We start from the raw sequence: 113,837 nt of genomic DNA, 5'->3' as shown, positions 1-113,837 counted from the left end.
AAGTGAAACGCCACCTCGGCCGGGATCCCGAACATCTCCCGGAACCGGTCCTCCACCGAGGGGTGGAGCGTCGTCGGCACCGAACCGATGCCGAGCCCGCGTGCAGCCAGCATGAGGTTCTGGGTGGCCGGGAGAACCGAACCCGCCCCGTTGGGCGGCACGGACAGGGCGAAGACGACGCACGGAACGCCGCCCATATCGTCGGCCAGCCGCATGGACGACGCCCATTGGACGCGCTCGGCTTCGGTCAGGTCGTCTGGTCCGGTCCAGCCCTCCGCGTCCCGCCGCTTCGCCCACCACGCCTCGCGGTAGAGCGCCCCGAACTCGCGGATCAGATCGGGGTCGTTCACGGCGAGAAAACGCGCGATCTGGCTGTTGCCGCCGTTCGGGGCCTTCGCTGCCGCGGACACGATCAGTTCGAGGTCGGCGAGCGGGACAGGGTCCGGCCGGAACCGGCGTATAGCCCGCTGCGTGAAGATCGCATCACCGAGTGGCATCGACAGGCGTGAGTGGTCCACAGAACTCCTCTTCGGCGGCCGGTCAGCTCCTGCAGCATACGACCGGCGCCGGCATGTCCCCGATGCTCCGCGATCACGGTCTCTGCCGCTGCGAGCGCCCGCCCTGGACCCGACGCCATACACGGGAGTGCAGCAACCGCATCCCGTTGAGACCGACGATGACCGTGGACCCCTCATGGCCGGCGACGCCGAGCGGGAGGGGCAGCGTGCCGACGAGGTCCCAGCCGACCAGCAGAACGATCACGGCAGCGGCGATGAACAGGTTCGCCCGGACGACGCGGTGTGCCCGCCGGGACAGCCCGATCATGCTCGGAAGGGTGTCCAGCTCGTCCCGGACGATGACCGCGTCAGCGGTCTCCAGCGCGAGGTCGGAGCCCTGCCGGCCCATCGCCACGCCGAGGTGGGCGGTGGCCATCGCGGGGGCGTCGTTGACACCGTCGCCGACGAGGAGCACCCGGTGCCCGTCGGCTTGCAGGGCGCGTACGGCGTCGACCTTCCCGGCGGGGAGCAGGCATGCTCGCACGTCGGTGATACCGACCTCGGACGCCAGTGCTTCTGCAGCGCGCTGGTTGTCGCCGGTCAGCAGTATCGGGGAGTGTCCGGTGAGGGCGGTCAGCGCAGTGACGGTCTCGCGGGCGCCGGGCCGGAGCCGGTCGGCGATGGCCAGCACAGCGACGGGAACATCGTCGATGAGCACGACCACGGCCGTCCGCCCACCCGTCTCGAACCTCCGGACGAGACCGCGAGCCTGGATCGTCCCCTCGTCGGGCTCGTCTCCGCAGGCGATGAGAAGGCCTGGGGAACCGACCCGGACACATCGGCCGGCGACGGTCGCGCTCACGCCCTGACCCGGTGCCGAGGTGAAGCCGTTGGCGGCGGGTAGATCCAGGTTGCGCTCGCGGGCCAACGCCACCACGGCGCGGGCGATCGGGTGCTCGCTGGACCGCTCAGTGGCGGCGGCGAGGGTGAGTGCCTCGTCGGCGTGGATGGCGGCGGCCGGGACCACGGCGAGCTCGGCGACCCGTGGCGCACCCTCCGTCAGGGTGCCGGTCTTGTCGAACGCCACCAGGGTGGCCTGGCCGAACTTCTCCATGACGACCGCCGACTTGATCAGCACCCGGTGCCGTCCGGCGTTGGCGATCGCGGACAACAGCGGCGGCATCGTCGCGAGCACCACCGCGCACGGCGACGCCACGATCATGAACGTCATCGCCCGCAGCAGGGTCGGCTCGAACGCCGCACCGAGAGCGAGCGGAATCGCGACCAGCGCCAACGTGGCCACGACCATGGCCGCCGAGTACCGCTGCTCGACCCGCTCGATGAACAGCTGCGTTCGCGCCTTGGTGGCGGAGGCCCGTTCGACCATCGCCACGATGCGGGCCACCACCGAGTCCGCGGCCGGACGCCCGACCCGCACGCGCAGCGCCCCGGTGCCGTTGACCGTGCCGGCGAAGACCTCGTCCCCTGGCTGCTTGAGCACCGGCAACGGCTCGCCCGTGATCGCGGCCTGGTCCACCTCACTGACGCCGTCGAGCACCTCTCCGTCGGCGCCGATCCGCTCCCCCGGACGAACCAGCACGATGTCATCGACGACGAGCTCGGCGGTCTCCACGACATCTTCACGTCCGTGTGGCCCGATCCGCACGGCACGCTCGGGCGCCAGGTCCAGCAGCGCCCGCACCGAATCCGCGGTACGACGGGTCGCGACCGCCTCCAACGCCCCTGACGTGGCGAAGATGACGATCAGCAGAGCGCCGTCGAACACCTGACCTATCGCCGCGGCCGCCAGCGCTGCAACGATCATCAACAGGTCGACGTCCAGCGTGCGTTGCCGCAACGCGCGCAGTCCGGCCGATGCGGGCTCCCACCCTCCGGCCAGGTAGCACCCGAGGTAGAGGCCCCACCACAGAACGACCGGTGCGTCGACCAGCTGGGCGAGGCCGCCGGCCGCGAACAGCACCGTCGCGATCACCGCCCACCGCGCCTCGGCCACGCCCCAGACCCACGCCCAGGAAACCCGCGCGGGACGGGTGGGTTGAGGTCTTTCCTGCAGAACCGTCACGGCGCACCAGCGTACCTGCGTAGATACGCATATAAGCAGTGAGGTACATTGCTGAACAGCTCATCAGATCTACAGGCAGGGATAGAATCACGGAATGCACGCCTCGCTGCCGGGGTTCCGGATGCCGGACGACGAGCAGGTTCACCACGCCGCCGACGCGTTCCGCATGCTCGGCGACCCCACGCGAATGAAGATCATGTGGGCGCTCCTACAGGGCGAAACGTCGGTCGCCTGCCTCGCCGAACTGGTCGGTGCCGCACCCACCGCGGTGAGTCAGCACCTGTCGAAGCTGCGGCTGGCCGGAATCGTGCGCGGCCGCCGGCAGGGCACCTACGTCTACTACACGGCCGCCGACGAGCACGTCCGGCGTCTGCTGACGGAGGCTCTCTTCCACGCCGACCACGACCTCGAGCGTGACCATGGCCCGGGAGACGACGGCGCCGCAGCGGGCAACACCGGGATTCCGACCAGCGGAGCTTCGCCGAAGTAGCGCCTGGCACCCCGGGGAGTCAGAGTTCGAACACCTCCGCCACTCGCCCAGCCAGATCGTCCTCCGTCATCGTGGTATCGACCTCGATGATCTGCAGTCCGAGTTGCTTCGCGTCTCCGTAAAGCCGTTCGGTGAACATCCGATCGCGTTCCAGCAGGTTGCGCAGGGCCCGCTCCGGATCGCTGGTTTTCCGGGCGATCTCCCACAACGAACCCCGCGCCTCGAACGCTGCCCGGCGGAACTCGGGCGTCGGGAGGAGCCAGACGGCGTGACCAGGCACGCCGAGGAGAGGCTTCACGAGGGACGGCAACAGCCGGAAGCCCTCGGCGATGACGCGAGGCTCCCTCGGCAGGCGGAGGAGATCATCGACGAGCAGGTTGAATCCCTCGCCCCGGAACCAGTGGAACGTCTCGAGCATGGTCTCCGGAGAACGGTTGGCCCATCGCTCGTCCATGTCCATCGCCGCGAACCTGCTCAGGAACGGGGAGTCCTCCGGCGTGCTGCGGCCGGCGTGATCCGACATCACGTCGTCGGACGCGTACAGACGAAGGCCGTGTCGGGCCGCCAGGCGACGCGCGATGACCGACTTGCCTGCACCGCTCCCGCCACCGATCCAGCAGACGTGCCGGAGCCGCGCACGCAGCACGTCGGCGTCGGTCATCTACTCCTCGCCCTTCACGTCGCACCCCGGACGGAGAACCACGAGAGGGTGCCGGTGCGGCCAGTTTGCTTCAGCTCATCGGTGGTCAGCGGCGCCACCCCGACCCACCGGACCGACCGTCTCGAGCAGCGGTCCTGATCGGTTCGCGCTCACTGCCGGGCGAGCCACTCCTCGAAGGTGATCTCCCCGAGCTGTGCGTCCGGCCCAGGGAGCAGCGTCCGCTCGCCCAGCCGCACCCCGTAGTAGAGGGCCCGCTCGTCGGCGACGACCTCCCGGGGATCGCCCTTGGCCTCGAGGCCGATGCGCACCAACTCGTCGAGCCGGAACTGCCCGGGGCCGGCGATCTCGCGGATCCCGTGCAGCGGCTCCTCCTCCGCGACGCGACCCACCGCAGCGGCGACGTCGTCGGACACCATCGGCTGGATCAGAACCGGCGGCAGGTGGACCGTGCCATCGACCGTGCTGAAGTCCGCGATCGTCTTGACGAACTCGAAGAACTGGGTGGCATGCACGATCGAGTACGGCAGGCCCGACTCGCGGATCAGCTTCTCCTGGACGATCTTCGCGCGGAAGTAGCCCGACTCCGACAGCCTCTCGGTGCCCACCACCGACAGCGCCACGTAGTGCGTGACTCCCGCCTTCGCGGAGTACCCGAGAAGGTTCGTGGTGGCGGTCCGGAAGAACTCCATCACCGCGTCGTCGGCGAACGACGGAGAGTTCGACACGTCCACCACGACCGCCGCACCGTCGAGCACCTCCGCAAGGCCCTCGCCGGTCATCGTGTTCACGCCGGTGCTCGGGGCAGCCGGCACCGCCTCATGCCCGTGCTCCCCCAGCACGGCCACCAGCTTCGACCCGATGAGCCCGGTCCCACCGATCACGACGATCTTCACGACGTATCCCCTCATCCGAATGGCCCGGGTCATCCCCACCGTGTCGGGACCGGCAGGTCGATCACTCGAAACCAGCGTTGACCGGCCGGTGGCCCAGCTCATCACCCGCGGCGGGTGAAGTGACGCCCGACCCGCGTACATGCCCTCAGCGGGAATGCGAACTGTGCAGGATGAGATCGGCGGCTCGCTCAGCGATGACGTAGCGGTGACGCTGAAACCAGACCTGATCTATCGACGCTGATTTCGGCAGGCAAGGAACGATCGATAGCAGGTGCCATTCAAGGAGATATCGCGTGCTGACGATCGCGTCACCGCGAGATCCGTACGGCGACCACGTGCCGCCCTGGCCGTTGCACGACGATGTCGCCGAGCGTAATGCCAAGCATGTAATTCACCTACGCGAGGGATGAGCGTTGCAATTCGCCGCCCGGTCGGCGGCACCTTCGCCGCCCGGATTGCTCCATCGTGGCTGATTTCACCGACCCGGACCAGCTGAAGATCAGGATGGATCTCTGTCGATCGGCAGGAGAATGAAATGCAGACGGGCATCGGAGAATCCCGGCGACGACACCGACGCGGCCGGCTCATGCGGCTCGCCGTCTGCGCGGTCCTGTTGGCGACCGCAGGCTGCGCGGCGAACTCCACGCCGGAGTCGACAGGGTCCGCTCCCACGGCCACCGCGCCGGCAGGCCCGTCCGTGCTCAAGACGATCGACCCGGCCGCGCTTCAGGCCACCGTCGATGCAACCGCCAAGGAGCTCTTGATTCCCGGCGCCGTGGTCGTGCTCCGCACCCCCCAGGGTGATTTCACCACTGTCTCCGGCACCACGCTGCGGGGCACCGAGTCGCCGCCCGGCGCTGACACCTGGTTCCGGATCGCCTCGAACACCAAGACGATGACAGCGGCAGCCATCGTTCTCATGGCGCAGGAAGGCAAGCTCCAGTTCACCGATCCGGTGTCGCGCTACGTTCCTGACGTGCCCAACGGCGAGAACATCACCCTCGCCCAACTGCTGACGATGCGCAGCGGCCTGTACAACTACACGGACGCGCCCGAGCTTTCTGCCGCTCTCGATGCCGACCCGACGAGGGTCTGGACGCCACAGGAAGTATTGGCCATTGCATTCCAGCGCCCGCCAGATTTCCCACCCGGCGCCGAATACGCCTACAACAACACCAATTACGCACTGCTCGGCCTGGTTGCCGAGAAGATCGACGGCAAACCCTTGGCCACAAGCCTCCAGGACCGACTGTTCGCTCCGCAGGGCCTGCAACAGATCATGCTGCCGGCGATCGACTCCACCTCGATCCCTGACCCTTACTCCCACGGCTATATGTACGGCGGATCCGCGTTCGCCCTGGTAGACGCCCCCTACCCGCCTGACATGCAGGCCGCCGCCAGAGCCGGAACACTCCAGCCCACCGACTACACCAACCAGAACTCGTCCTACGCCTCGGCCGCGGGAGGCGCCGTCGCCACCGCCACGGACCTGGCCACCTGGATCCGGGCACTGGTCGAAGGCCGGGTATTCAATGCCGATTTCCAGCGGCAGTGGCTCGACAGCGTGCAACCCGAGGATCCAGCCAATCCGGACGGCCAGCAGTACGGGTACGGCATTTCGCAGCAGCGCTTCGCGCCGAACGGTTCCATGTACTTCCACGGTGGCGAGCTACCCGGGTTCAACTCCTTCATCGGCTACGACCCCGACAACAAGGTGACGCTCGTGATATGGACGAATTTGACCGTGTCGCTCGACAGTGAGCACACGGCGAACGTGCTGCTGCTGAAAGTGCTCGATCATGTCTACCCGGGGATACCGCTGGCACCTCCTGGATCGCCGACCCCCACTACACGGTGACGACCTCAGGAGGCGGGACGGTCTGCGGATCGGTTGCGTTCCACGCGCTTGAACAGTTGGCCGACGGTGGCCACGCCCAGTTCGCGCCGATAGCCGGTCATTGCGGACGCCGTGAGGAACGCGGGCGCCGCCACCAGCTTTGCGAACCGGCTGGGTCCGATCACGACGAACTCCGGAGTGGACCGCACGAGCCGGCTCCAGCGCAGCTTTGCCTGGGTGGGCCACGACGAGAAGTTGACCTCGGCGATCCCACGCTCCCCGGCTTCGGTGACCGCGATCCATTGCAGGTAGTTGGTCGGGGAGTAGTCCCAGGCATCGGAGCGGAACCCCGAGAGGGAGATGAATGCGGCCGTGCCCGTGTTGAGCACGAGTTGAGCTGCCAGCGTCTGTCCCTCGGCCACGAGCCGGTAGACGGTGACGCGGCGGCGTTGCGCGAGATCGGCGATCACGTCGAGGACGTAGGCGCGCACACGAGGATCAGCGAGCACGTCGGCGTGCTCGTCGCCGCGCGCCCTGAACTCCGAGCGGGCCCGGTGCAACGCGAAGAGCTCCTCCGCGGCAGACCGGATCGCATCGGGCTCGGTGATGCCCTCGACCTGCCAGCCGTCGGCCCCGAATCGCTTCGTGAGCCGGTTGCGTGCCCGCCGGACAGCTTCCTTGAGGTTGCGCCTCCCTTCGGAGGGTCCGCGAGGTGCGAGGGGCAGGGGCAGGACGACGAAGGGGGTGGCCTTGTAAGCCACGACCGTGAAGTCCGGCGCCGTGAGCCACCCCGGCTCCAGCCAATCGCCGCTCTCCCCCAGCGCGACCGTGACCAGATGCCACGCGCGTTGCTGCGTGGCGAGGTATTCGATCAGCGCACGTGCCACCTGGCGGCCCTGCGGCTGCGCGGCGAGCACGGCAGGAGCCTCGAACGGACCCACCCACGGCGAGCCGGTTCCGATCATCTGCAGCCTGCGGATCCCGAGCCGGTACGTGCGCAGATGCATCGGCGCGACACCGACGAGCCGCCCGGCATCGCGGACGGTCAGGATCCACGCCTCGTCGGTTCGGGGCATGAGAGATCGCATCCAGTGGATCGTCCACTCCGGCCCGACGAACGGGTTGACGCTTTCGCTGCGGTCCTGAAGCTCGGTCCACTCCTCGCGGATCTTCTCCACGGCTTCGCGAGAGGACAGCCGACTTACCTCGAGCACTACGACCCCGACACAACCGTGCAGACGGGCCACATCCCACGTCGAGAACCTCGTCGCGGACATCCGTGGCGGACAGCACAGCCTGTCGCCCTCATGTGAAGCTCCCTCGATCTTGCCGCATCGTCTGGTGCCTACCCACCGTAGCGACCCGACGTCGATTAGTCCCCGTCTGGGGCATCTGTCCGGGTTCGGATCAACCGCGCGCCGACTCTGGCGAACCACAACAGATGGACCTTGCTGCTCTCGACGCCCGAAGGGAAGGACTTGTACCAGCGATCACCTTTGGCGGAACGAGAACTGGTTCGCTCGCAGGAACCGGACCAACGGTCGAATCGTCGCGACGGCGACGATGAGTTCCGCGACCAGGTAGCCCAGACCGACGCCGGCGATGCCCAGCGGACGTATGAGCGCGACCGCAAGGCCGATGACGAGCACCGCAATCATCGCTTCGATGACAACCACCCGTGCCATCTGCAACTGGATCCGGCAGATCGCCACATACAGGGTGGAAACGGTGCTGAAGAGGACGGCCACGACCATCAAGCGCAGGACCGTGGATCCCTGGTCGGCGTACTCGGGTCCCATGATTGAGAGGATCCAGGGCGCGGCGATCACCACCACGGCGACGCCCGGCACGGCGACCAGAGCGATCAGCCGGATCGTCCGGGCCATCAACGCGGCGATGCGTTGCTTGTCGTGTGCCGCCTCGACCAGGTACGACGAACTGATGTTGTAGATCAGAAGACCGAGCGACTCGCCGATCAGCCACGGCACCGCGTAATAGGCGTTGGCCTCGGTCCCGAGGACCGCCACCACCAGGAGCGGCAGGGTGAGCGGCACCACGTACATCACCGCACCCGTTGCGTACTCCGCCAGGAAGATCCTGGTGAGGCCACGGCGATCGGGCATGTCCGCCGCCACGGGCTCTCTGCGGCGCGGGAGCGTCCGCCCCAGCAGCACCGCGTTCACGACCAGCACGGCGAGCAGGCACGGCAGCATCCAGGCCAGGATGATGCCGTTGTGCAGCGCCCATACGGAGAAAAGCACCAGTAAGCCGAGCTTGGCGATCGCGAACAACAGTTGCTCGACGGGTATCCAGACCGCTTTGCGAATGCCGGTCAACACCCAGTCCTGCAGGGCGAACAGCGAGAAAAGTGCCACGAGCAGCGGGAACGTGAATTTCTCGACAGTCCCGGCCAGGAGGTGGTTGGGGATGATGAGCACGAATACGGCGCCGAGGACGAGACTCAGGGCGACCGCTATGCCATACCCGCCGAGGACCAGACGACGTGACTTCACGCCTGCGGCGGCGAGGACGCGACCGAACAGGACGCCCATGTTGGAGCTGGACAGTTGCGACAGCATCGTGGCGGTCGACAAGACGGCCGACGCGCGCCCGACCTCCGAGGGCGGCAGCCGCGCCGCGACTGCCCAGAACGCCAACCCGACGACACCGGTGATCGCGGTCGCCGACATCAGCGCGACGGCGTTCAACTCGAAACTGGGCACCCGCCACCGCCGACGCGTGGCGTGATCGCGTACCTCGTCGACGGAGACGGCCGAGGTCCCCCTCGACTCATCCTGGTCACCGACGGCGTGCGCCCTTACCCTCTGGTTCTCGTCCAAGGTGTCCTTATTCCGAGTGCATGCCGGCGTCGGGTCCGAGCGCCTCAGTCGAGTTGTCTACCAGCCTTGAATCGGCCCGAGATCCAGCCAATGACGTGGACGCAAGGCACAACAAGGACGTTCGTGGTCGGGCCGAAGATGTCGAGCAGGGCTGCGTCACGCCGGGTCTCACCCGAGCTCCCACGAGCGAAGAGGGGATGTCCAGGCCGGCCAGGTGCGCCCGTCAGGGCTCGTTCGAGGTCGTCGACGAACCATCACCGACCAGCCTCCCCAGCACACCGCCACTGAGCGTAGCTCCGGGACGACCGACTGGCGTCCCCGCCCCGACGATGTCGGTGCGCCGCTCGACGTGTTCGAAGAGTCAATGGGGGCCTCCGTCACCGACGGCGCGTTGGGACGACCTCGCCCCTGACGCCCGTCACCAGACGCACGCCCGCGTTGTCGGGTTCGAGAGGACACTAAATGCCTGCGGCCGACTCGGTCGTGCAGGGTCGAGTTCCGCCGTCGCAGCCGGCACGAACGTGGCAGCCGCAGCATCCGAACTTGCGAGCTGTGCGATCACGAGCGCGGCCGACGTGCCCGTCGCCTCGCGCAGCTCGCCCAGCTCAGGTCCCGGCTGGACAGGCGGGCCCGATCAGGGTGAACACCATCCCGTCGGCCGGCCGGGGATCACGAAGAAGTCAGGCGGCGGTGTATCCATGGGCGGTTTCGCGGCAGTCGTCGCAGAAACTCAACCGCTGCTCGGCGCGTGCGTCACGGCGGCGATGGCCTGCACCTCGATGAGCGCGCCGGGTGCCGCCAGCGTCAGGGCGACGGTGGTGCGGGCGGGCGGTGCCGAAGGCCACTTTGCGGTGAAGGCGCCGTTCCACACCTGCATGTCGGCGGGATCGGCGAGGTAGGCCTCCACGCGCAGCACCGAGGCGAGCTCACCGCCTGCCCGATGGAGCACGTCCTCGAGCAGGTCGAGGACCTCGGTTGCCTGTTCGGCGATCCCCGCCGGGGCACCGGTGAGCACCGACGGGGCGACGATCCCGGCTGTGTAGATCACGCCGGCGTGCACCACGGCCCCGGAGATCGCGGGCAGCTGCCCGGGCAGACGAACGATCACAGCTGAACATTCTGCAGGAACTCCGGGCCGAGATCACGCACGCTGCCGACGCCCAGCAATGTGAGGATCGTCTGCATCTCTTCACGCACGAGCTGGTGGACGCGCCGGACCCCGGCCTCGCCGGCCGCCGCAAGCCCGTAGGCCGCGAGCCGGCCGATCACGACGGCGTCGGCGCCGAGGGCCAGCGCGGTGACTACGTCGCTGCCCGAACGGATACCGCTGTCGAGTGCGATCTGTGCACGGCCACCGACCGCCGCAGCGATCTCAGGCAGCTGATCCAACGCTGCGGGCGCCCCATCGAGCTGACGCCCGCCGTGGTTGGACACCAGGACCGCGGACGCACCGGCGTCCACCGCCGCCGACGCGGATTCAGCGGTCAGGACGCCCTTTGCCATCCACGGCAGCCGCGTCACCGTCATCCGCTCACCGAGCTGCGCCCACGTCCACACCGGCTCGGTGCGGGTGACCAGCTGCCCGAAAACCTCCTCGAACGCGACACGACCACCAGCGGGATAGTTACCGGTGATGACAGCTGGGTCCAGATCGAACCTGTTACGCCGGTTGCCCTCACGCCAACCGGTGGTCGGGCAGTCGACGGTCACACACACCGCGTCGTAACCGGCGTCCTCGATCCGACGCAACATCGCATCGAAGTTCGAGGGGTCGCCCATGGGGTGCAGCTGGGCGATCCGGGTGGCCGCCGGCGCGGCCGCCGCGACCGTCTCGATAGCGTGCGTACCTCCCTCGGGCACGATGCTGACCACGCCCTCGGCCGCATTCGCCCGAGCCACTGCACAGTGCCCTTCGGGATGAAACAACCCATCCGCGCCGAACGGCGCGGTCAGCACCGGGATTCCCAGGCCGATGCCGAGAAAGGACGTGGCCATGTCCGGCACGCCCAACCCGGTCATGACCCGCGGACGGTAGGCCCAGCGCTCGAACGCATCCCGGTTGCGCCCCAACGTCACCTCCCGCCCGGCGCCCCCGTCGAGGAAGTCGCGCACGTCGGGCGCCAGCCCGGCACGCGCCGCCTCGGCGATCTCCGACAGTGTCGCGAAATCAGCACCACCGGCGAAGAAACCCAGTGCTCTCTGGGGTGTTCCCGTCATCAGGGCCTCTCTCCTGGTTTTCACTCCCAGCCGGTCGCCGAGCTCGAGCGGCGTATTCCATGTCGTGGATGACCGTTGACCGCCGTCCGATATGCCTCTGAACGGCGCGGTGTCCCGCGCCGGCGCTCGGTAGCCGGCGCGCGTCCCCCGGGGCGATCACGTCGTCATGCCACCGACGATTCTCTTCTCGTAGCCGCTCGCCAAGGAATTCTTCCTTTTTGTGCGGGTTGCACCCGAAGATTCACAAGAATTTGGCGGCCACTCAGCATCCAGCTCTGCTGATACTTCGCGATCAGCTTTCCCTGCCGGGCTCCTCGACGGCCCTGAGCCACCCGTCGATGCGCTCGCACAGTGCCGGCCAGCCCGGGTCGAAGACGACGCCGTGGCCGACGCCATCGAGGGTGATGAACGCAGCTCCGATGCCCTCGGCGAGGCCGGCGACGACGTCCGGCGGGGTGAGCCGGTCGCGGGCGCCGACCACCACCAGCACGGGCACGTCGAGAGCGTCGACAGCGAGTTCGGCGGTCCAGCGGGTGGCCTCCCACACCGCCTGGGACGACTCCGGCTGGAGCCGGCTGTAGATCGTCGCGAGGTGCGCCTCGGGAGCCGTCTCGAACCAGAGCTGCCGGGCGATCTCCGGCGGCGGGACCGGCCAGAGGCGCCCGCGGTCGACCGGGACCTCGATCGGGGCTCCGCCGAATCGGGCCGGCACCACCGGACTGAGCAGCACCAGAGCCGCGACGCGCCCCGGGTGACTGATCGCGTACGCCAGCGACGCCAACCCACCCATGCTGTGACCGATCAGGACCGGACGTCCGGGGGCCTGATCCACGCCGACCCCGACCTCCGTCCGAACATCGAGAATGCCGCGGTGCACCCACTCGTCATGCTCGAGCCGGCGTGACATGCCGTGGGAGAACCAATCGATGGCCATCACGGTGCGCCCGGAACGGGCGAGCCAGGGGAGCCACGGTTCCCACTGCCACGCGCCGTGGCATCCACCATGGACCAGCAGCATCGGAGCGCGATGGATTCCCGGCGGATCGCACTGCGTGATCGCTACGCCATCGACGACGCGCCGGGTGAACCCGTCTGCCCTGCTCGCCGAATCCTCGACATTCTCGGGTGCCCCACCCACCATGGCCTCCACGCGACTCACGAACGCGACGGCCGGTGGCTTCGTGACACCCATCCGCAGCGCTGACCGTCAGCGAGCCCCGGACGCCGCCTCCACCATGTCACCGCCACACTCTGCGGCGAGTGCGACTGAGCCTGACCCCACACTGTCCGGGCTCACTCCCGCGCGACCGGTCCCGGAAGGCGTCCGCGCCTCAGCCCTCCAGCAGGCGCAGCGCTTCTTCCGACGCCGAACCCGGCTCGGCGTGGTAGATCGCCAGTGACTGCTCCTCGTCACCGGGGAGCGTGAAGGTCTCGTAGCGCAACGTCAGCTCACCCGCCAGCGGGTGCATCAACCGCATGCTGCCGTGCGACTTCTTCTTGACGTCGTGGGCAGTCCACATGGTCCGGAAGTCCTCGCTCTTCGTGCACAGCTCCCCGATCAGCTCCGCGAGCAGGGGATCGTCGGCGTGCTGGCCGGCGTCCAGCCTCAGGTGCCCCACCACGTCGGAAGCCTTGGCCCCCCAGTCGGCGAAGAGCCGCCGGGCCACCGGGTCGAGGAAAGCGATCCTGGCCCAGTTCCGATCCTGCGGAGCACGTGCCGCCCAGTCGCCGAATACCGCGGACGCCATGCGGTTCCACGCCAGCACATCGGAGCGGCGGCCCCACACGTATGCCGGTACGCCCTCGATCGCCGTCAGCAGTTCCAGCAGCGCGGGCCGCACCTGCTGGCGCTGCGGTGCGGGCCTGCGCTTGTGCTGCTTCGGCTTGGCGAGGTGCAGCAGGTGGGTGTGCTCCGCGTCGGAGAGCTTGAGCGCACCGGAGATCGCGTCCAGCACCTGGACCGAGACGTTGCGGGCGTTGCCCTGTTCGAGGCGCGTGTAGTACGCCACAGAGACCCCGGCGAGGTGCGCCAGCTCCTCTCGCCTCAGGCCCTGCACCCGGCGCCGACGGCCGTACTCGGCGATCCCCAGGTCGGCAGGTTTCAGCCGGGCCCTGCGGGTGCGCAGGAACTCGCTCAGCTCGGTGCGCGGGTCGAGGTGGCGCCCATGCCCTGGTCCCGAGCCAGCGCACGACACGGCCGCCTGGTCGGTTCCGGGGTCGAGGTGGGTAGCCATGCCTCCACTATTGCGCCGGCAATTCCTTGGTCGCCGCCCGCGAGCCTGTCCCTGCCGGTGGTAGTCACACGCGACGTAGGCAGAGCGGGGGTCTGGGTAACGCCGCACAGCCAGAGCAAACCTGAACGCTCACCGGCGCACGACGGATGTGGCGCGGACCGTTTTGTCAGTATTGCGGAGGAGAGGTGGTCGACGTGTCGAGCGAGGAACGGGTGACCGGGTACGACGTTTCCACCCGTGGTCAACCTTCCGACCGCAGAGCTGCTCGACGAGCTCGTCCACACTTCGATCGAATACGCATCGGACGTCGACGAGTTCGACGCCGCCACACTCACCGCGACAGCGTGTGAGCGAATCGCAGCTCCGCGGATCGGTGAGGCGCCGGCGAGCTTCGAGTGCGTCCTCCATTCGACCATGGACCTCGGTAGCAGCACCTGGGTGATGGGCACGGTCGTCTACGCGCACTTCCGCGCCAGGCCGGCGGGCGACGACTTCACGATGGACCCGGCCAGATTGTGTCCGCTCGGCCGAATGCCGGGGCACACTTTCTGCACCAAGATGAATGTCGTCCCACGCAACCGAATTGAGGTCCAGGCATTGCGTACCGCCGTTGCCACCGCGATCGATGAGCCGCTCACATTCACCGAACGTGAGGTGCCCGAACCAGGCCCCGGCGAGGTCCTGGTCAAGATCACAGCGTGCGGAGTCTGCTACACGGACCTGGACGTACTCCAGGGTCATTGGCCGATCGCCCGTTTCCCGGTGGTCCCCGGGCACGAGATCACCGGAGTGGTGGCCGCTACCGGTCCCGGCGTGTCGTGGCCGGAGGCCGGCACTTCCGTGGGCACCCAGATCCTCGGCGACTCCTGCCGCCATTGCGACTACTGCGTACGCGGCGAACAGATCCTCTGTCGCCAGAAACGCTTCACGGGGATCGTCATGGACGGCGGCTATGCCGAATACGCCGTCCTCAAGGCCGATTTCGTCATCCCGCTGCCGGACGGGCTCGACCCGGTCGCCGCGGCACCGCTGATGTGCGCGGGCCTCACCGCGTTCAACAGCCTCCGCCAGGCCGGGATCACCCCCACCTCACGTGTCGCGATCGTCGGCGCAGGCGGTGTCGGTGCGCTCGCGGTCCGCTACGCCGTCGCCATGGGAGCCCGCGTGGCCGTCATCAGCCGGTCGAATCGGCGCGAAGCAGCAGCCAGGGAGATGGGCGCCGAGCGGTTCATCGCCACCGAGGACTCCGACCCGGCCGAGGCGCTCAGGGCCTGGGACGGCGGTGCGGACCTGATCCTCAACTCCTCGCCGTCCACCTCGGCCGCCGCGGCGACGTTCACCGGCCTGGTGCCCGACGGCACGCTCGTGCTGTGCGGGTACGGCCCCGAGCCGCTGAGCCTGCCCGCCGAGCCGATGGCCCTCAACCGGCTGCACGTCATGGCCAACCCGTCCGGCTCGCCGCACGACACACGCGACACCCTCGCGTTCTCGGCGGCGCACGGCATCCTGCCCGAGTTCACCCCGATCGACCTGCGCGACGCCAACACGGTGCTCGACGCCATGGCCAAGGGCGACTCCGGCAAGCGGTCGGTCATCACCTTCAACTGACCGCGACCAGATCAACGCCGAGGACCGGCACAGGGACGACTTCAGGGACGTCATGGGCCCGCGCCCGCGGCGAGCGCGTCACGCTCGCGACATATCGACATACGTTACGTAGAATTCCCGTAATCACGGCGCAACAGCCACTGATCGCCGTGGTCGACATCGATATGGGGTGGGTGCATGGTCCGGGCACGCGACGAGCACGCTGACACCGACGTTGCAGGCTCGCGTCCCGGCGGGCGACCACGCGACGCCACGATCGACGAGGCGATCATCCTGGCCACCCGTGACCGCCTCGTCCGCGACGGCTACTCGCAGATGACCATCGGCGACATCGCAGCCGACGCCAACGTCAGTCGCCCCACGCTCTACCGGCGGTGGAGCACCAAGTTCGAACTGGTCGTCGACGCGCTGGACTACGGCTTCCGCAAGGAACACGGCATGCACACGCTCGATCTGAGCCGGATGGAGCCACGGGAAGCCCTCGTCGAGGCCGTCCGCCGGCTGGATCCCGCGTACTACAACCCGGACGCCATAGTGCTGATGAGCAACTTCGCCAGCGAGGCGGTCCGCACCCCGGAGCTGCTCGAGATCGTTCGCAAACACGCAGTCGAACCACGTGTCGCCCTGGTCGAGAACGTGTTGTCGCAGCTCCAGGAGCGCGGCGCCGTGCGCGACGAGATCGACAAGCACACCATCGCCACCCTGTGCTTCGGTAGCTACCACGCCGCCTTCTATCGCGGAGAGAGCGTGGAGAACATCGCGGAGGCGGTCGTCGCCGTGTTGTGGCCGGGCATCGCGAAGACGACCGGCACACGGCGCTCCACCGGCACGGCCAAGCGCGCGGTGCCGCTCTAGTCCAGTGGTTCCAGTCGCCTCGCGGCCGTCCTCCGACGGCCGACTCGTGGCTACCGCGACGTCTGCGACGGCATGGCTCGGCTACATCATCCCGAGCACGGAGCGGCCGATGAAGTCGTGCACGGCCTCGCTGTTGGGCGGATGGAACGCCCCGGCCCGGACATCGCGGTAGAGCCGCTCCAGCTCGCCGCGCCGGTGCAACGAGCCGGCACCGACGATCTCCATCGCCAGCTCGGTGGCCTGGCGCGCGGCCCGGGTGGCGTTCTCCTTCGCCGCGAACACCCGATACAAGATCCGCTCGCCGTAGTCCACACCCGCGGTCAGGCCGGCGGTCAGCTCGTCCAGCTGCGCCGTCGCCCCCTCCAAGACCAGCTCTGCCTCCGCCGCCAGGTACTGGATGAAGGGCTTACTCGCCACCGGCGCATCACCGGTGCTCTTGGTCGTGCGCCGCTGCGCGGTGTCCAGTGCCAGGTCCACCGCACGGCGGCCGAGACCCAGGTAGACATTGCCCAACATGGGCAACACCCACGGCAGGATGGCGAAGACGAACCCGTCGGGCATCGCGCCCACATCGAAGATCCCGACGACCCGCTCGTGCGGAACGAACACGTTGTCCATGTACGTGTCGTGACTGGCCGTGGCGCGCAAGCCGAGGGTGTCCCAGGTGGGCTCGGTACGTACACCCTCGCTGTCACGTGCAACGAACCCGTGGACCACCTTGGGATGCTCCGGGTCGCTGTCGTCACGAGCGTGGATGCCCAGCCAGTCCCAGGCCGGCGAGAGGGACGTGAACACCTTGTGCCCGCTGACCCGATAACCGCCCGCAACGGGGACCGCCGCCGTCAACGAGTCGAACAGACCGATGTCGTTGCCAGGCTCACCGTGACCGGCAGCGAAGACCTTACCGGCCACGATCTCCTCGACCAGCCAGTCCACTCCGGCATCCCCGGCCCGAGCGAAGTCCGCCGTCGGCCCGGTCCAGTACAGATGCATGTTGATACCCACCCCGGTGGCCGGCGCCCAGTAGCCCAGGCGCCGCTGTTCCCGGTTGAGCTCCGCGAGGCTCAGCCCCAGCCCACCGCGATCGGCTGGAATGGCAGCGCGCAGGTATCCAGCCTCGCGCAGGTCCGCCACATCCTCAGCGAAAAAGGCGTTCTCCCGGTCGTAGTCAGCCGCACGAGAGTGCAGCTTCTTGAGCAGATCACCGGACAACACCGGACCGGAGTCCTGAAACATGAACGTCGTCTCCTTCGTGACTGGGTTGATTCCGAAGGGTTGAATTGCGACCCTTGGCCGGTTCCACTCTGCGCGACGGCGACCGAGCGGGCACACCATTGACCGTACAGGTCCGGATTGATGCCTCGCCGAGTTTGTGTTTTGCGAAACAGCGACCAATCAGTGGGACATCGATCCTCAATCAATCAACTGGTCAAGGGTTGCGAACGTCGCCAACACCACCTCGACCACAAAGCGTGGAATTGCATCGAGGCGGGCGAGATCAGGACGGCCGGCGGAGTTCGCGGCCCCAGGTCGGGTGAACGGGTGGCCTTCGAGCAGGCCGGCCATGCAGTCGGTTGCGGCCTTGACGGCCGCATCGACTTTTCAGGACAGCCGGCCGACGCCCCTACCGCGCAGGTGCGGGAATCCGCTCGCTCGCCTTGGCCGCGAGCTCCTCATCGTCGACCATCGTGATCATCTCGACTCCAGGAGCGCACAGCATGACCACGACGAATCGGCTCGCCCTGTCGGCAAGCAGGTTCGCGACCGTGTAGTGGATGACATCGCCACCCGGTTCCCAGAACGCCTCTCCCGCCTTGATCGGATAAGGGGCCTCACCCTCGAGCTCGAACAGCATCTCCCCCTCGAGCATGTAGCCGAAAACGGGTCCGGAGTGACGGTGCGGAGCAATACCAGGGTCACCGGGCGGCAGTTCCAGAAGCCGAACCATCGCACCGGCCCCCTGCGGGATGAACGGTGGTACGACTTCCAGCAGATCTTTCTGCGTCATCCGCGTGGGAGCAGCAGGCATTCCAGAGGTCTTCTTTCCGTGTTATCCGATCATGGATTGTCTGATACCTCAGTGGCGGCCGAGGATGTCGGAACCCTGCCGTCGAGCGGGCTCGGCAGCGAATCATTCATCCGGTCAGAACCGGACGATCAGCACGGTCTTTCCTGGGTGGAGTCTCCGAAAAGCGCCGCTCTCGTAGGCGGCTCGGCCCTCGGCCAGGGGAAACGTCGCGGCGACGGCGACCTTCAGCTTGCCGCCGTCGATCATGGCGGCCAGCCGGGCCAGCCGGACCCGCTCCGCCGTCACGATGAAGAACAAGGCCGTGACGCCGTACTTGTCGGCCATCTCCGCCGAGGGAGGCTCCTGGAGGGTGATCAGGCGCCCGCCACGACGCAGGGCCGCGAACAAGGCTTCCGGTACGTCCCGCCCGACGGCGTCGATCACGACGTCGAACACGCCCGTCTCCGCGTTCAGCGACTCCTGCTCGGTGTTGATCACACGTTCGGCACCCAGGGCGCGGACGTACTCCACGTCACGCGTGCGCACGGTGGACGTGACGCTCGCACCCAACGCCGTCGCCAGCTGGACGAGGAAGGAGCCGACGCCACCGGCGCCTCCATGCACCAGCACGCGCTGGCCCGGTTCCACTGCGGCATGGTCGACGAGGGCCTCCCATGCGGTCAGCGCGGGGAGCACCGCGGCCGCCGCGACGACGTGCGACACCGTGCGAGGCCGGGCGCTCACACTCGTGGCCGGCACGCTGACGTACTCCGCCGCGGCCCCGTCCCGATCGAACGGAACCAACCCGAACACCTCGTCACCGACCGACAATCCGGTGGCACCATCGCCGAGCGCGACCACGACACCGGAGAACTCGTGGGACGGGATGACCGGAGTGCGGTCGACACCGCCGACGACCCACGTCTCGGGCCAGCTCAGTTCGTCGAACGTGATCGCCGCCGCGTCGACGCTGACCAGCACATCGCCCGCGCCCACGGTCGGCCATGGCGCGGATTCGTACGCAAGAACTTCGGGACCGCCCCGGGCGTGCGCCCGCAACGCCATCATGCGCCCCATGGGAGACCAGCCCTCCTTGTGCCGTCGGCCACCTACGCCATGATACGTTACACCATCGTACTGTAACTTGACGACGAAGTCCCAGGGACCCGCGGCCTGGAAGGCTCTCGTTGTCCGTACGCACCGATCTGCTCGCCGCCTACGATCGAGCCTCCGCCAGGGCGGTCGACCACTCACCAGGGCGTCTATCGCGCGGCGCTCGATCAGTGCCGTCAGCCGCCGAGAGGTGTAGGCCAGAAGCTGGTGTACGCGTACGGGGAGGGCCGGGAGTGGCCTACGCCGGCCGGCCGAAGATCAGGAACAGCCGCATCGGCTCGGTGCCGGTGTTGTAGAGGCCATGATCGACACCGGGCGGCACCATGATCGCGTCGCCCTGCGTCACCGCGACCTCTTCCCCCGCGATTCGCATCGCGCCGCTGCCACTCAGGAAGTAGTAGATCTCTTCGAGCGGCCGATCGTCCCCCGTCCCGCCGTGGGTGTGATCTCCTTCGCTGGCGCCGGGGGGAAGCTCCCAGATATCGAAGCGGATAGGGAGCCGGCTCTGCTCACGGAAGAACATCTTCCGCACGATTGTGCCGATACCCTCGTGGATGGCCTCTTGGTGCCGCAGATCGGTCGAGTCGGTCTCTTTCCAGAACGTCGCAGTCGCCATGCCTCCGCCTCTCATCACGTTGTCTGACAGGCTATCCCAGACGGAAGTTGAAGATCACATATAATTTGCGCCTTCCCGTTGCCGCAATGCCCTACTCCCACTTCGCGTGAATAGTGGGTTCCAGGCCTGGATGATCGAGGTTGCCCGGCGCCGCCGCTCGGGTGCTGGTCGATACTGCACGCCGGAGCGAGCAGACGATCATTCCGACCAGATTTCCCGAGTACTACGGCTACCCCTGGCGATACTGACACCGGAGGTGCGATCGGTCATGTCAGTTGCTCCGACTGGCGATCCGTCCGAGGCGCAGCGCAGAGACGAGGAAGAAAATGCCGCCGAGAAGGGCGTAGCCGGCCAGGTTGCTCAGCGAGGCGTGAGGGACCGAGGCCTGCAGGAGAAACGACACCCCGGCGAGCGTGGAGATTGCGCCGCTGGCGATCATCGCCCACTGGCCTCCGAGGCGGCGTCGCCGCAGAGCCACGACGAGCTGGACGAGCCCGGCCAAGACGGCCCAGACCCCCCACACCTGCAGGACCGCCGGAATGCCGGAGGCGACCGCGAAGACCAGTCCGGCGGCGGCGATCACACTGATCACGATGTTGACGTAGAGGACCGGGACGGACCGGCCCACTCGGGAGGAACGGGCGTCGACGATGGCGGCGCCCACGTCGAACAGAGGGTAGATCACGAGCAGTGTCCCGCTCACCGGCCCGATACTCGACGCGGTCACGAAAAGCACGACAGCCCAGATCAGCGCGAACCCGAAACGAATGAAGTAGAGCCGACGGAGCGCCGGCGCGACCTTGGCAGCGACAGGGGCACTAGTCGTGGTCATGACAGTTCCTTCCAAAAGGGCCGTTGAATCTGGTGCCTGCCGGGGCGGACAACCGAACTCCTCGCAGCCAGCGGTGAGGTGTGTTCGCTGGCTGCCGCGGGGAGTGTGGTGACCCGCTGGTCGGTCAACCGCAGCGTGGCGCCCGCCCGGTGCCTCCAGGCAGAAAGACCGTTCTCTCTTCCGGCGCTGAGTCTTGCAGACGTCACCGACGGTCGCAAGACAGAATGTTCTTTCTGCTACTGTCGCTTCATGGCGACACCGACACGCCCCGCGCCCGACAGCCCGGGCAGCGGCTCACGGGGACAGGGGCGGTCCGAGGCCCGCGAACGGCTGTTGTCCACGGCCAGCGCGCTGTTCTATCGCGAGGGGATCCGCGCGGTCGGGGTCGAGCGGATCCTCGCTGAGGCCCCGGCCACGCGAGCGACGTTCTACAGGCACTTCCCCTCGAAGGAAGACCTCGTACTTGCCTACTTGCGCGGCGTCGACGTCCACATCCGCGCCGACGTGCAAACGGCCATCGAGACCGCGCCGTCGCCTGCCGACGCAGTGCGCGCGATCGGCACCATCGTCGCCGACGACCTGGCCAGACCAGAATTCCGTGGGTGCGCTTTCCTCAAGGCCGCCGCCGAGTACCCCGACCCCCACGACCCGGTGCGCCAGGTGGTCCTCGATCACCGAGGCTGGTACGTGACAACACTCACCGAGCTGTTCACTCAGGTCTTCGGGACCTCACCGCGGCGTGGCAAACCCGAGCACGCCGCACAGCACTTCGTCATGATGCGCGACGGCGTCATGACCGGCGCTGACCTCGACGGCGTCGACAGCGTCGGCGCTGCCTTCCACCGCGGCGTCGAGGGCCTGCTCACCCTCCTCCGCTGAGCGCGCTTGTACAGCATCGGATCACGAAGCAATACACAGCGACCGCCGAGGTGGGCGGTCAGAGTCAGATCCACCAACGAGCGCACCGGCCCAGGGTCCTCTAGCCCGCGGGGGCAGCACCAACAGCACCGACGGCCACGAAGCGGTCGAATTCGTAGCCGCCGAACCGCCGGGGCTGGCATGACCCGGTAGAAGCCGGCATCGAGGTAGTCCTGCAGCGTCGCGCCGGGAAGACGGCCCAGCTGTTCACACTCAGCCCGACTCTCACGCAGCTTCCCACGCAGCGCCGCCGCCCGCGCAATCAGCTCCTCTGGTGTCAGGTTGGGCTCCGGCGGATCGGTGGCCCGAAGACTGGAATCCTGCAGCGCCATCAGGTTCTCCTCACTAGTGTTCGCGGGCGACAGGCACGCGACGGCTGGGTTTCTTGAAATTGGTCACCGCTATCGGAGCTGTTGCGCAGTGCGCGCCGCGGGAGCAGCACAGTCGGGGGACGCGGTTAGCACTTGAGGCGCTCGGCGGCGGCGGTCAGGTGGCTGCCTGGTAGTCGGCGAACTTCTCGCGGCGGGTCATCTTCGAGAACTTGCCGACGCTGGTCTCGGGCCCCTCGTCGATGAACTCGACCACGTCGGGAAGCCACCACTTCGCGACGCTGGGCTGCAGGTGGTCGATCACCTCGTCGGCCTGAGCGCCTGGCCGCGCGGCGGTGGTAGATCAGCTCGGCCGGTGCGTCACGTAGATCATGTTCCGCTCGGAGCCCGGCGCCGGGCGGTGGGCGACGACCTCGCCGAATCCGGCCTCGGCGAGCATCCGCTTCGCAGTCTGCCAACCCCAGGCACCGCCGAGCCCGGCTCCGCCCTCGGCCAGCGAGACGGTCATGCAGTGCAGCGTGCTGGAGGAGTAGGTCCACCGAGCGTAAGGGTTCGCGATGTTGTCCTCGAGCTTGCTCGACAGCGCCAGATCCATCATGAAGAACGTCCCGCCGGGCACCAGCGCATCGTGAGCCCCACGCAGCACGGCCGCGGGCTTGGCCTGGTCGTGGATCGTGTCGAAGGCGAACACGGCGTCGAACGGTTGGTCGGGCTCGAGTTCGGCCACGTCGGCCACCTCGAACGTGACGTTCGAGAGCCGGGCTTCGCGGACCTCGGCCCAGCCCCGTTGGATCGAGTCCTCGGACAGGTCGTAGCCCACGAACGTCGACGCGGGGAACGCCGGCGAAGAGAGGCGATAATCCTACCTGGTCGCGTCCAAGATCATCGGCTGGCTGCGCGCCGTAGAGGTCACCCACGGCGCTAACGGGTTTCACGTGCACGCTCACGCTGTCGTGATCTTCGACGGTCCGACGTCGGAGACGATGATGAAGGAGTTCGGGCACTCCGCGTTCGCTCGCTGGGAACGCGGTCTGTCCAAGAAGGGTTTCACCGCCGTCGAGGATCGTGGCGGCATGGACATCCGGAAGATCCGTCTTGACGGTGATTCGATCGAGCAGGTAGCGCAGTACGTTTCCAAGGCGTCTTACGAGGCTGTGTCCTCAGCCACGAAGCACGGCCGGAACGGGAACCGTGCTCCGATGCAGATCCTGCGTGACGCGGTGGAGACCGGTAACGCTGACGACATCGACACGTTCTGGGAGTTCGAGCAGGCCAGCCAGGGCCGTAAGAAGCTGACGTGGTCCAACGGTCTTCGTGAGTGGGCTCGACTGTCCCGTGAGCGTTCTGACGAAGAGATCGTCGCCGACGATCGCCACGGTGAGTCCGTGCTGATCATGCCGAAGGCCACGTGGGCGGTCGTCTGCTATGAGGCTGACGACCTCCTGAGCATCTATGAGCAGGAGGGTCTACCGGGGGCTGAACGCTGGCTCCGGTCCCGGAACCTGGACTACGTGATACCCGAAGGTAGCTCGGTGGTAGGGCAACCGCTTTGAGGGAGCGGACGGGCCACCGCACCGGTAGTGACCGTGGCGGTAGGTCTTCAGACCCTCGGGGAGTCGGTGATGATCTCCCTGGCTGCTATCGTCCCTGGTAGGGACGCTGTGGAGCCGGAGGTCGGGATCGAACCGACGACCTACCGCTTACAAGGCGGTTGCTCTACCACTGAGCTACACCGGCCGACTCACACGCTGCTGGCCCGCGGACCGCAGACCAGACGATCTTCAGGAACCGGACGCCCTGACGGCGCTGGGTACCCCGGCCGTCCAGCATCAAGACCTGGGTACATGGTGACATGTGCCGGAGCAGCCGACGGCATCGGTCCGGGACCAGGCAGCCGTAGGCCCTGCAGCAGTCCATGCGGCGCGTCTGCGCCGACGACTCTCTCTGCCGGGAGCGGCGACAAAGGACTGGCCGGAGCATTTGTTCATCATCGATTACCCGGACGGCGAAGGTTACGCAGAACGCTCCGTAGCCGCCGTGTACGTCGTTTCGACCAGCTCGTGGGCCATCGGGGGGTAGCCGAGCCGTTCGACCGGAACGTCGACCCCAGCTCCGTTACCGTTGACTGCCGCCAACTCGCTCCACCTGATCGGAGGACGGGATATGCACGCACCTCCGGAAACGAACGGCGAGCGATCTTCCGGTCTCGGGGCCGAGGTCCGGCACTAGCTGGGCAGCCGCCGGCCCATGGGTCCCTGCCGACGCCGGTACGCCGGCCGAACCAGGTGGGGAATCGTCGTCGTGGTCGCTACGGTCGCGGCGCTGTCGCCGTCCGGCGTGGCCCGGGCCACCGACTGGGGGCCTATCGTGCAATGCGAATCGGGCGGTCGGAACGTCGAGAATCCTGGGCCTTCCACGGCCAGCGGATACTTTCAGTTCGTGGACGGCACGTGGCGGCGATACGGCGGCCAGCAGTTCGCACGCAGGGCCATCGATGCCACGTACGAAGAACAGCGACTCGTTGCCGAGCGGGCGTACTCCAACGAGGGCTACACCCCGTGGAAAGCCTCCGAGGAATGCTGGGGGCCGAAGATGGACGACGAGATCCCGGAGCCCCGGATCAGGGAAGGACCCGAGCCTGGGCCGGACAGGGAGCCGCCGCACAGGCCCGACCGGCGTCCTCCCACTGAGCGGGATCTCTACGTGGTGAAGCGCGGGGACACGCTCTCGGGTATCGCCGAGGATCACGGAACCACCTGGCCGAGGCTCTTTCAGCGCAACCGCGATGTGATCGACGATCCGGATCTCATCTACCCCGGCGAGCAACTCGACGTCTAGAACAGACCGTGCACAGGCCGGGACTCGGCCGCAGGCCTGTTCGGCACCTACCCTGGCGGCCATGGTGCAGTTGATCGCGGCCGGTCTGATCACCGGTGATTCGTCGTGACAACGGCCCGGCGTCTGACCCGACGGGTTCGCACGGTTCTGAGCCGTGAGGCGCACGAACTCTTACGCGCAGGCCCACCCACCGTGCCGCTGATGCGGCCGCTGGGCCCCCGGGTCCCGGACGACGCGCACGTGCAGCAGGTGCTCGACCTGTGCATGCGGGTCGGGGAGGTGCTGCTCTCCAGTGGTGAGAGCGCCGGCGAGACGACCGACACCATGATGCGGGTGGCTGCGGCCTGCGGGCTCGCCACCGTCGAAGTGGACATCACCTTCACCTCGATCACCGTCTCGTGCCACCGCGGGAGGGCAGCCGCGCCCGTGACGTCGATGCGGCTGGTCCGCCACCGATCGCTCGACCTCACCCGGCTCGCGGAGGTCGCCAAGATCGTCGACCGGGTGGAGCACGGCGAGATCGACGCCGAGGACGCCTCGGCCGTCCTGACCGAAGCGGTGAGCGCCCCGCACCCGTACCCCCGCTGGGTCGCGACCCTGGGTTGGGCCCTGCTGGCCGGGTCGATCGCCCTCCTGCTCGGCGCCGCCCCGATCACCGCGCTGGCCGCGTTCACGGTGACCGCACTCATCGACCGGATCGGTCGCGTGCTCAACCGCTGGGGCCTGCCCTCGTTCTTCCAGCAGGTCACGGGCGGCATGATCGCCACCGGCTCGGGCCTCGCGATGTACGCAGGAGGCGTCCTCCCGGCGGGTACGCAACCCTCACTGGTGGTCGCCGCCGGGATCACGGTGCTGCTGTCGGGGCTATCGGTGGTCGGCACCGTGCAGGACGCGATCTCGGGCTACTACGTCACCGCGGCGGGACGGGCGGCGGAGATCGCGTTGCTCTCGGCCGGGCTGCTCACCGGTGTCGTGCTCGCTCTGAAGATCGGCCTGGCATTCGGGCTCACGCTCCAGGTGGCCGGACCCCTGCCGCAGGGGCCTGGCTGGTACGGAATCGCCGTGTTCGCGTCGGCCGTGGGCGCCGCGGCGTTCTCGCTCGCCGGATACGCCCGGCTGCGCCCGTTGCTGGCCGCCGGAACGGCGGGGGCGGCCGGATGGGCCGCATACGGTGCGCTCAGGCAGTTCGTCGAGCTGGGCCCGGTGGCCGCTACCGGCGTGGCGGCGGTCGTCGTGGGGATCGCCTCCGGTCTGCTTCGCCGGGGCGGGCGGGTCGCGCCGCTCGTCGTCATCCTCGCCGGGATCACCCCGCTGCTGCCTGGCCTCACCGCCTACCGCGGCTTCTACCAACTGGCCGTCGAGGGACTGGCGGACGGACTCGTGACGGTGACCCTCGCGCTCGCCATCGGGCTCGCACTCGCGGCAGGGGTGACCTTCGGAGACTTCGTCACGCGCCCCTGGGCCCGCCGGAGAGCTCCCGGAAACACCACGAACGAGCACCAGCGGCAGTAGGCTTTCGCCAGAAGGTGGCAGCGGCCAGCAGCCTTCACATTTGCGCCGAGCTGGCGAATGTACGAGGAGGAACATGCCAACCGGCACCACGCTCTCCGATGCCGACTTCGTCGTGGTGGCCAACCGGCTACCGGTCGACCTCGAGAAGCTGCCCGACGGATCGCAGCGCTGGAAGCGCAGCCCCGGCGGCCTCGTCACCGCTCTCGAGCCGATGTTGCGCAGCCGCGAAGGCGCCTGGGTCGGCTGGCCCGGCCTTGCCGACGCCGACGTGGAGCCGCTCGTCGAGGACGGGTTGCAGCTCTACCCGGTGCGCCTGTCCGCCCGTGAGGTCGAGGACTACTACGAGGGCTTCTCCAACGGCACGCTCTGGCCGCTCTACCACGACGTGGTCGCGCCGCCCGCGTTCCACCGGCACTGGTGGCAGGCCTACGTCCGCGTCAACGAGCGGTTCGCCGAGGTGGTGGCCGAGGTGGCCAGCCGGAACGCCACGGTCTGGATCCAGGACTACCAGCTGCAGTTGCTCCCAGCCGCGCTGCGGAAGCTGCGGCCCGACCTGCGCATCGGGTTCTTCCTGCACATCCCGTTTCCGCCCACCGAGCTGTTCATGCAGCTCCCGTGGCGAAGACGGATCATCGAGGGGCTGCTCGGAGCCGATCTCGTCGGTTTCCACACCCCCGGCGGCGTCCGCAACTTCCGGTGGCTGGCCACGCGCCTCACCGACGCCATTCCCGGCCACGGCCGCACCGAGGTCACCTTCGGCGGCCGCACCGTCAAGCTCGGGGCGTTCCCCATCTCCATCGACTCGGCGGCGTTGGACCAGCTGTCACGCACCCCCGAGGTGCTCGAACGGGCCAAGCAGATCCGCTCCGACCTGGGCGAGCCCGAGAAGGTCGTCCTCGGCGTCGACCGGCTGGACTACACCAAGGGCATCGACGTGCGGCTGCGCGCTCTGGAGGAGCTGCTCACCGAGGGCCGGGTGAGTGCGGACGACGTCGTGATGATCCAGCTGGCCACGCCCAGCCGCGAACGCGTCGAGCACTACCAGAAGATGCGCAACGACATCGAGCAGTCCGTCGGGCGGATCAACGGCGAATACGCCCGCGTCGGCCACCCCGCCGTGCACTACCTGCACCAGTCATTGCCCCGCGAGGAACTGGCCGCCTTCTTCGTGGCCGCCGACGTGATGCTGGTGACGCCGCTGCGGGACGGCATGAATCTCGTGGCCAAGGAGTACGTGGCCTGCCGGCACGACAACGGCGGCGTGCTCGTGCTGTCGGAGTTCACCGGCGCGGCACACGAGCTGAAGGAAGCCATTCTCGTCAACCCGCACGACACCGACGGCGTGAAGAACGCCCTGCAGGTGGCCCTGACGATGCCGGCGGAGGAAGGCCAGAAGCGGATGCGCGCACTGCGCCGCCAGGTGCTCACGCACGACGTCGACCGCTGGGCACGCTCCTTCCTCGACGCGCTCGGGCTGCCGCCCGCCGAGGGAGCGGCGTCGTGAGCGATCTCGACGAGGCAGTACGGGCGATCGCCCGGGTCCCGGTCCTTCTCGTCGCCCTGGATTTCGACGGTGTGCTCGCCCCGATCGTCGACGTCCCCTCGGACGCCCGGCCGCTCCCCACGGCGGCCGCGGCCATCGGTTCGCTGGCGACTCTGCCGGACACCACCGTCGCGTTGGTGTCCGGACGCGGGCTGGCCGACCTGGCCGCCGTCTCAGGGTTCGGCAGCCCGATCCGGCTCATCGGGAGCCACGGCGGCGAGTTCGACGACGGAGGTGCCGCTCTCGACGACGCACAGCGCGAGCGGCTCGACCGTCTTCGCGCGGAGCTGCACGAGCTCGTCGACGGCGAACCCGGTGTCCGGCTGGAGGAGAAGCCCGCCGGGATCGCCGTGCACGTCCGCAACGCACCTGCCGACGTGGGCGAGCGCGTTTTCGAGGCCGTGCGCACCGGGCCCGCCTCGTGGGAGGGCATCGAGGTCACGCCGGGCAAGGCCGTGCTCGACCTGGCTGTGCTGCAGGTGAACAAGGGCCTCGCGCTCGACGTGCTCCGCGAGCGCACCAAGCCCGACGCGGTGCTGTTCGTCGGCGACGACGTCACCGACGAGACGGCGTTCCTCCGCCTCCGGCCCGGCGATGTGGGCGTGAAGGTCGGTCCCGGCGAGACCGCCGCCGAGTATCGCGTTCCCAGCCCTCCCGAGGTCGCCACGCTTCTGCAGGAGTTGCTGGCCGTTCGCTCGTCGCTGCACGGATAGCGAGCCGTCAGGCCGCCGCTGCAAGGCGCTCGTCGGCCTCCTTCCACGTCAGCGGCAATGCGGTGGTGGACGCCGTCCAGAACGTGAACACCGAGTCGGCCATGGCTGCCCGCTGACGCCTCATCACGGAACGATGCGGTTCCGAACCCACCACGGCGTCGAGCGCGGAACGGTCCGTCCAAGCGCTGAGCGTGAAGAACTCGCGGCGCAGGGGGCGTGCCACCAGCGATACGCCCAGTGCGCCGTCGGAGCGCCGGATCTGGGCGAGGACCCGGATGGAGTCGACGAGGAACGGCAGGACATGCCGGTACCCCTTGACGCGGAAGCGGGACGCCATCACGACCATCTCGCCGGCCGGAGCGGGCTCGTGGACGGGGATCCAGGGCAGAGCGGGCACGTTTCCTCCTCGGTGTCGGTCTTGACAGTGGAAAGATTGCACGTGGCCGACAATCTTGTCAACGTAAAGATCTGCGATATGATCCGTCGCCATGCCCTACCACCACGGTGACCTGCGCCGGGCTCTTCTCGACACCGCGCTCGAAGCGGTGGCCGACCAGGGGCCGGCCGCAATCAGCCTGCGCGACGTCGCACGCCGGGCCGGCGTCTCACATGCAGCCCCCACACACCATTTCGGGGACAAGGCCGGGCTGCTCACCGCGCTGGCTGTCGAGGGATGGTCGCTTCTGTCCGACGCTCTCACCGAGGCAGGCCAGCAGAAGCAGAGCTTCGCCGAGCTCGGCGTCACCTACGTGCTGTTCGCCACCGCACATCCAGCACACTTCGCCGTGATGCGCGCCCCCGGACTCATTCGCAGCGATGATCCGGCGCTGGTGGCAGCCCAGCAACGCGCCGGCGACCAGCTACAGGCCGGGGCGAGCAGCCACGACCACGGGACCACATCGGAGACCGCGACGACCGCCCTGGCCGGGTGGGCCCTGGTTCACGGCCTCTCGGCCCTGCTCGTGGAGGGCATGGTCAGCCTCGAACCGGGAACGGACGTCGCGACGCTGGCCCGTTCCGTCACCACCCGGTTGAGTCCGGGCGGCTGATCACCAGCCCGAGAAGAAGCGTTGGTCGGCGCGGGGCTTGGCGCTCGTCGTACCGAGGGTCAGCTCCGTGGGCAGCGTGACCCTGCGTGGCCGGTTGCGCTCGCCGCGCTCGAGCAGGAGCTCCCCCGCCACTCGCCCCTTCTCCAGCAGCGGCTGGCTCACCGTGGTCAACCCGGCGCGGGCGGCTTCGGGCACGCCGTCGAAACCGGTGATCGTGAGCTGGTCGGGAACCGAGAGCTCCCGGTCAGCGGCGTGCTGCAGCGCGCCGAGCGCGAGGATGTCGGAAGTGCAGAGCACCGCCGTGAGCTCGGGATGGGCCGCGAGGAGGCCTGCCGCCCCCGCCCGTCCGGAATCGACGCTGTGCTCGAACCGCTCGTACACCGGTACCCCGGACCAGTCGACGCCGACCTCCGCGAGCCCGTCACGAATACCGGCCAGCCGTTCACGCTGCACCGGGTAGGTGGCGTTCGCCTGACGCTCGGCGGAGGCCGGCCCGTCGTTGCGGCCCGCGCCGAGGCGCATGCAGAGCACGCCGACACGCCGGTGCCCGAGCCCCGTGAGATGACGGGCCAGCGCGAGCATGCCTGCGCGGTCGTCGACGCCGACGCGGTCGACCCCGTCGACGCCGGTCGGCTGGTCGCAGACGACGGTGGGGACCGGACGCTCGAGGACCGCCATGAAGTGGGGGTCGTCCTCGCGAACGGAGTAGACGACGAACCCGTCGACGCCCGCCTGATGTACCGCCGTGACGTCGGCGTGCTCCGGGCTCACCGGGATGAGCAGCAGCCCCTGGCCCGCCTGCTCGCAGGCCAGGGCGAGTCCTTCGAGAAAGCCGGTGGCCGCGGGGTCGCGGAAGGCGTACGAAAGGGCTTCGGTGAGCAGCAGTCCGACGGCGCCGGCCTTGCGGGTGCGCAGCGAGCGGGCCACGGGATCCGGCCCGGGGTAGCCCAGGCGCCTGGCGGCCTCGAGCACCCGCGCGCGCAACGGGGCCGACAACTGGTCAGGACGGTTGTACGCATTGGAGACCGTCGTCCGCGACACGCCGAGCTCAGCAGCCAACGAGGCCAGAGTCGCGGGACGTCGGACGTTCGGAAGCCCGGACATCGCTGAACCGTAACGGTTCAGTTGGTCACCGGGAAAGTCGTGAGCCGCCGACCGGGAGAGCGAAAGCTCACAGCGCTAGAGTGAACGACAACGGTTATCAATAACTTCACTTTGGGGAGACTTCCACCATGTTGTTCCGCCGCACCGGCGCCGTCGCCACGCTGGCCGTGCTGGCCGCGCTCGCCCTCGCCGGTTGCGGCTCCGCTCCTGCCCCGCCCCCACCCGCTGCCCCGCAGGCCAACCCACCGATCAAGGTCGTCACCTCGACCAACGTCTACGGCAGCATCGCCCGGGCCGTGGGGGGCGACCGGGTCGACGTCACCTCGTTGATCAACGATCCGCAGGCCGACCCGCATTCCTACGAGACCACCCCGGGTGACGCGGCGAAGGTGGCCACCGCGAATGTGATCCTCTACAACGGCGGCGGGTACGACGACTTCATGGAGCGGCTGGTCCAGTCCTCCGGCGGCAAGGCGGTCTCCGTCGACGTCACCGCGCTGTCCGGGCTGGACCCGACAGTGGGAGCGGGGGGTGCCGACGCAGCCTCGGCCCCTTATTTCAACGAGCACCTGTGGTACAGCCTGCCCACCGTGCAGAAGGTGGCCGATCAGCTTGCAACCGACTTCGGCGCGGCCGATCCGGCCGACGCGGACCTCTTCACGGCCAACGCACAGGCCTTCAAGGACAAGGTGGCGAACCTCCTCACGAAGGAGCAGGCAATCGGCGCCGCCCACCCCGGCGCCCGTGTCGCCGTCACCGAGCCGGTGCCGGGTTACCTGATCCAGGGCGCGGGGCTCACCGACGTGACGCCGCCGGAGTTCGCGCGCGCGATCGAGGAGGACACGGACCCACCAGCGGCAGTACTCCAGCAGACCCTCGCCTTGTTCACGAGCAACCCCGTGAGCGCCCTGATCCTCAATGCCCAGACCGAGACACCGACCACCACGCAGGTGGAGCAGGCGGCGCAGGCTGCGAAGATCCCGGTGGTCATGGTGACGGAAACACTTCCCGCAGGTGTTGACGACTACATCACCTGGATGAACTCCGAGATCGAGGCCCTGGCCAATGCTCTGAACGGGAGCCCGCAGTGACCACTTCCCACACCACCGCGTCCGGCGTGTCCCGGCTTCCGGTCACGAAGTCCGCCGTGTCGTTGCGCTCTGCAGCGGTGCGGTTCGGCTCCCGCACCCTCTGGCAGGGGCTCGACCTCGATGTTGCGCCCGGCGAGTTCGTGGCCGTCCTCGGACCGAACGGTTCGGGAAAGACCACCCTGGTCCGTGTGCTGCTCGGGCTGCTCCCGTTGTCGGAAGGTGAGGTGCGGGTCGGCGGCCGGGCGCCCCGCAGAGGCAGCCCCAACATCGGTTACGTGCCCCAGCAGAAGGCGCTCGACCCCGACCTGCCGCTGCGCGGCCGCGACCTCGTCGGCCTCGGCCTCGACGGGCACCGGCTCGGCCTCGGCGTGCGCGGCATGCGGGCCCGGCGCGAACGGGTCGACCGGGCACTCGCAGCCGTCGGGGGCACCGCGTACGCGGGCTCACCGGTCGGGCGGCTCTCCGGCGGCGAGCAGCAGCGGTTGCGGGTGGCCCAGGCCCTCGTCGGCGACCCGGACGTGCTGCTGTGCGACGAGCCACTGCTCTCGCTCGACCTCTCTCACCAGCGCACCGTCACCCGGCTGATCGACGAGCGTCGCCGCTCGGCCGACACCGCGGTGCTGTTCGTCACCCACGAGATCAACCCCGTGCTGCCGCTGGTGGACCGCGTTCTGTACCTCGTCGACGGCCGGTTCCGGGTCGGGCCGCCAGAGGAGGTCATGACGTCGGACGTGCTCTCGGAGCTGTACCGCACCCGCGTCGACGTGGTGAAGGTGCGCGGCAGGCTCGTCGTCGTCGGCGCGGAGGAGCACGACGAGCATCACGAGGAGTCGGCATGAACGAGGTGCTGAGCCGGCTTTTCACCTTCTCGGGCACAGGTGAGCTCCTGGCGCTGCCCTTCGTGCAGAACGCGCTGATCGCGTGTGCTGTGCTCGGGCTCGTCGCGGGCGCGTTGACGCCCCTGACCATCTCGCGTGGCATGGCGTTCGCCGTGCACGGCACCGCGGAACTCGCGTTCACCGGTGGCGCAGCCGCGCTGCTCGTCGGCATCGGGGTGGAGATCGGAGCTGTCGTCGGGGCCGTCGTCGCCGGGCTGGTGTTCGGCCTGCTCGGGCTGCGCCAGCGCGAGCGCGACTCCGTGATCGGCGTCGTCCTCGCCTTCGGCCTGGGCCTCGGCGTGCTGCTGCTCGCCCTCTACAGCGGCCGGGCCTCCAACAAGTTCGGGCTGCTGACCGGCTCGATCGTGTCTGTCGATTCCACCAATCTGGTGGTGCTCGCCATCGTCGCCGTGCTCGTGATCGGCACGCTCACGGTGCTCTACCGTCCGCTGCTGTTCGCGAGCACCGACCCGGACGTCGCGCTGGCCCGTGGCGTGCCGGTGCGGTTCCTGTCGCTGGTGTTCGCGGTGCTGATCGGGCTCACCACCGCACTCGCCGTGCCCATCGTCGGCGCTGTACTCGTGCTGGCGGTGATGATCGCGCCGGGTGCGTCGGCCGCGCGCGTGACCGCGAACCCGCTGCTGGCCACCGTGCTCGCGGTGCTGTTCGCCGAACTCGCGCTGGTGGGGGGCACCGTCATGTCGCTCGCGCCCGGGCTCCCGGTATCCGGCTACGTCGCCGGCATCGCGTTCCTCTGCTACGTCGGCTGCCGGGTGGTTGCCCGGCTGCGCGGTCGCCGCGTCGCCGCCGCCTGAGCCCTCCGGGGGCTCAGCGGCGGCGCCGGCGCGCGATCTCGGCCAGGACGACGCCGGCGGCCACCGAAGCGTTCAGGGACTCGACCGGCCCCGCCATCGGGATCGAGACCGTGACGTCGCAGGTCTGCTTCACCAGCCGCGAGAGGCCCTTGCCCTCCGACCCGATGACGAGCACCAACGGATCGGCCGCGAGCTCGAAGTCGTCGAGCGACACCGACCCCTCCGCGTCGAGCCCGGCGACCATGAAGCCGGCCGTGGCGTACTCGCGGAGGGTGCGCGTGAGGTTCGTGGCGCGTGCCACAGGGAGCCGCGCGGCCGTGCCCGCTGAAGTGCGCCACGCGACGGCGGTCATGCCCGCCGCCCGGCGCTGCGGCACGACGACGCCGTGGCCGCCGAATGCGCTGACCGAGCGGACGACCGCGCCGAGGTTGCGCGGGTCGGTGACACCGTCGAGCGCGACGATCAGCCCGGACTCGGGCGACTCCGACGCGATCTCCAGCAGCTCGTCGGGGTGCGCGTACTCGTAGGGCGGCACCTGCAGCGCGAGGCCCTGGTGCAACGCCCCACCGGTGATCCGGTCCAGGTCGTGGCGGGGAACCTCCAGGATCGAGATCCCGGCATCGGCGGCGAGGTGCACCGCCTCGGCCACCCGCTCGTCGGTGGTGGTGCCGATCGCGACGTGCAGTGCGGTGGCAGGCACACCCGCGCGTAGGCACTCCACAACCGGGTTACGCCCCAGCACCGTCTCGGGGGTCTCGCCGTCGCCAGGCTTGCGGCGGTTGCCCGCGGTGGCACGGCCACCACCGCCACCCTTGCCGGACTTCCCGGCGCCCGTGGCCGATCTCGCCGCCTTGCGGGCCGCGGGATGGCCGGGGCGCATCTCGGCGGGCGGCGTGGGTCCCTTGCCCTGGAGGGCACGGCGACGCTGCCCTCCGGAACCGACGACCATGCCCTTCTTGGTGCCTTCCTTGCGCATAGCACCACGACGTTTGGAATTACCGGGCAATGTGCCTACACGTCCTTCAATGACCAAGTGGGGCCGTCGGGGCTGTCCTCCACGGACACCCCGGCAGCGGTGAGCCGGTCGCGCACCTCGTCGGCAGCCGCGAAGTCGCGCCGGGCGCGTGCGTCCTGACGCTGCGCGAGCAGATCCTCGACCAAGGCACTGAGCGCGCCCGTGGTGGCATCCACCGTGCCGTCGTCCTCAGCCCAGTGAGGGTCGAGGGGGTCGAGCCCCAGCACACCCGTCATCGCACGCACCGACTCGGCCGCGCGCATCGCAGCCGAACGGTCTCCGGCGTCCAGAGCGCTGTTGCCTTCGCGCACAGTGCCGTGGATCGCCGCCAACGCACCGGGGGTGCCCAGGTCGTCGTCCATCGCCTCGACGAACTCCGGGGCGAGCGTTCCTGGTTCGGGCGTGCCGATCCGCTCACGCACGCGGTGGACGAACGATTCGATACGCCGATAGGCGGCCACGGACTCGTGCAACGCGGCGTCGGAATACTCGATCGACGAGCGGTAATGCGGGCCCACCAGGTAGTACCGCAACTCGACGCCACGGACCCGGCGCAACAGCACGTCGATCGAGAGGGTGTTGCCGAGCGACTTCGACATCTTCTCGCCGCCCATGGTGACCCAGGCATTGTGCAGCCAGTACTGCGCGAACGGGTCGCCCGCCGCGTTCGACTGCGCACGTTCGTTCTCGTGGTGCGGGAACACGAGGTCGAGCCCGCCACCGTGGATGTCGAACTGGGGGCCCAGGTAGAAGGTGGACATCGCCGAGCACTCGAGATGCCATCCGGGACGGCCACGACCCCACGGAGTGGCCCACGACGGCTCTCCGGGCTTGGCCGCCTTCCACAGCGTGAAGTCGAGCGGGTCGCGCTTGGCGCCGCCCTCTCCCTCGCCCTGAGCGACGTCGTCGACCTTCTGGTGCGACAGGGCCCCGTACTCCGGGAAGGTGCGCACCGCGAAGTAGACGTCGCCGCCTGCCGCGTAGGCGTGGCCCCGCTCCATGAGCCGCTCGATGAGCTCGACCATCTGCGGGACGTGGCCGGTGGCACGCGGCTCGATCGACGCCGGGAGGCAGCCGAGAGCGTCGTACGCGGCGTCGAAGGCGCGCTCGTGGGTGGACGCCCACTCCCACCACGGCCTACCGGCGGCCGCCGCCTTGCGCAGGATCTTGTCGTCGATGTCGGTGACGTTGCGCACGAGCATCACGTCGAGACCCTTGTGGGCCAGCCATCGGCGGAGGACGTCGTAGTTGAGCCCCGAACGGACGTGCCCGATGTGCGGCAGGCCCTGCACTGTGGCGCCACAGACGTAGATCGACGCAGCCCCGGCCCGCAGAGGGACGAAGTCCCGCTGCTTTCTGGTGGCGGTGTCGAAGAGGCGCAGGCTCACATCTTCCAGAGTACGGACCCGTAGTCCGCATGGTTTACCAGGGCAGTTCCGCTTCGTCCACGACGCGAAGCTCACAAGCGGCCAAACTCCGCATCATGACTGAGATTCGCGGACTATATCCCCGGCTCGTCGTGGAGGGCGCCGACGCCGCGCTCGCCTTCTACACGGCCGCCTTCGAGGGTGAGGTGCTCGAGCGCTACACCGGCGCTGACGGTCGGGTCGTGCACAGCTTGGTGCAGGCAGGACCGGTGCGCTTCGCCGTGAAGGACGCGGGCGACGGCGACCCGGCGCCCGGTGGCAGTGGCATTCCGGTGATCATGTCGCTGGACGTCTCGGACGCCGATGCGGTGGCCGAGCGAATGCTGGCGGCAGGCGCGACGGTGATCTTCGAGCTCGCCGACCACGGATACGGCGACTACGGCGGCCGGCTCGCCGACCCGTTCGGTCACCAGTGGATGCTCAGCCAGCGCATCGAACAACTCGACGCGGATCAGGTGCAGAGCCGATTGGACGCGATGCACGAGGCGTGACGGGACCCTGGCCCGCTCCGGGCGTCAGGGCTAGGGGATCGCGAGGAGCAAGGCCGTCGCTATTGCCGCGACTCCCTCGCCGCGGCCGGTCAGCCCGAGCCCGTCGGTGGTGGTGCCCGAGACCGACACCGGTCCGCCGACGGCCTCCGAGAGCACCTGCTGCGCCTCGGCCCGCCGGGTGCCGATCTTCGGTGCGTTGCCGATGACCTGCACGGCGGCGTTCCCCACAGTCCAGCCGTCGGCCGTCAGAAGCCTGCGCACCTCGCCGAGCAGCGCCACTCCGCTCGCACCGCTCCATTCGGGGCGGCTCGTACCGAACACCGCTCCGAGGTCACCCAGGCCCGCGGCCGACAGCAGCGCGTCGCACAGAGCGTGTGCGGCGACGTCACCGTCGGAATGGCCGGCACACCCGGCGACCCCGGGCCAGTGCAGCCCCGCGACCCAGCACTCGCGGCCGGCCTCGACCGGATGCACGTCGGTGCCGACGCCGACTCTCATCGTTCGATCCTCTTCGCCAGTAGCTCGGCGAGCTCGAGGTCCCAGGCGCTGTGGACGGAGAACGCAGCCGAGTGGCCCGGAACGGTGTGGACGGTGCCACCCGAGGCGGCGTGGTGGCGCGCCAGCGCCAGTGGATCGGCGGCGAGCGAGGGGCGCAGGAGATCACCTCGCACCGCGAGGGGAGTCTGCAGCACGCGCAACCCCGACCGGTCCGGCGTGCCCCGCACAAGGCCGTCGGCATCCACCTGTTTGACGGTGTCGACCAACGGCAGGACGGGAACGGCCATCTCGTGGCCCTCGCGGACTGCAGCCACGACAGCCGCGGCGAGCGCGGAGGGCGCGAACGGCCGCGACGCCTCGTGCACGACGACGACGTCTGCCGAACTGATCGTGATCGGCCCGTCACCCGTAGTGGCATCTGCTCGTTGATGGGCGTGTGGCTGCATATCGGACAACGCATGCGTAGACACGCTCACGGACAACCCAAGGCAGGCTCGTACCAGCGCATCACGCCGCTCATCCGCAACGAGCAGAACGACATGGTCGACGAGATCCGTGGCCAGCAACGAGCGCACGGACCTCACGACCATCGGTTCACCACCGACAGCCGTGAGGACATCTACCTCGTCAGGACCGCCAGCCACTACCACGGCAACCGTGCTCATGCTCTGACCGTGGCCGGCAGATTGGGACAGTGGGCGTGCGCTCAGGCCGTGGCGGTGGCGAGGACCTCGTCGAGAAGCATCTCGGCCCGCTCCTCGTCGGTGCCCTCGGCGAGAGCCAGTTCGCTGACGAGGATCTGGCGGGCCTTGGCAAGCATGCGCTTCTCGCCTGCAGACAGACCGCGATCCTTCTCCCGCCGCCACAGGTCGCGGACGACCTCGGCAACCTTGTTCACGTCCCCTGAAGCAAGCTTCTCCAGGTTCGCCTTGTACCGGCGTGACCAGTTCGTGGGTTCCTCGGTGTGCGGGGCGCGAAGCACCTCGAACACCCTGTCCAGACCTTCCTGGCCCACCACGTCACGAACACCGACCACCTCGGCGTTCTCGGCGGGAACACGCACCGTGAGATCACCCTGCGCGACCTTGAGGACGAGGTACTGACGTTCCTCGCCCTTGATCGTCCGAGTCTCGATGGCCTCGATGAGAGCGGCACCGTGGTGCGGGTAGACGACGGTCTCTCCGACCTTGAAAGCCATGTGTCCTCTGCCCCTTTCGCTGGAACCAGGTTAACACGGCCGGACCTGGCACCGCTGCCCGACCCGGCCCGTCGTCGCAGGTCAGGGGATTGACAACCAGCGGGAAACGTGCAGGCGCAGCTATTGTCGCCACTGCGGGGGACCGCGCCAGGCGCTCCTACAGGGGGCGTTAGGCTCGTGCAGGCCGAAGCCAGTGACCGGCGAGGACGTCAGCCGTCCGCGTCTGTTGCACCGCTGCGCCCGCAGCACGACGTGATGGCCCGCCAGGAAGGACGTCAGACCCGTGAGCCGCATCGTGCGTATCCGTCCGACCGCAGCAGCCCTCGTCGGGGCCGTAGCCGCGGCCGTCACGCTCGCCGGGTGCGGGGCGGGCCAGATCACCCAGACCGACACGCAGCTCTCGGCCGTGGACGGCGCCAACGTCCAGGTGGGCACGATCGCGATCCGCGACTCGGTCATCGAGTTCAACGACCGGGCCCAGGGTGCGGCCGTCTACCCCCGTGGTGGCAGCGCGCCCCTGTCGATGAGCATCGTGAACGCCGGTGCCCAGGCCGATCGGCTGGTCTCGGTGTCGAGCCCGATCGCCACGTCCGTGCAGATCACCGGAACGTCGGACCTCCCCGCGGGGCAGAGGTTGCTGGTCGAGGGCGCTCCGCCGGCGCCGGTAGCGCCCGCCCTCCCGGCGGCTCCCGGAGCGCCGGCAGTTCCTGGTGCCCCCGCCGTGCCCGGCGCTCCGGCCACGCCTGGTGCGCCGGCCGCACCCGGGGCGCCCGCTCCGACGACGACGGCCACGCCCGGCCCGGGTGGATCGACGCCGCCTCCCGGCACTCCGCCGGTCTCCGGCGGTATTCGCGAGGCGAACATCGTGCTCACCGGTCTTCGCGAGGACATCACGGCCGGCCCGACCTACCCCGTCACGTTCACGTTCGAGAAGGCGGGCCAGATCCAGGTGCCCGTCCCGGTCCAGAACCCCTCCGGCCCGCGCGAGAACACGGCCGAGTGACCGTGCCCGCGCCACAGGCGTGACACCCCGCACCCGTACGGCCCGTGCGGGCTACCGCTGCGTCGAGTGTGGACACCTCGCGGCTCAGTGGGTGGGGCGCTGCCCGTCCTGTCAGGCCTGGGGAAGCCTCGAGGAGTCGGCCCCGGTGGCCGCCGCTCCCGCGAGGAAGCGGGTCGCGGCCGGAGCCCCCACCGCCCCTGCCCGCCGGATCGCGGACGTCGCGCTCGACTCGGCCCGCTCCAGGCCTACAGGCGTGTCCGAACTGGATCGAGTACTCGGTGGTGGCCTCGTCCCCGGCTCGGTCGTCCTGCTGGCGGGCGAGCCCGGCGTCGGGAAGTCCACGCTCCTACTGGAGGTGGCGGCCAAGGCTGCGAGCGCGGGTCGCGTGCTGTACGTCACCGGCGAGGAGAGCGCGGGCCAGGTGCGACTGCGCGCCGAGCGCACCGGCGCCGTCCACGACGAGCTCTACCTCGCCGCCGAGTCCGACCTCGGCGCGATCGTGGGCCACATCGACGAACTGCGCCCTGACCTGCTCGTCGTCGACTCGGTGCAGACGATGTCCACGGGCGACGCGGACGGCTCCCCCGGCGGCGTGACGCAGACCCGCGCGGTCACCGTCGCACTCACCGGGCTCGCGAAGGAACGCGGCCTGCCGGTGCTGCTCGTGGGACATGTCACCAAGGACGGCGCGATCGCCGGCCCACGGGTGCTCGAGCACCTCGTCGACGTCGTGCTCGCATTCGAAGGGGACAAGCACTCCACGCTCCGGATGGTGCGTGGGGTCAAGAACCGCTTCGGGCCCGCCGACGAGGTGGGCTGCTTCGAGCTGCGAGACCAAGGCATCGTCGGGATGCCCGACCCGTCCGGGCTCTTCCTGGCGCGGTTCGGCGGTCCGCCGGTGCCCGGCACCGCCGTCACCGTGGTCATGGACGGCCGCCGCCCGCTCCCGGCCGAGCTCCAGGCACTCGTGACCGGGAAGGACATCCCCAGCCCGCGGCGTGCGGTCAGCGGGCTCGACAACGCACGCATCGCGATGCTGCTCGCCGTCCTGGAGAAGCGGGCGGGCGTGCGGCTGCACGACGCCGAGGTCTATGCCGCCACCGTGGGCGGGATGCGGGTCGTCGAACCCGCGGCCGACCTCGCACTGGCGCTCGCGATCACCTCCGCGCGGCGTGACGTCGCGCTGCCGGCCGATGTCGTCGTGCTCGGTGAGATCGGGCTGGCCGGTGAGGTGCGTCGCGTCACGGGACTCGATCGCAGGCTCGCCGAGGCGGCCCGCCTCGGCTTCACGCACGCTCTCGTGCCACCCGACAACGGCGCCTCCCCCGCGGGAATGAAGATCACCGAGGTCCGCGACGTCGGATCGGTGCTGCACGCGATCCGCTGAGGCGACCCGTCAGGGAAGCCGCCGGAACGGCGTTGCCGCGCTGATCGCGTCGTCCACTCTGGTCATCACGTTGTAGCTGCCCGGCGGCACCACCGTGCGCGGTGCGGCACATCCCGGGGTCGAGGTGCGCCCCGCCCACCGCACCGCGAACGCCACGGGCTGGCCGGGCACGAGCGTTCGCAGGTCGCTGGTGGACGCGTTGACGCAGTCGTTGCTGGACCAGATCCGCGCACCGCCGGGCCCCCACACCACGATCTCCTGCCTGGCCGAGTCGAGGTCCCGGATACACGGCTGATCGCTCACGTTTGTGACGACGAGCCGCAGGACCGGCCGGTCCACCACCCGATGCTCGGGGCGATCGATCTCGGCGCCCACCGTCAGCATCGCGTTCGTGCATGGCACCGGGCCGGTCGGCGGCACCGGCACCGGCGGGGGAACCGGTACGGACTGGCGCGGCGTGTCGTCGGGCACCAACTGCTCGGCGGCGATGGCGGCGCCGGGCGGGGGCGGCAGTTGCTCGCTCGACGGCGAGGATCCGGTGGGCGCAGGCCCCACCGTCCCCGGTTGCGCCGGCGGCGGGGCAGACGCCGGCGCAACTTCCGGGGACGGTGAGGCCTGCTGGGGAGCGGACGCGCTTGAATGGACTGCGGCCCGGGTCGTGGGGGTGTTGGACGTTGCTGCGGACGCCACCACGATGACGACGGCCCAGGCCACGATCACGAGGACAGTGGCCGTGGACGCGATCGCCACCCAGCGTCGCCTCCAGTAGACGGACGCGGGTAGCGGCCCAACCGGCTCCCACACGTCACGAAGAGTATCGAAGCGATTACCATACGTTGCGGAATTGGCCCTGCCTCGGCGCGTCGCGACGCGCCGGTTTGCACACGGTCGGCGGAGCAGGTTCACTCCTGGCGCGGTTGACCATGCTGAATGGGTTGCACCTGCAGGGCAGAGCGGGTTCACTTCTCGGCATGATCCGGACACCGGTGCTGCTCGAGGCCTTCTGGCCGAGCCGCCGGATCATGCAGTTCGACGAGTTCTGTCGCCCGGCCGCGTAGCGCACCGCGCACGTTCCCCGGTCGCCACGCGGCCTCCGCGCGTCCCACTGTCGTGGGCGCTCGCCTGCGGCATCTCGTTTCGAACCAGGAGACACCGATGTCCATCACGGATGAACTGCTCGCGAACAACGCCGGTTACGCAGAGACCTTCGCGGGACAGTTGCCGCTGCCCCCGTCCAAGAACGTCGCCGTCGTGGCCTGCATGGACGCCCGGCTCAACGTCTACGGCATCCTCGGCCTCGGCGAGGGCGAGGCCCACGTGATCCGCAACGCCGGTGGCGTGGTCACCGACGACGAGATCCGCTCGCTGGCCATCAGCCAGCGGCTGCTCGGCACCAGGGAGATCATCCTCATCCATCACACGGACTGCGGGATGCTGACCTTCACCGACGACGAGTTCAAGAAGAGCATCCAGGACGAGACCGGTATCAAGCCCGAGTGGGCGGTCGAGACCTTCTCCGACGTCGACGAGGACGTCCGCCAGTCGATCAAGCGGATCAAGGCCAACCCGTTCGTCCCGCACACCGACCAGGTGCGCGGATTCGTCTTCGACGTGGCCACGGGCAAGCTGAACGAGGTGGTCTGAGGCAGGAAGAGTGGCAGTGGCACGATCGTCGACCGTGTCACTGCCCGCTCTCGTGCTCGACTGGTACCGCGCGTCCGCCCGGGATCTGCCATGGCGCCGTCCGGAGACCACTCCGTGGGGCGTCATGGTGAGTGAGTTCATGCTCCAGCAGACGCCGGTGGCGCGCGTCGAGCCGGTGTGGACGGCATGGATGGACAGGTGGCCGGTCCCGTCGGCACTGGCTGCGGCGCCGCGGGCAGATGTCCTGCGGGCCTGGGGCAAGCTCGGCTACCCGCGCCGGGCCCTGCGTCTGCACGAGGCGGCCGCGGAGATCGCCCGGGCGCACGGCGACGTCGTGCCGTCGGACGTGAACGCGCTGGAGGCGTTGCCCGGCATCGGCTCGTACACGGCCCGTGCGATCGCGGCTTTCGGGTACGGCAGGCGGTGCCCGGTGGTCGACACGAACGTCCGGCGGGTAGTGGCCCGTGCCGTGCACGGCCGCGGAGACGCGGGACCGGCGCGCACCACCGCCGATCTCGCCGATGTCGATGCGCTGCTCCCGGGCGACGATGCGTCGGCCGCGGTGATATCGGCCGGGCTGATGGAGCTGGGCGCCGTGGTCTGCATCGCCCGTGGTCCGCGCTGCAGCGCCTGTCCCGTCCGCTCGGTCTGCGCATGGCAGGCGGCAGGCCGGCCCGAATACTCCGGGCCGCGCAAGCCGGTGCAGGCGTTCGCCGGCACCGACCGGCAGGTCCGCGGCAGGCTGCTCGACGTGCTGCGCGACGCGCCGGGCCCCGTCGAGCGGGCGGCGCTGGACGCGGCCTGGTCGGATGCGGCGCAGCGGGATCGCTGCCTGCATTCACTGCTCGTGGACGGCCTCGCCGAGCAGCACGACGACGGCCGCTTCGCGCTGCCCGCCTGACGATGGCGCAGACGGTCCGTTTCCGGCTGGACGACGACGCATGTGCCCAGGTGGAGTCGCTCCGGGCGCGGTTGCGGTCGCTGGGGCTCGCGGTGCCGACCGACACACCCGCCGTCACCGTCGCGGCCGCGGGGGCCGTACCTCAGCCGGCCAGGGACGCACTGGCGGCCGAACTGCGGCTGCTGGCCCTGCCCTCGATCTGGCTCGCCACGCTGGGCACCGTGGCCGGGCGCGCCGATGAGCTCGTGCTGGCTGCCGTGGTGGACGCGGAGCTTCTCGCCGTGCACGCCGCAGTGCACGACGCGCTGGCCGGCCGGGTGCGCGCGCCCGTCGCCGCCTACCTGCCCGGCACGTGGCTGCCGCACTGCGTACTGTCCGAGGAACGCCCCGCCGACGCGTTCGCCGCGCTACACCCGGTCACTCCGGTCCGCGCGCGTGTCGTCGAGGTGGAGATCGGCTGACCGCCGGCCGCGGCGGGAGGTCACGATCCCGATCACGACGACCACCACGGCGATCAGCGCGGTCATCGCCAGGTCGAACCGCGACGACTCCCGGGTGGCCATGTAGATGAGCATCACCGGGATCACGATCACGACGGCCCACGTCAGCCACGGGTAGGCCCACATCCGCACCGGCATGTGAGCGCCCTCCTGCTCCAGCTTCGCGCGCAGCCGCAGCTGGGACACCGCCACCACCAGGTAGACGAGCAGCGCGATCGCCCCGGACGTGGCGAGCAGCGTGGTGAAGACCGCCTCTGGCACCAGGTAGTTGGCGATCACGACGAGAAAGCCGATGGCGGTGGAGGCGAGCACGGCGACGCGAGGCACGCCGTCCGCCGTCGTGCGCATCACGGCACTCGGCGCCTGGCCGCGACGGCCGAGCGAGTAGATCATCCGCGACGCCGTGTACAGCGCCGAGTTGAGGCAGCTCGCGACCGCGACCAGCACGACGACGTCGACGATCGCCTTGGCGCCGGGAACGCCCATGACCTGCAGTGCCGCCTGGTAGGAGCCAGCTTCCGCGAGCGCTGGGCTGTTCCACGGCACCAGGGCGACGACGATCAGGATCGACGCCAGATAGAACACCGAGATCCGCCAGATCACCGAACGGGTGGCGCGGCCGATCTGCTCGGCGGGCTTCTCCGACTCCGCGGCCGCGATCGTGACGATCTCGGTGCCCATGAAGCTGAACATCGTGGTGAGCACCGCGGCGACCACGGCGCCGATGCCGTTCGGCAGGAAGCCGCCCTGGTCGAACAGCCGGGACGCGCCGCTGACATCGCTGCCCGGCAGTAGACCGAGCACCGCCAGCACACCGATGGCGATGAACGCGATGATCGCGACGACCTTGAGCAGCGCGAACCAGAACTCGAACTCGCCGTACTTGGCGACGTTGAACAGGTTCGTGGCCGTGAGGGCCAGTGTGATCGCCAGCGCCCACACCCATTGGGCAACGGCGGGTATCCACGAGTTGAGGATCGTGGCCGCGGCGGTGGCCTCGAGCGGGATCACCAGCACCCAGAACCACCAGTACAGCCATCCGACGCTGAACCCGGCCCATCGGCCGATCGCGCGGTCGGCGTAGGTGGAGAACGACCCGGAGTCGGGCTGCGCCGCCGCCATCTCGCCGAGCATCCGCATGACGAGCACGACGAGCAGGCCCGCGAACGCGTAGGAGATGAGGACGGCGGGACCCGCCGTCGCGATCGCGGCAGACGAGCCGACGAACAGACCAGCCCCGATCACCCCCGCGATGCTGATCATGGTGACGTGCCGGTTCTTCAAACCTGAGCTCAGAGCGGTGTCCACCTCGGCCACGGGCCGTCCCCTTCCCCCCATTGCGAAGCCCATGCATCGTCACACCGCCAGACGATCATCACCACTCGGAGTCGATCACGATTCGCGGTCGCTCAGACCCGGGCGCGTCGCAGCATCCGCATGGCGTCGCGCCGACGCTCCCCGGTGAGAGCGTCGATGTAGAGCTCGCCGCGTAGGTGGTCGGTCTCATGTTGCAGGCAACGGGCCAGCTCGCCGGTGCCCTCGATCGACACGGGGCGCCCGTCGAGGTCGACACCCTCCACATGCGCGTAGGCAGCACGGAGCCGCCGGGCGTGCACCCCCGGCACGGACAGGCACGCCTCGTCGCCGTCGTACTCGCCGTCGGTCTCGACGAGGCGCGGGTTGAGCACGTAGCCGAACCGATCGTCGACGTCATAGGAGAACGCTGCGAGCGCCACCCCGATCTGGTTGGCGGCCAGGCCGGCCCGTCCGGGCAGGCGCACGGTGTCGAGCAGGTCGGTGACCAGCGCTTCCAGCGGGGCGTCGAACGTGGTGACGGGGTTGCACGGCATCCGCAGCACGGGGTCGCCGATGAGGCGCAGAGGCCGGACCGTCATCGTCCGATCTCCTGGGTCTCGGTCGCGGCGGTGAGCTTGCCGAGCTGGTCGATCACCATCTCGTGCCATTCCAGCTCCGCCCGTAGCCGCAGCCGGGCGTGCTCGACCACGAGATCGTCGGCCACGGTCTGGTCCGGCCACGCACGGTCGTGCAGATGATCCAACTGGGACAGCCGTGCCGACAGCGCCCGTTTCCGGTCGACGAGATAGCCGCGCAACGTGGCCTCGTCGACGTCCGAGCCGGTGGCGAGCGCGAGATCCACCGGGTCGGGCCGGAACTGGACCTCCTCGAAGGCCTCCGTCTGGAGAACGTGCAGCTCACGCCTGCCCTCGGTGGTGATCTCGTAGACGGTGCGTGCAGGCATGTTGCCCTCCTGCTCGGTGCGCAACGCCCGCACGAGTCCCTCGCCCTCGAGCCGGTGCAGAGCGCCGTACAGCGAGCCGGGGCGGACGTCGGACCAGAGCTCGGCCCGATCGACGCGGGCATCGCGGCGGATCTGATGGCCGTACATCGCGCCGCGCTTCGCGAGTGCACTCAGGACGAACAGCCGGGTGGGATTCACGGGCCGCAGTAAAGCATGAGTACTCACATGTGAGTACTCAGGAATGACTCCACCGCCGACCGGTACGCCTCCGGATCGCCGGACTGCACGAGGTGGCCCGTCCCCGGGATCCGCACGTGGTCCGCCGCCGCCATACGACGCGCCATCTCGGTCATCTGCCCGGCAGGCACGATGCTGTCCTCGGCCTCGACCAGCAGCACCGGACAGCGAACCGCGGCCAGGGCGTCCCAGTGATCGAGCTCCGCCCACTCCGCTGCGATCGCGGTCGCATACTCCACCTGGGCCAGCAGGTGGTAGCCGTCCAGGCGTTCCTCGACGCACTCCGCCATGTAGTCGCCGAACTCGGGACGAGGCCAGCCGAAGGCGCGGCGGACCGCGGCGAGCGACGGGAAGGGCTGCGGGAGCGCGCCGAACCAGGCCTGGGCGTCCTCGGCGCTGCGGCCGCGGAAATCCACGCCCATGTCCTCGACGACGAGCGCCCGCACCAGCTCCGGATGCCGCGCGGCGAGCACGAGTCCGTGCAGCCCGCCCATCGAGTGCCCGACCACCACGGCCGGTCCGACCTCGCCGAGCAGCTCGGCGACGTCGGCCGTCATGCGCTCGGTGGTCCACGGTGCCCGCGCTTCGGATCTGCCGTGGCCGCGGGCGTCCAAGCCGAGCACGCGTCCGTGCGCGACGAGCCACTGCGCCACCGGCCACCAGGTCGTCGCCCTGCCCATCAGCCCGTGCAGCACCACGATCGGGGTGCCCTGCCCGCCGAACTCGACGACCGCGAGCTGCAGGCCGTCGCTGGTCAGCATTCGCCGCCGCATCCCGGCTAGCCTAGGTCCCATGGCAGTTGTAAAGATCAATGCGATCGAGGTGCCCGAGGGCGCAGGACCCGAGCTGGAGAAGCGGTTCGCCAACCGGCTGCACGCAGTAGACGGGCAGCCCGGCTTCATCTCGTTCGAGCTGCTGCGGCCGGTCAAGGGCGAGACCCGCTACTTCGTGCTCACCCACTGGGAGGACGAGGAGTCGTTCCAGGCCTGGCGCAACGGCCCGGCAGCGGAGGCGCACGGCGGCGAGCGCGCCAAGCCCGTGGCCACCGGGGCGTCCCTGCTCGAGTTCGAGGTAGTGCAGCGTTCCACCGCGTCCTGAACCTCCTTGCGCCCTGAGCCCGCCCAGGCATCGGCAGCCGCTGCACTGATCGCAGGCGCCGATGCGTTGCTGGTGTGCGCGGGCGCGGGGATGGGCGTGGACTCGGGCCTGCCCGACTTCCGCGGCCCCGAAGGCTTCTGGCGGGCCTACCCGCCCTATCGAGGCCTGGGGCTGCGGTTCGAGGAGATCGCCGACCCGGTGCACTTCGCCGCCGACCCGGAGCTGGCCTGGGGCTTCTACGGGCACCGGCTCGCGCTGTACCGCAGGACCGTGCCGCACGCCGGGTTCGGCGTCCTGCTGAAGTGGGCGCAGCGATGGCCGACGCGCGTGTTCACCTCGAACGTCGACGGCCAGTTCCAGTGCGCCGGGTTCGACGAGGAACAGGTGGCCGAGTGCCACGGATCCATCCACTTCCTGCAGTGCATGATCGACTGTGGACAGCCGGTGTGGCCGGCCGACGGAATCTCGGTCGACGTCGACACCGCCACGATGCGCGCTATCGCGCCACTGCCGTCCTGCCCGTCGTGCGGGGCGCTCGCCCGTCCGAACATCCTGATGTTCGGGGACATGGAATGGATCGCCGATCGCGCCGCCGACCAGATGCGGGCGCACAACACCTGGCTGCGCGAGCTTCGCGCCGCTGGGAAGCGGCTCGCCGTCGTTGAGCTCGGCGCGGGTAACGCCCTCCCCACCGTGCGGCGCGAGGCGGAGCGGGCCAGCGCGGCGTCCGGTGCGCTGGTGCGGATCAACCCCCGCGAGCCGGAGGTAAGACACGGCCGCGGCGTCCCCATCGCAGCCCCCGCAGAGGCCACCCTCCTGGCTCTGGAAGAAATCCTCGGCTGATGCCGGATTCACGGGAGGGCACTCCTGCGCTCGGGTGCCCATCGCTTCCTTGTTGCGTGCCTACCCGTCGACCCGGCTGGGCCGCCGTAGCGACTGTAACGGCGCGTTCCGCGCCGATAATCGGGCTGGTGCGACATGACGGGACAGGTCGACGCCATACCTGGACGCCGACCGTGCCAACCGGGCGAAGGTCAGGACGCGGAGTCCGCGCTGATCTCGTTCTCTGCAGCGTCGTCCTCGACCAGCGGCTTCACGAACACCGTGCCGCCTTCCACCGGCCGCTGGGGGCCGATCCAGGTGACCTGCAGCGCAGGCGCCAGGAGTGTTTTGTCGTCGGCGACGTCCAGAGCCATTGTTCCGTCTACTTTCCAGGAGGTGGATAATGCGAGCCGCAAATTAGTCCATTTAGACGCAGAACACCCGTGCCCAGAAGTACCAATCGCCACAGTATCGCCGAAGCACCCGCACTCGGCGCCGAATGTCGCTCGAAGGTGCGACTGTCAGCAGGGGTTAAATGGAGTCGACCGTCAGCCGTGCTAGGTCGACCGCTCATCCGACATCGAGTGCGTGTCAAGAGTTTTAGATCGAATCCAGAATAGCTCAGTGCGGCTCGCCTGTCTTGCAACGAGCGTTCGTTCGCCTACCTTGCGGAGCAGCAGCGATCCGTCGGCGATATCGGCGGACAGCCGGTCGAGGTCAACAGGAACATCGGTGCTGATGTGCTCGGGGCGCCGGCCGGTCACCGCGCCCAGCAACGCATGCCCGTCCTGGCCGAGGCACTCTCCGTGGGCCAGCAGCCAGTCGCCGATCTCCGGATACCGCTCCTCAGCGTGGGGCAACAAAGAATCGCTGTGGATGTCCAGATCTCCGAGGGAATCATGGAAGGCACTCAGGCAACAATAGGCGTGCCATGCAGCAAAGGTCTGTTCGACGGGCCAACCAGGCGCACCCGGCTTCGCCCAGGACGGGAGAAACGTCGGTGCCGGATACGGCCTCGCGCCGAAGAGAGCGCGAGTGGTGGCCAGGTCGAAGAACTTCTGGTGCGCGCCCTCGTGGATCAGGGCCTCGGCCACCTCGAGGGAGCTATCTGGTTCGGGAAGGAGGATGAGCCCCGGGAACTCGCGGGCGGACGCAGATCCCAAACGACCGGCCGCATCCCGGGTCAGCACAGCGAACAGGCTGACATGCGGCAGCAGGTCCAGCGCCAGCATCGATGCCATGCGTACTGCGAGCTCGATGCCGTCGACGAGCCGGTCGAAAAGCGAGCCCGCAACTGGGCGGCCAGTGGTTGTCACAAGAGCCGATTCCTGAGTATCGGCGCCGTGTCTCCGCAGCTCACCACTGACCTTCATCACCGCGCCCGCTAGTGCCTCCCGCGCAGACAACGTGGAAGCAAGCCGGACCACGCATCCTTCGACGCTGGTCGTGCGCCCCTCCACAACCAGCTCGCTCAGCGGGAAGCATTTCGTTGGCGTGAAAGGCTCGTCACCCGCGAGAACGGCACCGAGGTGGCCCCGGGTGGCGGGATTGTCGAGTATGTCCTCGTCAGTACCTGTCCGGGGCTTCTCGCCGGACAGCATTTCCAGGAGAGTCCGATACAGCACTCGCCGCTGCTCGATCACTTCAGCGGGCAGGCCGAAAATCGCGTGGGCACGCCGAAGATCGGCCGCACCGAGTGGCACGTCAGGGCTCCGCTGGGGTCGAAGGGAGCGCCAGAGTATCGCCACCGCGTGACCGCTGGGCCGTTGGGGTGAGGCCCCAGAGTAGCGTCACGATGTGGCCGGTGGGTCGAGCGGGCGCCAGAGCAGCGTCACAGCGTGACCGGGCAGCATCCACGACTCCACTTTGACCTCAATCCGGTCGGACACTTCTTCCCACACGGTATTCGTCGGCAGCCCGGCCTTCTGCAGCGTCGAGGTGAGCACAAGGTAGGCCAGCCGCTGACCCTCGAATGGCAGTTCCTCCACATCGAACGTGATCTTGTGGACGAAGCACGGGTGCGGCGGCGACCACGTTACATAGCCCAAGGCACTCGAATTCCGCACTGAAACCCGGAACGAGAGCGTCTCGATGGACTCCACCACGTGATCGGGGTCGACGAGATCGTAGAGGTCGAACTGAACGATCCGAACGTTCTTGCGATCCAGACTCTCCGGCAGCCGCACGAACTGGCCGTAGTCCCGTACAGCCACTTCCTCTCCGCGCAGTGGTGTCGGATCCACCTTCCTGTTGAAACCATCGACGTCGATGTACGAGATTCCGATTCGGGCGTTCTCGCGCAGGATAGGGACGAAGTCCTCGAGATGGTCCTCGTCCATCAACCAGAGTTCGAAGAGCGGAAAGACACGTTCCCGGGGGATGAGTCCGGCGATCACCGGATCGGAGGTAGCGAAGACCACCAGCGTGTGGTTGTTCCGGACACCCGAGAAGTCGTGGGTCCAGGTGACATCGTTGTCGCTGGTGAACTCGTCGATCGCGCGTAGCCGAAAGTACGCGGTCGTCCCCCGGCTGACTGCCGTGTCGCTGCCCGCCGGATCCCTGCCCGAGCCGCCAAGCACTCCCACCAGAACGTCCTCGTGCGGGGAGCCCTTGCCGTAGACCCGCGGCAAGAGCGATCCGAGAGCCGCACGTGGAGACATCGAGCCGATGAGGGCAGGTCCAGCGATGTCCGCAAGCGCCTGCTGCAGCCGCGAGGTCGCATGTCGGCGGCCGATCAGCACGGCGAGCACGACGAGGAGGAACGGGCCCACCCACAGGATGACCACATACACCACGCGAAACCATGGCGCGCCCAGACCAGGGCCTACGAACGCGGTCAGTACCAACAGACCTACGGCAGCCGCCAGCACCAGGACGACCGCCATACACCCCACCCGTTTCGCCGAGTCCCGACAACATCATCGTCACTCGGGCGGATGAGCGCTACCCGTCCGGATTGCGGTTGTGCCACTCCGGCTCGACATCTGGCCCGCTGTACATCGTGTCGAGAGGTTCGTCGTCGATGTCGGTCAGCTCGTCATAGGGCCGCTGCAGGTGGCTGTTCATGGCCAACCGCGCGCCACCGGAGTCGCGGTTGCGCAGGTAGCGCACCACCTTCGAGTGCTCTCGGTACGACCGCTGAGGCACCCCCCGCACCGCGTAGCTCTGATACCGCCACTCGCGCAGCTCGGCGACGATGCGCAGGTACGTCTCGATCAGCGGGTCGTTGTGGCTCGCGTGGACGATGGCTTCGTGGAAGGCCTCGTCGGTGTGCAGGAGCTCGTCCTGGTCGTCGCCCGCCTCCTTGTGCTGCTGGTTGAGCTTGGCGATGTCCTCGATCTCGCCTTCCGTGGCGCGCAGTGCGGCCAGACTCGCTGAGAGTCCTTCCAAGCCGATACGAAGCTCGAACAGGTCGCTCATCCGGTAGTGACGGCCCTCCAGCCAGGACGGCGGGCTCGTGGAGGGAGGCGGAGGCGTGCGCCGGACGTACCAGCCGAGGCCCCTTTTCACCTCGAGGACATGCAGCGCTTCCAGCCGCTGCAGCGCTGTTCGCACCGAACTGCGCGCCACCTTCATGCCGCGCGCGAGCTCCGACTCGTTGGGGAGCCGGCCGCCGGGCTTGTAGGTTCCGGCGTCGATCAGCTCACGGATCTTGTCGGCGATCACCTCAGGCAACGGCCGACCTGCATCCAGCTTGAGTTCGAGCTGAGGGTCCCGGTCGGCGTCCATCTCTCCCTCTTGTCTGCGCCCAAGTGCAGCTGCGCCCGCGACAAATCTCTGACTCCCGTCAGCGGATCAGCGAGGGAGGCAGGTTGACGGTAATGGAAGCGCGGACGTCTGTCCACCGACCTGAAGGACTACAGTCGTCAGACTCCTGACACCAGTTGACAGACGTCCGTTGTCGGGTCACCCTGTCGATGACGAAATGGCACCAATGGGGGGAGACGGACATGTCGGCGTCCTACATCGCGATGGTCTTCGTCGCGCTGCTGCTCCTGGTCTACTGGCGGCTGGTCGCGCTGGTACTCGCGGCCTGCCTCCTCGCCTTGCTCGTGTACGGGCTCGGCGTCATCGAGCCCGAGTCAGGATCCGCCGCTCCGGCACGCACGCTGGCACCGGCGGAACCCGGGTCGGTATCACCTGAGGATGTCGGACCACCTCTGCCGCGGTGAGACCGCTCTGCGAACAACCACGCCGTCGGCTGCCTCGGCTGTCAGACAGCCTCTCGGCAGAGAAACGCCAGCAGCGCTTTCCAACGGGGCACCACCACCAGGTGCCCCGCACCGTCGACCACGTCGAGCCGGGCGTCCGGCAGCGCGCGCTGCCACCACAGGCCGTGCGCCCGGCCGATGTGGTCCGCCGAGCCGTAGCCGAGCAACACACTCGCCTTCACCTCGGCCGGGTCGAAACCCCACGGCCGGAGCGTGTAGCCGGCGATATCGGCCATCAACCCGGCCCCACCCTGAACGAGAGCCTCGTCGAGCATCGCGCGCAGCCGATCGGCGACACCATGCTCCGCGAGCACGGGCCCGTCCGCCTCGTCGATCCCCACCAGACCGAACCGGGCGTCGCCGCTGAGCGCCGCCAGCACCGGAGCGAACGCGGCCCCCAGCGCCTCGTGCGCGACGGCGGCAGGCGCATCTCGGAGCGCCTCGATACCCGAGCGGTGCTCCTCCGGAATCCACTGCACATCCTCGTCGGGCGCCGGGGTGCCGATCACGGCCACGCGCGAGACCAGGTCGGGGCGCCGGGCCGCGAGCGCGAGGGCGACCCGCCCACCGGCGGACCAGCCCGCCACCGCCGCGGTCGCGCCCGGCTCCAGAATGGTCTCCAACAGCGCGGCCGCGTCGTCCGCTGCCCCGTCCACGGTCGCGAACGCCCCGTCGCCGACGGGGTCGGACCCGCCGTAGCCCGGCCGGTCGAACGAGATCAGCCGGATCCCGCGCGCGGCTGTCGCCTCGGGGTCGGGGTCGAACACGCCGGATCCCGGTGCCGCGTGACAGAGCAGCACCACCGGCGCGCCGGCGGGCGCATCGGGCGTGAGGTCGTGCACCGCGACGCGACGGCCGTCGAGGCGGTGGATCTGGTGTGTCGCGCTGATCGTCATGGGAGCAGGTTCTCGCAGTGTCGGTGACACCGTGATGTCACCGTTTTTCCGGCATTCTCCACGCGTGAACCGCACCGAACGGCTGTACGCGATCGCCGAGGAGCTGCGCGCCGCGGGCGCTGCCGGACGCACCGGTGCATGGTTGGCCCAGCGCCTGGAGGTCTCGACCCGGACGATCAAGCGCGACATCGAGGCCTTGCTTCAGGCCGGGCTCCCGCTGTGGGCGCAGGCCGGGCCCGGCGGTGGTTACGTCCTGGACTCCGCCACGCTTCCGCCGCTGAACATCACCGGCGCCGAGGCGGCCGCCATCGCGGTGGCGCTGGCCGCGCTACCGGCCCTGCCGTTCGCGGTGGACGGGTGCAGCGCGCTGTCGAAGGTGCTCGCGGCGATGCCCGAGGCGGAGCGGGAACGCGCCGAGGCGATCGCGGCACGGCTGTGGCTGCGGTCTCCCGAGCCCGCACCCCGTCCTGCTGTCGCGAGGGTGCTGGACGAGGCAGTGCGCCGGCAGCAGGTGGTGGTGCTGCGCTACGCCGACGCGTCCGGCGACATCACGGAGCGGTCCGTCGAGCCGGTGGCGCTGGCGGCGACGAAGGGCCACTGGTACCTCCTTGCCTGGTGCCGCCTCCGGCAAGGCCCCCGGTGGTTCCGCACCACGCGGATCACCTCGGCCCACCTCACGGCCGAGCCCGCTCCCGAACACGACGCGGCCACACTGTTCGGCACGCCGCCCGATGACGCCCGCCCCGTCACCCTCCGCTGATCCGAGCCCCGTGAGCGGGCGACCCGCAGGGTCAGCGGGCCGGGGAGCCCGGGTGCTCGTCCAGGTCGTCGGGGATCCCGTCGTCGTCGCTGTCGGGCAGCAGTGGGTCGGGGCGGCCTGCCCGTACCGCCTCGAGCTGCGCCGCCAGCGCGAGCCCGGCGAGCAGGGCGATACCCGTGACATTCGCCCACAGCAACAACGCCATGACGGCGGTGAGCGGCCCGTAGGTGTCGCCGAAGCCCGCCGCGGCCACCACGTACAGCGCGAGCAGCCCGGACCCGACGAGCCAGGCCAGCACGGTGACGGTCGCGCCCACGGCGAGCCAGCTCAGCCCGGGCTGACGGCGCCGGGGCGCGTGCTCGAACAGCAGCGTCACCGCCACCACGAGGGCCGCCATCCCGACCGGCCACCGCAGGGCGTCCCAGACCTCCTCCGCGCCGTCGCCCCACCGGTAGACCTGCTCCATGGCCTCGCCGAACGGTTCGCCTGCCACGATCAACAACAGCCCGACGGCCATGGCGACCCCCGCTGTCGCCGTCAGCACCGCGGCCCGGCCGTACTTGCGCAGTGCCTGCCGATCCCGCTTGGTGCCGTAGATCCGGTTGGCGCCACGCTCCAGCTGGGCGAACGCCGATGTCGCCGCCGCGAACGCGGTGGCCAACCCCAGCACCACCACGATCTCGGCCCGTTCGCTGCCCTCGTCGGGAGGGCCGTTGAGGACCTCGGTGAGCAGAGAGTCGCTGCTGCCGGGCGAGATCGCCACCACGGTGCGGGCCACCACCTCCGCGAACGACTCCGCGCCGAGCGCGCTCGCCAGCCCGGCCCCGGCGATCACGAGGGGCACCGCGGCGAGCGCCAGTTGCAGGGCGAAGGCACGGGCATGGCTGAAGCCATCGCCGTACCGGAAGCGGACGAACGCGGTGGCGAGCAGGTGGACGAGGCCGTAGCGGCGCACCGTGTGCCAGGCGTCGTCGGCCGACAGCTGCTCTCCGGACATCAGTTCGGTCTCGGGGACGACGCGAACCGAGCTCACGCCGGGGAACCTACCGGCCGCCGGTCGTTACGCGGAGAAAGATTTCGTCCGGTTCACCTCGCCGGCTCGCGGGCTTGTGCCGGAGACGGCGAACGGCCCCCCCCGCCGGGGGGGGGGGGTGGGGGCCCGCCCCCCCCCCACGGCCCGCCCGGACGAGGTCCGGACGGGCCGTTCGCAGCGGTACTACGGGAGATCAGTCGTCGCTGGACTTCGCCAGGTCGACCGGCGGGGCGTCGGGCACCGTGACGGGCTTCGGCTCACCGCGGAAGGTGAACTTGGCCTTGTCGTCGGCGGCCCGGGATCCCTCCGGAGCCTTCGGGTCGAAGCCCTCGACGTCGACCACCACGATCTGGCCGGGCTCCACCTCGCCGAAGAGGATCTTCTCCGAGAGCTGGTCCTCGATCTCGCGCTGGATGGTGCGGCGAAGCGGCCGAGCACCCAGCACGGGGTCGAACCCGCGCCGTGCGAGCAGCGCCTTCGCAGCCGGCGTCAGCTCGATGGCCATGTCCTTGTTGGCCAGCTGCGCCTCCACCCGCGTGATCATGAGGTCGACCATCGTGATGATCTGCTCCTCGGTGAGCTGGTGGAAGACGATGATGTCGTCGATACGGTTGAGGAACTCCGGCCTGAAGTGCTTCTTCAGCTCGTCGTTGACCTTGTTCTTCATCCGCTCGTAGTTCGACGTCTCGTCGTTGCCCTGGGCGAACCCGAGGCCGACCGCCTTCGAGATGTCCTGCGTGCCGAGGTTCGAGGTGAAGATGATGACGGTGTTCTTGAAGTCGACCGTGCGACCTTGACCGTCGGTCAGGCGACCATCCTCGAGGACCTGCAGGAGGGTGTTGTAGACCTCCTGGTGGGCCTTCTCGATCTCGTCGAACAGAACCACGGAGAACGGCTTGCGGCGCACCTTCTCGGTGAGCTGGCCACCCTCCTCGTAGCCCACGTACCCGGGAGGGGCACCGAAGAGCCGCGAGGCGGTGTAGCGGTCGTGGAACTCGCCCATGTCGATCTGGATGAGCGCGTCGTCCTCGCCGAACAGGAAGTTGGCCAGCGCCTTGGACAGCTCGGTCTTACCGACACCCGAGGGGCCGGCGAAGATGAACGAGCCGGACGGACGCTTCGGGTCCTTCAGGCCGGCCCGCGTGCGGCGGATGGCCTGCGAGACCGACTTGACGGCCTCCTCCTGCCCGATGATCCGCTTGTGGAGCTCGTCCTCCATGCGGAGCAGACGCGTGGTCTCCTCCTCGGTGAGCTTGAAGACGGGGATCCCGGTCCAGTTGGCGAGCACCTCGGCGATCTGCTCGTCGTCGACCTCGGCGATGACGTCGAGGTCGCCGGACTTCCACTGCTTCTCCCGCTCACCCTTCTGCGCGAGAAGCTGCTTCTCCGAGTCGCGCAGGTGCGCGGCCCGCTCGAAGTCCTGCGCGTCGATCGCCGACTCCTTGTCGCGACGCACGGCCGCGATCTTCTCGTCGAACTCGCGCAGGTCCGGAGGCGCGGTCATGCGACGGATCCGCATCCGGGCGCCCGCCTCGTCGATCAGGTCGATCGCCTTGTCAGGCAGGAACCGGTCGCTGATGTACCGGTCGGCCAGCGTGGCCGCGGCAACCAGGGCCGGGTCGGTGATCGTAACGCGGTGGTGCGCCTCGTACCGGTCGCGGAGCCCCTTGAGGATCTCGATGGTGTGGCCGACGCTCGGCTCGCCCACCTGGATCGGCTGGAAGCGGCGCTCCAGCGCGGGGTCCTTCTCGACGTACTTGCGGTACTCGTCGAGCGTGGTGGCACCGATCGTCTGCAGCTCGCCACGAGCCAGCATCGGCTTGAGGATGCTGGCGGCGTCGATCGCGCCCTCGGCGGCACCGGCACCCACCAGGGTATGGAGCTCGTCGATGAACAGGATGATGTCGCCGCGTGTGCGGATCTCCTTGAGCACCTTCTTGAGGCGCTCCTCGAAGTCACCGCGGTAGCGCGAGCCTGCGACCAGGGAGCCGAGGTCGAGGGTGTAGAGCTGCTTGTCCTTGAGCGTCTCGGGCACCTCGCCCTTGACGATGCCCTGGGCCAGCCCCTCGACGACGGCGGTCTTGCCCACGCCGGGCTCGCCGATCAGGACGGGGTTGTTCTTGGTCCTCCGGGAGAGGACCTGCATGACCCGCTCGATCTCCTTCTCCCGGCCGATGACCGGGTCCAGCTTGCCCTCACGGGCCGACTGGGTGAGGTTGCGACCGAACTGGTCGAGGACCAGCGAGGAGGACGGGGTGCCCTCGCCGCGGCCACCGGACGTGCCCTCGGCAGGCTCCTTGCCCTGGTAGCCGGACAGCAGCTGAAGGACCTGCTGACGGACCCGGTTGAGGTCGGCCCCCAGCTTGACCAGCACCTGTGCCGCGACGCCCTCGCCCTCGCGGATCAGGCCGAGCAGGATGTGCTCGGTGCCGATGTAGTTGTGGCCGAGCTGCAGCGCCTCGCGCAGCGACAGCTCGAGTACCTTCTTGGCCCGCGGCGTGAACGGAATGTGCCCGCTCGGTGCCTGCTGACCTTGACCGATGATCTCCTCGACCTGCTGGCGGACGCCCTCCAGGGCGATCCCGAGGGACTCCAGGGCCTTCGCGGCCACTCCCTCGCCCTCGTGGATGAGGCCAAGGAGGATGTGCTCGGTGCCGATGTAGTTGTGGTTGAGCATCCTGGCCTCTTCTTGCGCCAGAACGACAACACGCCTCGCTCGGTCAGTGAACCTCTCGAACATTTACACTCCTAGCCTGGGCTGCGCCATGCACCGGCGCGCGCTGCGCCGCGTACACCCCGGGTACCACTGTATCGGCCCGGGACCGATGGTCGCCTCGGTCTTGTGCAACTGAAAACAACGCGGCAACCCTGGCGCCGATTCCCCGGCAACCCTTTACTTCGGCGGATCCGCTGGTCAGCTCGCAGCGAGCGCGCGCTCGGCAGCCTTGTCCTCTCTCCAGCCGTCCTCGTCGCGTCCGCGCCTCCAGTATCCGGAGACCGACAGCTGCTCGCGCGCCACCTCGCGCTCCTTCACCAGATGGGTACGCACACTGCGCACGGCGCCCGCCTCGCCATGCACGAACGCGTGAACTCGACCCGACGGAAAGGTCAGCTCCCGAACCGCTGTGGCGAGCTGGTCGGGGATACCTGCGGTGCGGTGCAACCAGGTGACTCGCAGATCGGCCGGAGTGCGGAGCTCTTGCTGCTCGGCCTCGTCCTCCACCTCGAGGACGGCGAGTACCGGCACTCCCGCCGGGATGCGTTCGCACGCCGCGGCGATAGCGGGAAGCGCGCTTTCGTCGCCGACCATCAGGTGCCAGTCCGCTTCGGGGTCGGGCGCATAGGCACCACCTGGCCCCTGGAGCCGCAACACGTCGCCCGGGCGGGCACTCGCCGCCCACGGCCCTGCGACACCCGCGTCGCCGTGCTGTACGACGTCGATCGTCAACTCACCGGCGGCCTGGTCGAAAGCTCTCACCGTGTACGTGCGCGTGACCGGCCACTGTTCCCGGGGGAGCTGCGCACGGATCGAATCCATGTCGAACGGCTCGGGATAGGCGACGCCTGCGCGGGGGAAGACGATCTTCACGTAGCGGTCGGTGTAAGGCGTGTCCGGGAAGCTGCTGAGCTCATCGCCCCCGGCCACCACGCGGATCATGTGTGGAGTCAGCCGCTCCGTGCGGCGGACCTCCAGGACGGTCGTCCTGCGAGCCACGGGACCTCCTCTGCCGAAGTGAGGCCACCCTAACCAGAAGGACGGGGCCGGCGCACGGCCGGCCCTCACCCGTCGCTGATCTCAGTTCTCCTGGTGGTACGCGTCCAGCACATCGGCCGGAATGCGGCCACGGTCGGACACCTTCATGCCCCGCTTGCGGGCCCAGTCACGGATAGCCTGGTTCTGCTCCCGATCGATCGACGGACGCCGGGCCGAAGCACTGGATGCCGAACCACCACGACGCCGGCCACCACCGGCACGACGCGCCGCCGAAACGAACGCGGCGAGAGAGTCCCGCAGCTTCTCCGCATTGTCCTTCGAGAGGTCGATCTCGTAGTTCTTGCCGTCGACACCGAACTCAACCGTCTCGTCGGCAGCCTGACCGTCCAGGTCGTCGATCAGCCGGATCTCACGGATCTGCGCCACCGTCGCAGCCCTCCATAGTTCATCGCTCTTGTTCTGCGGGGGGAGGCCGCATCGAGCCGCACGATATATCCAATTCAGTGCGACTGTCGAGTGGGAACCTCGAACACTCCGGGTAGTTACTCAGAACGCACGATCGGGTACAGAATGGTCTCTCGGATTCCGAGACCGGTCAGCGTCATCAGGAGCCGGTCTATGCCCATTCCCATCCCACCTGTGGGCGGCATTCCATACTCCATGGCACGCAAGAAGTCCTCATCGACCTGCATCGCCTCGACATCTCCCGCAGCGGCCAGGAGGGACTGGGCGTAGAGCCTTTCCCGTTGCTCCACCGGATCGACCAGTTCCGAGTACGCGGTAGCAAGCTCTGTGCCGAACACGATGAGGTCCCAGGCTTCTGCGAGCCGCGGGTCCGTGCGGTGCCGCCTGGTCAGCGGCCGGACCTCGATCGGGTAGTCCCGCACGAACGTCGGCTCGACGAGTGTGTGCTCGACGAGCTTCTCGAACAGTTCCAGCACGATCTCACCGGCACTCAGAGAATCCTTGAGTTCGACGTCGTGAGCGGCCGCGAGCTTGCGCAGTTCCTCTACGGAGGTGTCCAGGGTCACGTCTTGCCCGACAGCCTCCGAGACCGCCCCGTGCAGTGTGACGGAACGCCACGGCTTCCCCAGATCGTGTTCGGAGCCGTCGGCACGCCGGATGGTCGTGGAACCGAAGACGGCCCGCGCACACGCGAGTACCAACTCTCGCGTCAGATCTGCCATGTCGTCGTAGGTGGCGTACGCCTGGTACGCCTCGAGCATGGCGAACTCGGGTGAGTGCGTGGAGTCGATGCCTTCGTTACGGAAGTTCCGATTGATCTCGAAGACCCGCTCGATACCGCCCACCACGGATCGCTTGAGGAACAGTTCCGGAGCGATCCGCAGGTACAGATCGGTGTCCAGCGCGTTGGCGTGGGTGACGAACGGACGCGCAGTGGCGCCGCCGTGCTGCAGCTGCAGCATCGGCGTCTCCACCTCGACATAGTCGCGGTCGTGGAGCACGCTCCTCAGCGTGCGGACGACGTGAGCCCGATTGCGGACCATCTCGCGCGCCTCGGGCCGCATGATGAGGTCGACATAGCGCTGCCGGACGCGCATCTCCTCGGACAGCTCGCGGTGCGCCACCGGCAGGGGGCGAACGGCCTTCGACGCCATCTCCCAGCGGTCGGCCATCACCGACAGTTCGCCCCGCCGTGACGTCGCCACTTCGCCGTGCACGAATACGTGGTCGCCGAGGTCCACAATGGACTTCCAGCGGGCGAGGGCCTCGTCGCCGACCAGCGCGAGGCTCAGCATCGCCTGCAGTTCCGTGCCGTCGCCTTCGCGAAGGGTGGCGAAACAGAGCTTTCCGGTGTTACGCAGAAAGATCACTCGTCCGGTGACGCCGACCTTCTCACCGGTGCCTGTGTCCGGCGGCAGGTCCGGGTGTGCGTCACGCACCTCGCGCAGGGTGTGCGTGCGCTCGAGAGACACCGGATAAGGGTCCCGGCCTTCTTCGAGCATCTCCGCCCGCTTGGCACGGCGCACCTGCATCTGCTCGGGCAGCTCGTTGTCTGGGCCGTCGAGAGGCTGGGTGCTCACGCTGTCAAGGTTAGTGACGCCCGCACCGGCACCGCCCCCCGGTTACCCCCCGACGTCGTGACGGAAGTTCCAGTGCCCCGGATCACGTGGTGACGTAACGTCGAAAGCGTGACGACTCCCCGGGCCCGGTCCTTCGGCACTGTCGCCGCCGAATACGCGCGCCATCGTCCCGAGTACGCCGAAAGTGCCGTCGACTGGGCACTGGAGCCGGTGGCCGGTCGGCCCGATCGGGTGCTCCTCGACCTGGCTGCGGGCACGGGCAAGCTCACCGGCGCACTGCTCGCCCGTGGTCCGGTGATCGGTGTGGAGCCCGACCCACCGATGCTCGCCGAACTGCGGGTTCGTTTCCCGGATGTCGACGCGCGCGAGGGCAGCGCAGAGGCGATCCCCCTGCCCGACGAATCGGTCGACGCGGTACTGGTGGGCCAGGCATTCCACTGGTTCGACCCGGAGCGGGCTCTGCCGGAGATCGCCCGCGTGCTGCGCCCTGGCGGAGTGCTGGCCGCGTTGTGGAACGGCGACGACGCCACGGTGGAATGGGTGCGGGGCTATCACGATGCGGCCGGCCTCATCGGGCTCCGGGTCCGCGACCGCGCCGAGTCGGGGTTGCACCTGCCCGAACATCCCGCTTTCGAGGCGAGCGAGCACAGCACATATCCGAACGCCGTGCACACCTCGGTCGAAGGGCTGCTCGCCACGCTCGCAACGCATTCGTGGGCTCTCGTGGCCGAGCCGGCCGACCGGGACGCCGCACTCGCCCGCGTGCGCGACTACTTGGCCACGCGACCGGAGACGTCGGCAGGCGAGTTCGAACTGCCGCTGTTCACCGACGTGGTGCGGATGTTGCGCAAATAGGTCAGGCGCAGTCCCAGCAGTGTCAGGTCCGGCACGAACTCGGTGATCGTCTCGGACGCCCCCGCCATCAGCGGCGCCAGGCCGCCTGTGCCCAGAACGGTGACCGGGGCCGCCTTGGGTCCCAGCTCGGCGAGTATGCGCCGGACCAGACCGTCCACCTGCCCGGCGAAGCCGAAGAGCACGCCGGACTGCAGGCACTCGACCGTGTTCTTGCCGATCACCGAGCGCGGCCGCACGAGCTCCACGCTGCGCAGCGCAGCCGCCCGGGTGGCCAGAGCCTCCAACGAGATCTCGATGCCGGGGGCCAGCGCGCCGCCGAGGAACTCCCCCTTCGCCGACACGACGTCGATGTTGGTGGACGTGCCGAAGTCGACGACGATGCACGTGTTGTCGAACAACCGGTGCGCGGCGAGGGTGTTCATGACGCGGTCGGCGCCCACCTCCCGCGGGTTGTCGACCAGCAGCGGCACGCCCGTACGCACCCCGGGCCCGACGACCACGTTCGGACCACCGCGCCGGTCGATGAGCAACCGCAGCTCACGGAGCAGGCTCGGCACGGTGGACAGCGCCGCGACACCCGTGACCTCGGCGGCGTACCGGCCGAGCAGCGCGTCGAAGGCGACCTCGAGCTCGTCGGCGGTCATCCGAGGCTCGGTGCGCATCCGCCAGTCGCGTACCAGGGGCGGGTTGACCTCGAGCTCGCCGTCGGCGTCGGTGTCCGCGTAGAGCCCCAGCGCGATCTGGGTGTTGCCGACGTCCACGCAGAGCAGCACGACACCGTCCTCCTACAGCTGTACGGAGACGTTGTCGATGAGCCGCGTGCTCCCCAGCCGGGCCGCGACCAGCAGCCGAGCCCGACCGGCCTCGGGAGCCGGGCCGAGGTCGGGGTCGCGCAGCTCGAGGTACTGCACCTCGAGTGCAGGCTCCTCGGCCAGCACCGCACGGGCGGCGTCCAGCACGGCCTCCGGGCCCCGGGCCGACACCGCGGCACCGGCGGACAACGCACGCTGCAGCGTGGCGGCCAGGGGCCGCTGGTCCGGGGCGAGGTAAGCGTTGCGGCTGGAGAGCGCGAGCCCGTCGGGCTCACGGACCGTGGGGACGCCCACCACCGCCACAGGGAAGTTCAGGTCGCGCACCATCTTCTTGACGAGCACGAGCTGCTGGTAGTCCTTCTCGCCGAAGAACGCGACGTCCGGGGCGACGATGTGGAACAGCTTCGCGACGACGGTGAGCACCCCGCCGAAGTGACCGGGCCGGACGTCGCCCTCGAGTTCGCTGCCGAGCCGGCCGGGCACGATCGTGGTGTCGGCGCCGTCGGGGTACATGTCGGCGGCACCGGGCAGGAAGACGAGCTCGACGCCCTCCTCGCGGCACACCTCGAGATCGGCCTCGAGCGGCCTGGGGTAGCGGCCGAGATCCTCGCCCGCGCCGAACTGCAGGGGGTTCACGAAGATCGACACAGCGGTGACGGTGGCCCCGGGTGTGCGCCGCGCGTGCCGGATGAGCTCGCGATGGCCCTCGTGGAGGGCACCCATCGTCGGGACGAGCACCACCTTGCGGCCGGCAGCCCGCAGCGCGCGGGTGACCGGAGCGATCTCGGCAGGCGACCGGTGCACCGTCAGCTGACCGGCGTCGTACCCGCCCTGCGTACGAACCGTCACGAGGAGCCTTCCAGAAGAGCGAGCACGTCCTTCTCGGCGTACTCGGACAACAAACCCGCCGCCGCCGCCCGGCGCGCCGTACGGGCGGCCAGAACGCGGTAGGTGGCGGCCAGATCGGGGTCGACAGCGGCCAGCTCGCGCAGGTGCGTGCGCACCGTCTCGACGTCACCGCGGGCCACGGGGCCCGTCAGCGCTCGGTCCCCGTGCCGCAGCGAGTTGTCGAGGGCGGCCGACAGCAGCGGGGCGATGAGGCGATCAGCGGGGCTGATGCCCGCGTTCTCCAGGGTGTCGACGCAGTCGCGGACGAGGGTGACGAGATGGTTGGCACCGTGCGCCAGCGCCGCGTGGTAGAGCGGGCGGACCTCCTCGGCGATGCGTACCGGCTCCGACCCCATCTCGACGACGAGTGCCTCGCCGACACTCCAGGCCGCCTCGTCGCCTGCAGCGGCAGTGACCCCGACGCTGCAGCCCGCGAGCCGGGCGACGTCCTCCGTGCGGCCGGTGAACGTCATCACGGGATGCAGAGCCAGCGGCAGCACGCCGTGCTCCGCGGCAGGGGCCAGCACGGCGATCCCGTGAGCGCCGGAGGTGTGCACGACGATCTGGCCGGGACGGAAGCTGCCCGCGGCGGCCAGGCCGCGGACCAGGCCGGGCAGCACGTCGTCCGGCACGGCGAGGAGTGCGAGGTCTGCGCCCGTCACCACCTCGTCCGGGGGCTGCAGCGGTACGCCGGGCAACAGCGCCGCGGCACGCTTGACCGAATCGCGTGACACTCCGGACGCTGCGGCGACCCGATGCCCTGCTGCGGCCCACGCCGCCCCCACGACGGCGCCTACGCGGCCGGCCGAGACGACCCCGACGGCGAGCCGGGCGGGCCTGCCTGAACTCATCTCATCTCCTCGCTCGGCCGGTGGACCGCTCCGGCACCGGACGAAGAGTCACGGCCGACGTCGGCGGCGCGACCACAGGTTACGCGGCGGCGCTGCGCCGCAGCGGAGCCGTGGCGGGCTTCACCGGAGCGAGTGCCGCCCGACCTGCGACGACGGGTCAGCGGCGCCGGGGCGGCCAGCTCTGGGGCGGGGCGTCGGGAGGTATCGCCACCGTCGGCGGCGGTCCGGGCGGCGGCGGCGTCCAGTTGTGGTGGCCACGGTGCCGCATGGCCACCGTCAGTCCCTCGGGGTGGCCTACCGCACGAGCCCGGGCCTTTCGGAGCTTGCCCAGCGCCTCCTCGTGCCAGTACATCCCGGAGTCCCCGACCGATCCCCGCGCCATCTTCGCGCGGAGGAACGCGAGCTCGGTGACCGCGTACTGGTACTGCGAGACGGCCTTCTCCACGTGCCTGCCCGAACCCCGCCGCACAGCCGCTCGCCACCCCCGCCTGCCGGCCAGGCTCGAGAGCAGCGGCACCTCGCTCGGTGCGATCCACCCGGCCTGGGCGAACCCCGGGAGCTGCTCGATCACGATGCGCTGCTCGCGACGGCGCTGCCACACCACGACGCCGGCCACGGCCAGGAACAGCGGCACCATGATGAAGCCGTACACCATGAAGAAGACCGTGCCGCCGAAAAGGGAGGCCGACGCGTTCCAGAGGGCGTGCAAGATCACCGCCAGCAGGTAACCGAGCGGCACCGTGACGAGTGCCATGCGCACGCTGCGGCTGCGCGCCGCGATCCCGGCCCCGATCCCGGTCATGACCGTGAACAGGGGGTGGGCGAACGGTGAGAGCACGCCGCGCAGCAGGAGCACCGCGACCACGCCGCTGCCCTGCCCGACCACGGCGCCCTCGGCGAACGCCCGTCCGATGTAGAGGATGTTCTCGGTGAAGGCGAAGCCCGCGCCGATCAGCCCGGCGTAGACGATCCCGTCGACGATCCCGTCGAACTCACGTCTGCGGAAGATCAGCAGGCCGACGAGGAACGAGCCCTTGACCGCCTCCTCCACCACGGGAGCGATCGCGACCGTGCCGAAGAGGTCGCCGTTCCCGCGGCCGAGCACCTCGTCGGCGACCAGCACCGCGCTCGAGTTGATCAGCAGCGCCGAGAGGGCGGCGAAACACGCCCCCCACAGGAACGCGATCAGCAGCATCCGCGCCGGTTCCGGCTCCCAGCGGTCTACCCACAGGAACGTCGCGACGACGGGGCCGACCGGCAGCAATGCACACAATGCGCCGACAAGGACGCCCCCCGGGCCGACGCTGCTGCCCACCATGCCGATGACGACCAGCCCGCAGACGGCGAGGGCTATCAACCCGAGTACGGGCGCGAGCACACCACGGCGCTGTCGCTTCGAGGTGGGCAGGGGAATGATCTGCGTGGCCTGGGCCATGAGGGGGAGCCTACGGGCGGCCGCTACGGGCCGTGCACGCGTTATTCACCCGGCTCGTCGCCGGAGTCGTCATCGGGGGTACGGCAGCACCATTCGAGCCACAGAGCGCCTCCGACCAGCACGAGCGCGCAGGCCAGCCCCACCCCGGCGGCGATCGAGTCGGCGGCCGCGGCGGTGACGTCCGCGGCGCGCGGCAGCACGTGGGCGAGCAGGCCTGCCCACACGCCCGCCATGATCGCGCCGGCGAGCGACGACGCCTTCGCCACGAGCACCGCCCTCGCCGCCGTGAGCGGCTGGACCGGCGGCGTGCCGGGGCGACGGTGCCGGATCCGCGCCCGCAGACCGCTGCCGACCAGCGCTTCCGCCACCCCGAGGACGCCGAGCGTGACCCCGGCAGGAAGCGGGAGCGGCGGCAGCGAGTTGTACGTCAGCCGCACGAGCAGGTTCACCAGCAGCGCCGTCACGAGCGCGACGGCGAACAGGTGGCGTGGGCGGGTGAGGGTCACGGCGCGAGCACCAGGTCGTCACGCCGCCGCATCCCGGCCTCTGCGTCCGGCCCCAGGGCCGCGAGGAGCGCCTTCACCGGGCCGTGGCCGGGCAGCACGGCGTCCGCGTCCACGTCGAGCCACGGGCGGAGCACGGTGGCCCGCTCCGGCGTGCCGGGATGCGGGAGCAGCAGATCAGGATGGTCGCTGTGTACGGGACCGTCCGGCGCCTCCACCGTGACGATGTCGACGTCCAGCGTCCGGGGACCCCAGCGCACCTCTCGGACCCGGCCCGATGCCGTCTCCAGACCCTGTCCTCGGCGCAGCCAGTCCCACGCGTCGGCGCCGGGGTCGTCCACGACGATCACGGCGTTGAGGAAGTCGTCCTGCTCCACACCACCCCATGGCGCCGTCTCGTACACCGGTGATGCCGCGACGAGCACGTCCGCGAATCCGTCGACGGCCGCCCGCAGGTGGGCGAACCGGTCGCCGAGGTTGGACCCGAGTGACAGCACGGCGCGGCTCACGCTGGGATGATCCGGGACTTCTGATCACTGCGGCGGGAACGCCGGGCGACCACGGCGACGTCGGCGAACTCGAGCGGGATCGGGGCCTGCGGCTTGTGCAGCACGACCTCGACGTCCTGCACGCGCTCGTCGGACATGACGTCATCGGCGACGCGCCCGGCCACGGCCTCGATGAGGTTGCGCGGTTCCCCGCCGACGATCCCGGCCACCCGCTGGGCGAGCGCCCCGTAGTCGAGGGTGTCGGCGAGGTCGTCGGACGCCACGGCGGCAGCCAGGTCGATCCAGACCGTGACGTCCACGACGAAGTCCTGCCCGTCACGCCGCTCGTGGTCGAACACTCCGTGGTTCGCGCGGACCCGCAGGCCACGCAGCTCGATCCGGTCGCTCATCGAACGCTGCTCACTCATCGCACGCCCTCGCTACCTTCGCCCGGCGTTTCACACGAGCGGTGCGTCGGTGATTCGCTCGCACGCCCGCGCTGTGCCGATGATCCACTCGCACGCCCGCGCTGTGCCGATGATTCACTCGCACGCTCGTTCATGAGCTGTCCTGTGGGGCTGCTCGCGCCGGAGATCGTCCCAGCTGCCACGCCTCGGCCACCGCGACCGCGTCGAGCGTGTCGTGCACGTCGTGCACGCGGACCCCCCACGCGCCGTTCGAGGCCGCCAGCGCGCTGACCGCCGCCGTGGCCACGTCCCGTTCCCGGGCCGGCCGCAGCGTGCCGTCGGCGCCGGCGAGCAACTGGCCGAGGAAGCGTTTGCGGGACGCGCCCACCAGCACCGGGAACCCGAGGTCGGTCAGCACGTCGAGCCTGCGCAGCAACGCCCAGTTGTGCGCGGCGGTCTTCGCGAAGCCGAGACCGGGGTCGAGCACCAGGCACGACGGCTCGACACCGGCGAGCACTGCGGCATCCACCCTGGCCACCAGCTCGGCACGTACCTCGGCGACCACGTCCTCGTAGGTGGCGAGGGAGTTCATCCGGTCGCTCGGGCCCCGCCAGTGCATCAGGATCAAGGGGACTCGGGCCTGTGCGACCGTGGCTGCCATCGTGGGGTCGGCGAGCCCGCCGGAGACGTCGTTGACCACCTGCGCGCCGGCCTCGACGGCCGCCTCGGCGACCGCGGCCCGCGTGGTGTCGATGCTGACCCGCACGCCCTCGGCCACCAGATCCCGGATCACCGGCAGGACGCGAGCCTTCTCGACATCGGCCTCGACGCGCTGCGCGCCGGGGCGCGTGGACTCACCACCCACGTCGACGAGATCGGCGCCCGCCTCGTGCATCTCGACGCCGTGGGCCACCGCGTGGTCGCGGTCGAGGTAGCGGCCCCCGTCGGAGAACGAGTCGGGCGTGACGTTGAGGACACCTATCACCACGCACCGCCCGGGCCGGGGCAGTCCGGGCGGGTCCGTGCGGGCAATCACCCGCCTCACCCGCTCCTGATCAGCGCCAGCGCCTCGGCGCGCGATGTGGACGAGGACTGGAACATCCCCCGCACCGCCGAGGTGGTGGTGCGCGAACCCGGCTTCCGGACCCCGCGCATGCCCATGCAGAGATGCTCCGCCTCGATCACGACGATCACGCCGCGCGGCGACAGCTTGCGCACCAGCGCGTCGGCGACCTGCCCGGTGAGCCGTTCCTGCACCTGGGGGCGCCGCGCGTAGAGGTCGACCAGCCGGGCGATCTTGGACAGGCCGGTGACCCGTCCGTCGACGTTCGGGATGTAGCCGACGTGTGCCATCCCGTGGAAGGGAACCAGATGATGCTCACAGGTGCTGAACATCGGGATGTCCTTGACCAGGATCAGCTCCTGGTGATGCTCGTCGAAGGTCCTCTCCAGCACGGCATCCGGATCGGAGTAGAGGCCTGCGAACATCTCTTCGTAGGACCTGGCGACGCGGGCCGGCGTGTCGCGGAGCCCGTCGCGGTCGGGGTCTTCGCCGATCGCGATCAGCAGCTCGCGTACGGCTGCCTCGGCACGCGCGCGGTCCATCGTCGGTCTTCCGTTCGATGCTGCTCTGTCGAAGGTTTCAGCTGCGGATGCCCCGGTGTCGCCCAACGCCTCCCAGCTCAGCGTGACCCGTCCTCGTCCGGACCCTTGCCGTTCTCGCGCGGTGGCTCAGGGGGTGGTGCGGGCGCGTCGCCGTGGCCGTTGCCTGCGGCGGCGGGCGGGGCGCTCTGCTGCGGCCACTGCGGCTGCTGCCACTGCCCCGCCGGGGGCCACGGCTGGCCGTGCGGGGTGGTGGCCGGACGCCAGTCGGCCGGAGCGCCGTAGTTGGGCTGCACGGAGTTGGGCTGGCCCGGACCGGGCGGCCCGGGGTTGGGCTGCTGCCCGGAACCCCATCCCTGCTGCGGAGCAGAGGGCTGCCCGTACCCACCGGGGGCCGCTGCCGGGAGCGGCGGCTGCCCGGGATAGCCACCGGGCGGGCCGGGCGCGGGAGCGGGTACCGGGCCTCCGTTGGGACCCGGCGTGGGCACCGGGTGGCCACCGCCACCCGGGTAGGACCCGACCGGGGCCGGCTGGCGCACCGGCTCGGTGTGCGGCGGCCATGGCTCGCCGCGCTCCCTCGCCCGCTCGGCCGGCGTCTGGATCGGCGGCTTGTCGGACGGGGTGCGTCCGCCGAAGTCGTTGAACGCGGTGATCCGCGGCCGCTTCTCGACCCTGTCGAAGATCCGCTCCAGGTCCCTGCGGTTGAGCGTCTCCTTCTCCAGGAGCTCCAGCACCAGGTCGTCCAGGACGTCCCGGTAGGTGTTGAGGATCTCCCACGCCTCGGTGTGCGCGGCCTCGATGAGCGCGCGCACCTCCTCGTCGATCTCGTGGGCGACCTCGAGCGAGTAGTCGGCCTGGTTGCCCATCGAGCGGCCGAGGAACGGGTCGCCCTGGTCGCGGCCATAGCGGACGGCGCCCAGGCGCGCGCTCATGCCGTACTCGGTGACCATCGCCTTGGCGATCTTGGTGGCCTGGTCGATGTCGGAGGAGGCGCCGGTGGTGGGCTCGTGGAACACGAGCTCCTCCGCCGAGCGGCCACCCATCGCGAACACCAGCCGGCCGATCATCTCCGACCTGGTCATCAGGCCCTTGTCGTCCTCGGGGACGACGAGGGCGTGGCCGCCGGTGCGCCCGCGCGGCAGGATCGTGAGCTTGTAGACCGGCTCGAGGTCCGGCATCGCCCACGCCGCGAGTGCGTGGCCGCCCTCGTGGTAGGCGGTGATCTTCTTCTCCTGCTCGGAGATGATCTTGCTCTTGCGCCGCGGACCGCCGACGACGCGATCGACGGACTCCTCCAGAGCGGCGCCGGTGATCAGCGTGCCGTTCTCCCGCGCGGTGAGCAGGGCGGCCTCGTTGATGACATTGGCGAGGTCGGCGCCGGACATGCCGACCGTGCGCTTGGCCAGGCCCTCGAAGTCGACGTCGTTGGCGAACGGCTTGCCCTTGGAGTGCACGGCCAGGATCGCGCGCCGGCCCGCGAGGTCGGGGGCACCCACCGGGATCTGCCGGTCGAAACGACCAGGGCGCAGCAGCGCGGGGTCGAGGATGTCGGGGCGGTTGGTGGCCGCGATCAGGATGATGCCGCCACGGGCGTCGAACCCGTCCATCTCGACGAGCAACTGGTTGAGCGTCTGCTCACGCTCGTCGTGGCCGCCCCCGAGGCCTGCGCCGCGCTGGCGGCCGACCGCGTCGATCTCGTCGACGAAGATGATGCAGGGCGAGTTCTGCTTGGCCTGCTCGAACAGGTCGCGCACACGGGAGGCACCGACACCGACGAACATCTCGACGAAGTCGGACCCGGAGATCGTGTAGAACGGCACGCCCGCCTCGCCCGCGACCGCACGCGCGAGCAGCGTCTTACCGGTGCCGGGCGGGCCGTACAGCAACACGCCCTTGGGGATCTTCGCGCCGAGAGCCTGGTAGCGGGCCGGGTTCTGCAGGAAGTCCTTGATCTCGTGGAGCTCCTCGACGGCCTCGTCGGCGCCCGCGACGTCACCGAAGGTGGTCTTCGGCATGTCCTTGTTGAGCTGCTTGGCCTTCGACTTGCCGAACGACATCACCCGGTTGCCGCCGCCCTGGGCGTTGTTCATCATCCAGAAGAGGATGAGCAGCACCAGGCCGAGCGGGATGAGGTAGATCAGGATCGTGGTCAGGAACGACTCCTGGCGCACGACCGTGTTGAACGACGGCTTGTTGGAAGCCGCCTCCAGCGCCTGGACGATGGAACCGCTGGTCTGAGCCGGGTACTGGGTGATGACCTGCGTGCCGCCGTTGACCGGCTGGTTCAGGGTGAGACGGAGCTGCTGCTCGTTGTCCTCGATCAGCGCGTCCTTGACGTTGCCGCTGTTTATCTGGCTGAGCGCGACGGACGTGGGCACCTGGGTGTAGCCGCGGGTGTCGTCGAAGAGCACGCTGAACGTGAAATAGACCAGGATCGCGGCGAGGATCCAGATCAGCGGGTTGCGGAGCAGGCGCTTGCGGTCCATGCAGCTTCGGCCGTGGCGGCCTTCACCCTCCCTGGCGAGTTTCTCCGACGGAGACCCGGCGCAGCACACTGACCGGCCCTGAGTCCGCCAGGATAGCGGTCCTGAGCTCAAGCCGCGTCGTCGACGTCGATCGGTACGCCCCACTTGGGTACGTGCTGGTACAACGGCCGGAAGCGAATCCGTGTTCCCACCCCGCCATTCCCGGCAACCCGGGGTATCTCACGCAGAGCACCCTCGTTAAGTTGCCCGCGGTTGGTGATCAACATTGACCGCGCGGGCCGGCGACGGGGGAGTGCTCATGACGGTGCGGTTTCGTGGTGTCGCGGTAGGTGTCGCACTGGGCGCGATGGCGCTCGGCGCGTTCGTCGCACCAGCGGCATCCGCGGCACCGGAACCGGCCGAGTGGGCCCCCGCGGACACCGCGCTGATCCACCCCGGCGTCGTCACCGACACCATCGGCGGCGGGGCCTGTACCAGCAACTTCGTCTTCACAACCGGCGACAGGACGTTCCTCGGCCAAGCCGCGCACTGCGCCGGCACCGGCGAGGCCACGGAGACGAACGGGTGCGACTCCGGCAGCCTCCCGCTCGGCACGCCCGTCACGATCGAGGCAGCCGATGGCTCCGACCGCAGCGGCACACTCGCGTACAGCTCCTGGGTCACGATGCAGGAGAACGGGGAGACCGACCCCGACATCTGCGCCTACAACGACTTCGCACTGGTCGAGATCGCGCCCGAGGACGTGACGGACGTCAACCCGAGCATTCCCTTCTTCGGCGGGCCCACCGGGATGGACACGGACGGACTCAACACCGGTGAGCAGGTTTTCAGCTACGGAAACTCACCCTTGCGGGGCGGAATCACCGCGCTGAGCCCGAAGGCCGGGATCGCCGCCGCCGAGGCCGGGGGTGGCCGAAGCCACCAGGTCTACACGCTCACACCGGGCGTCCCCGGTGACTCCGGCAGTGCCTTCGTCGACGAGCAGGGCGACGCCGTCGGCATCCTGTCGACCCTCAACCTCGCTCCCCTGCCCGTCAGCAACGGAGTGAGCGACCTCGCAGGCGCGCTGGGGTACGCCAACGCCAACGGTGGTCTCGGCGACGTTCAGCTCGTGCTCGGCACCGAGCAGTTCAGCCCCGCCCGCGTGCCGGCCCGCGAGCTGGCCACGCCCGCCGGGCCACCGGTGGGGTGAGCGGCGGGCTCAGGCGTACACGGCGGGGTCGAGCGTGCCGATGAAGGGAAGATCGCGGTAACGCTCGGCGTAGTCGAGGCCGTAGCCCACGACGAACTCGTTGGGGATGTCGAAGCCCACGTACTTCACCGGGACGTCGACCTTCACCGCGTCCGGCTTGCGCAGGAGCGTGCACACCTGCAATGAGGCGGGCTGGCGCGACTCCAGGTTCTTGAGCAACCAGGACAGCGTCAGGCCCGAGTCGATGATGTCCTCGACGATCAGCACGTTGCGCCCCGCGATGTCGCGGTCGAGGTCCTTGAGGATGCGCACCACCCCGGAGGAGGAGGTGGCCGAGCCGTAGGAGGTGACGGCCATGAACTCGAGCTGCACCGGGAGCGGGAGCGCCCTGGCAAGGTCGGTCATGAACATGACGGCGCCCTTCAGGACCCCGACGAGCAGGAGGTCCGACCCCGCCTTCTCGGCTGCGTAGTCGGCCCCGATCTGGGCCGCCAGCTCCGCGATCTTGTCGCGGATCGCCTGTTCGGTGACCAGCGTCGTGGCGATGTCGCCGTCGTACACGCGGACGTCCTCCTGCAGGTATCGGGGAAGATCAGCCGGAATGCCAGCGGACCGGGCGCAGGAAGAGCCTGCCACGCTCCCGCACCAGCTCCAACCCACCAGGAAGGGCCACACCGCCACGATCCGGACCCTGACCTGCGAGGAGGTCGGCGGCACGCAACTGCGTATCGGTGAGGGTGGTCACCGATGAGCCCAGCAGCCACGAGCGCAGCACCCGCCTGCGCAGGGCGGGCGCCGCCGCCGTGAGCGGTTCGACGCGCAGCGCGTCGCCCTCCCGGATCTCGGCGAGCAACGCGGCCGCGAGCGCGTCCAACGTGTCGACGTCCTCGCGGAGCTGGGCCGCGGTGCGCGCGAGCGCGGCGGCCACACCTCCCGAGAGCACCTCCTCCAGCAGCGGCAGCACCTCGTGCCGCAGCCGCACCCGCGTGAACCTCGGGTCGATGTTGTGCGGGTCGTCCCACACCGGGAGGCCCCACGCCGCGCAGGCCGCGGCCGTGACGGACCGTCGCACCCCGAGGAACGGGCGCAACCACGGTGGGTCCCACTCCCGCATGCCGGCCAGCGACCGTGGCCCCGATCCCCGGCCCAGCCCGAGCAGCACCGTCTCGGCCTGGTCGTCGAGCGTGTGCCCGAGCAGGACCGGCGCGTCCGGGTGCGGGCGGGCGGCGCGGAGCGCGAGGTAGCGGGCCCGGCGCGCCGCCGCCTCCATGCCGCCGGGGCCGTCCACACGCACACGGTGCACCGACGCGACGGCCCCCATGTCGATCAGCCGATCCGCGGTCGCCGCCGCCAGCTCCGCCGAGCCTTCCTGCAAGCCGTGATCGACGACGGCCGCGTGCACGTCCCGCTTGTCCCGGACGGCCAGCGTGGCCGCGGCGAGTGCGAGCGAGTCGGCGCCACCTGAGCACGCCACCAGAAGCGGGGCGGCGCGGTACGCGGCGGGCAGCGACGCGAGCGCGGTACGGACGGCACGCCGGACCTCGGCCACCGCCGGGTCGACGCGCCGCTGTGCCCGCTCGGCCACCAGCCCCTCCTGCCCTCTCCGTCCGCCAGCACCCAAGGACCCCGGGCGCGAGTCTGCCGGAGGCGGACATACCTGCCATACCAACGGCACGTCGGTCCGGCCCATCGGACGAGGGACTAGCCGTGGATGCGACGCAGCCAGGCGCCCGGGTCGGCGAGCTCGGCGCGGGTCGGGAGGGTCTCCGGGCTCTCCCAGACCCGGTTGAAGCCGTCCATCCCGGCGGCGAGCACCACGTGCCGGGTGAAGGCGGAGCCCACCGCGTACTGGCGCACCTTCGCCTCCACGCCGAGCACGGCGCGCAGCACCCGGTCGACGATCCCGGTGCCGCGCCTGCGGGCGGTGAACCGGGAGCGGATGGTGGCCACGCTCGGCACCACGCCGGGGCCCGCGGCATCCATGACGTGGTCGGCGTGCCCTTCGAGCAGCGTGGTGAGAGCGAGCAGCCGGTCGAGCACGGCCCGCTGCTCAGGGCCCTGCAGGAGCTCCACGATCGCCAGCGAGTCGCCGCCCGTGGAGCGCACGGCGCGCAGCACCTCGGGGAGGCGGTCCAGCAGCACGATGCGGTCGTTGCTCTGCGTGACCGTGAGGAACCGGGCGACCTCGGCGGCGAAGTACGAGCGCAACCACGGCACGGCGGTGAACTGGAGCCGGTGGGTGGCCTCGTGCAGGCAGACCCAGAGGCCGAAGTCGGTGGCCGGCACGTCCAGTGCCTGCTGCGCGGCGTGCACGTTCGGCGCCACCAGTAGCAGCCGCCCATCGCCCATGGGGCCGCCGAACGGGTCGTACTGGCCGAGAACCCGGCCTCCCAGGTACGCGACGACGCCGCCGACCTGCAGGCCCGCGGTGCGGGCCGTCAGGGCGCGGGCGGCACGGGACACGGCGGGCAGTTGCGCGTCGGCGGTGAGTGCCGACATGCCGTGCACGGCTGCCGCGGCCCACGCCGGTCGGTCCACGACGTCGGCGGGCAGCAGTGGCAGGCCCTTTCCGAGGCCGGTGATCTCCCGGACGTGCCCCTCGGCGACGGCAGCATCCGACCGCAGCCGCGTGACGAGTTCCCTGGCCTCCTGGGGGGTGGCGTCCGGGCCGGGCTGCATGAGCCGGGTGGCGGTGCGCCGGGCCAGCTCCCAGTCCACGGGGAGGCCGCGCTCGGTGGAGCCGGCTGGACCGGGCTGCGATTGGTCTGGCTGGAGGGCATCGGTCACGTGCGGCACGTCACCCACGCTACGCAACGGACGCCCGGTACGCCCTGCTCGGCGACACCGAGTGCAGACCCTTCGAAGAAGCTGCGGCTGCGCTCAACGGCAGCCGCAGCGGCTCAGCTGCGCAGCCATGGCGTCGAGTTTCGGTCGCATGGTGGCGGGGCTCACGCCGTTGGACATCAACACGAAGACCAGCAGCCTCCCGTCGGTGTCGGAGACGACTCCCGCGAGGCTGGCGACGGCCGTGAGGGTGCCCGTCTTGGCCCGCACCACCCCACGGCCCGGCCCGGAGACCCCGGTGCGGCCGAACCGGCCCGCGAGGGTGCCGTCGGCGCCGGCGACCGGCAGGCCCGTGATGATGGGGCGCAGGAACTCGGTGTCGTCCGGACCGATGGCGGGCGCGGCGGCGGCGCTGAGCAGCTGCCCGAGCAGGCGGGCGGGCACGAGGTCCTCGGTGGACAACCCGCTCCCGTCGTGCATGACGGCGCCGGTCGGGTCGAAGCCCGCCTGGGCGAGCGCGGCGGCGGTCTCCTGCACGCCGCCGGTGAACGTCGGGGTGCCGTGGCGCGCGATCGCGATCTCCCTGGAGAAGACCTCGGCGAGCACGTTGTCGGAGTCGCGCAGCATCTGCTCGACGAGCACTGCGACGGGAGCCGATCGCACCGCTGCGACGGACTTCGCGCCCGCCGCGGCTGTGCCCTCTGCGACGTCGGAGGAGTCGACGCCCAGGTCCTGCGCCAGCGCCCGGCCGGCAGCCATCGCGGGATCGGGGACGCGGGGCCCTTCGGTCAGCTTCGGATTGATCCGGCCACCGTCGACCATGAGCGGCTCGATCGGGGTGATGAAGCCGGCGGCCACGTCCGCGGGGTCCCAGCCCTCGGCCATCGTCGGTCCCTGGTAGCGACTCGTGTCGACGAGCACCTGGGTGATCGGGCCGGGCACCGCCTTCTTGACCGCGGCGGCGAGGTCGGACATCCGCGGGGCGTCCGGGTACACGCTCTCCTGACCAGGGGGCAGCGTGGTGAGGGTGGGGTCTCCACCGCCGACGAGCACCACGGTGCCGGGCTGCGGCCCCTGCACCACGCGCGTGACGAACCTGTCGGTGGGGTTGAACGTGAGCAGTGCGGCGGCCGCGGTGAGCAGCTTGCCGGTGGAGCCGGGGGTCAGCGTGACCTCCGGCGTGTGCTGCCAGATGGTCTGCCCGGTGGCCGGATCGACGACGATGCCGGTGAACTTCCCCGGCAGGGCTTCGGCAGCGCCGTCCAGCACAGCAGCCACCCCGGCTGCGGTGGGCCGGGGCGCGTCGCCCTGGAGCGGCTGGAGCATCGGCAGCGGCGAGGACGGCAGGACGGTCTCGGCGGTCTGGGACAGACCGAGCCGGTGCACGATGATGGGGCCGGTGAGCGCCACCGCGCTACCGGACGCGGCGAGGACGGCGAGCACCACGAGGACTATCAAGCTGCGTCGCGCCCCGCTACCGGACACACGCAGTCTGTCACCGATCCGCCGCCCGAAGCCCATGCCCCTCCTTCCCCCTCGCAGTGGCACAACAGCACAGGTCGGCCGGTCACGAGTGGGCCGACGCGGTCCCCCACACTAGAGGCAGGCGCCGGAGCCGGTCGCCCGACCGGCATCGGCTCCGTCAATGCCCGCTTCTGAACAGCAGGAGAGTGCTGTGGACTTCGACGTAACGATTGAGATCCCCAAGGGGGGTCGCAACAAGTACGAGGTGGACCACCGGACCGGACGGATCCGGCTGGACCGGACCCTCTTCACCGCCACTCAGTACCCCGCCGACTACGGGTTCATCGAGGACAGCCTCGGCGAGGACGGCGACCCGCTCGACGCGTTGGTGCTGGTACAGGAGCCGACCTTCCCTGGTTGCCTGATCCGTGCGCGCGCCATCGGCATGTTCCGGATGAAGGACGAGAAGGGCGGGGACGACAAGGTCCTCTGCGTCCCGAGCGACGACCCACGCCAGGAGCACCTGCGCGACATCCACCACCTGCCCGAGTTCGACCGGGCGGAGATCCAGCACTTCTTCGAGATCTACAAGACGCTGGAGCCGGGCAAGAGCGTCGAGGGCGCCACCTGGGTGGGCCGCGCCGACGCCGAGCGGGAGATCAAGACCTCATGGCAGCGGGCGAAGGACGCGGCCGAGCACGAGAACGAGCACTGACCAGCTCCCCGATCGAGGCGGCCGCTCCCTTGCCCGGTCTCGGGCACCGCCGCCCGTTGTTCAGTGCCGGTCCCTCGCTGCGCGCCCGGCGTCCGGAACCGCGGCTTCCGCGGGGAGGACGACGGGCGTAGCCGAAGGCCCCAAGGCGGCCACGGGAGGCGCTTCCTCACCGCGCCGGGCATCGATGCCCGACTGAGCGCGCAACGGCACCTCCTTGAGCGTGACCACGGCGACGAGGCCGATCACGAGCACCGCCGAGGCCGCGACGAACACCACGCTCATGGACTCCGCGAATCCGTCGAGGATCGGCCGGCTCACCACGGGGTCGGCCGACGAGAGGAACGACGAGTCGTCGAGCGACAGCTCGGCACGGCCCTCCACCGCGTCGAGGATCGGTGCGTTCGCCGGGTTGGCGGCAACCCCGGGATCAGCGACGGCTCCGCGGAACTGCGGAGTGGCGGACGCGGCCCGGAGGTTGTCGGCCACCCGGTCGCCGAGCTGGGCGAACAGGACAGAGAGGAACACCGCCGTGCCCAGCGTGCCGCCCATCTGCCGGAAGAAGGTGGCGGAGGCGGTGGCGACGCCCATGTCCTGCGGCGGCATCGCGTTCTGCACGGCCAGGGTGAGCGGTTGCATGACCGCGCCGAGCCCCCAGCCGAACACCAGCATGATCACCGCCGTGCGCCAGTAGGGCGTGGCGACGTCCACTCGTGAGAGCACTGCGGATCCGGCGATCATCAGCGAGATCCCGATGACCGGCCACACCTTGTACCGGCCGGTGCGCGAGATGAACTGGCCGGAGAACACCGACATCGACATGATGCCGAGCACGAGCGGCACGGTCTGCAGCCCGGCCTGGGTCGGCGACGACCCCTTGACGATCTGCAGGTACAGCGGGAGCACCGCGAGCACACCGAACATGCCCGTGCCGGCGATGAACGAGGCCACGACGCCCGATCGGAAGACGCCGTTGCGGAAGAACCGCAGCGGCAGCAGCGCGTCGTCGCCCATCCATCGCTCGATCACCACGAACGCGCCGAGCCCGGCCACTCCGATCACGACGCACGCCAGGGCGGGCAGCGACGCCCATCCCCATGACCGCCCCTGCTCGGCGACGATCAGCAGCGGGACGAGCCCGACGGTGAGCGCGAGCGCGCCCGGCCAGTCGATGCGGTGTTCCCGCGGGGTGTGCGGGACGTTCAGCACCTTCGTCACGACGATCAGCGCGACGATGCCGAGCGGGACGTTGATGAGGAAGACCCACCGCCACCCGGTGATGCCCAGGATCTCCGCGTGCCCGGCAAGGAACCCCCCGGCCACCGGCCCGAGCACGCTGGATGTGCCGAAGACGCCCACGAACCAGCCCTGGTAACGGGCCCGTTCCCGGGGCGCCACGACGTCGCCGATGATCGTCAGAGCCAGCGAGAACAACCCGCCTGCCCCGAGCCCCTGAATCCCGCGGAAGGCCGCGAGCTGGAGCATCGATGTGGCGAAGGTGCACGCCACCGAACCGACGACGAAGATCGATATCGCGGTGAGGAACAGCGGCTTACGTCCGAAGAGATCCGAGAGCTTGCCGTAGAGCGGCGTGGTGATCGTGGCCGTGATCAGGTACGCGGTGGTGGCCCAGGCCTGCAGGCTGAGGCCGTCGAGGTCGTCGGCGATCGTCCTGATCGCGGTGGCCACGATCGTCTGGTCGAGCGCCGCGAGGAACATCCCGAGCATCAGCCCGGCGAAGATCGTCAGGATCTGCCGATGGGTGAGCGCGCCCCCGTCCAGGGCGGCGGACCGAGCGCCTGCCGGATCAGCTGGGGGCTCGGTCATGCGGGCCTCTCAGGAGCGCACGGCCGCTGCATCGATCGTGGCGGCGGCAGCAGCCTCGGCCGACCGGAGCATCGAGTTCTCGAAGTCGCTGGTGAACCGCGCCAGCAGCTCGGCGAGCGCGTGCCGGTCGTCCGGGGACCATCCCGCAAGCATCTCGGCGATCCGCTCGTTGCGCAGGCGCCGGTTCTCCTCGAACACCCGTCTGCCCTCGTCGGTGGCAGCCAGCAGCGTCGCTCGCCCGTCCACCGGGTCGGCGGTGCGCTCGACCAGGCCGAGACGTACGAGGTGGCCGATCTGGCGGCTGATGGTGGACGGGTCGGAGTGCACGGCCTCCGCGAGCGACCCGGCGCGGCGCGGCCCGTCGTTCACCAGGTGGACGAGCAGGTGGTACGTGGCCCGCTCCACCGCGTCGGGGTGCTCGGCCTGGTACTGCACCTGCTTGCGCTCTATCAGCCGGACCAGCCGAATGAGCTGGCTGCCGACCTCGTCGGCGATGACGAGCTCGTCGTCGAACGGCACGGCTGGGCCCCCTGAGGAGATTGTCGGCTTGCATGTGTCACGCAACAGCTTGACTCATGCAAGGATGTACCGGCCGTCCGGCTTCGGCAACCTGCACACGTGTGACGTGGGCCGTGCTGTGAGAAGACGCGACCTCAGGCGACCCGCTCGAACACCGCGGCCAGGCCCTGGCCCCCGCCGATGCACATCGTCTCGAGGCCGTAACGGACCTCACGACGGGTCATCTCCCGCGTGAGCGTGGCGAGGATCCGGCCGCCGGTGGCCCCCACCGGGTGGCCGAGCGAGATGCCCGAGCCGTTGACGTTGAGCCGATCGAAGTCCTCCGGCGCGAGCTTCCACTCACGGGTGCACGCCAGCACCTGAGCGGCGAACGCCTCGTTCAGCTCGATCAGATCCATGTCGGCCAGCGTGAGCTCGGCCGCGTCCATCGCCTTCGCGACAGCCGGAACTGGCCCGATCCCCATCGTGGCGGGCGCCACGCCGCCCACCCCCCACGAGACCAGCCGCACGAGCGGCCGCAGGCCGAGCTCCTCGGCCTTCGCCGGGTGCGTGACCACGCAGATCGACGCGCCGTCGTTCTGTCCGCTGGCGTTACCCGCGGTGACGGTGGCCTCGGGATCGTCGCGGCCGAGCACCGGGCGCAGCGTCGCCAGCTTCTCCACCGACGAGTCCGGACGGATGTGCTCGTCGGTGTCCACTGTGACGACTGCGGGGCCGCCCTTGCGACCCTTCACCGTGACCGGGACGATCTCGTCGGCGAAGCGCCCGGCCTCACGCGCTGCTGCGGCGCGCTGGTGCGAGCGGACGGCGAACTCGTCCTGCTCCTCACGCGGGATGGAGTACTCGCGGCGCAGGTTCTCCGCGGTCTCGAGCATGCCGCCGGGCACCGGGAAGTTGATCCCTCCGGCCGTGACCCGGCCACGGGCGAGCGAGTCGTGCAGCATCACGCCGGGGCCGCCCTTGGCGCCCCAGCGCATGGACGTGGAGTAGAACGACGCTCCGGACATCGACTCCGCGCCGCCCGCCAGCACCACCTCCGACGCGCCTGCCTGTACCTGCATCGCCGCGTACAGCACGGCCTGCAGCCCGGAGCCGCAGCGCCGGTCGATCTGCAGCCCCGTGACGGTGACGGGCAGGCCGGCGTCCAGCGCGGCGACACGGCCGATCGCCGGGGCGTCCATCGTGGGGTAGCAGTGCCCGAGCAGGACGTCGTCCACGGCGTCCGGTGGGAGTCCGGTGCGATCCAGCAGGCCCCGGATCACGGTGGCCGCCAGCTCGTGGGCGGGCACGTCCCGCAACGAGCCGCCGAAGCCGCCCACCGGTGTCCGCAGCGGCTCGCAGATGACCGCTTCGCGCATCAGGTCGTCTCCCTCGTCGTCCTGTCGTACCGCTTGACTGATCTTGCCGATCGAGTCCTACACGTACTGGCGGGTCAACCACTCGGCCACGAGCGCGGGCCGCTCGGACCCCTCGATCTCCACCGTGACCTTGTTGGTGAGCTGGACCCCTCCGGCCACGTCGGCGACATCGATCAGCTCGATGCTCCCCCGGACCTTGCTCCCGACGGGCACCGGCGAGGTGAACCTCACCTTGTTCAGTCCGTAGTTGATGCCCATCTTCGTGTTCTCGATCCGATAGATCTGCGAGACCAGCACGGGCAGGAGCGAGAGCGTGAGGAAGCCGTGCGCGATCGTGGTGCCGAACTGGCCGGCCTTCGCGCGCTCCTCGTCGACGTGGATCCACTGGTGGTCGCCGGTCGCGTCGGCGAAGGTGTTGATCTGGGTCTGGTCGATCGTGACCCAGTCGCTCACCCCCAGCTGGGTGCCCACCGAGGCGCGCAGCTCGTCGACGCCGTTGAAGACTCGCATCGTCACTCCTGATCTCGTACTCCGCTGATCCACCGTGGCACAGGCGGATCTCGACCCGCCGATCCACCCTGCCACACCCGGCTGGGTGGTTCGCCCTGCTCCGAGCGGGTACGCGCCTATACGTCGGCATCATCGGCAGGGACGGGACGTGATGGGGACCGCAACGGAGAGGACGACGCCCCCGAGACCCGATGGCGCATGGCACGAAGCGGTGCCGTACTCCTCCGCTGCTCACCTCGTCGAACGGTTGGCTCCACGGGTCGCGGCCGCCGTGTCGGCAGGAGATCCGGTCGTCGCGGTGCTGGACGAGCCCACCTGCGTGTCTCTGCGCCGCGCGCTCGGGAGCGACTCCGCCGAGGTGGATTTCCAGGACCCGTTCGAGGTGCACAGGATGCCGGCGTTCACCGTGGCCGTGCGGTGGGCCAGGACGAGCAGGCGGATCACCAATCCGGGCGGTCGTGCGCTGGTCGTGAGCCAGCAGATGGAGGTCGACCGCGGACCTCTCCATTGGGCTCGGTTGGACATCGGGGTGAACGTGGCCACCGCCGGGCTGCCGATCACGGTGCTGTGCCCCGTCGATCACGACGTCGCGGACCTGCCCACGGTGGAGGACACCCATCCGCTCGTTGCCACGGCCGACGGTCCCGAGCCCAGCAAGCGCTACCGGCAACCGGAGGAGTCGGTGGTGGACTACCCACCGCCACCGCCACCCGGCCTCGGTCCGCCGGCCGCGGAGCTCTCCTTCGGACAGGACGACCTGATCGATCTGCGCCGCCTGGTCCTCCGGGTCGCCGTGATGGCCGGTCTCGACGCCGACCGCGGCGCCGATCTCGTGCTCGCCGTGAACGAACTGGCCTCGAACAGCGTGGAGCACGGAGCGGGGCGCGGACGGCTGCGGATGTGGAACGGGCCCGACGTCGTGGCCGAGGTCGCCGATCACGGCCGGATGAGCGTGCCGTTCCCCGGTATGACGATCCCGCCCCCGGACGGCGCCCGCGGCCGTGGCCTGTGGCTCGCCTCGGAGCTGGCCGACACGCTCGAGGTGTGGAGCGAGCCCGGCGACACCGTCATCCGGGTGCAGATGCGCGTCTGACGAGCCGGATCACGAAGCCGCGGCGAACCGGGCAGAACGTCGACGCGCGGGGCCGTGAGGTTCACCATGTCGAGGTGGACACGGTTGCGCGCTTCGCCGAGCTGGTCGGCCGGCCCGACCCGCCGTTGGACCGTGCCGCGCTCGCACTTGCCGCAGGTGCGGACGCCGACCTGGACACCGGACGCTGGCTGCGCGAGCTGGACCGCCTCGCCGAAGGCGTCACCTCGCTCGACGCGCTGGTGGACCGGTTGTTCGTCCAGGAGGGGTTTGCCGGCAACGTCGGGGATTACCACGATCCGCGCAACTCGCTGCTCCACCACGTCCTGGAGCGCAGGCTGGGCATACCGATCACGCTGGCCGTGGTCACGATCGAGGTCGGCAGGCGGGCCGGGATCGCGCTGGAAGGCGTGGGCATGCCCGGGCACTTCCTCGTGCGGGCGATCGACTCGCAGGTCCTCCTCGACGTGTTCCACGGCGGTGTCGAGCTCGACGACGCCGCGGCCGAGGCCCTGTTCCGCACGGCGTCGGGGGCGGGCCCCGAGGTGCCGTTCGGGCCGCACCTGCTGGCCACCGCCGCGACGCCGTCGATCCTGCTGCGGATGCTCGAGAACCTCCGCCTGGTCTACCGGGCCCGGCGGCGTCCGGACGACCTGGAATGGGTGGTGCGGATGCGGCTCGCCCTACCCGGCGCCGGGCTCCCCGACCTGCTCGAGCTGGCCGGCGCGCTGGGCGACCAGGCCCGCTGGATCGACGGGGCCCGCGTGCTGGAGGAACAGCTCCCGGAGGCACCGCCGGAGCGGGCCGAGCTGCTGCGCACCGCGGCCCGCGCCCTGCGCGCCCGCCTGAACTGAGCCGACGCTCGTATCAACGTTCAGGATGACGCTCCGTAGCAGGTGGCGATCGCGGCAGCGCGGTTGCGCAGGGCGGTGCGCAACCACTGCGGGGTCAGGGCTTCCGCGCTCGTGGCGAGCTGCCACAGCGCCCATTCGGCGTGTCGCGGATCGCTGAAGGTCACCTCCAGTCGCAGCCAGCCGTCCGCGTCGGGTTCCTCGGTGCGGACGGCCAGCACGGTCCGCAGCAGCTCCTCCCGCCGTGCCGCGTTCACCCGTACCAGCACGGTGACCTGGTCGCCGCCCGTCCGAAACTGCGTGCTGCGTTCCTGCCAGGCCCGGTCCAGATCGACCCGGTCCGGTCGCTGTGCGGGTTCGGTGAGTTCCTCGGCGGCCAAGATCCGGGACAGCCGGTAGGTGCGGTCCGCGCCGAGTTTCGTGGCCAGCAAGTAGCCGTGGTCGCGTACCGTGACCAGGCCGATCGGGTCCACCGTGCGCCACTTCGGGGTCTGGTCCACGGCTGCGTAGTGGATGCGCAGCTTGTGTCCGGCGAACACCGCGCGCCGGACCTCGCTCACTATGGTGTCGGGCACCTCCTCAGCGATCAGCCGGCGCGAGAGGAGGTCGGTCTCCGGGTCGATGAGCAATCGTCGGGCCGCGCCGGCCGCGGTGGTCCGATAGCTTTCGGGTAGCGCGTCAACCACCTTGCGCATGGCCGAAGCGAGCGCCGAGCCGAGGCCGAATGCCTGCGCGCCGCGCCGCGATCCGGCGACCAGCAGGGCAAGTGCTTCGTCGTGGTTCAGTCCGGTGAGCTCGGTCTGGAAGCCGGGCAGCAATGCGAAGCCGCCGTGCCTGCCGCGTTCGGCGTAGACCGGGATGCCGGCAGCGGACAGCGCCTCGATGTCGCGCAGCACGGTGCGCGTGGATACCTCCAGCTCGCGGGCCAGCGTGGCCGCGGACAACCGACCGTGCCGGCGCAGCAGCAGCACGAGCGACACCAATCGGTCGGCGCGCATACAGGGACTTTATCGGAATACACGACACAGGATGTCGTGTATTTGTTGCGAGGCTCATCAGCATGACAAGCAAGACAGTGGCCACTGAGCCGAACGACCTGGGCAAGCACTTCATCGAGCGCGGCAACGCGGGCGACGTCGACGGGCTGGTGGCGTTGTACGAGCCGAACGCCGTGCTGGCGTTTCCACCGGGCAACCTTGCGACCGGACATGCGGAGATCCGCAAGGTGTACGAGCAGTTCGTGGCGGCCGCGCCGGTGCTCTCGCCGGGTAGGCAGCATCCAGCGCTGGTGAGCGGCGACCTGGCGCTCACGGTGTCCACGCTGACCACCGGTGAGGTGACCGTCGAGATCGCCCGCCGCCAGCCGGACGGGTCGTGGCTCTGGGTCGTGGACCAGCCGGTACTCGTGCCGTAGCGGGGCGGTGAGCTTGCCCGATCAGCCGGAGATCGCCAGCGGTCGGATGCCCCAGCTCCCGGTCCACGTCTCGCCCGGCTCGACGACGAGCAGCCCTGTTCCGGAGTTCAGCGCGTCGGGAGGGCAGGTCATCGGCTCGACGGCGACCGCGCGGCCCCGCCCGGGGTGGTCGTCGGGGGTGAAGACCTGCACCCAGGCGAAGTCGGGATCGGCCCACAGCTCGACGCCCGCGGTGCGTCCGGTCAGCCGGTGGCGCACCACCGTGTCCCCGTCGGCAGGAGCGCAGTCGCCGAAGGCGTGGTCGAGCTCACGGCCGCGAAGTGGCCGGCCCGCCCGGAAGTCGAGATCGCCATCGGCGGGCACGGCCGGGCCCGTGGGCAGGCCTCCGTCCAGCGGGAGTGTCGAGGCGGCCGCCAGCGTGAGCACGCAGTCGTCGGTGGCCTCGTCCCCCGCCCGCAGGTACGGGTGCGCCCCGACACCGAACGGGACCGGATCGGCCCCCACGTTGCGCACGCGGTGGGTGACGGTGAGCCCGTCCGCTCGCACGGCGAACCGCACGCTGGTGTCGAGCGGCACCGGCCAGCCCGGCTGAGGAGCGACCACGGCGTGCAGCGTGACGGTGTCCGGCGTGAGCTCACCCGTGCGGTAGAAGGCGTGGCGGAGCAGCCCGTGGATCGCGTTACCTGCCGCGGGCTCGCTCAGCGATAGCTGCTGAGGCTGCCCGTTCCACGTCCAACGCCCGTGCGCGGTGCGGTTGGGCCACGGGACGAGGACGTTGCCGGACCCGCGTGGCGGGCGCGCCGACTCGTCGAACGTCTCGATGTACGGGCGACCGTCCGACTCGAAGGCCCGCAGGCCCGCACCGACCTCGGTGACGACCGCGCGGACGTCGCCGGAGCGGATCTCGAACTGCTCGCCCGTGGGGGGCATGGGAATGCGGGTGACCACTGGCGGAGCCTACGTCCGTGGCGGCGGGGACCGGTGCGGGTCACGGGCGCGTCGCCCTCAGGTCACCTTCCTCCCTTACGGTGAACTGGTGGCCCATTCGCGACGTCTCCGTGCCCTGATCACCAACGACGACGGCATCGACTCCCCCGGGCTACACGCGCTCGCCGACGGAGCGCGTGCCGCCGGGTTCGAGGTGGTCATCGCCGCGCCACACGTCGACGCCAGCGGTGTCGGTGGGTCGGTGCTCTCGATCCGTGACGGCAACCGCACCCGCGTACACAGCCGGGAGCTCGCCGGCCTGCCCGGCGTGCCGGCCTACGCGGTGGAGGGGCACCCGGCGTTCATCGTGCACTCGGCCGGGCGCGGCTGGCTGGACCCGGAGCCGGATGTCGTGCTGTCCGGCATCAACCTCGGGGCCAACCTCGGTCACGCGGTGCTGCACTCCGGCACGGTGAACGCGGTGCTGGCCGGGTTGATGCACGGGTGGCGCGGGCTGGCCGTGTCACTGGACCTCACCGACCCGGCACCGGAGAACCCCCACTGGGACACCGTGCTGCATCTCCTGCCCGAGGTGCTCGACGTGCTGCTCGCCGCTCCGGACCCCGCCGCCCTGTCGCTGAACGTGCCCAACCTGCCCATCGCCGAGGTCGGAGAGCTGCGTGAAGCCGGGCTCTCGACGTTCGGCACGGTCCAGGTGCGCGTCGACCACCGCAGCGGGGAGCACGGCGAGGTGCTGCACTCCGAGTCGGCGAAGATGTCGACGCCGCTGGAACCGGGTAGGGACGCGGCGCTGCTGGCGGCGGGCCACCCGACCCTCACAGAGTTGGTCGGCGTGACCGATCGGCCGGGAGTGCTGGACCGGGTGGCTCCGAGCAGGCGAGCAGGCTAGGGCCTGGGACGAGCGGCGCCCTCGTCCGCCAGGTCCGGGCAGAGGGCCCGTTCGGTCAGGCTCCGGTGCGCAGGCTCAGTGCTCGTCGGAGCCGGTCAGCTCGTTCTCGAGCCGGTCGGCCACCTCGACCACCACGCGGAACGAGCGGTCGAAGCCGTCGAGCGCGGTGTCGGCCAGCGGGATCGAGTGGCGGAAGAGCACCACTCCGTCGGTGGCGACGGCACCACCGGCGATCGACTCACCCGCGAGCATGAGCAGCCGGGGGAGGTCCAGGTCGGCGGCCCGCCCGATCGGCGACGTGATCTGGGCCCACTGGTGGGAGTCCTCTCCGCTCGCCAGCCGCACCACGACGAGCTGGGTGCGCTCGCCCGACGTGGGCAGGTTGAACCACAGCTCGTCCTCGACCTGCCGCATGATCTCGTAGCGCACGCGGACGAAGGACACCAGATCGTCCCAGCTGGCCACCACGCCACCTTCCCCTCGGGTCGTGCGGACCGTACCGTGCTCAGCCTCTCAGCTGGTCGACCGGCGCCCAGTCGTCGGTGAGAACTTGGGCACCGGCGGCGAAGTTGCGGGCGGCGTCGTCGCCGAGCACCGAGTTCGGCTCGCCGTGAGCGGCGGCGTGGGCGGCCATCGCGGTGGCGTCGAGCGGCCGGTCGGATGCGACGATCACGGCGTTGCCCCCGCCGCCCGGCGCGAGCTGATCCGGCCGCACCAGGAGTGCGACGTGCGGGAACCGGCTCGCGACGGTGGCCATCTCGGCGGCGAGCAGGTGCCACGGCTGGTCGTCGATCACGTTCAGCACGAAGACACCGTCGATGCGCAGCACCCGGTTCACATCGCCCATGAACTCGGCCGTGGCGAGATGCCACGGCACCGACCGCTCGCCGAACGCGTCGCCCACCACGACGTCCGCGGACGCCGTCGGCACGCTCGCCAGCGACGTTCTGGCGTCCCCGATCTGCACCGACGTGCCGGGGATGGAGTCGACGTCCAGCTCGCGACGGGCCAGCTCGACCACGCCTGCGTCCACCTCGAGCACGGTGGAGGTGCTGCCCGGACGGGTGGCGGCGAGCCAGCGGGGCATCGTGAACCCGCCCCCACCGAGGTGCACCGTCTGAAGCGCCCCCCTGCCAGGGAACGCCGCGTCGATCGCGTCGGCGAAGCGCTGGGTGTAGGCGAACTGCAGGCGGGTGGGGTCGGAGAGGTCGACAGCCGAGTGGCGAAGATCGTCGAGCACGAGTATGCGGGTGTTCGGATCCCCGGGTTCGGTCTCGACACGGGCGCAGTAGTAGACGGTGTCGACGTCGCAGCGCCCGGGCACGACCACCAGCAGCGCGCCTGCCACCGCCGTCGCGACGGCCACCCCCGCGACCGCGGTCCGCGTGCGAACTGTGGCCGTGACCGCCGACAGCGTCAGACAGGCCCCCGCCGTGACCAGCAGGATCACCGTGGTCGGCAGCAACGACACCAGCACGAACCCTGTGAGGAACACCCCAGCCAGTGACCCGAGTGTGCCGGCCGCCGACAGCCGGCCGATCACCGCGCCCGATCCGTCCACGCTCGACAGGCAAGCCCGGGTGACGGCAGGCGTCACCATCGCCAGTGCGGTGACCGACACCAGCGTCGACACCGCGACCAGCACCACCGCCGCGTACGGGCCCGGTCCGAGCCCCGGGCCCAGGAGCCGGATCAGCGGGCGCACCACGAGCACGCCCAGCCCGCCGACGGCCAGTGCACCGGCGGCGACCCGGCGCGGTGGCAGCACGTCGGACCAGCGGCCACCGAGTGACGCACCGGCCGCGATCCCGGCCAGCGCCACACCGATCACGGCCGTGGTGGACTCGATGGTCAGACCGACGTAAGGCGCCACGAGCCGGGTGGAGAGTGTCTCCACCACCAAGATTGCGGCACCGCTCACAATCACGACTATCCGGGCGAACAGGGCGTTCACCCCACCATCCTCCGGTGGGCGACCCCGATGGCGCCAGCGGGGTGCTACAGACCGAGCTGTCGGGCGATCAACATCCGTTGAACCTCGGAGGTGCCTTCGCCGATCTCCAAGATCTTCGCATCACGGTAGAAGCGGCCCACCGGATACTCGTTCATGAACCCGTAGCCCCCGAAGACCTGCGTGGCGTCGCGGGCGTTGTCCATCGCCGCGTTCGAGGCCACCAGCTTCGCGATCGCCGCCTCCTTCTTGAACGGCTCGCCTGCCAGCATCTTCGCCGCCGCCGCGTAGTACGCCAGCCGTGCGGTGTGCGCCCGCGCCTCCATGTCGGCGATCTTGAACTGGATGGCCTGGTAGCTGCCGATCGGCCTGCCGAACGCCTCACGCTCGTGTGCGTAGCGCACCGACTCGTCCACACAGCCCTGCGCGAGCCCGACCGACAACGCCGCGATCGCGATGCGGCCCTCGTCGAGGATCGAGAGGAACTGGGCGTAGCCGCGCCCCCGCTGCCCGAGGAGGTTGCCCGCAGGCACCCGGCAGTCGTCGAAGAAGAGCTCGCGGGTGTCGGAGGCCGACCAGCCGACCTTCGAGTACTTCTGCGACACCCGGAATCCCGGTGTGCCGGCCGGAACCATGATCGCCGAGATCTCCCGGCGCCCGGCTGCGTCCGTGCCACCCGTGATCGCGGTGACCGTGACGACCGAGGTGATGTCGGTGCCGGAGTTGGTGATGAAGGCCTTCGAGCCGTTGATCACCCACTCGTCGCCGTCGAGCCGGGCGGTGGTGCGGGTGGCGCCTGCGTCCGAGCCGCCGCCCGGTTCGGTCAGCCCGAACGCGCCGAGCCGCTCTCCGGCGACGAGCGCGGGCAACCACTCCCGCTTCTGCTCCTCGGAGCCGAACCGGTAGATCGGCATCGCCCCCAGCGACACCCCGGCCTCCAGGGTGATCGCCACCGACGAGTCGACGCGGGCGAGCTCCTCCAGCGCGAGGCACAGGGCGAAGTAGTCCCCGCCCATGCCGCCGTGCTCCTCGTCGAAGGGCAGGCCGAACAGGCCCATCGCGCCCATCTTCGCCACGATCTCGTACGGGAACTCGCCACGCTCGTAGAACTCCCCGATGACCGGCGCCACCTCCTTGCGCGCGAAGTCCTCGACGGTGGCCCGCAGCGTCTCGTGCTCGCCGCTCAACGTGAGGTCCATGTCATTCCTCCTCGGTGCCGGGTTCGACGATCAGGAGCGCGGCGTCGCGCGCCACGGTGGTGCCGGTGCGGACCCGCAGCTCGCGGACCACCCCGTCGACGGGCGCGGTGAGGACGTGCTCCATCTTCATGGCCTCCACCACCACGAGCCGCTGGCCCGCGCGCACCTGCTGGCCCTCGGTGACCTCGACGACGGTGACGGTGCCGGGCATCGGGGAGAGGACAGGGCCGCCGGCGCCCTCATCGGCCATGGCCGCCGCGTCGAGGGGGGCCTGCTCACGGACGCCCCAGGCGAGCCCGTCACGGCCGATCCACAACGTGCTGTCGGCAGGGGCACCGGGGCGGGCCCCGCCGACGACGCAGTGGTAGCGACGGGTGACGCCGTCCACCGTCACTTCGAGATCAGGCGACCCCGGGGCGCGACGGGCCCGCAGACCGACCGGGGGGTCGTCGCCGACGACGCACTCTGCCGCCGCCGCGCGCCCTCGCACCCGCACGACGACGGGCTCGTGCCCGGACACCAGCATCTGCCACGTGGTCCAGGCGGGGTCGCCGACGCGCCAGCCACCGGGCACGTCGAACGGGTCCACCACCGGCCCCGCGGGTTCGAGCGCGAGCATCGCGTGGGCCGCGGTGGCGGCCAGCACGTCGGCGGGCAGCTCCGACGTGGTCCACGCGGTGCCGCGGCGGCCGACGAGGCCGGTGTCCAGCCGCGCCGCACGGACGTCGTCGTCGGCGAGGAGGGCCCGCAGGAATCCGACGTTGGTGTCGAGACCGAGCAGCACGGTGTCGCGCAGCGCGGCGTCCAGGCGACGCAGGGCCTCGGCCCGGTCGCTGCCGTGGGCGATGACCTTGGCGAGCATCGGGTCGTAGTCCGAGCCGACGACGAACCCCTCCGCCACACCCGAGTCGACCCGCACCCCCGGCCCCTGCGGTTCGTGCAGCGCGAGGATCCGGCCGCCCGTCGGCAGGAATCCCGAGGCCGGGTCCTCGGCATAGACCCGCGCCTCCACGGCGTGCCCGGTGAGGCGCACGTCCTCCTGCCCGATCGGCAGCGGCTCGCCCGCGGCCACCCGCAGCTGCAGCTCCACGAGGTCGAGCCCCGTGACCATCTCGGTGACCGGGTGCTCCACCTGGAGCCGGGTGTTCATCTCCATGAAGTAGAAGGCCCCGTTCGAGGCGAGATCGCCGTCGGCCCGGTCGCCCTCCACGATGAACTCCACCGTGCCCGCGCCGGTGTAGCCCACCGCGCGGGCCGCCTCGACCGCCGCTGCGCCCATCGCGGCGCGTTGCGTCTCGCCGAGCAGCGCCGACGGCGCCTCCTCCACGATCTTCTGGTGGCGCCGCTGCAGGCTGCACTCGCGCTCACCGAGATGGATGACGTTGCCGTGCGTGTCGGCCATGACCTGGATCTCGATGTGCCGGGGAGTGCTCACGAGCCGCTCGACGAGCAGCGTGTCGTCGCCGAAGGATCCGCGAGCCTCGCGCCGGGCCGTCGCGATGGCGTCGGCGAGCTGGTCGGGACGGTGCACCTCGTGCATGCCCTTGCCGCCACCGCCCGCGCTGGGTTTGAGCAGCACCGGGTACCCGATCTGCTCGACGGCCGCCGTCAGGTCGTCGTCGGAGAGGCCTGCGCCGTCCGAGCCCGGGACGACGGGCACGCCCGCCTTGGCGACGGTCTGCTTGGCGCGGATCTTGTCGCCCATCGCCTCGATCGCGCTGGCCGGTGGCCCGACGAACGTGATGCCGGCCTCGTCGCAGGCCGCGGCGAAGGCGGTGTTCTCGCTCAGGAACCCGTAGCCGGGGTGGATGGCCTGCGCACCCGTGGACCGCGCGGCCTCGATCACCGCCGGGATCGACAGGTAGCTCTGCGCGGCGGGTGCCGGCCCGATCCGGACGGCGACGTCGGCCAGCGCGACGTGGGGAGCGTCGGCGTCGGCATCGGAGTACACGGCGACGGAACGCACGCCGAGCCGCCACAACGTGCGCAGCACGCGCACGGCGATCTCACCCCGGTTCGCGACGAGCACGGTGTCAAACACGCGCAGCCTTCCTGCTGGTCGGGGAAGTCACATCCGGAAGACGCCGAAATGCGGCGTCTCGAGGGGGGCGTTGGCCGCGGCGCTCAGCGCCAGGCCCAGTACCGTTCTCGTGTCGAGCGGGTCGATCACGCCGTCGTCCCAGATCCGTGCCGTGGAGTAGTACGGGTGGCCCTGGTGCTCGTACTGGGCGCGAATGCGCTCCTTGAAGGACTCCTCGGACTCGCCGTTCCCGTCGCCGCGCACGGCGGAGAGCACGGTGGCCGCCTGCTCGCCGCCCATCACCGAGATACGCGCATTGGGCCACATGAAGAGGAACCTCGGTGAATAGGCCCGCCCGCACATCGAGTAGTTCCCCGCTCCGAAGGAGCCACCGATGATCACGGTGAATTTCGGGACCCGCGTGGAGGCGACGGCCGTCACCATCTTCGCCCCGTTCTTCGCGATGCCACCGGCCTCGTACTCGCGGCCGACCATGAAGCCCGAGATGTTCTGGAGAAACACCAGCGGGACACCGCGCTGGTCGCACAGCTCGATGAAGTGCGCGCCCTTGAGCGCCGACTCGGAGAACAGGATCCCGTTGTTCGCGACGATTCCGACGGGGTGCCCGTGCAGCCGCGCGAATCCGGTGACGAGGGTGGTGCCGTACTCGGCCTTGAACTCGTGGAAGCGGGAACCGTCGACGATCCGCGCGATCACCTCGCGCACGTCGTAGGGCGTGCGTGAGTCGGTGGGCACCGCGTCGTAGAGCGACGCGGGATCCACGGCGGGCTCCTCGGTGGGCACCACGTCCCAGGGCCGCACCGCGCGCTGCCCGAGCGTCGCGACGATCGAGCGGACGATCCGCAGGGCGTGCGCGTCGTCGTTCGCGAGGTGGTCGGTGACCCCGGAGATCCGCGAGTGCAGGTCACCCCCGCCCAGCTCCTCGGCCGTGACCACCTCACCGGTGGCCGCCTTCACCAGCGGCGGGCCGCCCAGGAAGATCGTGCCCTGGTTCCGCACGATCACGGCCTCGTCGCTCATCGCGGGGACGTACGCACCGCCCGCTGTGCAGGAGCCGAGCACCGCCGCGATCTGCGGGATGCCGAGCCCGGACATCGTGGCCTGGTTGTAGAAGATACGACCGAAGTGCTCCCGGTCGGGGAAGACATTGTCCTGCTCGGGGAGGTACGCGCCCCCGGAGTCGACGAGGTAGATGCACGGCAGCCGGTTGTGCAGCGCCACCTCCTGGGCGCGCAGGTGCTTCTTGACCGTCATCGGGTAGTAGGTGCCGCCCTTGACGGTGGCGTCGTTGGCCACGATCACGCACTCGCGCCCCGCCACCCGTCCGACCCCGGTGATCAGGCCGGCACCGGGGGCCTCGTCGTCGTACATCCCGCCGGCGGCGAGCGGCGACAGCTCGAGGAACGGGCTCGACGGGTCGACCAGCGAGTCGACACGATCGCGCGGCAGCATCTTGCCCCGCTCGACGTGGCGGACGCGGGAACGTTCGGGGCCACCCAGGCGGGCCGCCGCGATCCTCTGCCGCAGGTCGGCGACCAGCTCCCGATGCGCAGCGGTGTGACGTGCGGAGTCCTGCCCCGCTGGGTCGACCGCGCTGCGCAGCACCGGAGCGGACATGACGACGGGCATGCTGACTCCCTCGGTCGACTGGCGCCGATGTTAACGCTCATTAACCGGGTGATGCCAGTACCGCCACGGCGGGTGGGAGGAGGGCCACGCCGCCGGGGCCCTATACGGTTTGATCGTGCGGGTACTGCTGGTGGAGGACGAGGTACCGCTGGCCGAGATGGTGCGGCGCGGGTTGACCAACGAGGGCCACTCCGTGCACGTCGTGCACGACGGCCTGGCCGGCTTGGCAGCGGCGAGCACTCACCAACATGACGTCGTCGTGCTGGACATCATGCTGCCCGGCCTGTCCGGCTACCGCGTGCTGGAACGGATGCGCGCGGCGTCGATCTGGACCCCGGTGCTCATGCTGACCGCCAAGGACGGCGAGTACGACGAGGCCGACGCCTTCGACCTCGGCGCCGACGACTACCTCGTCAAGCCGTTCTCGTTCGTCGTGCTCCTCGCCCGGCTGCGCGCCCTCCTGCGGCGCTCCGGGGATGCCAGACCCGCCGTGCTGAACGTCGGCACGCTGCGCCTCGATCCCGCCCGCCACAGGGTCCACCGCGGAGACACCGAGATCACGCTGACCCCGCGCGAGTTCGGGGTGCTGGAGCACCTGATGCGCCACGCCGGCGAGGTCGTCACGAAGACCGACATCCTGCGCGCCGTCTGGGACGCCCACTACGAGGGCGAGGTCAACGTCGTCGAGGTGTACGTCGGCTACCTCCGCCGCAAGATCGACACGCCGTTCGGCACGCGCAGCATCGATACCGTGCGCGGGGTGGGTTACCGGATGACCGAGCCGGGCTGACCGCCCGGCATACCCGGCTGAGCCGCCCGGCGTCTCGGCGACGGGAGACCGACGGGAGGGCTGGTCGGGACGGCCGGCAGACCCCACGGCCTCGTCTCCGGATCGCGCTTCGCATCCTCGTCGCGCACCGGCTGCTGCATGTGCGCAACCGCTGGGGTGGGCGCAGTCGGCGTGGGAGCGACGGGCTGCCACGGGGCAGCCGGGGTGCGGTCGGCGACGGGCACAGGCGCTTGCGCGGGCAGCCGCACCCGGAACCGCGCCCCGCCGATCGTCGCCTCGTCCACCTCCACGGTGCCGCCGTGAGCCGCGACGACCTCGGCAACGATCGCCAGGCCCAGCCCGGAGCCTCCGTCCGCACGGGCCCGGGCAGCGTCGAGGCGTACGAACCGGTCGAACACCCTGGCCCGGTCCTCGAGAGGCACACCCGGTCCGTCGTCCGAGACCTCCACCACCGCCATGCCGTCCTCCCGCATGACCCTGACGACCACCCGGGAGCGGGCATGCCGGCGCGCATTGTCGACGAGGTTGCGCACGACCCTGGCCAGCTGGCCACGGTCTCCGATCACGCGCACCGGCTCGGTCTGCACCTCGGCCACCACCCGGCTCTCGGACGGACGGCCACGCTCGGTCTCGGCGACCTCGTCGAGGTCGACCTCCTCGCGGCGCGGCTGCAGCCCGCGCTCGTCGGCCCTGGCGAGCAACAGCAGCGCGTCGACCAGCCGGTTGAGCCGCTCGGTCTCACCCCGCAGCGCCGTGACGGTGCCGGGCTCGTTCGAGCCGCGCTGCATGAGCTCGAGACCGGTGGCGATCGTGGCGAGCGGGCTGCGCAGCTCGTGGCTGGCGTCGGCGACGAACCGGCGCTGGACGCCCTGGGCGTCCTGCAGCCGCTCGATCATCGCGTTCATCGTCTCGGCCAGGCGGCCCACCTCGTCGCGAGCGGGGGGCACGGGTACCCGCTGGGACAGGTCCTTCTCGCTCATCGCGGCCACGCGCGACCGGATCGCCTCCACCGGGCGCAACGCCCGCCCCGCGAAGAAGTACGTGGTGAGCCCGGTGATGAGGATGAGGATGGGCACGCCGAACATCAGGTAGAACAGCAACGTGCTGGTGGCGTCGTCGACGGGCTTCAGCGGCATCGCCACCAGCACGACGACGTGGTCGCCCGCGGACACCGCCCCGGCCGCCACCAGCACGACCTTGGCCGGAACGCCGTTGGCGCGCCTGACCTCGGTGTCGGGCACCACGACGGACTTCCCGTCCTGGGGTGCGATCGTGGACAGCGCCGTCGCCCGGCCTGCGGCGTCGCTGCCGGCCTCGATCACCGTGACGTGGTCCTCGTCGTCGTCCGACTCGTACCTGACGAGCACCTGGACCAGGTCGTCCGGGGTGGCGAGAACGTCGATCGCCTCTCGGGCGTTCTCGTTGGCCGAGCCCTCGTAGTTGCCCTCGACCCGCTCGACGATCTGCTTCGTCCGGTCCTCGGCGGAGTCCTTCACCGTGGCACGCAGCGACTGGCCGACCAGGAAGACGAGCGCCGCGCCCGCGACGATCAAGGCAATGGCGACCACCGCGGCGGCAGACAGCGCCGACGCGGTGCGGACGCCGAGGCGCGCGCGAATCGCCTTCGGTAGCCGGGCCATTCCACGAGGGTAACGATCGGCGCTGTGACACTGCTGAGGGCGACCACAAGTGGGTTAGCAGGTATTAACACGGGGGCTACGCTGCCCGGGTGGCAGCGTCCCCGGTGGTGCCGGCAGGCGGCAGGCGGCAGCAGATCCTCACGGTCGCGGCGCAGCTGTTCGCCAAGCACGGCTTCCACGGCGTGAGCATCGCCGACCTGGGAGCGGCCGTCGGGGTCAGCGGGCCCGCGCTGTACCGGCACTTCCCCGGCAAGGAAGCGCTGCTCGCCGAGATGCTCATCGGCATCAGCGAGCACCTGCTCGCCGGCGGGCAGGCCCGCGCCAGGTCGTCGGACGACCCGCGGACGGTGCTCAGGGCGCTCGTCGAGTTCCAGGCCGACTTCGCCCTGCGCGAGCCGGAGCTGATCGTGGTGCAGGACCGCGACCTGGCGAACCTGCCGGTCGAGGCACGCCGGAGGGTGCGCCTGCTGCAGCGCACCTACGTGGAGATCTGGGTGGACGCGCTGCAGCGGGTGCACCCCGGCCTGCCCGTCGAGTCGGCCCGGATCGCCGCGCACGGCGCGTTCGGCCTGCTGAACTCCACCCCGCACAGCGCGCCGGGGCTCGACGTGCAACGCGCACCTGCTGTGGCAGCGGTGCTGACGCGGATGGCGCTCGCGGCGTTGCTGGACCTGACCGGCTGATCCATTCCGGACGGTCCGGGGGCTGGCGCGCAGCACCGTGGAGAGGGGACGATGTCGGCTCGTCCTGTCGTTCCCACCGGCGCGAACGGCCCCGACGGCCGAATCGGAGACGCCAGTGAGCGATCTTGTGCGCTCGATGTTCGACACCGGGCCACCGGATCTGTCGCCTCCCGACGCCGCCATCGCGCGGTCCGGCGGCGCCCCCCGCGACGTCGCGGCCCATGCCGGTGTGATCTCGGCGTCCGGGCACGACGCCCTGCGCGCCGACATCAGGCGGCTGTCGACGATGCTCGGCCAGACCCTCGCGCACCACGGTGGGCCCGAGCTGCTGGAGCTCGTCGAGCAGGTCCGGCGGCTCTCGCGGTCGGCGATCGCCGCGGGCGGGGACGGGGACGCCGAGGTCACCAAGCTGCTCTCCGGGCTGGACACCGGCACCGCGGTGTCGCTGGCGAGAGCCTTCTCGCAGTACTTCCAGCTCGCCAACATCGCGGAGCAGCGCCACCGGGCCAGGGAGCTCGCCGGCTCCGATCCCGACGGGCGCGGACCGCTGCGCCGGCTCATGGAGCGGATCGCCCGCTCCACCGACCAGGGCGGACCCGACCACGCGGAGGTGCAGGCCGTGCTGGCCCGCACAGAACTGCGGCCGGTGTTCACGGCGCACCCCACCGAGTCCTCCCGCCAGTCGGTGCTCGCGATCGTGCGGCGCGTGGCCACCGCCCTGGACCGGGGCGCGCCGGACGAGGAGCTCGCCGCCCTCGTCGACCTGCTCTGGCAGACCGACGAGCTGCGCCCCGACAAGCCGACCGTCGCCGACGAGGCCCGGGCGATCGGCTGGTACATGGAGCAGCTCGGCCGCACCGCCGTGCCCGAGCTGCTCGGCGAGTTCGAGCGCGAGGTACGCGCGGCCGGTTTCACCGTGCCCGAGGGGGCGCGTCCGCTCGCGCTCGGCTGCTGGGTCGGAGGCGACCGCGACGGCAACCCCAACGTCACCCCGGCCGTGACGCGCGAGGTGCTGGAGCTGTACTCGGAGCGGGCCATCCGCATCCACGAGGGCCTGGTCGAGGACCTGGTCAGCGAGCTGAGCATCTCCACCCGCGTGATCGGCGTTTCCGAGGAGCTGCGCAGCTCGCTGGCCCGCGACCGCCGCACGCTCCCGGAGGTGTACGACCGCTTCATCCGGCTCAACGCCCACGAGCCGTACCGGCTCAAGCTCTCTTACGTGCGGGCGCGGCTCGAGAACACCCGTACGCGGATCAAGCAGCACGGCGAGCACCGGACGGGACGCGACTACCTGGGCTCGCAGAGGTTCATCGAGGACCTGGCCGTGGTCGACCGCTCGCTGCGCGGCCACTTGGGCGGACGCATCGCCGACGGCACGCTCGCCCGTGCCCTGCGCACCGCGAGGGCACTCGGACTGCACCTCGCCGAGCTCGACGTCCGGGAGCACAGCGCGCGCCACCACGAGGCCCTCGGCGCCGTCTACGACGCGCTGGGCGAGCTGCCGAAGCCCTACGCGGAGCTGTCCCGCGATGAGCGCACGCAGCTCCTCGCCCGCGAGCTGGAGGGCGGACGCCCGCTGGTGCGTCGCCACTACGGCCTCCCCGCGGAGGCCGTGGACGTGCTGGCGACCTTCGACATGCTCCACGACGTCCAGCACGAGTACGGCCAGGAGGCGGCGCGCACCTACATCGTCTCCATGTGCCAGGGGGTCGACGACGTGTTGGCCGTCGCGGTCCTCGCTCGCGAGGCGTTCATGGTGGAGCTGCACCGGGACCCTCGCTCGTCGATCGACCTCGTGCCGCTGTTCGAGACCGTCGAGGAGCTCTCCCAGGCGGGCGACCTGCTCGATCACCTGCTGTCCGTGCCGGCCTACCGGCAACACGTGCGCAACCGCGGCGACCTCCAGGAGGTGATGCTGGGCTACTCGGACTCGAACAAGGGCGCCGGCATCACCACGTCGCAATGGGAGATCCACCGGGCGCAGCGCCAGCTGCGCGACATCGGCGCCAAGCACGGGGTCAGGCTGCGGCTGTTCCACGGCCGTGGCGGCTCGGTCGGACGCGGCGGCGGGCCGTCCGCCGAGGCCGTCGCGTCGGCGCCGTTCGGGTCGGTGGACGCCACCATGAAGGTCACCGAGCAGGGAGAGGTGATCTCCGACAAGTACTCGCTGCCCGCACTGGCCCACGACAACCTCGAGACCATGCTGGCCGCGGTGCTGGAGGCCACGCTCCTGCACCAGTCGGCGCGCTGGGGCGGCGCCAAGCTGGACCGCTGGGACGAGGTGATGGACGTCGTCAGCAACGCCGCACGGGACGCCTACCGCGGGCTCGTCGGACGGCCCGGCCTCCCCGAGTTCTTCGCCTCGGCCACCCCCGTTGACGAGCTGGGGCGGCTCAACGTCGGCTCCCGCCCGTCCCGCCGACCCGGCCGCGGCGCCCCGACCCTCGACGACCTGCGCGCCATCCCATGGGTGTTCGGCTGGACGCAGACCCGCATGGTGGTGCCCGGCTGGTACGGGCTCGGCACGGGGCTGCGTGCGGCGCGCGAAGCGGGCTACGGCGAGGTGCTCGACGAGATGCGGGAGTGGGCGTTCTTCACCAACCTGCTCGGCAACGTCGAGATGACGCTGACGAAGACCGACCTGCGGATCGCCGGGTTCTACGTCTCCGAGCTGGTGGAGCCCGACCTGCACCCGATCTTCGACGACATCGTCGCCGAGCACGAGCGCACCCTGGGCGAGGTGCTGCGGCTCACCGGGAGTTCCACCCTCCTGGCCCGCCACCCGGTGCTGCGCAACACCCTCGCGGTGCGCGCTGCCTACCTCGAACCCCTGCACCACCTGCAGGTCGAGCTGCTCAGCCAGCGCCGTACCACCGACGAACCGGACCCCGACCTGCACCGCGCGCTGCTGCTGACCATCAACGGCATCGCCGCGGGCCTGCGCAACACCGGCTGACCGCCGCCGGGACTCACAACCGAGCTGAACGAGCGCCGGCGCCGGGCTCGCGGCGATCAGGGCTGACGGCGCACCGTCGGCCCCTCGCCCGTCGTGCCGCGGTTGACGCCCACGTAACCACGCGCACCCGGATCCCCGCCGTACGCCTCGTCCAGCCGCGGCCCGGCGGCGATCACGCCTCCGTCCACGGTGATCTGCTCGCCCGTGAGGAACGGCACGGCGGGCCCGGCGAGGAACGCGATGACCTCGGCGATGTCATCCGGGCGCCCCAGGTCCGGCCACGGCTGTGCCTTGTCGATCGCTGCGGCCATCCGGTCGGCGGCGTCAGCGCGGCCCGCACCGACCAGCGGCGTCTCGATCAGGCCGGGGCACACCGTGTTCACGCGGATCCGATCGGGCCCGAGCTCGGTGGCGGCCACCTTGCCGAGGTTGATCACGGCCGCCTTCGCAGCCGAGTAGGCCTGCAGTCCCGCACCCGCCGCGAACCCGGCGATCGAGGCGACGTTGACGATCGACCCGCCCCGCCCGGCTGCCTGCATGGCGGCGGCCCCGTGCTTGATCCCCAGGAACACCCCGCGCACCAGCACGGCGAACGTGTAGTCCCAGTCCTCGACCTCGATCTCGGTGATCCGCCCGAAGGCGCCCCCGACACCGGCGTTGTTCACCACGCAGTCGATCCGGCCGAAGTGGTCCACGCACGCGTCGACGGCGGCGCGGACGTCGGGCTCCTGCGCCACGTCGGTACGCACGAACCGGGCGGCCGCACCGAGCTCGGCGGCCGCCGCCTCGCCGTTGCCGGCGTTGAGGTCCGCGACCACGACACGCCAGCCGTCCTTGACCAGCCGCCGCACGGTGGCCCGTCCGATGCCGCTGCCGCCACCGGTCACGAGTGCAGCAGGAGAATCATCCGTCATGACACCGATCCTGCCTGCCGGAGGCGCGACGACGGGTGCCCCGCCGGGCACCTCCTTGCCGCGTCGCCCGGCGATCCATACGCTCCGGAGACCCTGAGCGGCCGTGATCCGGCGCGTCCCGGTTCCCCGCGAAGCGGATTGGACAACCCTGTGAGCGTGGACCTCAACTCTGATCTCGGCGAGTCGTTCGGCCGGTGGGTGCTCGGCGACGACGACGCGATGCTCGACCTCGTCACCTCGGCCAATGTGGCCTGCGGCTTCCACGCCGGCGACCCCTCGACGCTGCGCCGCACCTGTGCCAAGGCCGCCACGTCCGGGGTGGTGGTCGGCGCGCAGGTCGGCTACCGCGACCTGGCGGGGTTCGGCCGCCGGTTCATCGACGTGGAGCCGGGCCAACTGGCCGACGACATCGTGTACCAGATCGGCGCACTCGACGGGATGTGCCGCGTGAGCGGCACCGCGGTGCGCTACGTCAAACCGCACGGAGCCCTCTACAACGCGGTGGTGCACCACGAGGCGCAGGCCGAGGCGGTGGTGGCGGCGGTCCGCGCGTACGACGCGTCGCTGCCCGTGCTCGGGCTGCCCGGCTCGGCTCTGCTGCGCGCGGCCGAGGCCGCCGGACTGCGGACGGTGCGCGAGTTCTTCGTCGACCGCGGATACACCCCGGAGGCCACGCTCGTGCCCCGCTCGCAGCCAGGCGCGCTGCTGCACGACCCGCAGGAGGTGACCGCCCGGCTGCTGCGGATGATCGAGTCCGGCATCGTGACCGCCGTGGACGGCAGCGAGGTGCGGGTGGACGCGGAGTCGGCGTGCGTGCACGGCGACTCCCCCGGGGCGGTGGCGATGGCCACGGCGGTCCGGGCGGGCCTGGACGGCGCGGGCGTCGAGGTGACGCCGTTCGCCGGGGAGCGCGCAGGGTGAAGGTGCTCCCGTACGGGGACGCCGGGCTGCTCATCGAGGTCGACGGACTACCCGAGGTGCTCGCCCTGGCCGACGCCGTGCGAGCGGACCCACCTGACGGCGTGCTCGACGTCGTCCCGGCGGCACGGACGGTGCTGCTCACCTTCGTCCCCCGCACCGACCTGGTCGCGGCACGCCGGGCGGTGCTCGCGCTGCCCGTGGAGCCGGGCGCGCCGCCGCCGGACGGGAAGGACATCGAGATCGCGGTCGTCTACGACGGGCCCGACCTCGACGAGGTGGGGCGGCTCACCGGGCTCGGCGCGGCGGGTGTGGTCGAGGCGCACACGGGCACGCCGTGGCGGGTCGCCTTCGGCGGGTTCGCGCCGGGCTTCGCCTACCTCGCAGGCGGCGATCCACGCCTGGACGTCGAGCGCCGGGCCGAGCCACGGACGTCCGTGCCGCCGGGGTCGGTCGGGCTGGCGGGCGAGTTCAGCGGTATCTACCCTCGCGCGTCGCCCGGCGGCTGGCAGTTGATCGGTCGCACCGACGCGGTGCTGTGGGATCTCGAGCGTGGTGCCCTGCTCGAGCCCGGGGGCACCGTCCGGTTCGTGGAGGCCCGGTGAGCAAGCTTGCGAGCGAATCAGTGTCACAGCGCCTTCGCGCAGCGCCGACCGAGCGCAGCGAGGGAGTGCGGTGAGCAAGCGAGCCCTGGAGGTGCTGGCCACCGGCGCACTGGCACTCGTCGAGGACCTCGGACGGCCAGGGCTCGCCGCGTCCGGCGTGGGACGTTCGGGGGCCGCCGACCGCTTCGCGCTCCGCCTGGCCAACCGGCTCGTGGCCAACGCGGAGGACGCCGCATGCATCGAGGTGGTGTTCGGCGGCCTGACCGTGCGCGCGGCAGGACAGAACCCCGTGCCGCTCACCGTCGCGCTGACCGGGGCCCCGGCCCCGGCGGACATCGACGGCCGCCCCGCCGGGCACAACGCGCTTCTGACGCTGCGACCGGGTCAGGTGCTGCGACTCGGGACACCCCCGACCGGCCTGCGCACCTATCTCGCCGTACGTGGCGGTGTCGCCGTCGATCCCGTGCTCGGGTCGCGCAGCACGGACGTGCTCGCCGGGCTCGGCCCGCCGAAGCTCGAACCCGGCGTTGTGCTCCCCCTCGGCCCGGAGCCGTCCGAGCTGCCGCTGGTGGACGTGGCTCCGGTGGCGGTACCGACCGGCGGCCCCGTCACGCTGCGGGCCGTCCCCGGTCCGCGTGCTGACCGCCTCGCTGATCCGGACGCTCTCGCCGGCACCATCTGGACGGCGTCGAGCCGCAGCGACCGGGTCGGGATGCGGTTGGAGGGCGGGCGGCTCGAGCGCGCCGGTTCCGGCGAGCTGCCGACCGAGGGCATGGTGCGGGGAGCCGTTCAGGTGCCACCCGGCGGGGAGCCGGTGCTGTTCCTCGCCGACCATCCGGTGACGGGCGGGTACCCGGTGGCCGCCGTGGTGCTCGACGCCGACGTCGACCGGGCGGCTCAGGTACGGCCCGGTCAGTGCGTCCGCTTCGTCCTGGTCGCGCCGCCGTGGAAGGACGAGCCCTGACCTGCTACCGACGCCGGGACAGCGCGACACCGATCAGGCAGATCGCACCCCCGACGAGCGCCAGCGCCGCTGGGAGCTCGCCGAGCAGCACGGCCGACATCACGATCGTGATCGGCGGGACGACATACGTCGTGACGCCCAACCGCCCGGCGTCCATGCGTGCGAGGGCATAGCCCCAGGTGCTGAAGGCCAGCGCGGTGGGCACGAGGCCGAGGTACACCAGGCCGGCCGTCGCCCCGGCGGGGGCGGCGGCTACGTCGGCGAACAGCGCGGGCGTGAACGGCAGGCACGCGACGGCGCCGATCGTGCACGCCAGCCACGTGACCTGCAGGGCGGGCAGCCTGCGCAGCGCCGACTTCTGCGAGAGCACACCGACCGCGTAGGTGACGGCCGCGACGAGGCAGAGCACCACACCGAGGAGGTCGGACCGGTCCAGCTGCGCCGTGGACGCTCCGACGAGCACGGCTCCACCGAAGGCGATCAGCGCCCCCACCACGAGCCAGCGCGGGAAGCCCTCGCCGAGCAACCACCCTGCGAACAGCGCGATCAGGATCGGGCCGACGTTCACCACCATCGCCGCGGTACCCGCGTCGACCTGCTGCTCCGCGGCGTTCAGCGCCACGTTGTAGACGCCGAACCACGCAACCCCGCACAGCGCGATCAGCCCCCACTCTCGCGCGGTCGGGGTGACCCAACGCCTGCTGACCAGCAGTCCGGCGCCGAGGGCGAGACACCCGACGAGAAGGCGGCCCAGCGCAAGCGAACCGGCGCCGTAGGACTGCCCGACGGCGCGGATGGCGACGAACGCCGACGCCCACGCGCATACCGTGACCACGACGGCGGCCAAGGCGCCCCACCGGTAGCGGGAGGCGGGGACGGGAGGTGCGACGCGCGTGGGCGCCTGCTGGGTCACGCACTGACGCTAGCTCCGGACACCTACCCCATCCACGCGGTTTTCGGTCATCCAGCACCAAGATCCTGACGGGTTCCACGGCGCCCGTCCGTTCCGGCGACCGGTTCCGCCGGTTCCGGGTTGTCGTTCGGGCTCGCGAGCCTGGTCGCCGCGCCCCGGCCGCGCAGCACGACCGTGTCGCCGACCGTCCATCGAGCCGCCTCGGAGGCGTCCGCAAGATCGACCGCGGACCCGGCGGCGAGCACCCGGCCGGGCGCGGTCTTGGCCAGTTCGGTGAGCCGCGCGGCCTCGTTCACCGGGTCACCGATCACGGTGTACTCGTAACGGCGCACGTCACCCACGTTCCCCGCCACGGCGTCGCCCGCGGAGATACCGATCCCCGCTGTGACCTCCGGCAGCTCGGCGGTCAGCCGCGCAGCCAGTACGCGGCCGGCGGCCAGCGCGGAGCCCGCGGGATCCGGGACGTCGACGGGCGCTCCGAACACCGCGAGGGCGGCATCCCCCTCGAACTTGTTGACCCAGCCGCCGTGCTCCTCGACCACCTCGACGACCACGGCGAACAAGCGATTGAGCAGTCCGACCACCTCGCCGGGCGGGCGCTGCGCGGCGAGCGTCGTGGAGCCGACGAGGTCGACGAAGAGCGCCGCCACCCGACGCACCTCGCCGCCGAGCCGGACCTCTCCCGTAGCAGCGGCGGCACGGGCCACGTCCCGCCCGACGTGCCGGCCGAACAGGTCACGGATGCGCTCCCGCTCCTGCAGGCCCGCGACCATCGTGTTGAACCCGGACTGCAACTGCCCGAGCTCGGTGCCGTCGTAGACCGTGACGTTCGCCTCGAGATCACCGCCCTGCACCCGGCGCATCGCCCGGCGCACCGCGTTCACCGGGTCGGCCACCGCCCTGGCCGCCCCCACGGTCACCAGCAGACCGGCGACCAACGCCGTACCACCGACGGTCAGCACGATCACGGCGAGCCGTCCCGGCGACACGTCCCCGTAGGCCAGGGCGGACACCGCGGACAGCAGCAGCCCGACCACCGGCACCGCCGTGCCGAGCGCCCAGAAGAGCAGCGCCCGCACGACCACGCCGGGCAGTACCCGCCGCCGGGGCGGGTGCGCGGCCAGCACGCGCGCTGCCGTGGGCCGCAGGATGCGCTCGCTGAGCAGGTACGACAGCGCGCACGTGGTGATCCCACCGAGCACGATCGTCTCCCCGACCGACGCCGCGAGCCGAAGGGACCAGCCGGCGTTCAGGACGACGAACAGGGCGGCGGCCACGCCCCACAGCACGGCCGACACGGTGACCAGCCGCAGCGGACCGTGCAGCACCAGGTGCTGCTCCGTGTCGGCGCCTCCCCGGGGCATCCGGAACCGCAGGCCACCCCAGATCAGCCCGACCGGCACAGCGAGCACCAGGTACCCGCAGAAGGTCAGGAGGTTGATCAGCCGCACGGTGGTCGGGTCGGCCAGCGGCCCCTCGGGCAGGACCCACGCCGCGAGCACGAGCACCACGGCGGCGCCGGCGAGGTTGGCGATCAGCACGACCACGGCGAGCGAGATCCGTGTCGACCGGTCGATCACGAACCGGGCCATGATCGAGCAGCTTAGAGCCCGAAACCCCCGAGCCGGCACCCGTCGCCGAGCACGCGCCTCTGCGACATGGTCACGTATCGCGGTTCCAGGCGCACGGATTCAGCGACATGTGTCCCCGTCGGGAGACCCACGCACATTCCTCCGCTGGGTGAATCGGTGTTGTCGATCGAATGATTGCCACGGCCGGGTTTCGCGTCCTGCGCGCAGAGCCTCTCTAGCGTGCCTGCCGTACACCTCATCGCTCCTCGAATACGAGAGACGGTCGTCGATGCTGCGTGGTCGTAGGTTTCTGGCCGGGACGGTTGTTGTGGGCAGCGTTCTGCTGGGCCTGCCTATGACGGCGTTCGCACAAACCCTTGTGCCGTGCAACGAGGCCGCCCTCAAGAACGCGGTGGCTGCCGCCAACTCGGCCGGTGGTGGAACTCTGAACCTCACTCCCGCCTGCACCTACACGCTCACCACACCGGAAAATCCCGGTAACGGCCTGCCGATCATCACCACGCCGGTTCGCATCAACGGCAACTCTGCGACGATCACCCGTTCGTCGTCGGCCCCGGACTTCCGGTTCTTCCGAGTCGCCGCCGGATCGACCCTGACCCTGAGCGCTCTGACGTTGCGCAACGGCCGCGCCGACAACGGTGGTGCAATCTTCGTCGACGGCGGCCGCCTCGCCCTCTCCACCAGCACCGTCACCGGCAACACCGCTACCCAAGTGGGCGGCGGGATCTACAGTCTGGGCACGGTGGAGGTCAGCAACAGCACCCTCAGCAACAACACCGCGGTTCAGGGCGGTGGTTTCAACAACCAAGGAATCAGCGCCACCTTCACCGGCAGCACGGTGACCGGCAATCATGCGATCACCGGGGCCGCCGAGCCTTTCGGCGGCGGAATCCTCAACGCGAGCCCACTCACCCTGAACAACACCCGTATCGACGGCAACGACGCGACGGGCTCAGGTGCGTCCGGCGGGGGTGTGTGGAACTTCGGCGACCTGACGCTTTCCGGCAGCCCGGTCCTGAACAACGTCGCCAGCGGCGACGAGGCGGAAGGTGGCGGCCTGTGGAACGGCGACTCGCTGACCGTCAGGAACGGCCAGGTCCTGGGCAACACCGCGACCGGAACGGACGCCCAGGGCGGCGGCATCTACAACGACACGGGCACTACCACCCTGCAGAACGTCGCAGTGATCACCAACCGCGCGGTCGGTAGTGGCGCCGACGGCGGTGGCATCTTCCGGCTCGCCGGCACGGTCACGATCACCACCAGCACCGTGGTCGCCAACCAGCCCAACAACTGCCGCCCCGCCATCCCCGGCTGCTCCTAGAACACGGTGCCTCGGAGCGTCCCCGTCACGCCTCCCGGACGACGGCCGTGAGGTACGTGCGGTCATCCCTGCGAACAGCGAGATGCCAGCCGCGGTCCACCGGTGCGGCGTGCAGTTCGACCGTGCCGGGCAGCAGCAGGGGTTTGCCGAACGCCACGTCGTAGGTGATCGCCGCTGGTAGCCGGCCCTGCAACGCGGAGAGCGCCCGTGCAGCCGTCCACATCCCGTGGGCGATCGCCCGCGGGAAACCGAACGCACGCGCGGCGAGCGGGTGCAGGTGGATCGGGTTCACGTCACCGCTGACGCCGGCGTAGCGCCGACCGGTGTCGGCACCCACCCGCCACGTCGCGACCGCGGGGCCGTCCGGGGCTTCCGGCGGCGCCGTCGCCGGCGAGGTCGCTCCCTCCGGCGCGCGGGCACCGCGCGCAAGGTACGTGCTGCGCCCGTGCCAGACCGGCTCACCGTCCGCGTCGACGCGAGTGACGAGGTCGACCTGCGCGCCTTTCGGATGCGCGACGAACCGCTCGGCGTGCACGCGCAGGTCGAGCGGTTCGGCCGCGTCGATCTCACGATGGACGCTGATCGTGTTGCCGATGTGCACCAGCCCGGGCAGCGGCAGCGGGAAGTCGCGTCCGGCCATCAGCTCGACCTGCAGCGGGAATACCAGAACGTGCGGGTACGTGAGCGGGAGCGCGTCCTCGATCGGGAAGCCGCACACACGCGCGTAGTCCGCGAAGTGCCCGCGATCCACGGACACGCCCTCCCGCGAGCGCTCGCCCTCCGGTAGCACCGACGCGCGCGGCCCGATCGACCCGGCCGCGGCCTTCACGTACAGCGGCATCAGACCCAGCCCTGCGCCACCCGTGCCCATCAGGCCCCCAGGATGCTCTGCCCGCACACCCGCACGACCTGGCCGGTGATCCCACCGCTCTCGGCCTGCGCGAGCCAGCCGACGGTCTCGGCGACGTCCACCGGCAGGCCGCCTTGGCGCAGGCTGTTGATCCGGCGCCCGGCCTCCCTGGTGCCGAGCGGCATCTTCCCGGTCATCTCGGTCTCGATGAAGCCCGGCGCGACCGCGTTGATCGTCGCGCCCCGCTCCCCGAGACGGGGGGCGAGCGCCCGCACCATCCCGATCACGCCCGCCTTGCTCGCCGCATAGTTTGTCTGGCCGCGGTTGCCGGCGATCCCGCTGGTGGACGCGATGCAGACGATCCGCGCGGTGTCGCTCAGCAGGTCACCGGCGAGCAACGCCTCGTTGATCGTGAGCTGCGCCCGCAGGTTGACGGCCAGCACCGCGTTCCAGCGGTCGGCGTCCATGTTGGCGAGCAGCTTGTCGCGCGTGATGCCGGCGTTGTGCACCACGATGTCGGCGCGCCCGTGCCGCTCCCGGATATGTGCGAGGAGCCGCTCGGAGGCGTCGGACGACGTGATGTCGAGCTGCAGCGCGGCGCCGCCGATGCGGTTCGCCACCCGGGCGAGCCCCTCGCCCGCAGCCGGGACGTCGACGGCGACGACGGTGGCTCCGTCGCGGGCGAGCGTGTCGGCGATGGCCGCACCGATCCCGCGGGCCGCGCCGGTGACCACGGCGACCCGTCCGGCCAGCGGCCGCTCGACCTCGTCGGGTGCGTCCATCCCGATCGGGTCCTGGGCCGGGCCGACGGGAACCCCGATCCGCACGACCTGCCCGTCGACGTACGCCGACCGGGCCGAGAGGAAGAACCGCACAGCGGAGTCGGCAGCCGCGGGGGGCGCGTCGGGGTGCACGACGAGCAGGTTCGCCGTCGCGCCTGCGCGCACCTCCTTGGCCACCGAGCGCACCAGCCCGTCGAGTGCCTGGGCCGCGGCCGCCGCGTCGACGTCGGACGGGTCGGGCGCCGGACCGAGCAGCAACAACCGTCCCGACGGGCCCAGCCGCCGGACGGCGGGGGTGAGGAACTCGCGAACCGCAGCGAGGTCGTCGAGCGTGCGCACGCCGGTGGCGTCGAGGACGGCCGCCGCGACCTTGCCGTCGCCGGCATCAGCCACCTCGGCGCCCTTCAGCAGCGCGCGGATCTGATCGGCGTATCGGCCTGCGCCCACCGCACCGACGAGCGCGGGCCCGTCGAGCAGCGGCTGCCCCGGTGAGTAGCGGCGCAGCACCGGGATCCGGGGCACGCCCAGCCGTCGGACCAGGGAGTTCTGGGAGAGATCGCGAAGAGTGTCGTTCGACATGTCATCCCGCCTCGAGGATCGCGACGACACCTTGGCCGCCCGCTGCACAGATACTGATCAGCCCGCGCGTGCGCGTCCCGGTCTCGCTGCTCTTCTCGTGCAGCAGCTTCGCGAGGGTCGCGACGATGCGCCCGCCCGTCGCGGCGAAGGGGTGGCCGGTGGCGAGCGAGGAGCCCACGACGTTCAGCTTCGAGCGCTCGATCGGGCCGAGCGGGGCGTCCAGCCCGAGCCGCTCCTTCGCGAAGGCCGGGTCCTCCCAGCCTTTCAGCGTGGCGAGCACCGTGGACGCGAACGCTTCGTGGATCTCGTAGAAGTCGAAGTCCTGCAGCGTGAGCCCGTTGCGTTCGAGTAGCCGCGGCACGGCGTAGAGCGGTGCGGTGAGCAGCCCGTCGACCGGTCGGCCCGGCGAGCCGAGCACGAAGTCGACCGCGGCCGTCTCCGCGTCGACGACGTGCGCGAGCACCGGGAGCCGGTGCTCGGCGGCCCACTCGTCCGACCCCAAGAGCACCGCTGCCGCACCGTCCGTGAGCGGTGTGGAGTTGCCCGCCGTCATGGTGGCGCCCTCACCCTTGCCGAAGACGGGCGAGAGCTTCGCGAGCTTCTCCACCGAGGTGTCGGGGCGCAGGTTCTGGTCCCGCGTCAGCCCCAGGTAGGGCGTCACCAGGTCGGCGAAGAAGCCGCGATCGTAGGCGGCAGCGAGGTTGCGGTGGCTCGCGACGGTCAGCTCGTCCTGCTCCTCCCGCCCCACGTGCCATTCGAGCGCGGTGAGCGCGGCGTGCTCACCCATCGACAGGCCCGTGCGCGGCTCGGCATTGCGCGGGATCTCCGGCACGATCTGGCCTGGCCGCAGCCCGCGCAGCGCGTTGAGGCGGGCGACGAGGGAGCGAGCTCCGTTGAGTTCCATGAGCACACGGCGCAGGTCGTCGTTCAGTGCGACCGGCACGTCGCTCGCGGTGTCGACCCCCGCCGCGATGCCACTCTGGATCTGCCCGAGGGCGATCTTGTTGGCGACGTGGATCGCGGTCTCCAGGCCCGTGCCGCAGGCCTGCTGCACGTCGTATGCCGGGGTGTAGGGCGAGAGCGCGCTGCCGAGCACGGCCTCGCGGGTGAGGTCACGGTCGCGGCTGTGCTTGAGCACCGCACCGCCCGCCACCTCACCGAGCCGTTCCCCGGCCAGGCCGAACCGGGCAACGAGGCCGTCGAGCGTGGCCGTGAGCATGTCGAGGTTGGACGCGCGGGCGTACGCGCCGTTCGCGCGGGCGAAGGGAATGCGGTTGCCGCCGATCACGGCGGCCTTCCGGCTCTCCGGCACGGGTTCCTCCCGGGTTGAGGCTTCTGGACGGTGTTACCCATCGGTAGCCGATACTCAAAGTACACGGTACTGTCGGTCCCGTGAAGGCACTGCAGGACAAGCGCACCAGCCGGTGGGACGCCCATCGGCTCGCTCGCCGTGCCGAGCTGACGGACGCCGCGATCACCGCGATCCGCACGCACGGGGCCGGCGTGGGAATGGACGAGGTGGCAGCCACCGCGGGCACGAGCAAGACCGTCGTCTACCGGCACTTCACCGACCGCACCCAGCTCTACGTCGCCGTCTGCGCCCGCGTGGCCGAGGTACTGGTCGCGCAGGTCCGTGCCGCCATGAACGGCGCCGACGGGCCCCACGCCAAGACCGCCGCCGCCATCGCCGCCTACCTGCGGCTGATCGAGAACGACCCCGAGGTCTACCGGTTCGTCGTGCACCGCCCCCTCGTCGACCGCGCACTCGACGCCGACCCGGTTGCCGATCTCGCCTCGCTGATCGGCGACGAGGCCGCCGCCGTCATCGCCGCGCACCTCCGCCGCGCCGGCTCGGCCACCAGCGCTGCGGCGGCATGGGGTCACGGGGTCGTCGGCCTCGTGCGGGCAGCAGCCGACAACTGGCTCGCGCGGCCCGCGGGCACCACTCGCGACGAGCTCGCGGCTCAGCTCACCGCCCTGGCCTGGTCCGGGCTCTCCGGCGTCGTGGCTCCCCCGGCCGCCGCCCAAAAGGAAGCAGCCCAGAAGGAAGAGGAACTTGCATGACGGTCGACGTCCGCGAACTCCAGCGCGTCCTCGACGGCAGATGGGCCGGTGTCCGCGCCGAGGTCCGCGCGCAACTCGGCGCGCTCGCACTCAACCCTGATCCCGGGCTGAGCACCGAGGAGTACCGGGAGCTCACCACGGCGAACCTGCGGTTGCTGGCCGAGAGCCGCCGCCCCCACCTCGGCTTCGACCCGGCGTACGGCGGGGGCGGCGACGTCGGAGGCGTCGTCACGGCGTTCGCGGCGCTCGGATACGGCGACCTCTCCCTGCTGGTCAAGGCCGGTGTGCAGTGGGGCCTCTTCGGTGGGGCCGTCCAGGTGCTCGGCACTTCTCGTCATCACGACGAGTACCTCCGGGCGATCATGGACGGCGAGCTGCTCGGCTGCTTCGCGATGACCGAGACCGGCCACGGCTCCGACGTCCAGCACCTGCGCACCACCGCCACGTACGACCCGGCGGCGCAGGAGTTCGAGATCCACACACCCGACGCCGGCGCGCGCAAGGACTACATCGGCAACGCCGCGCGGGACGGCCGGATGGCCGTGGTGTTCGCCCAGCTGATCACCGGCGGCACGAGCCACGGCGTCCACGCGCTGCTGGTGCCCATTCGCGCCGAGAACGGCACGCCGATGCCGGGCGTGACGATCGGCGACTGCGGACGCAAGGCGGGCCTCAACGGCGTCGACAACGGAAGGCTCTCGTTCGACCACGTGCGGGTGCCGCGGGAGAACCTGCTCAACCACTTCGCCGACGTGGCCGAGGACGGCACCTACTCCAGCCCCATCGAGAGCTCCTCGCGCCGCTTCTTCACGATGCTCGGCACGCTCGTCCGGGGCCGGATCAGTGTTGCGGGCGGCGCGGGCACGGCCACCCAGAAGGCGCTCGCCCTGGCCATCCGCTACGGCGCGACCCGGCGGCAGTTCGCCGACCCGGCCACGGGCGAGGAGGTGGTCGTGCTGGACTACCTCGTCCACCAGCGCAAACTGCTCCCCGCACTCGCCACCACCTACGCGCTGCACTTCGCGCAGGGCGACCTGGTGTCGGACATGCACGACCTGCAGTCGTTCGGTGGGGAGCCGGCTTCCGGCACCGATGTGGAGGATCTGCAGCGCGACCTGGAGACCAGGGCCGCAGGCATCAAGTCGGTAGCCACCTGGCACGCCACCGCCACGATCCAGACCTGCCGGGAGGCCTGCGGCGGCGCCGGCTACCTGGCGGAGAACCTGCTCCCGCAGCTCAAGGCCGACACCGACGTGTTCACCACCTTCGAGGGCGACAACACCGTCCTGCTGCAGTTGGTGGCGAGGACCCTGCTCTCGGACTACGCACGGCGCGTCGGGAAGCTCGACCTGGCGGGTAAGGCGCGCTTCGCGGCCGATCTCGTGGCCGGTTCCCTGGCCGAGCGCACCGGCCTGCGTGCCGTGCTGCGGCGGGGCGACGTGCGCGACCGCTCCTACCAGCGGTGGCTGCTCGTCGAGCGCGAGGAGCACCTCCTCGCCGCGGCAGCGCGGCGGATGCGCCGGGCACTTTCGCCGGGGGCCGACCAGTTCGCCGTCTTCAACGGCGCCCAGGACCACCTGCTCGTGGCCGCACGGGCGCACGTCGACCGGATCGTGTTCGACGCCTTCGCGGGCGCCGTCGACCGGGTGGAGGGCCCAGCCGCGCGCGGCCTGCTCGACCAGGTGCGCGGGCTGCACGCCCTCTCGGTGATCGAGGCCGACCGCGCGTTCTTCGTCGAGCACGGATACCTCACCCCGGGCCGCGCCAAGGCGATCACCGCGGCCGTCAACGCGCTGTGCGGATCACTGCGCCCCCATGCCAGAACGCTGGTGGACGCCTTCGGTATCCCGGAGGCCTGGCTCGACTGCCCGCTGCTCGACGGCGAGCGGGACCCGGAGGCCCCGGCCACGGACCCGACCCCGTCCCACGAGGAGCCCACGGACCTGGCGGCAGTGGGCTGACCCTGAACGGAGTCGCGTGAATATCAGGACAGGAACTGACCGCTGAGGTGGACATCCTCATCGGGTGACCGAGACGACACAGCCCCTCGCCGATCTCCACGCCCTGTTCGGATACCGCGACGCCCCGGCCGCCATCACGTGGCTCCAGCGGGCCTTCGGGTTCGAGACGACCATGTCGTACCCGGACGAGAAGGGCGGCATCGCCCACTCCGAGCTTCGGCTCGGCGACGCCGTGGTCGTGGTGTTCAGCGACCACGACGGCTACGAGCGCCCGCCGCGCAAGGGCCCCACCATGGGCTACGGGGTCTACCTCAGCGTCCCCGCACCCGACGACGTCGACGCGCTCTACGCCCGCGCGGTCGACGCCGGCGCCACCACGATCTGGAAGCCCGAGTCCACGGAATGGGGCAACTACCGATTCCGGGTCGTCGACCCCGAGGGCTTCGAGTGGTCCTTCGGCGTGCACCGGCCGGGCGAGCCCCAGGACGAGTGGACGGAGGACGAGCAGCAGGCAACCTGACGCACGGACCGCCACGGCATGATCGCCGCGAGATCCGGCTTTCCGCCCTCTCGGGGGCGCGCACCCTCATCTCACGGCGATCTTGGAGCGGTGATCGTTCCGAGATCAGGCTTCCCGCCCCTGAGAGGGCGATTCGGCCACACTCGCATCGATCATCGGTGTCGAGCCCATGATCGATCCCAGATTCGGGTTCTCGCCCCGACGAGGGCGGATCGGCCGCTCTCGTGACGATCTTGACGGTGGCGGCCGAGATCAGGGGTCGAGTGCTCGGCGGACGGTGGCCGCGATCGACCAGGGCCGCAGATCACCCCGACCGCGGGCGGTGCCGGATCAGCTCCGGGGTGGGCATCGCGGCGCATCGT

General features: G+C 70.3%; 113 protein-coding genes, 1 tRNA gene and 1 pseudogene (1 of these 115 only partly in view). 42 read left to right on the top strand and 73 right to left on the bottom strand.

Going from position 1 to position 113,837, the window contains the following annotated elements:
- Both MMF94_RS14570 and MMF94_RS14565 read right to left on the bottom strand, forming a co-directional pair.
- Positions 1–518: the 5' portion of a nitroreductase family protein gene (locus tag MMF94_RS14570; protein ID WP_241036937.1), read on the bottom strand. It extends 139 nt beyond the left edge of the window; the window shows 518 of its 657 coding nt (coding positions 1–518); its start codon is at positions 516–518; the stop codon falls past the left edge of the window.
- Positions 519–591: 73 nt separating this feature from the next.
- Positions 592–2,571, bottom strand: coding sequence for a heavy metal translocating P-type ATPase (locus tag MMF94_RS14565; RefSeq protein ID WP_241037121.1), 1,980 nt, complete (start codon positions 2,569–2,571; stop codon positions 592–594).
- A gap of 103 nt (positions 2,572–2,674) precedes the next feature.
- Here MMF94_RS14565 and MMF94_RS14560 point away from each other — a divergent pair, with 103 nt between their 5' ends.
- Positions 2,675–3,070, top strand: coding sequence for an ArsR/SmtB family transcription factor (locus MMF94_RS14560; RefSeq protein WP_241036936.1), 396 nt, complete (start codon positions 2,675–2,677; stop codon positions 3,068–3,070).
- A 19-nt stretch (positions 3,071–3,089) separates the two neighbouring features.
- Here the strand turns inward: MMF94_RS14560 and MMF94_RS14555 are convergent, their stop codons facing one another.
- Positions 3,090–3,731, bottom strand: coding sequence for an ATP-binding protein (locus MMF94_RS14555; RefSeq protein ID WP_241036935.1), 642 nt, complete (start codon positions 3,729–3,731; stop codon positions 3,090–3,092).
- A 149-nt stretch (positions 3,732–3,880) separates the two neighbouring features.
- Positions 3,881–4,624 (bottom strand): SDR family oxidoreductase, encoded by a 744-nt coding sequence (locus tag MMF94_RS14550; protein ID WP_241036934.1) that lies wholly within the window; start codon positions 4,622–4,624, stop codon positions 3,881–3,883.
- A gap of 535 nt (positions 4,625–5,159) precedes the next feature.
- On the opposite strand from MMF94_RS14550, the gene MMF94_RS14545 reads away from it, so the two are divergent.
- Positions 5,160–6,482, top strand: coding sequence for a serine hydrolase domain-containing protein (locus MMF94_RS14545; RefSeq protein ID WP_241036933.1), 1,323 nt, complete (start codon positions 5,160–5,162; stop codon positions 6,480–6,482).
- 5 nt (positions 6,483–6,487) lie between these two features.
- On the opposite strand, the gene MMF94_RS14540 is transcribed toward MMF94_RS14545, so the two are convergent.
- The 6 genes from MMF94_RS14540 to MMF94_RS14515 form a co-directional block, all read right to left on the bottom strand.
- Positions 6,488–7,639 carry a GNAT family N-acetyltransferase gene (locus MMF94_RS14540; protein ID WP_241036932.1) on the bottom strand — a complete coding sequence of 384 codons (1,152 nt, stop codon included), beginning with the start codon at positions 7,637–7,639 and terminating at the stop codon, positions 6,488–6,490.
- A gap of 312 nt (positions 7,640–7,951) precedes the next feature.
- The gene (locus MMF94_RS14535; protein WP_241036931.1) at positions 7,952–9,301 is read right to left on the bottom strand and encodes a lipopolysaccharide biosynthesis protein; all 1,350 of its coding nucleotides are present in this window, start codon (positions 9,299–9,301) and stop codon (positions 7,952–7,954) included.
- A 730-nt stretch (positions 9,302–10,031) separates the two neighbouring features.
- Positions 10,032–10,409: a RidA family protein gene (locus tag MMF94_RS14530; protein WP_241036930.1), complete on the bottom strand. Its 378-nt coding sequence runs from the start codon at positions 10,407–10,409 to the stop codon at positions 10,032–10,034.
- Positions 10,406–11,518 (bottom strand): alpha-hydroxy acid oxidase, encoded by a 1,113-nt coding sequence (locus MMF94_RS14525; protein ID WP_241036929.1) that lies wholly within the window; start codon positions 11,516–11,518, stop codon positions 10,406–10,408. The genes MMF94_RS14530 and MMF94_RS14525 overlap by 4 nt, the downstream gene beginning before the upstream one ends.
- Positions 11,519–11,810: 292 nt before the next feature.
- Positions 11,811–12,536: an alpha/beta hydrolase gene (locus MMF94_RS14520; protein WP_241036928.1), complete on the bottom strand. Its 726-nt coding sequence runs from the start codon at positions 12,534–12,536 to the stop codon at positions 11,811–11,813.
- Positions 12,537–12,849: 313 nt separating this feature from the next.
- On the bottom strand, positions 12,850–13,752 hold the full coding sequence (locus tag MMF94_RS14515) for an MmyB family transcriptional regulator (protein WP_241036927.1): 903 nt from the start codon (positions 13,750–13,752) through the stop codon (positions 12,850–12,852).
- Between the two features lie 237 nt (positions 13,753–13,989).
- On the opposite strand from MMF94_RS14515, the gene MMF94_RS14510 reads away from it, so the two are divergent.
- Both MMF94_RS14510 and MMF94_RS14505 read left to right on the top strand, forming a co-directional pair.
- A complete protein-coding gene (locus MMF94_RS14510; protein ID WP_241036926.1) occupies positions 13,990–15,360 on the top strand; it encodes an alcohol dehydrogenase catalytic domain-containing protein in 1,371 nt (456 codons plus the stop codon).
- A gap of 177 nt (positions 15,361–15,537) precedes the next feature.
- Entirely contained in the window at positions 15,538–16,215 is a 678-nt protein-coding gene (locus MMF94_RS14505) for a TetR/AcrR family transcriptional regulator (protein WP_241036925.1), read from the top strand.
- Between the two features lie 81 nt (positions 16,216–16,296).
- Here MMF94_RS14505 and MMF94_RS14500 read toward each other — a convergent pair whose 3' ends face one another.
- The 6 genes from MMF94_RS14500 to MMF94_RS14475 form a co-directional block, all read right to left on the bottom strand.
- Positions 16,297–17,451 (bottom strand): acyl-CoA dehydrogenase family protein, encoded by a 1,155-nt coding sequence (locus MMF94_RS14500; RefSeq protein ID WP_241036924.1) that lies wholly within the window; start codon positions 17,449–17,451, stop codon positions 16,297–16,299.
- Between the two features lie 177 nt (positions 17,452–17,628).
- The gene (locus MMF94_RS14495; protein ID WP_241036923.1) at positions 17,629–17,781 is read right to left on the bottom strand and encodes a hypothetical protein; all 153 of its coding nucleotides are present in this window, start codon (positions 17,779–17,781) and stop codon (positions 17,629–17,631) included.
- A gap of 58 nt (positions 17,782–17,839) precedes the next feature.
- Positions 17,840–18,244 (bottom strand): cupin domain-containing protein, encoded by a 405-nt coding sequence (locus MMF94_RS14490; protein ID WP_241036922.1) that lies wholly within the window; start codon positions 18,242–18,244, stop codon positions 17,840–17,842.
- Positions 18,245–18,358: 114 nt separating this feature from the next.
- A complete protein-coding gene (locus MMF94_RS14485) occupies positions 18,359–19,300 on the bottom strand; it encodes an NADP-dependent oxidoreductase (RefSeq protein WP_241036921.1) in 942 nt (313 codons plus the stop codon).
- 274 nt (positions 19,301–19,574) lie between these two features.
- The gene (locus MMF94_RS14480; RefSeq protein ID WP_241036920.1) at positions 19,575–19,952 is read right to left on the bottom strand and encodes a cupin domain-containing protein; all 378 of its coding nucleotides are present in this window, start codon (positions 19,950–19,952) and stop codon (positions 19,575–19,577) included.
- A gap of 271 nt (positions 19,953–20,223) precedes the next feature.
- Positions 20,224–20,784, bottom strand: coding sequence for a hypothetical protein (locus MMF94_RS14475; RefSeq protein WP_241036919.1), 561 nt, complete (start codon positions 20,782–20,784; stop codon positions 20,224–20,226).
- 249 nt (positions 20,785–21,033) lie between these two features.
- On the opposite strand from MMF94_RS14475, the gene MMF94_RS14470 reads away from it, so the two are divergent.
- Positions 21,034–21,663 carry a TetR/AcrR family transcriptional regulator gene (locus MMF94_RS14470; protein WP_241036918.1) on the top strand — a complete coding sequence of 210 codons (630 nt, stop codon included), beginning with the start codon at positions 21,034–21,036 and terminating at the stop codon, positions 21,661–21,663.
- Positions 21,664–22,188: 525 nt separating this feature from the next.
- On the opposite strand, the gene MMF94_RS14465 is transcribed toward MMF94_RS14470, so the two are convergent.
- Complete coding sequence (locus MMF94_RS14465; protein ID WP_241036917.1) at positions 22,189–22,335, bottom strand: hypothetical protein; 147 nt, start codon at positions 22,333–22,335, stop codon at positions 22,189–22,191.
- A gap of 39 nt (positions 22,336–22,374) precedes the next feature.
- A pseudogene (locus tag MMF94_RS14460) lies at positions 22,375–22,863 on the bottom strand (class I SAM-dependent methyltransferase); the annotation flags it as partial.
- A gap of 121 nt (positions 22,864–22,984) precedes the next feature.
- On the opposite strand from MMF94_RS14460, the gene MMF94_RS14455 reads away from it, so the two are divergent.
- Positions 22,985–23,584, top strand: coding sequence for a hypothetical protein (locus MMF94_RS14455; RefSeq protein ID WP_241036915.1), 600 nt, complete (start codon positions 22,985–22,987; stop codon positions 23,582–23,584).
- Between the two features lie 109 nt (positions 23,585–23,693).
- Here the strand turns inward: MMF94_RS14455 and MMF94_RS14450 are convergent.
- Positions 23,694–23,768 (bottom strand) — tRNA-Thr (locus tag MMF94_RS14450).
- Positions 23,769–24,278: 510 nt separating this feature from the next.
- On the opposite strand from MMF94_RS14450, the gene MMF94_RS14445 reads away from it, so the two are divergent.
- The 4 genes from MMF94_RS14445 (at position 24,279) to otsB (ending at position 28,637) form a co-directional block, all read left to right on the top strand.
- Positions 24,279–24,869, top strand: a complete 591-nt coding sequence (locus tag MMF94_RS14445) for a LysM peptidoglycan-binding domain-containing protein (protein WP_241036914.1) — start codon at positions 24,279–24,281, stop codon at positions 24,867–24,869.
- A 201-nt stretch (positions 24,870–25,070) separates the two neighbouring features.
- The gene (locus tag MMF94_RS14440) at positions 25,071–26,381 is read left to right on the top strand and encodes a threonine/serine exporter family protein (RefSeq protein ID WP_241036913.1); all 1,311 of its coding nucleotides are present in this window, start codon (positions 25,071–25,073) and stop codon (positions 26,379–26,381) included.
- Between the two features lie 73 nt (positions 26,382–26,454).
- Positions 26,455–27,885 (top strand): alpha,alpha-trehalose-phosphate synthase (UDP-forming), encoded by a 1,431-nt coding sequence (locus tag MMF94_RS14435; protein WP_241036912.1) that lies wholly within the window; start codon positions 26,455–26,457, stop codon positions 27,883–27,885.
- Positions 27,882–28,637 (top strand): trehalose-phosphatase, encoded by a 756-nt coding sequence (gene otsB, locus MMF94_RS14430; RefSeq protein WP_241036911.1) that lies wholly within the window; start codon positions 27,882–27,884, stop codon positions 28,635–28,637. The genes MMF94_RS14435 and otsB overlap by 4 nt, the downstream gene beginning before the upstream one ends.
- 7 nt (positions 28,638–28,644) lie before the next feature.
- Here otsB and MMF94_RS14425 read toward each other — a convergent pair whose 3' ends face one another.
- Positions 28,645–29,034 (bottom strand): hypothetical protein, encoded by a 390-nt coding sequence (locus MMF94_RS14425; RefSeq protein ID WP_241036910.1) that lies wholly within the window; start codon positions 29,032–29,034, stop codon positions 28,645–28,647.
- Between the two features lie 91 nt (positions 29,035–29,125).
- On the opposite strand from MMF94_RS14425, the gene MMF94_RS14420 reads away from it, so the two are divergent.
- Positions 29,126–29,686 (top strand): TetR/AcrR family transcriptional regulator, encoded by a 561-nt coding sequence (locus MMF94_RS14420; RefSeq protein WP_241036909.1) that lies wholly within the window; start codon positions 29,126–29,128, stop codon positions 29,684–29,686.
- Here the strand turns inward: MMF94_RS14420 and MMF94_RS14415 are convergent, their stop codons facing one another.
- Positions 29,687–30,790 (bottom strand): LacI family DNA-binding transcriptional regulator, encoded by a 1,104-nt coding sequence (locus MMF94_RS14415; protein ID WP_241036908.1) that lies wholly within the window; start codon positions 30,788–30,790, stop codon positions 29,687–29,689. It abuts the gene before it with no gap.
- A gap of 128 nt (positions 30,791–30,918) precedes the next feature.
- Here MMF94_RS14415 and MMF94_RS14410 point away from each other — a divergent pair, with 128 nt between their 5' ends.
- From MMF94_RS14410 to MMF94_RS14400, 3 genes are read left to right on the top strand one after another with little or no spacing between them, the layout of a single operon-like run.
- Complete coding sequence (locus MMF94_RS14410) at positions 30,919–31,881, top strand: metal ABC transporter solute-binding protein, Zn/Mn family (RefSeq protein ID WP_241036907.1); 963 nt, start codon at positions 30,919–30,921, stop codon at positions 31,879–31,881.
- The gene (locus MMF94_RS14405) at positions 31,878–32,720 is read left to right on the top strand and encodes a metal ABC transporter ATP-binding protein (protein ID WP_241036906.1); all 843 of its coding nucleotides are present in this window, start codon (positions 31,878–31,880) and stop codon (positions 32,718–32,720) included. Before MMF94_RS14410 ends, MMF94_RS14405 begins: the two co-directional genes overlap by 4 nt.
- On the top strand, positions 32,717–33,574 hold the full coding sequence (locus MMF94_RS14400) for a metal ABC transporter permease (RefSeq protein ID WP_241036905.1): 858 nt from the start codon (positions 32,717–32,719) through the stop codon (positions 33,572–33,574). The genes MMF94_RS14405 and MMF94_RS14400 overlap by 4 nt, the downstream gene beginning before the upstream one ends.
- 13 nt (positions 33,575–33,587) lie before the next feature.
- Here MMF94_RS14400 and rlmB read toward each other — a convergent pair whose 3' ends face one another.
- A complete protein-coding gene (gene rlmB, locus MMF94_RS14395) occupies positions 33,588–34,580 on the bottom strand; it encodes a 23S rRNA (guanosine(2251)-2'-O)-methyltransferase RlmB (protein ID WP_241036904.1) in 993 nt (330 codons plus the stop codon).
- A gap of 5 nt (positions 34,581–34,585) precedes the next feature.
- Positions 34,586–35,977 (bottom strand): cysteine--tRNA ligase, encoded by a 1,392-nt coding sequence (cysS, locus tag MMF94_RS14390; protein WP_241036903.1) that lies wholly within the window; start codon positions 35,975–35,977, stop codon positions 34,586–34,588.
- Positions 35,978–36,072: 95 nt separating this feature from the next.
- Here cysS and MMF94_RS14385 point away from each other — a divergent pair, with 95 nt between their 5' ends.
- Complete coding sequence (locus MMF94_RS14385) at positions 36,073–36,507, top strand: VOC family protein (protein ID WP_241036902.1); 435 nt, start codon at positions 36,073–36,075, stop codon at positions 36,505–36,507.
- 30 nt (positions 36,508–36,537) lie between these two features.
- Here the strand turns inward: MMF94_RS14385 and ispF are convergent, their stop codons facing one another.
- From ispF to MMF94_RS14370, 3 genes are read right to left on the bottom strand one after another with little or no spacing between them, the layout of a single operon-like run.
- Positions 36,538–37,005 carry a 2-C-methyl-D-erythritol 2,4-cyclodiphosphate synthase gene (gene ispF, locus MMF94_RS14380; protein ID WP_241036901.1) on the bottom strand — a complete coding sequence of 156 codons (468 nt, stop codon included), beginning with the start codon at positions 37,003–37,005 and terminating at the stop codon, positions 36,538–36,540.
- Positions 37,002–37,670, bottom strand: a complete 669-nt coding sequence (locus MMF94_RS14375; protein ID WP_277398726.1) for an IspD/TarI family cytidylyltransferase — start codon at positions 37,668–37,670, stop codon at positions 37,002–37,004. The genes ispF and MMF94_RS14375 overlap by 4 nt, the downstream gene beginning before the upstream one ends.
- A gap of 41 nt (positions 37,671–37,711) precedes the next feature.
- Positions 37,712–38,203, bottom strand: coding sequence for a CarD family transcriptional regulator (locus tag MMF94_RS14370; protein ID WP_241036899.1), 492 nt, complete (start codon positions 38,201–38,203; stop codon positions 37,712–37,714).
- 283 nt (positions 38,204–38,486) lie between these two features.
- Between MMF94_RS14370 and MMF94_RS14365 the strand changes: the two genes are divergently transcribed.
- Positions 38,487–39,206 (top strand): copper chaperone PCu(A)C, encoded by a 720-nt coding sequence (locus MMF94_RS14365; RefSeq protein WP_241036898.1) that lies wholly within the window; start codon positions 38,487–38,489, stop codon positions 39,204–39,206.
- 19 nt (positions 39,207–39,225) lie between these two features.
- Positions 39,226–40,593: a DNA repair protein RadA gene (gene radA / locus MMF94_RS14360; RefSeq protein ID WP_277398725.1), complete on the top strand. Its 1,368-nt coding sequence runs from the start codon at positions 39,226–39,228 to the stop codon at positions 40,591–40,593.
- A 9-nt stretch (positions 40,594–40,602) separates the two neighbouring features.
- Here the strand turns inward: radA and MMF94_RS14355 are convergent, their stop codons facing one another.
- Positions 40,603–41,397, bottom strand: a complete 795-nt coding sequence (locus tag MMF94_RS14355) for a hypothetical protein (protein WP_241036897.1) — start codon at positions 41,395–41,397, stop codon at positions 40,603–40,605.
- A 113-nt stretch (positions 41,398–41,510) separates the two neighbouring features.
- Between MMF94_RS14355 and MMF94_RS14350 the strand changes: the two genes are divergently transcribed.
- The 4 genes from MMF94_RS14350 (at position 41,511) to MMF94_RS14335 (ending at position 43,599) form a co-directional block, all read left to right on the top strand.
- Positions 41,511–41,651: a hypothetical protein gene (locus tag MMF94_RS14350; RefSeq protein WP_241036896.1), complete on the top strand. Its 141-nt coding sequence runs from the start codon at positions 41,511–41,513 to the stop codon at positions 41,649–41,651.
- Between the two features lie 97 nt (positions 41,652–41,748).
- Positions 41,749–42,237 carry a beta-class carbonic anhydrase gene (locus MMF94_RS14345; protein WP_241036895.1) on the top strand — a complete coding sequence of 163 codons (489 nt, stop codon included), beginning with the start codon at positions 41,749–41,751 and terminating at the stop codon, positions 42,235–42,237.
- Positions 42,238–42,271: 34 nt separating this feature from the next.
- Complete coding sequence (locus MMF94_RS14340) at positions 42,272–43,138, top strand: A/G-specific adenine glycosylase (protein ID WP_241036894.1); 867 nt, start codon at positions 42,272–42,274, stop codon at positions 43,136–43,138.
- A 2-nt stretch (positions 43,139–43,140) separates the two neighbouring features.
- Positions 43,141–43,599: a 2'-5' RNA ligase family protein gene (locus MMF94_RS14335; protein ID WP_241036893.1), complete on the top strand. Its 459-nt coding sequence runs from the start codon at positions 43,141–43,143 to the stop codon at positions 43,597–43,599.
- On the opposite strand, the gene gabP is transcribed toward MMF94_RS14335, so the two are convergent.
- The 4 genes from gabP to MMF94_RS14315 form a co-directional block, all read right to left on the bottom strand.
- A complete protein-coding gene (gabP, locus tag MMF94_RS14330; RefSeq protein ID WP_241036892.1) occupies positions 43,546–44,955 on the bottom strand; it encodes a GABA permease in 1,410 nt (469 codons plus the stop codon). The genes MMF94_RS14335 and gabP overlap by 54 nt on opposite strands.
- Positions 44,956–45,047: 92 nt before the next feature.
- Positions 45,048–45,533 (bottom strand): peptide deformylase, encoded by a 486-nt coding sequence (locus MMF94_RS14325; RefSeq protein WP_241036891.1) that lies wholly within the window; start codon positions 45,531–45,533, stop codon positions 45,048–45,050.
- Positions 45,530–46,096, bottom strand: a complete 567-nt coding sequence (locus tag MMF94_RS14320; protein WP_241036890.1) for a PadR family transcriptional regulator — start codon at positions 46,094–46,096, stop codon at positions 45,530–45,532. Before MMF94_RS14320 ends, MMF94_RS14325 begins: the two co-directional genes overlap by 4 nt.
- 23 nt (positions 46,097–46,119) lie before the next feature.
- Positions 46,120–46,908 carry an alpha/beta fold hydrolase gene (locus MMF94_RS14315; RefSeq protein WP_241036889.1) on the bottom strand — a complete coding sequence of 263 codons (789 nt, stop codon included), beginning with the start codon at positions 46,906–46,908 and terminating at the stop codon, positions 46,120–46,122.
- Between the two features lie 19 nt (positions 46,909–46,927).
- Between MMF94_RS14315 and MMF94_RS14310 the strand changes: the two genes are divergently transcribed.
- Positions 46,928–47,233 (top strand): antibiotic biosynthesis monooxygenase family protein, encoded by a 306-nt coding sequence (locus MMF94_RS14310; protein ID WP_241036888.1) that lies wholly within the window; start codon positions 46,928–46,930, stop codon positions 47,231–47,233.
- Between the two features lie 90 nt (positions 47,234–47,323).
- Positions 47,324–48,076 (top strand): SIR2 family NAD-dependent protein deacylase, encoded by a 753-nt coding sequence (locus MMF94_RS14305; protein ID WP_241037117.1) that lies wholly within the window; start codon positions 47,324–47,326, stop codon positions 48,074–48,076.
- A gap of 191 nt (positions 48,077–48,267) precedes the next feature.
- Here the strand turns inward: MMF94_RS14305 and MMF94_RS14300 are convergent, their stop codons facing one another.
- From MMF94_RS14300 to MMF94_RS14285, 4 genes are all read right to left on the bottom strand, one after another.
- Positions 48,268–48,429 carry a hypothetical protein gene (locus MMF94_RS14300; RefSeq protein WP_241036887.1) on the bottom strand — a complete coding sequence of 54 codons (162 nt, stop codon included), beginning with the start codon at positions 48,427–48,429 and terminating at the stop codon, positions 48,268–48,270.
- A 183-nt stretch (positions 48,430–48,612) separates the two neighbouring features.
- The gene (locus MMF94_RS14295; RefSeq protein ID WP_241036886.1) at positions 48,613–49,758 is read right to left on the bottom strand and encodes an aKG-HExxH-type peptide beta-hydroxylase; all 1,146 of its coding nucleotides are present in this window, start codon (positions 49,756–49,758) and stop codon (positions 48,613–48,615) included.
- Between the two features lie 87 nt (positions 49,759–49,845).
- Positions 49,846–50,940: a hypothetical protein gene (locus MMF94_RS14290; protein WP_241036885.1), complete on the bottom strand. Its 1,095-nt coding sequence runs from the start codon at positions 50,938–50,940 to the stop codon at positions 49,846–49,848.
- A 58-nt stretch (positions 50,941–50,998) separates the two neighbouring features.
- Positions 50,999–51,784, bottom strand: coding sequence for a FadR/GntR family transcriptional regulator (locus tag MMF94_RS14285; protein WP_241036884.1), 786 nt, complete (start codon positions 51,782–51,784; stop codon positions 50,999–51,001).
- Positions 51,785–52,005: 221 nt separating this feature from the next.
- Here MMF94_RS14285 and MMF94_RS14280 point away from each other — a divergent pair, with 221 nt between their 5' ends.
- Positions 52,006–52,227 carry a hypothetical protein gene (locus MMF94_RS14280; RefSeq protein ID WP_241036883.1) on the top strand — a complete coding sequence of 74 codons (222 nt, stop codon included), beginning with the start codon at positions 52,006–52,008 and terminating at the stop codon, positions 52,225–52,227.
- 41 nt (positions 52,228–52,268) lie between these two features.
- On the opposite strand, the gene MMF94_RS14275 is transcribed toward MMF94_RS14280, so the two are convergent.
- Positions 52,269–53,162 carry an alpha/beta fold hydrolase gene (locus MMF94_RS14275; protein ID WP_241036882.1) on the bottom strand — a complete coding sequence of 298 codons (894 nt, stop codon included), beginning with the start codon at positions 53,160–53,162 and terminating at the stop codon, positions 52,269–52,271.
- 64 nt (positions 53,163–53,226) lie between these two features.
- Between MMF94_RS14275 and MMF94_RS14270 the strand changes: the two genes are divergently transcribed.
- The gene (locus MMF94_RS14270; protein WP_241036881.1) at positions 53,227–53,922 is read left to right on the top strand and encodes a helix-turn-helix transcriptional regulator; all 696 of its coding nucleotides are present in this window, start codon (positions 53,227–53,229) and stop codon (positions 53,920–53,922) included.
- A 31-nt stretch (positions 53,923–53,953) separates the two neighbouring features.
- Here the strand turns inward: MMF94_RS14270 and MMF94_RS14265 are convergent, their stop codons facing one another.
- The 5 genes from MMF94_RS14265 to lysS form a co-directional block, all read right to left on the bottom strand.
- On the bottom strand, positions 53,954–54,955 hold the full coding sequence (locus MMF94_RS14265; RefSeq protein ID WP_241036880.1) for a YihY/virulence factor BrkB family protein: 1,002 nt from the start codon (positions 54,953–54,955) through the stop codon (positions 53,954–53,956).
- Positions 54,956–55,148: 193 nt separating this feature from the next.
- The gene (locus MMF94_RS14260) at positions 55,149–57,695 is read right to left on the bottom strand and encodes an ATP-dependent Clp protease ATP-binding subunit (RefSeq protein WP_241036879.1); all 2,547 of its coding nucleotides are present in this window, start codon (positions 57,693–57,695) and stop codon (positions 55,149–55,151) included.
- A gap of 174 nt (positions 57,696–57,869) precedes the next feature.
- Complete coding sequence (locus tag MMF94_RS14255) at positions 57,870–58,670, bottom strand: siderophore-interacting protein (RefSeq protein ID WP_277398723.1); 801 nt, start codon at positions 58,668–58,670, stop codon at positions 57,870–57,872.
- An 81-nt stretch (positions 58,671–58,751) separates the two neighbouring features.
- On the bottom strand, positions 58,752–59,096 hold the full coding sequence (locus tag MMF94_RS14250; RefSeq protein WP_241036878.1) for a histone-like nucleoid-structuring protein Lsr2: 345 nt from the start codon (positions 59,094–59,096) through the stop codon (positions 58,752–58,754).
- Between the two features lie 116 nt (positions 59,097–59,212).
- Positions 59,213–60,667, bottom strand: coding sequence for a lysine--tRNA ligase (gene lysS, locus MMF94_RS14245; protein ID WP_241037114.1), 1,455 nt, complete (start codon positions 60,665–60,667; stop codon positions 59,213–59,215).
- A 156-nt stretch (positions 60,668–60,823) separates the two neighbouring features.
- On the opposite strand from lysS, the gene MMF94_RS14240 reads away from it, so the two are divergent.
- The gene (locus MMF94_RS14240; protein WP_241036877.1) at positions 60,824–61,570 is read left to right on the top strand and encodes a class I SAM-dependent methyltransferase; all 747 of its coding nucleotides are present in this window, start codon (positions 60,824–60,826) and stop codon (positions 61,568–61,570) included.
- Here the strand turns inward: MMF94_RS14240 and MMF94_RS14235 are convergent.
- The 10 genes from MMF94_RS14235 to ftsH form a co-directional block, all read right to left on the bottom strand.
- Positions 61,486–62,343, bottom strand: coding sequence for a type III pantothenate kinase (locus MMF94_RS14235; protein WP_241036876.1), 858 nt, complete (start codon positions 62,341–62,343; stop codon positions 61,486–61,488). The two genes, MMF94_RS14240 and MMF94_RS14235, sit on opposite strands and share 85 nt — an antisense overlap.
- Before the next feature lie 12 nt (positions 62,344–62,355).
- Positions 62,356–63,192, bottom strand: a complete 837-nt coding sequence (gene panC / locus MMF94_RS14230; RefSeq protein WP_379660434.1) for a pantoate--beta-alanine ligase — start codon at positions 63,190–63,192, stop codon at positions 62,356–62,358.
- A 35-nt stretch (positions 63,193–63,227) separates the two neighbouring features.
- Entirely contained in the window at positions 63,228–64,121 is an 894-nt protein-coding gene (locus tag MMF94_RS14225) for a Rossmann-like and DUF2520 domain-containing protein (protein ID WP_241036874.1), read from the bottom strand.
- Positions 64,122–64,278: 157 nt separating this feature from the next.
- Positions 64,279–65,556, bottom strand: coding sequence for a PrsW family intramembrane metalloprotease (locus MMF94_RS14220; protein WP_241036873.1), 1,278 nt, complete (start codon positions 65,554–65,556; stop codon positions 64,279–64,281).
- Positions 65,557–65,597: 41 nt separating this feature from the next.
- Positions 65,598–66,062 (bottom strand): DUF3180 domain-containing protein, encoded by a 465-nt coding sequence (locus tag MMF94_RS14215; protein ID WP_241036872.1) that lies wholly within the window; start codon positions 66,060–66,062, stop codon positions 65,598–65,600.
- Positions 66,059–66,568 carry a 2-amino-4-hydroxy-6-hydroxymethyldihydropteridine diphosphokinase gene (gene folK, locus MMF94_RS14210; protein WP_241036871.1) on the bottom strand — a complete coding sequence of 170 codons (510 nt, stop codon included), beginning with the start codon at positions 66,566–66,568 and terminating at the stop codon, positions 66,059–66,061. The genes MMF94_RS14215 and folK overlap by 4 nt, the downstream gene beginning before the upstream one ends.
- A complete protein-coding gene (folB, locus tag MMF94_RS14205) occupies positions 66,565–66,957 on the bottom strand; it encodes a dihydroneopterin aldolase (RefSeq protein WP_241037112.1) in 393 nt (130 codons plus the stop codon). Before folB ends, folK begins: the two co-directional genes overlap by 4 nt.
- A gap of 148 nt (positions 66,958–67,105) precedes the next feature.
- A complete protein-coding gene (folP, locus tag MMF94_RS14200; RefSeq protein WP_241036870.1) occupies positions 67,106–67,990 on the bottom strand; it encodes a dihydropteroate synthase in 885 nt (294 codons plus the stop codon).
- Between the two features lie 5 nt (positions 67,991–67,995).
- Entirely contained in the window at positions 67,996–68,559 is a 564-nt protein-coding gene (folE, locus tag MMF94_RS14195) for a GTP cyclohydrolase I FolE (protein WP_241036869.1), read from the bottom strand.
- Positions 68,560–68,636: 77 nt separating this feature from the next.
- Positions 68,637–71,042 (bottom strand): ATP-dependent zinc metalloprotease FtsH, encoded by a 2,406-nt coding sequence (ftsH, locus tag MMF94_RS14190; protein ID WP_241036868.1) that lies wholly within the window; start codon positions 71,040–71,042, stop codon positions 68,637–68,639.
- A 298-nt stretch (positions 71,043–71,340) separates the two neighbouring features.
- Between ftsH and MMF94_RS14185 the strand changes: the two genes are divergently transcribed.
- Complete coding sequence (locus tag MMF94_RS14185; protein WP_241036867.1) at positions 71,341–72,234, top strand: serine protease; 894 nt, start codon at positions 71,341–71,343, stop codon at positions 72,232–72,234.
- A gap of 9 nt (positions 72,235–72,243) precedes the next feature.
- Here the strand turns inward: MMF94_RS14185 and hpt are convergent, their stop codons facing one another.
- The 4 genes from hpt to dacB all read right to left on the bottom strand — a co-directional run bounded on the left by hpt (position 72,244) and on the right by dacB (position 76,539).
- On the bottom strand, positions 72,244–72,795 hold the full coding sequence (gene hpt, locus MMF94_RS14180) for a hypoxanthine phosphoribosyltransferase (protein ID WP_241036866.1): 552 nt from the start codon (positions 72,793–72,795) through the stop codon (positions 72,244–72,246).
- Positions 72,796–72,826: 31 nt separating this feature from the next.
- Positions 72,827–73,819, bottom strand: a complete 993-nt coding sequence (gene tilS, locus MMF94_RS14175; protein WP_241036865.1) for a tRNA lysidine(34) synthetase TilS — start codon at positions 73,817–73,819, stop codon at positions 72,827–72,829.
- Between the two features lie 116 nt (positions 73,820–73,935).
- The gene (locus tag MMF94_RS14170; protein ID WP_379660429.1) at positions 73,936–75,030 is read right to left on the bottom strand and encodes a zinc-dependent metalloprotease; all 1,095 of its coding nucleotides are present in this window, start codon (positions 75,028–75,030) and stop codon (positions 73,936–73,938) included.
- Between the two features lie 84 nt (positions 75,031–75,114).
- Positions 75,115–76,539, bottom strand: coding sequence for a D-alanyl-D-alanine carboxypeptidase/D-alanyl-D-alanine endopeptidase (gene dacB / locus MMF94_RS14165; RefSeq protein WP_241036864.1), 1,425 nt, complete (start codon positions 76,537–76,539; stop codon positions 75,115–75,117).
- Positions 76,540–76,693: 154 nt separating this feature from the next.
- On the opposite strand from dacB, the gene MMF94_RS14160 reads away from it, so the two are divergent.
- The gene (locus MMF94_RS14160) at positions 76,694–77,197 is read left to right on the top strand and encodes an inorganic diphosphatase (RefSeq protein ID WP_241036863.1); all 504 of its coding nucleotides are present in this window, start codon (positions 76,694–76,696) and stop codon (positions 77,195–77,197) included.
- 60 nt (positions 77,198–77,257) lie between these two features.
- On the opposite strand, the gene MMF94_RS14155 is transcribed toward MMF94_RS14160, so the two are convergent.
- The 4 genes from MMF94_RS14155 to MMF94_RS14140 form a co-directional block, all read right to left on the bottom strand.
- On the bottom strand, positions 77,258–79,021 hold the full coding sequence (locus MMF94_RS14155) for an MDR family MFS transporter (RefSeq protein ID WP_241036862.1): 1,764 nt from the start codon (positions 79,019–79,021) through the stop codon (positions 77,258–77,260).
- Positions 79,022–79,030: 9 nt separating this feature from the next.
- The gene (locus MMF94_RS14150) at positions 79,031–79,540 is read right to left on the bottom strand and encodes a MarR family winged helix-turn-helix transcriptional regulator (protein ID WP_241036861.1); all 510 of its coding nucleotides are present in this window, start codon (positions 79,538–79,540) and stop codon (positions 79,031–79,033) included.
- A 134-nt stretch (positions 79,541–79,674) separates the two neighbouring features.
- Positions 79,675–80,898, bottom strand: coding sequence for an acetyl-CoA C-acetyltransferase (locus MMF94_RS14145; RefSeq protein WP_241036860.1), 1,224 nt, complete (start codon positions 80,896–80,898; stop codon positions 79,675–79,677).
- A 57-nt stretch (positions 80,899–80,955) separates the two neighbouring features.
- Positions 80,956–81,408 carry a MaoC family dehydratase gene (locus MMF94_RS14140; protein WP_241036859.1) on the bottom strand — a complete coding sequence of 151 codons (453 nt, stop codon included), beginning with the start codon at positions 81,406–81,408 and terminating at the stop codon, positions 80,956–80,958.
- Between the two features lie 151 nt (positions 81,409–81,559).
- Between MMF94_RS14140 and MMF94_RS14135 the strand changes: the two genes are divergently transcribed.
- Together MMF94_RS14135 and MMF94_RS14130 are read left to right on the top strand one after the other, a co-directional pair.
- Positions 81,560–82,501: an ATP-binding protein gene (locus MMF94_RS14135; RefSeq protein ID WP_241036858.1), complete on the top strand. Its 942-nt coding sequence runs from the start codon at positions 81,560–81,562 to the stop codon at positions 82,499–82,501.
- A gap of 74 nt (positions 82,502–82,575) precedes the next feature.
- Positions 82,576–83,352: a transglutaminase-like domain-containing protein gene (locus MMF94_RS14130; protein WP_241036857.1), complete on the top strand. Its 777-nt coding sequence runs from the start codon at positions 82,576–82,578 to the stop codon at positions 83,350–83,352.
- Positions 83,353–83,372: 20 nt separating this feature from the next.
- Here MMF94_RS14130 and MMF94_RS14125 read toward each other — a convergent pair whose 3' ends face one another.
- A complete protein-coding gene (locus tag MMF94_RS14125) occupies positions 83,373–84,347 on the bottom strand; it encodes a helix-turn-helix transcriptional regulator (protein ID WP_241036856.1) in 975 nt (324 codons plus the stop codon).
- 77 nt (positions 84,348–84,424) lie between these two features.
- Here MMF94_RS14125 and MMF94_RS14120 point away from each other — a divergent pair, with 77 nt between their 5' ends.
- Positions 84,425–84,763 (top strand): YybH family protein, encoded by a 339-nt coding sequence (locus MMF94_RS14120; protein ID WP_338104211.1) that lies wholly within the window; start codon positions 84,425–84,427, stop codon positions 84,761–84,763.
- Between the two features lie 21 nt (positions 84,764–84,784).
- Here the strand turns inward: MMF94_RS14120 and MMF94_RS14115 are convergent, their stop codons facing one another.
- Complete coding sequence (locus MMF94_RS14115; protein ID WP_241037108.1) at positions 84,785–85,693, bottom strand: aldose 1-epimerase family protein; 909 nt, start codon at positions 85,691–85,693, stop codon at positions 84,785–84,787.
- 106 nt (positions 85,694–85,799) lie between these two features.
- On the opposite strand from MMF94_RS14115, the gene surE reads away from it, so the two are divergent.
- Positions 85,800–86,600, top strand: a complete 801-nt coding sequence (gene surE / locus MMF94_RS14110) for a 5'/3'-nucleotidase SurE (RefSeq protein WP_241036854.1) — start codon at positions 85,800–85,802, stop codon at positions 86,598–86,600.
- Positions 86,601–86,675: 75 nt separating this feature from the next.
- On the opposite strand, the gene MMF94_RS14105 is transcribed toward surE, so the two are convergent.
- From MMF94_RS14105 to MMF94_RS14085, 5 genes are all read right to left on the bottom strand, one after another.
- Positions 86,676–87,065: a YbjN domain-containing protein gene (locus MMF94_RS14105; RefSeq protein ID WP_241036853.1), complete on the bottom strand. Its 390-nt coding sequence runs from the start codon at positions 87,063–87,065 to the stop codon at positions 86,676–86,678.
- Positions 87,066–87,105: 40 nt separating this feature from the next.
- Positions 87,106–88,521, bottom strand: coding sequence for a fused MFS/spermidine synthase (locus MMF94_RS14100; protein ID WP_241036852.1), 1,416 nt, complete (start codon positions 88,519–88,521; stop codon positions 87,106–87,108).
- Positions 88,522–88,598: 77 nt separating this feature from the next.
- Positions 88,599–89,750 carry an acyl-CoA dehydrogenase family protein gene (locus MMF94_RS14095; RefSeq protein WP_241036851.1) on the bottom strand — a complete coding sequence of 384 codons (1,152 nt, stop codon included), beginning with the start codon at positions 89,748–89,750 and terminating at the stop codon, positions 88,599–88,601.
- Position 89,751: 1 nt separating this feature from the next.
- On the bottom strand, positions 89,752–91,791 hold the full coding sequence (locus tag MMF94_RS14090; protein WP_277398722.1) for an acetyl-CoA carboxylase biotin carboxylase subunit: 2,040 nt from the start codon (positions 91,789–91,791) through the stop codon (positions 89,752–89,754).
- Between the two features lie 27 nt (positions 91,792–91,818).
- On the bottom strand, positions 91,819–93,408 hold the full coding sequence (locus MMF94_RS14085) for a carboxyl transferase domain-containing protein (protein WP_241037104.1): 1,590 nt from the start codon (positions 93,406–93,408) through the stop codon (positions 91,819–91,821).
- 127 nt (positions 93,409–93,535) lie between these two features.
- Here MMF94_RS14085 and MMF94_RS14080 point away from each other — a divergent pair, with 127 nt between their 5' ends.
- The gene (locus MMF94_RS14080) at positions 93,536–94,210 is read left to right on the top strand and encodes a response regulator transcription factor (RefSeq protein WP_241036850.1); all 675 of its coding nucleotides are present in this window, start codon (positions 93,536–93,538) and stop codon (positions 94,208–94,210) included.
- Here MMF94_RS14080 and MMF94_RS14075 read toward each other — a convergent pair.
- Entirely contained in the window at positions 94,186–95,850 is a 1,665-nt protein-coding gene (locus tag MMF94_RS14075; protein ID WP_241036849.1) for a sensor histidine kinase, read from the bottom strand. The genes MMF94_RS14080 and MMF94_RS14075 overlap by 25 nt on opposite strands.
- An 89-nt stretch (positions 95,851–95,939) precedes the next feature.
- Here MMF94_RS14075 and MMF94_RS14070 point away from each other — a divergent pair, with 89 nt between their 5' ends.
- Complete coding sequence (locus tag MMF94_RS14070) at positions 95,940–96,533, top strand: SACE_7040 family transcriptional regulator (RefSeq protein WP_241036848.1); 594 nt, start codon at positions 95,940–95,942, stop codon at positions 96,531–96,533.
- 115 nt (positions 96,534–96,648) lie between these two features.
- Entirely contained in the window at positions 96,649–99,489 is a 2,841-nt protein-coding gene (ppc, locus tag MMF94_RS14065) for a phosphoenolpyruvate carboxylase (RefSeq protein ID WP_241036847.1), read from the top strand.
- A 56-nt stretch (positions 99,490–99,545) separates the two neighbouring features.
- Here the strand turns inward: ppc and MMF94_RS14060 are convergent, their stop codons facing one another.
- A complete protein-coding gene (locus MMF94_RS14060; protein WP_241036846.1) occupies positions 99,546–100,403 on the bottom strand; it encodes an SDR family NAD(P)-dependent oxidoreductase in 858 nt (285 codons plus the stop codon).
- Between the two features lie 150 nt (positions 100,404–100,553).
- Between MMF94_RS14060 and MMF94_RS14055 the strand changes: the two genes are divergently transcribed.
- The 3 genes from MMF94_RS14055 to MMF94_RS14045 all read left to right on the top strand — a co-directional run bounded on the left by MMF94_RS14055 (position 100,554) and on the right by MMF94_RS14045 (position 102,890).
- Positions 100,554–101,324, top strand: a complete 771-nt coding sequence (locus MMF94_RS14055; protein ID WP_241036845.1) for a LamB/YcsF family protein — start codon at positions 100,554–100,556, stop codon at positions 101,322–101,324.
- Entirely contained in the window at positions 101,321–101,926 is a 606-nt protein-coding gene (locus tag MMF94_RS14050; protein ID WP_241036844.1) for a 5-oxoprolinase subunit B family protein, read from the top strand. The genes MMF94_RS14055 and MMF94_RS14050 overlap by 4 nt, the downstream gene beginning before the upstream one ends.
- Before the next feature lie 70 nt (positions 101,927–101,996).
- Entirely contained in the window at positions 101,997–102,890 is an 894-nt protein-coding gene (locus MMF94_RS14045) for a 5-oxoprolinase subunit C family protein (protein WP_241036843.1), read from the top strand.
- Positions 102,891–102,894: 4 nt separating this feature from the next.
- On the opposite strand, the gene MMF94_RS14040 is transcribed toward MMF94_RS14045, so the two are convergent.
- A complete protein-coding gene (locus MMF94_RS14040; protein WP_241036842.1) occupies positions 102,895–103,803 on the bottom strand; it encodes a DMT family transporter in 909 nt (302 codons plus the stop codon).
- A 47-nt stretch (positions 103,804–103,850) separates the two neighbouring features.
- Positions 103,851–105,395 (bottom strand): adenylate/guanylate cyclase domain-containing protein, encoded by a 1,545-nt coding sequence (locus MMF94_RS14035; protein WP_241036841.1) that lies wholly within the window; start codon positions 105,393–105,395, stop codon positions 103,851–103,853.
- A 109-nt stretch (positions 105,396–105,504) separates the two neighbouring features.
- Here MMF94_RS14035 and MMF94_RS14030 point away from each other — a divergent pair, with 109 nt between their 5' ends.
- Positions 105,505–106,719, top strand: a complete 1,215-nt coding sequence (locus MMF94_RS14030) for a hypothetical protein (RefSeq protein WP_241036840.1) — start codon at positions 105,505–105,507, stop codon at positions 106,717–106,719.
- Between the two features lie 25 nt (positions 106,720–106,744).
- On the opposite strand, the gene MMF94_RS14025 is transcribed toward MMF94_RS14030, so the two are convergent.
- From MMF94_RS14025 to MMF94_RS14015, 3 genes are read right to left on the bottom strand one after another with little or no spacing between them, the layout of a single operon-like run.
- A complete protein-coding gene (locus MMF94_RS14025; RefSeq protein WP_241036839.1) occupies positions 106,745–107,590 on the bottom strand; it encodes a MaoC family dehydratase in 846 nt (281 codons plus the stop codon).
- Positions 107,590–108,930, bottom strand: coding sequence for a 3-oxoacyl-ACP reductase (locus MMF94_RS14020; protein WP_241036838.1), 1,341 nt, complete (start codon positions 108,928–108,930; stop codon positions 107,590–107,592). Before MMF94_RS14020 ends, MMF94_RS14025 begins: the two co-directional genes overlap by 1 nt.
- Position 108,931: 1 nt before the next feature.
- Entirely contained in the window at positions 108,932–110,242 is a 1,311-nt protein-coding gene (locus MMF94_RS14015) for an acetyl-CoA C-acetyltransferase (RefSeq protein WP_241036837.1), read from the bottom strand.
- Positions 110,243–110,322: 80 nt separating this feature from the next.
- Here MMF94_RS14015 and MMF94_RS14010 point away from each other — a divergent pair, with 80 nt between their 5' ends.
- The 3 genes from MMF94_RS14010 to MMF94_RS14000 all read left to right on the top strand — a co-directional run bounded on the left by MMF94_RS14010 (position 110,323) and on the right by MMF94_RS14000 (position 113,475).
- Positions 110,323–110,994 carry a TetR family transcriptional regulator gene (locus MMF94_RS14010; protein WP_241036836.1) on the top strand — a complete coding sequence of 224 codons (672 nt, stop codon included), beginning with the start codon at positions 110,323–110,325 and terminating at the stop codon, positions 110,992–110,994.
- Positions 110,991–112,955: an acyl-CoA dehydrogenase family protein gene (locus tag MMF94_RS14005; protein WP_241036835.1), complete on the top strand. Its 1,965-nt coding sequence runs from the start codon at positions 110,991–110,993 to the stop codon at positions 112,953–112,955. Before MMF94_RS14010 ends, MMF94_RS14005 begins: the two co-directional genes overlap by 4 nt.
- 64 nt (positions 112,956–113,019) lie before the next feature.
- A complete protein-coding gene (locus MMF94_RS14000; RefSeq protein ID WP_241036834.1) occupies positions 113,020–113,475 on the top strand; it encodes a VOC family protein in 456 nt (151 codons plus the stop codon).
- Positions 113,476–113,837 lie beyond the last annotated feature (362 nt).

It is taken from the genome of Pseudonocardia alaniniphila (assembly GCF_022524485.1).
In the GTDB taxonomy this organism is placed as follows: Bacteria; Actinomycetota; Actinomycetes; order Mycobacteriales; family Pseudonocardiaceae; genus Pseudonocardia; species Pseudonocardia alaniniphila.
Note: the sequence above shows the minus strand (reverse complement) of the source record. Positions and strands in the feature narration are given on the sequence as shown.

Bases quoted from the DNA above. Each gene is read 5' to 3' on its own strand.
- MMF94_RS14060 (WP_241036846.1), bottom strand. From the start codon at position 100,403: ATGACGGATGATTCTCCTGCTGCACTCGTGACCGGTGGCGGCAGCGGC.
- MMF94_RS14410 (WP_241036907.1), top strand. From the start codon at position 30,919: ATGTTGTTCCGCCGCACCGGCGCCGTCGCCACGCTGGCCGTGCTGGCC.
- MMF94_RS14490 (WP_241036922.1), bottom strand. From the start codon at position 18,244: ATGCCTGCTGCTCCCACGCGGATGACGCAGAAAGATCTGCTGGAAGTC.
- MMF94_RS14470 (WP_241036918.1), top strand. From the start codon at position 21,034: ATGGCGACACCGACACGCCCCGCGCCCGACAGCCCGGGCAGCGGCTCA.
- MMF94_RS14385 (WP_241036902.1), top strand. From the start codon at position 36,073: ATGACTGAGATTCGCGGACTATATCCCCGGCTCGTCGTGGAGGGCGCC.
- MMF94_RS14025 (WP_241036839.1), bottom strand. From the start codon at position 107,590: ATGGGCACGGGTGGCGCAGGGCTGGGTCTGATGCCGCTGTACGTGAAG.
- MMF94_RS14285 (WP_241036884.1), bottom strand. From the start codon at position 51,784: ATGGACGCCGACCGGGACCCTCAGCTCGAACTCAAGCTGGATGCAGGT.
- MMF94_RS14300 (WP_241036887.1), bottom strand. From the start codon at position 48,429: ATGGCTCTGGACGTCGCCGACGACAAAACACTCCTGGCGCCTGCGCTG.
- MMF94_RS14225 (WP_241036874.1), bottom strand. From the start codon at position 64,121: ATGAGTTCAGGCAGGCCCGCCCGGCTCGCCGTCGGGGTCGTCTCGGCC.
- MMF94_RS14305 (WP_241037117.1), top strand. From the start codon at position 47,324: ATGGGCGTGGACTCGGGCCTGCCCGACTTCCGCGGCCCCGAAGGCTTC.
- MMF94_RS14475 (WP_241036919.1), bottom strand. From the start codon at position 20,784: ATGACCACGACTAGTGCCCCTGTCGCTGCCAAGGTCGCGCCGGCGCTC.
- MMF94_RS14515 (WP_241036927.1), bottom strand. From the start codon at position 13,752: ATGGCTACCCACCTCGACCCCGGAACCGACCAGGCGGCCGTGTCGTGC.
- MMF94_RS14445 (WP_241036914.1), top strand. From the start codon at position 24,279: ATGGGTCCCTGCCGACGCCGGTACGCCGGCCGAACCAGGTGGGGAATC.
- dacB (WP_241036864.1), bottom strand. From the start codon at position 76,539: ATGGGCTTCGGGCGGCGGATCGGTGACAGACTGCGTGTGTCCGGTAGC.
- MMF94_RS14220 (WP_241036873.1), bottom strand. From the start codon at position 65,556: ATGGCCCAGGCCACGCAGATCATTCCCCTGCCCACCTCGAAGCGACAG.
- MMF94_RS14280 (WP_241036883.1), top strand. From the start codon at position 52,006: ATGTCGGCGTCCTACATCGCGATGGTCTTCGTCGCGCTGCTGCTCCTG.
- MMF94_RS14335 (WP_241036893.1), top strand. From the start codon at position 43,141: ATGGCGCAGACGGTCCGTTTCCGGCTGGACGACGACGCATGTGCCCAG.
- ispF (WP_241036901.1), bottom strand. From the start codon at position 37,005: ATGAGAGTCGGCGTCGGCACCGACGTGCATCCGGTCGAGGCCGGCCGC.
- MMF94_RS14155 (WP_241036862.1), bottom strand. From the start codon at position 79,021: ATGACCGAGCCCCCAGCTGATCCGGCAGGCGCTCGGTCCGCCGCCCTG.
- MMF94_RS14500 (WP_241036924.1), bottom strand. From the start codon at position 17,451: ATGTTTCAGGACTCCGGTCCGGTGTTGTCCGGTGATCTGCTCAAGAAG.
- lysS (WP_241037114.1), bottom strand. From the start codon at position 60,667: ATGCAGGTGCGCCGTGCCAAGCGGGCGGAGATGCTCGAAGAAGGCCGG.
- MMF94_RS14140 (WP_241036859.1), bottom strand. From the start codon at position 81,408: ATGCGAGTCTTCAACGGCGTCGACGAGCTGCGCGCCTCGGTGGGCACC.
- MMF94_RS14075 (WP_241036849.1), bottom strand. From the start codon at position 95,850: ATGGCCCGGCTACCGAAGGCGATTCGCGCGCGCCTCGGCGTCCGCACC.
- folB (WP_241037112.1), bottom strand. From the start codon at position 66,957: ATGAGCGACCGGATCGAGCTGCGTGGCCTGCGGGTCCGCGCGAACCAC.
- MMF94_RS14375 (WP_277398726.1), bottom strand. From the start codon at position 37,670: ATGAGCACGGTTGCCGTGGTAGTGGCTGGCGGTCCTGACGAGGTAGAT.
- MMF94_RS14435 (WP_241036912.1), top strand. From the start codon at position 26,455: ATGCCAACCGGCACCACGCTCTCCGATGCCGACTTCGTCGTGGTGGCC.
- MMF94_RS14415 (WP_241036908.1), bottom strand. From the start codon at position 30,790: ATGTCCGGGCTTCCGAACGTCCGACGTCCCGCGACTCTGGCCTCGTTG.
- MMF94_RS14485 (WP_241036921.1), bottom strand. From the start codon at position 19,300: ATGGGGCGCATGATGGCGTTGCGGGCGCACGCCCGGGGCGGTCCCGAA.
- MMF94_RS14495 (WP_241036923.1), bottom strand. From the start codon at position 17,781: ATGGCCGGCCTGCTCGAAGGCCACCCGTTCACCCGACCTGGGGCCGCG.
- MMF94_RS14525 (WP_241036929.1), bottom strand. From the start codon at position 11,518: ATGACGGGAACACCCCAGAGAGCACTGGGTTTCTTCGCCGGTGGTGCT.
- MMF94_RS14095 (WP_241036851.1), bottom strand. From the start codon at position 89,750: ATGGACCTCACGTTGAGCGGCGAGCACGAGACGCTGCGGGCCACCGTC.
- MMF94_RS14400 (WP_241036905.1), top strand. From the start codon at position 32,717: ATGAACGAGGTGCTGAGCCGGCTTTTCACCTTCTCGGGCACAGGTGAG.
- MMF94_RS14545 (WP_241036933.1), top strand. From the start codon at position 5,160: ATGCAGACGGGCATCGGAGAATCCCGGCGACGACACCGACGCGGCCGG.
- MMF94_RS14035 (WP_241036841.1), bottom strand. From the start codon at position 105,395: ATGGCCCGGTTCGTGATCGACCGGTCGACACGGATCTCGCTCGCCGTG.
- MMF94_RS14020 (WP_241036838.1), bottom strand. From the start codon at position 108,930: ATGTCGAACGACACTCTTCGCGATCTCTCCCAGAACTCCCTGGTCCGA.
- MMF94_RS14135 (WP_241036858.1), top strand. From the start codon at position 81,560: ATGGGGACCGCAACGGAGAGGACGACGCCCCCGAGACCCGATGGCGCA.
- MMF94_RS14290 (WP_241036885.1), bottom strand. From the start codon at position 50,940: ATGGCGGTCGTCCTGGTGCTGGCGGCTGCCGTAGGTCTGTTGGTACTG.
- ftsH (WP_241036868.1), bottom strand. From the start codon at position 71,042: ATGGACCGCAAGCGCCTGCTCCGCAACCCGCTGATCTGGATCCTCGCC.
- MMF94_RS14370 (WP_241036899.1), bottom strand. From the start codon at position 38,203: ATGGCTTTCAAGGTCGGAGAGACCGTCGTCTACCCGCACCACGGTGCC.
- MMF94_RS14520 (WP_241036928.1), bottom strand. From the start codon at position 12,536: ATGCTGCTGGTCCATGGTGGATGCCACGGCGCGTGGCAGTGGGAACCG.
- MMF94_RS14555 (WP_241036935.1), bottom strand. From the start codon at position 3,731: ATGACCGACGCCGACGTGCTGCGTGCGCGGCTCCGGCACGTCTGCTGG.
- MMF94_RS14125 (WP_241036856.1), bottom strand. From the start codon at position 84,347: ATGCGCGCCGACCGATTGGTGTCGCTCGTGCTGCTGCTGCGCCGGCAC.
- MMF94_RS14505 (WP_241036925.1), top strand. From the start codon at position 15,538: ATGGTCCGGGCACGCGACGAGCACGCTGACACCGACGTTGCAGGCTCG.
- MMF94_RS14085 (WP_241037104.1), bottom strand. From the start codon at position 93,408: ATGTCCGCTCCGGTGCTGCGCAGCGCGGTCGACCCAGCGGGGCAGGAC.
- MMF94_RS14440 (WP_241036913.1), top strand. From the start codon at position 25,071: ATGCGGCCGCTGGGCCCCCGGGTCCCGGACGACGCGCACGTGCAGCAG.
- MMF94_RS14145 (WP_241036860.1), bottom strand. From the start codon at position 80,898: ATGCGCGAAGCGGTCATCTGCGAGCCGCTGCGGACACCGGTGGGCGGC.
- MMF94_RS14260 (WP_241036879.1), bottom strand. From the start codon at position 57,695: ATGTTCGAGAGGTTCACTGACCGAGCGAGGCGTGTTGTCGTTCTGGCG.
- MMF94_RS14310 (WP_241036888.1), top strand. From the start codon at position 46,928: ATGGCAGTTGTAAAGATCAATGCGATCGAGGTGCCCGAGGGCGCAGGA.
- MMF94_RS14185 (WP_241036867.1), top strand. From the start codon at position 71,341: ATGACGGTGCGGTTTCGTGGTGTCGCGGTAGGTGTCGCACTGGGCGCG.
- MMF94_RS14275 (WP_241036882.1), bottom strand. From the start codon at position 53,162: ATGACGATCAGCGCGACACACCAGATCCACCGCCTCGACGGCCGTCGC.
- MMF94_RS14315 (WP_241036889.1), bottom strand. From the start codon at position 46,908: ATGCGGCGGCGAATGCTGACCAGCGACGGCCTGCAGCTCGCGGTCGTC.
- MMF94_RS14325 (WP_241036891.1), bottom strand. From the start codon at position 45,533: ATGACGGTCCGGCCTCTGCGCCTCATCGGCGACCCCGTGCTGCGGATG.
- MMF94_RS14480 (WP_241036920.1), bottom strand. From the start codon at position 19,952: ATGGCGACTGCGACGTTCTGGAAAGAGACCGACTCGACCGATCTGCGG.
- folE (WP_241036869.1), bottom strand. From the start codon at position 68,559: ATGGACCGCGCGCGTGCCGAGGCAGCCGTACGCGAGCTGCTGATCGCG.
- MMF94_RS14420 (WP_241036909.1), top strand. From the start codon at position 29,126: ATGCCCTACCACCACGGTGACCTGCGCCGGGCTCTTCTCGACACCGCG.
- MMF94_RS14005 (WP_241036835.1), top strand. From the start codon at position 110,991: ATGACGGTCGACGTCCGCGAACTCCAGCGCGTCCTCGACGGCAGATGG.
- MMF94_RS14345 (WP_241036895.1), top strand. From the start codon at position 41,749: ATGTCCATCACGGATGAACTGCTCGCGAACAACGCCGGTTACGCAGAG.
- MMF94_RS14560 (WP_241036936.1), top strand. From the start codon at position 2,675: ATGCACGCCTCGCTGCCGGGGTTCCGGATGCCGGACGACGAGCAGGTT.
- MMF94_RS14115 (WP_241037108.1), bottom strand. From the start codon at position 85,693: ATGCCCCCCACGGGCGAGCAGTTCGAGATCCGCTCCGGCGACGTCCGC.